This is a genomic window from Labilithrix sp. (assembly GCA_019637155.1).
Classification (GTDB): Bacteria; Myxococcota_A; Polyangia; order Polyangiales; family Polyangiaceae; genus Labilithrix.
In genome coordinates this window covers 1-115343 of the sequence record JAHBWE010000020.1, presented here as the reverse complement: position 1 = coordinate 115343, position 115343 = coordinate 1, and the positions used below count along the sequence as shown (strand labels likewise).

Sequence of the window (115343 nt, the reverse complement as noted above, 5' to 3'; positions counted from 1 at the left end):
ACGTCCGCCTCCCCGCCCGAGGGCGGGTCGTCGCTCTTTTCGACGTCGTGCTGATCGGCTTCGGTGGGGCGTGTGGAGACGTCCTCGCCCCCGACGTGCTTCACGACCGGCTCACCGCGCGCGGGCGTCTCCTCTTCTCCTTCTCCGGCTTTCGCCTTCTTTTCTTTCTTGGAGGGCTTCGACGCCATGGGCTGGAACTCATACCAACCATCGTGTCGGATAGGGAGACCTACCGAGTGACAGCCGCGACTTCCGTGCGCCTCTCTTCCACGTCTCGATTGCGGCGATTGGGTGAAATTTTGCGCATAGGACTGGCGGGTAAACCCCCAGGGGCTAATGTAGGTGACACTTTTCAGAAACGAGAGCTCATGCCCATGCTCCGCAAGAACACGTTTCTCCTCGGAATCTCCCTCGCCGGCGCCCTCGCGGTGGCGGTCGGCTGCAGCGGAGAAGAAGAGGATACGGAGAGCGCGACGAGCGACATCGTTCAGTCGCAAGACCTGGTGATCAGCCAGGTTTATGGCGGTGGCGGCAACGCGGGCGCGGTCTACACGCACGACTTCGTCGAGCTGTTCAACCGGGGCAAGGCCGACGTCGAGCTCGGCGGCAAGGTCCTCCAGTACGCGGCGGCCGCCTCGAGCTTCTCGGCGACGAAGGACATCGTGAAGCTCCCCGCCTTCACGCTGAAGCCCGGCAAGTACTACGTCGTGCAGCTCGCGCCCGGGAGCGCGACGCCGGTCGGCGATCCGCTGCCGAAGGCCGACTACGTCGCGTCGCAGCCCGGCGAGGTCATCGCGATGGGCAAGGACAAGGGCAAGGTCGCGTTGACGACCGAGGCCGACGCGCTCGTCTGCGGCAAGGCCGACGCGCCCTGCGAGCAGGAGAAGCTCGACGCGCTCATCGACTTCGTCGGCTACGGCGCGGCGAACCAGTACGAAGGCAACCCGACCGGCGCGCTCGGCTCGGACAAGGCGGCGATCCGTCGCGGCGGCGGCTGCGCCGAGACCGGCGACAACAGCAGCGACTTCGACACGAGCGGCCCGCCCGCGCCGCACCTCACCGACTCGCCCGATTGCGACTCCGTCGACGCGAGCGTCCCTCCGCCGGTCTCGGCCGACGCCGCCGCGCCGCGCCCCGATGCGGGCTCGCGCCCCGACGCCTCGACGCCGAAGCCCCGCGACGCGGGCAAGGCCGACGCGAGCAAGCCCAGCGACGCGGGCTCGGCTCCCGACGACACGGACGACGACCGGAGCGAAGAGGAAGACGACGATGACGACTCCGCGACGTCGTCCGGCAGCGTCACGCGGAAGCCGAGCAAGAAGGCGGCGTCGACGACCAGCACCGGCGCCCCGCCTCCGCAGTTCGTCGCCACCGCCCCCGACGCCTGCGCGATGACCTCGGGCCCGACCGGCTCCAGCACCGGCTTCACCGCCCTCTTCGGCCTCGCCCTCGCGCTCGTCACCCTCCGCCGGTCTTCACCGCAGGGGGCTGCTCTTCAACGCAGGGGGGCTGCGCCCCCTGCACCCCGCTCGCAGCCGTAGGACGCGCGCGAAGACGCGCGCATCCTCCGCTGCTCGCCGATGCAGGCCCGACGGGGTCGCGAGCTCTTCGGTGCAGGGGGCTGCGCCCCCTGCACCCCGCTCGCAGCCGTAGGACGCGCGCGAAGACGCGCGCATCCTCCGCTGCTCGCCGATGCAGGCCCGACGGGGTCGCGAGCTTGCCACGCTCTTCAACGCAGCCCGCGGGCCGGGGTCGCTGACGCAATGGCGCCGGCGACGAAGGCTCGCCCTCTCTCTCGGGGGGTCCGGGGGCGTCGACGCGCGCGCCCCGCGCGCGCGGAGAAACCCCCGGCGGGAGAGCTCGAGAGGGCAGAGCCCTCTCGAACAAGAGAGAGAAACCCCCGGCGGGAGAGCTCGAGAGGGCAGAGCCCTCTCGAACAAGAAAACTAGCCTGAGGTTCCGCTCGAGGTTCCGCTCGAGGTGCCGAGGCCGCCGGTTGATGTCGTGCCGAGGCCGCCGGTTGATGTCGTCGCGCCGGTGCCTGCGCCTGGTTGTGTGGGCGTCGTGCCGGCGGGAGGGATCGCGCCGTTCGGGTTGCTGTCGGCGGCGCCGCCGCCGGCGCCGCCGGTGTCGTCGCCTCCGCCGGGCGCGCCCTCGCCACCGGCGACGGTGCCTTGCCCCGCGTTGCCGCCAGGGTTCGGCTCGTTGCCGAGCTGATCGGTCACCGGCGGTCGGTCCGTCTCGTTGCTACACGCCTCCGCGGCGAACAGCGCCGCGCCCGTCGTCAACGTCAGTACGATGCAGAGTCCTTTGTCCACAGTACCGGGCGGCATTGCATCGAGCATGCCTCGCGATCCACGCGGAGCGCACGCAAAATCTCGAGCGTCGCGCGCCGGGGCGGGCACACGCGCGTGTGGCGTTCCTACGCTCGTGCTTCGGCGGACGCGGCGGATGAGGCGGACGAAGCGGAGAGCGCCTTTCCGGTCGCGGTCTTCTTCTTGAGGAGCGCCTTCGGCTCGCCTTCGAAGACGATCTGACCGCCGGCGTCGCCCGCCTCCGGCCCGAGCTCCACCACCCAGTCCGCGTTCGCGATCACGTCGGGGTGATGCTCGACGATGACGAGCGTGTCGCCGCGCTCGACGAGGCGATCGAGCACCTTCACGAGGCGCGCGACGTCGGACAGGTGAAGCCCCGTCGTCGGCTCGTCGAGGACGTAGACCGTCGGCTCGTGCGCGGACCCGGCGGTGAGCTCGCCCGCGAGCTTGAGGCGCTGCGCCTCGCCGCCGGAGAGCGTGTTCGAGCCCTGACCGAGCGACACGTAGCCGACGCCGAGCTCGGTGAGAGTCCGGAGCGGGCGCGCGATCTTCGGATGCGCGGCGAACAGCTCCGCCGCGTCCTCCGCCGAGAGCTTCAGCACCTCGCCGATCGAGAGGCCCATCCACGTCACGTCGAGCGTCGACGGCTCGAAGCGCATGCCCTGGCACGTCTCGCACGGCGTGACGACCTCGGGGAGGAAGCTCATCTCCGCGACGATCGCGCCTTGCCCGTCGCACGCGGTGCAGCGGCCGCCGTTCGGCGTGTTGAAGGAGAAGCGCGCCGGCGAGAAGCCGCGGACCTTCGACTCCGGCAGCGACGCGAAGAGCTTCCGGATCTCGTCCCAGATCCCGAGGAAGGTCGCCGGCACCGAGCGCGGCGTGCGCCCGATCGGCGACTGATCGACCGCGAGCGCGCGGCGGACCGTCTTCGGGACCTTGATCGATCGATGAGGGCCCGGATGCGGCGCGACGAGGCCGAGCTGCCTCCGGAGCGCGGGGAAGAAGACCTTCTGCACGAGCGTGCTCTTGCCCGAGCCGCTCACGCCCGCGACGACGCACATGCGCCCCGCCGGCACGCGGAACGTCACGTCCTTCAAGTTGTTCGCGCGCGCGCCCTCGAGCTCGATCCACACGTCGCTCATCGGGCGGCGAGGGCGCACCACGCCGAGCGGCGCGCGCAGCACCTGACCGGTCGGCGACGCGGGCGACGCGAGCACCGCGGCGGGCGAGCCCTCCGCGACGATGTGCCCGCCGTTGCGGCCGCCGGAGGGACCGAGGTCGGTCAGGTGATCGGCGGCGAGGATGATCGACGCGTCGTGCTCCACGACGAGGACGGTGGAGCCGGTGTCGACGAGCGCGCGGAGGTTCCCGATGAGGCGCGTCGTGTCACGAGGGTGGAGCCCGATCGTGGGCTCGTCGAGGACGTAGAGCGCGCCGGTGAGGCCGCTCCCGAGCTGGGCGGAGAGACGGAGCCGCTGCATCTCTCCGCCGGACAGCGTGCTCGCGGCGCGGCCGAGGCCGAGATAACCGAGGCCGACGAGGGCGACGAAGCGGAGCCGGCGCGTGAGCTCCGCGAGCGGCGCCTTCGCGATCGTGGCGGCGTCGCCTTCGAGCGTGACCGCTTCGATGCGCGCGAGCGCGGCGGCGACGGAGTGCTCCATCAAGCGCGGGTACGTCTCGCCGCCGAAGCGCACCGCGCGCGGGATCGGCGCGAGGCGATCGCCGTCGCACGCGCGGCACTTCTCGCGCGGGCGCCCGTTGTCCTCGTGCTCTTCGTCCTCCGCGAGCCCGCCGCGGACGCCGGTGCCTTCGCACGCGCCGCACTGACCCTGCTTCGTGTTGAACGAGAACCAGCGCGGATCGAGCTCGGGGATGCCGGTGCCGCACGCGCCGCACGCGCGCGCGGTGGAGTGGAGCGTCTCCGTCGCGGACGGCCGCGCGGTCGGCGGCCCCTCCGCGACGCGCACCGCGCCCGCCGCCCACGCGAGCGCACGATCGAAGACCGCGCGATCGAGCGTGTCGAAGGAGCCGTAGTGGAGGATGAGATCGATCGAGTGCTCCTTCGTCTTCACGAGGCGCGGCGGCGGATCGACAAGCGCGATCGCGCCGTCGACGCGCGCGGTCTGCACCCCCGCGCGCGCGGCGGCGGTGAACACGTCGAGGTACGTCCCTTTGCGTTCGCGGACGACGGGCGCGTAGAGCGTGCGCTTGCCCTTGAGGCGGCGGAGCCGGGCGAACAGCGCGTCCGGGGCCGCGGGCGCGACGTGTCCTCCGCAGTCGGGACAGAAGAGGTCCCCGACCTTCGCGTAGAGGAGGCGGAGGTAGTGCGCGATCTCGGTCACGGTCGCGACAGTGGAGCTCGCGCCCGCGCGCGACGTGCGCTGCTCGAGCGCGATCGACGGCGGGACGCCGGTGACGAGGTCGACGTCGGGGCGCGGCAGGGTGGGGAGGAACTGGCGCGCGTACGGCGTCAGCGTCTCCATGAAGCGGCGCTGCCCCTCCGCGAACACGACGTCGAACGCGAGCGAGCTCTTGCCGGAGCCGGAGGGGCCGGTGACGACGCAGAGCTTCCCGTGCGGGACCTTGCACGAGACGTCCTTCAAGTTGTGCTCGCGCGCGTGCACGACCGTCACCGCGTCCGCGGCCGTGCCCTTCGGGACGCGCGACTCGGCGCGTGGCCGCCGCGTGGCGCGCATCGCCTCGCCCGTCTTGGTCTTCGCGCGCGCGATCTGCCGCGGCGTTCCTTCCGCGCAGACACGGCCGCCGCGCGGGCCGCCGCCGGGGCCGAGGTCGATGACCCAGTCCGCCTCTGCGATGACCGAGAGATCGTGCTCGACCATCACGACCGACGCGCCTCCCTCGACGAGCGAGCGCAGCGCGGCGACGACGTGCTCGGCGTCCTCCGCGTGGAGCCCCGCGCTCGGCTCGTCGACGACGAAGAGCGTGCCGAGGGTGTCGCTCGAGAGCGCGCGCGCGAGCTTGATGCGCTGCGCCTCGCCGCCGGAGAGGGTGGAGAGCGGCTGACCGAGCGGCAGGTACCCGAGCCCGACCTGCACGAGCGGCTCGAGCATCCGCTCGAGCGCGTAGTCGCGATCGCGCCCCGGCGGCGACAGGAACGCGAGCGCCTCCTCGATCGTCATCGCGAGCACGTCGGCGACCGTCTTCCCTCGGTGCGTCACCGCGAGGACCTCGCCGTCGAAGCGCTTCCCGTGGCAGACCGGGCAGAGCAGCATCACGTCGGCGAGGAACTGCATCTCGACCGTCTCGTAGCCCTCGCCCGCGCAGGTCTCGCAGCGGCCCTTGCCCGGCACGTTGAACGAGAACGACGCGGCGGCGAGGCCACGGCGCGCGGCCTCCGGCTCCGCCGCGAAGCGCGCGCGGACGCGGTCCCACGCCTTCGTGTACGTCGCGGCGTTGCCGCGCGCGGTGCGCCCGAGCGGCGACTGATCGACGAGCACCGCGCGGACGAGGAGCTCGCCGCCGTCGACGCCGTCGCACGCGCCGGCCTTCGGGACGCTCTCGCCGGTCCGCTTCGCGATCGTGCGGTAGAGCACGTCCTCCGCGAGCGTGCTCTTGCCCGAGCCGGACGGCCCCGTGATCGCGCAGAGGACGCCGAGCGGGACCTTCAGGCGATCGATCGCGAGGTTGTTCTCGCGCGCGCCGCGGACCTCGAGCCAATCGAGGGGCTTCCGGCGCTTCGTCGTCCCGCCGTCGTCCTTGCGCCACGCGCGTCCGGTCGCGGTGTCGCTCTTCGCGAGGGCGGCGGGCGTGCCGTCGAAGAGCACGGCGCCGCCGCGCGGTCCGGCGCCCGGCCCGAGCTCGACGACGCGGTCGCAGCGCTCCACCACCGTGCGGTCGTGCTCGATGACGAGGACGGTGTTGCCCGCGCGCGCGAGGTCATCCATCGCGCGCGCGAGGCGCGGCACGTCGGTCGCGTGGAGGCCGACGGTGGGCTCGTCGAGGACGAAGAGCGTGCCGGTGAGGGAGGCGCCGAGCGCGGTCGTGAGCGACGCGCGCTGCGCCTCGCCGCCGGAGAGCGTGCGCGCCTGGCGATCGAGCGTGAGGTACGCGAGGCCGACCGCGTCGAGGTAGCCGAGCCGCGAGGCGAGCTCCGTCTTCACGCGCTTGCCCTGCGGGCTCGCGGGCTCGAGCGCACGGACGCGCTCGAGCGCGTCGCCGACCGTGAGCGCGTGCCACGCGCCGAGGTCCTTGCCATCGACGCGGTACGTGCGCGCGGCCCTGTTGAGGCGCGCGCCGGCGCACGTGCCGCACGGGACGTAGTCGCGATAGCGCGAGAGGAAGACGCGGACGTGCATCTTGTACGTGCGCGTCTCGAGCCACTTGAACCACGCCGCGACGCCGGGGTACTTCCCGCCGTCCCAGGTGCCTTCGCCTTCGATGACGAGGCGGCGCTGCTCGTCGGTGAGCTTCGACCACGCGACGTCGAGCGGGATCTTCCGCTTCTTCGCGAACCGCTCCAGGACGCCGCGCTCCCACGTGCTCGTCTTGCCCGACCACGCCTTGATCGCGCCCTTCGCGATCGTCTTTTCCTTGTCGGGGATGACCTTGTCCCAGTCGACCGCGATGATGCGGCCGAAGCCGCGGCAGTCGGCGCACGCGCCGAGCGGCGAGTTGTACGAGAAGAGGCCGGGCCGCGGCGGATCGAAGGAGCGCGCGCAGCCGGTGCACACGAGCCCGCGCCCGATCGCGACGTGCGCGGCCGCGCCGTCGAGGGCGCGCAGCTCGGCGCGCCCGCCGCCTCGCTCCCAGGCTTGCTCGATCGCGTGCTGCAGCCGCCGCCGCTCGCCCGCGCCGACCTTCAGTCGATCGACGACGACCTCGACGGCGACGTCGGGGCGTCCTGCCTCGCTCGGCTTCACGTCGTCGATCTCGCGGACCGCGCCGCCGACGACGAGCCGGCGGTACCCGTCCTTCACGAGCGACTCGCGGAGCTCGAGGTACGCCTCCGCCGTCTCGACGCGGACGGGGTAGCTGATCGCGGCGCGGCGATCCGCCATCGCCGTCACCGCGCGCGCCGCGGCGTCCACCGCCGAGGTGGGGACCGCCTCCGTCCCGCAGTCGGGGCACGACGGCACCGCCTCGCACGCGAAGAGCGCCGCGAGGTACGGCTCGAGGTCGGTGAGCGTCGCGACGGTGGAGCGGCTCGACTTCACCGGCGCGCGGCGATCGACCGCGACCGTGGCGGCGACGGGCTCGAGCGCGCGCACGGGCGGACGCTCGAGCCGCTCGAGGAACTGGCGCGCGTAGGGGCTGAAGCTCTCGACGAAGCGGCGCTGTCCCTCCGCGTAGAGGGTGTCGAGCGCGAGCGACGACTTGCCGGAGCCGCTCGGCCCGGTGAGCGCGACGAGCTCGCCGGGCGCGAGCTCGAGGTCGACGGCGCGAAGGTTGTGGGTCGAAGCTCCGCGGAGGCGGATGGGAAGCATGCGGAACACGCCTCCTTAGATCGCGCGCGCGATCGGGGCAACGCGCCCCGGCGCACGGTCCCGCCGGAGCGCGGCCTTGGCGATCCCGCAGAGATCCGCGCACGTGCGGGTGGCGCGCGCCTTGCTCTTCCGATCACCATGTCGATCCTCATGTTTCTCCTGTTCGGTCTCATCGTCGGCTTCCTCGCGCGCGCGATCATGCCGGGCCGCCAATCGATGGGCTTCCTCTCCACCGCGCTCGTCGGGATCGCCGGTTCCTTCGTCGGCGGCGTCATCGGCAACGTCTTCTCGGGCACGCCGATCCTCGACCTTCACGCCTCCGGCTTCATCGGCAGCATCGTCGGCGCGCTGATCGTCCTCGCGATCATGGGTTGGGCCGGCCGCCGCCACGCGTTCGGCTGACGGTCAGTCCGCGCTGACCGGCGCGACGTCGATCGAGTCGATCTTCCAGCCGCCGTCTTTGCGGAGGAGGAAGTGGACCTCGCGCTTGTCGACCTTGCGCTCGCCGCCGCGGTTGGCGGTGACGAGCGCGGTCGCGTCGACCTTCGCGAACGTCGCGGCGGGGTCGATCTCGATCTTCTTCGTGACGAACGTGCAGTCTGCGCTCGCGTAGACGAGGCCGACCTTGATCGCGTCCTCCTCGAGCTTCTCGCGGCCGCGGACGTCGACGTTCAGCTCCGCGACGTGGGCGGAGACGCCGTCGGTCACGACGTCCTGCATCTTGCTCCGCATCCGCGCGGTCCGCGAGATGATCGTGTCGCCGTCCTTCACCGAGACGATGGTCGCGAACTGCGCGAGCACGCGCTTGATCGCGTTCTCGTCGCTCTCGCGGAAGAACGTGAAGTAGAGCGCCACCGCCGCGACGACGAGGCACCCGAGCGCGATCGGCCAGCGCTTCGTCATGACGGCAGCTCGATCGCGAAGGTCGACGCGCCGCGGAGGGCGATGGAGCCGCCGTGCGCGTCCACGATCCGGCGCGCGAGCGCGAGGCCGAGGCCGGTGCCGCCGGGGCGCTCCGTGACGAGCGGCTCGAAGAGCGTGCCGCGGATCTTCTCCGGGACGCCCGGCCCGTCGTCGGAGACCTCGATCCTCACGCGGTCCCCGGCCCTCCGCGCGCGCGTCGTGATCCCGACCCGCCGCGGACGGCTCGCCTGGATCGCGTTCTCGTAGAGGACGTGGAGGAGCCGCGCGGCGAGGCCCTGATGGGCGCGGACCTCGAGGTCGGGTGGGTCGACGTCGTCGATGTGATCCGCCTCACCGAGGAGCAGCTCTCTCCCGAGAGGTAGGAGATCGGCCACCGGGTAAGGCTCCGCGTGGATCGCCTCACCTCGCGCGAGGGCCATGAGGTCGTCGACGATTCCTTGGGCAATCCGCGTGCTTCGCTCGACCTTCGCGAGGAACGGCTCGCTCGCGCCCGGCGCGCCGGCGCTCTGGCGCGCGAGATACACGTTCGCGGAGACGATCTGCAAGGCATTGCGGAGCTCGTGCGCGATCTCGGCCGCAATTTCGCCGATCGCCTCGAATCGCTTCCGGCGCGCGTCGTCGTCCACCGCCTCACGGTAAGCCTTTTCGTTTGCCTGCGAAACAGCGTAGCCTTTCGACGAGTTTCCCAGGTGTCTGGCAACGATTCGAAGATTCCGGTCGGGACCATCCTGGTCGGCAAGTACCGCGTCGTCCGGGAGATCGGACGCGGCGGCATGGCCGCGGTGTACGAGGCGATGCAGCTGTCGCTCGACAAGAAAGTCGCGGTGAAGGTGCTCGCGGCGGAGCTGGCCGCGTCCACCATCGTCATCGAGCGCTTCTTCCGCGAGGCCCGCGCCGCCGCGAGCGTTCGCAGCCCGTACATCGTCGACGTCTACGACTCCGGCCGCCTCGACGACGGCCGCCCCTTCATCGCGATGGAGCTCCTCGAAGGCGAGTCGCTCTACGACCGCATGGCGCGGGTGCGCATCATCGACCTCGAGACGACGATCCGCGTCATCGTCCACACCTCGCGCGGTCTCGTGAAGGCGCACTCGTCCGGCATCGTCCACCGCGACCTGAAGCCGGAGAACATCTTCCTCACGAAGGGCGAGGACCAGCACGACATCGTCAAGATCCTCGACTTCGGCCTCGCCAAGTTCTACGCGCCGGTGAACCCGGAGGAGAAGGCGGCCAAGCGCCTCACGCGCGAAGGCGCCGTCTTCGGAACGCCGGCGTACATGTCCCCCGAGCAGGTGAAGGGGCAGGGCAACGTCGATCACCGCGCCGACCTCTGGGCGCTCGGCTGCATGGCCTACGAGTGCCTCATCGGGCGCCCGGTCTGGAACATGGACCAGGGCGTAGCGATGACCTTCGCGTCGATCGCGACCGGCCCGATCCCGGTGCCGTCGCAGCAGCGCGCGGACCTCCCGCCCTCGTTCGACGCGTGGTTCAAGAAGTGCCTCGAGCGCGATCCCGCGAACCGGTACCAGAGCGCGAAGGAGCTCGCCGACGCGTTCGTCGAGGCGTGGGGTCAGCGCCCCGTCTCGAGCGCGAGCTTCCCCGGCTTGCCGCTCGGGACCGGCCCGCATCCACGCATCTCTCCGCAGGGCGCGGCCGACGTGCTCGCGCTCCAGCCCTCCGCCGCCTCCGCGCGCGGCATGAACATGCCGGCGGTGCCTTCGAGCCGGCGCGCGGTGGACGGGCCGCTCAACGGCGGGCGCGCGAGCACGGCGAGCGAGCCGCTCCCGCTCGTCAACGGCCGCGCGTCGACCGACATCCCCACCACCACGTCGCAGCCCGACGAGCCCCCGCCGCGGAAGCTGTCGCCGGTCCGGCTCGCGCTCGCGAGCGGCTTCCTCGTCCTCGGCGTGTCGATGGCGATCTTCGTGTGGGTCAGCGCGCTGAGCCCGCAGATCTTCGCGCCCATCGTCGCGTCGACGACGTCGGGCACGCCGATCGGCGTCAACACCACCGCGAACGACCTGCCGCCGCCGGACGAGCCGAAGTGGGTCCCGATCCTCGCGGAGGGGCAGCGCCTCTTCAGCGTCGGGGACTACGCCGCCGCGCAGAAGAAGTTCAAGGAGGCCGCCGAGCAGGGGCCCGCGGCGGCGAAGGTCGCGGCGGTGTTCACGGAGCAGGTCAAGGTCGCCGAGAAGTCGAACACCGCGAACGGCCCGTGCAAGGCGGTCGCCTTCGCGCATCCGCGCCTCGAGACGAACCGCCGCGCCGGCGTGCCCGCGATCGCCCCGATCTCGAAGGGCGCGCTCGTCACTTGGATCGACGACCACGAGCGGCAGGGCTCCGACCACGCCTACGGCGTCGCGATCGATCCGACCGGCAAGTCGCTCAACTCCGTGCGCGACCTCACCCCGGACGCGACCAGCGCCGACACGCCGAAGCTCGCCGTCATCGGCTCCGATCGCCTCGTGCTCGTCTATCAGGACGAGAAGGGGAAGGAGGCCGGCGTCCACGCGCGCCTCCTCGACGGCAACGGCAACATCGATCAGTACAAGGGCCAGGTCGTCCGCATCGGCGGCAACCCGCGTCCGGGGCAGTTCTTCCCCGCGGTCGACAAGGGGCCGGAGGGCTTCTGGGTCGTGTGGCAGGACGATCGAGACAAGGAGAACGATCACGATCTCTACGCGCGGCACATCTCGAACGAGCTCGGCACGGTGACGCCGGACCGCCGCCTCACCGACTACTACGCGCCGCCGCGCTCGAAGAACCCGCCCCCGCGCGTGAAGCACCCGAGCGTCGCGGTCGCGGCGAACACGCTCCTCGTCGCGTACAAGCTCGAGAGCGAGAGCGGCAAGGACAAGACCCACGCGATCATGCGCATGCGCGTCTCGCTCGAGCAGGCGGAGAAGGGCCTCGACGAGAACACGACGCAGAACCGCGGCGATCGCACGATGGGCGACGTCTCGATGGTCTCGGAGGAGAAGACGCCCGCGGACGCGCCCGCGATCGCGTGCGGCAACGACGGCTGCTTCATCGTGTGGCACGTCGAGGCCGGCGGCGCGTCGATCGCGAAGATCGATCCGGTCCAGAACAAGGTGCTCTGGCGCAAGGTGCTCTCGAGCAAGGGCGGTCACCCGTCGCTCGGCGTGAACAACGGGCAGGTCGCGGTCGCCTGGTACGAGAAGCCGTACATCAAGTTCACGACCTTGAACGACGGCGGCCCGGTGCTCCCGCCCTCCTCCGCGTTCCGCATCTTCGATCCGTCCGTGCCGCCGCCGTCGATCAGCGCGGGCGCGGAGAAGAACGAGTGGTACCTCGCGTGGCAGGACTCCGACACCGCGAAGGGCACGCCCGAGATCTACGCCGCTCGTCTGACGTGTCGCTGACGCCCATCCGCCGCCGCGCGCTCGTCGAAGCCCTCCTCGTCGCCGCGATCGTGACCGCGGTCGTGACCGTGGCCTCCGCCTTCGTGCCGGACAAGTACGTCGCGACGGTGGTGGGCTTCGTGTTCCTCGGCGCGACGTGGGCGCTCGTCTGGCGCGGCGAAGACTCCCGCGTCGAGGCGTTCGGCCTCGCGCTCGGCGGTCTCGTGCTCCCGGGCAAGGTGGACGTCCCGCGTCTCTTGCGCGCCCTCCGCCAGGCGCTGGGGTGGTCGCTCGCGTGCGCGCTGATCTTCTACGTCCCGTTCTTCGTCGGCTGGCGTTACTTCTGGCACCCGCGCGGGACCTTCCATTTCCCGTTCGGCGCGAACGACGGGATCAACGAGGCGTTCGGTCAGCTCGTGATCATCGCGCTCCCGGAGGAGGCGTTCTATCGCGGCTACCTCCAGTCGCGGCTCGACGAGGCGCTGCCGTTCCGCGTCCGCATCTTCGGCGCCGACGTCGGCGTCGCCGTCCTCGTCACGAGCGTCATCTTCGCGCTCGGCCACTTCGCGACGATCCGCGAGCCCGCGCGCCTCGCCGTCTTCTTCCCCTCGCTCCTCTTCGGCTGGCTCCGCCTCCGCACGAAGGGCGTCGGCGCCGGAATCGCATTCCATGCAATGTGCAACCTATTCAGCGAGACGCTGGGGAAGGGCTTCCGGGTCTATTGATTCGAGAGGGCGCTGCCCTCTCGAGCTCTCCCGCTGGGGGCCTTTACGCGCGCGGGGCGCGCTCCGCCGCCCCCAGACCCCCGCAGAGGGGTTCACGTCGTCACGGAGGGGCGGGAGCGGCGGGGGAGCTCGAGCTCGAACGAGGCGCCGCGGGGGCGGTTGGGGTGGAGGGAGACCTTGCCGCCGTGGGCCTCGGCGCAGCGGCGGACGACGGCGAGGCCGAGGCCGGTGCCCTTCGGTCGCGTCGAGAAGAACGGGGTGAAGACGCGCTCGCGGAGGTCGTCCGGGACGCCGTCGCCGTCGTCGGCGACGCGGACCGTGATCGCGGGATCGTCGGCGGCGCCGCGGATCGTGACGCGCACCGGCCCCGCGCGGCCGCTCGCCTGGAGCGCGTTCGTGACGAGGTTGAGGACGGCCTGGCGCACGAGCCGCTCGTCGCACTCGAGCTCGGTGCTCGGGCCGACCTCGACGACGACGTCGCTCTCCGCCGAGCCGACGACGTTGCGCGCGGCGAGGGCGGCGCCGCGGACGATCTCGTCGAGCGAGGCCGGCGCGAGCACCGGCGGGCGGGGGCTCGCGAACTCGAGGAGGTCGCTCACGATGTCGCGCAGCCGCTCCGCCTCCTCCTGGAGGATCCGCAAGAGCGCGGCGTGCTCCTCGTCCGTGGTCTGCACGCGGCGCAGCCTCGCGAGCGCGTTGAACACCACCGCGAGCGGGTTCCGGACCTCGTGCGCGACGACGGCGGAGAGCTCGCCGAGCGCGGCGAGCCGCTCCTTCGCGACGAGCTGGGCCTGCGCGACCTCGAGCTTCCGCTTCGATCGCTCGAGCGCCCGCGCGCTCGCGACGAAGCGCGACGTGATCGACGCTCCGACGACGAGGACGAAGGCGACGAGCGAGAAGTCGAGGATGTAGGGGCTGCGGATGATGTTGCCGGTCGCGAGCCCGTCGTGCACCGCGCCGACGAGGACGAAGCTGAGCGCGAGCGCGTGCGTGCCGCCGTCGCTGTCGCCGCGCCGCCAGTCGCGGAGCGCGCGGCCGAGGAGGAACATCACGCTCGCGACGTAGTCGACGATCGCGATCTCGCCGAGGAGCGTCGGCGTCGCGTCGCGGTAGGTCGCCGCGACGAGCGGGACGTGGCGCGCGTTGAGGTCCTCCTCGAGGATCACGCCCGGCACGAGGGTGAGGACGGAGAACGTGATGCCGACGCCGATCGCGGCGCGCTCGAGGCGGGAGAGGGCTCTCCGCTCGCGCGCGGCGATGAAGACGAACCACGTCACGGTGTGGAGGCCGCCGAAGAAGAGGCTGAGCCGCGCGGTGAAGAGGAGCGTCGGCTCGGCGACCCACGGCAGCGTGGTCGGGATGTTCGCGAGGTTGAAGAACGCCGCGAAGGTCGCGCAGAGCGCGAACCACCGGAGCTCGCGCCAGCCCGGCGCGGAGGACATCCCGAGCGCGAGGAGCGCGGCGAGGAGGCCGACCGAAGCCGACGTCAGTGAGAACGCGGCGGGGAGGGTCACGCGCGAATGCCTCCCGTCTTAGCACCTTTGCTCGAGCGTCATGGCATACTCGCGCGCGATGAGCGCCACCGAGCTACCGCTTTCGTTGATCGATGCCATCGTCGTGCGCGCGCTGGAGGAGGACCTCGGCGCCGGCGACGTCACGACGGAGGCGTGCGTCCCCGAAGGCGCGCAGGCGACCGGTCACGGCGTCGCGCGCAAGGTGATGGTCGTCGCCGGCTTGCCCGTCGCCGAGCGCGTGTTCCTCACCGTCGACCCGACCCTGAAGTTCACGGCGAAGGTCGCGGAGGGCGCGAAGGTCGAGGGGGGCGCCGTCCTCTACTCCGTCGTCGGGCGCGCGCGCTCGCTCCTCACCGCCGAGCGCGTCTCGCTCAACCTGATCCAGCGGATGTGCGGGATCGCGACCGCGACGCGGCGCTACGTCGACGCGCTCCCGGCCGGGAGCAAGACGCGCATCACCGACACGCGCAAGACGACGCCGGGCCTCCGCCTCCTCGAGCGGTACGCGGTGCGCCGCGGCGGCGGGCACAACCATCGCAACGACCTCGGCTCCGCCGTCCTCATCAAGGACAACCACATCGTCGCGGCGGGCGGCGTGCGCCAGGCGATCGAGGCCGCCCGCGCGCGCGCGCCGCACACGAGCAAGATCGAGTGCGAGGTCGACTCGCTCGAGCAGCTCGAGGAGGCGCTCTCCGCCGGCGCGGACATCGTGCTCCTCGACAACATGGACACCGAGACGACGGAGGAAGCGGTGCGCCGCACGCGCGGCCGCGCGCTGCTCGAGGCCTCCGGCGGCATCACGGAGGGGCGGATCGCCGAGCTCGCGCGCGCCGGGGTCGACGCGATCAGCGTCGGCGCGCTGACGCACTCCACCCCCGCCGCCGACATCGGCTTCGACTTCGTGAGCGCGAAGTGAGCGCGAAGTGAGCGCGAGGTAGTGGACGATCTCGCGGAGCTCCCGCTCCTGCTCGCCGCGCGCGGCGTCACGCTCGGGGCGCCGCTGCACCACGTCGCGGAGACCGGCTCGACGAACGACGACGCGAAGGCGGCGGCGAAGGAGGGCGCGGCGCACGGCGCGCTCTGGATCGCGGAGGCGCAGACGCACGGCCGCGGGCGGCAGGGCCGCACCTGGAGCGCCGCGCCCGGCTCGTCGCTCCTCTTCTCCGTCCTGCTCCGCGTCCCCTGCGCGCCGGCGCGGGTGCCGCTCGTCTCGCTCGTCGCCGGCCTGGCGGTGCGGGACGCGATCGCGCACGCGCTCGGCGACGACGCCGCGGCGATGGTGAAGTGGCCGAACGACGTGCTCGTGCGCGACAAGAAGATCGCGGGCGTGCTCGTGGAGTCGTCGCTCGCCGGCGCGAAGGTCGAGAGCATCGTCGCCGGCGTCGGGATCAACGTGCACACGCGCGATTTTCCGCCGGAGCTCGCCGCGATCGCGACGTCGCTCGCGCTCGAAGGCGGGCGCACCGATCGCGCCGCGCTCCTCGCCGCCGTGCTCGCGGGGCTCGAGCGTGACGCCCCGCGCGTCCTCCAGCGCGGGCTCGGCGTGCTCCAGGCGCGGCTCTCCCAGCACGACGCGCTCGCGGGCAAGCGCGTGATCGGCGAAGGCGTCGACGGCGTCGCGCGCGGGATCGACGCGGACGGCCGACTCCTCGTCGAGGCGGGCGGCATCACAACGAGGGTCGCGTCGGGCGAGGTGCGGCTCATGGTGGGCGAGGGATGAAGGTCATCATCACGGGCGCGACGGGCTACGTCGGGAGCGGCGTCTTGGCGGAGTGCCTCCGTCATCCGGACGTCACGAGCGTCCTCTGCGTCGACCGCCGCCCCAACGAGCGGCACGAGGCGAAGCTGAAGCAGCTCGTCGTCCGCGACTTCATGGACCTCGCCGCGGTGAAGGGGGAGCTCGTCGGCTACGACGCGTGCTTCTACTGCGCCGGCGTCAGCTCGGTCGGCATGAGCGAGGAGGCGTACACGAAGATCACCCACGACATGGCGCTCCACTTCGCGGAGACGGTCCTCGCGTTGAACCCGCAGATGGTGCTCTGCCACGTCTCCGGCATGAGCACCGACGGGAGCGAGGAGGGGCGCGTGATGTGGGCGCGCGTGAAGGGGAGGGCGGAGAACGCGCTCGCGCGCCTCCCGTTCGAGGCGGTCTACAACTTCCGCCCCGGCATCATGAAGCCCGATCCCGATCAGGGGAAGGTGAAGGCGCTCTACCGCGTGCTCGGCGCGCTCTACCCTGTGCTCGACGTCGTCGCGCCGCGCAGCGTGAGCACGGTCGCCGACGTCGGCCGCGCGATGATCCACTGCGTGCAGCGCGGCTACCCGAAGACCGTCCTCGAGGTCCCCGACATCCGGGAAGCGGCGAGGGCGTAGCTACTGGATCTTCCACTCGCACATCGCGTTCGCCTCGGTCGTGGCGGCGGCGCGATCGTCGGCGACGTCCTTGTCGCGGCGCGCCTCGACCTTGTCCTGGCCGTCGACGTTGCAGAGGCACTTCCACGCGCTGAGGTGGCCCGGCGTGCAGGTGACCTTCCGCACCTTGCCGTCGGAGCACTGCGACCAGACCTTTCCGTTCACGGGCTTGGCGAAGGTCGTGACGCTCGCGCGACCGCGCGACTCCGTGTCGAACTCCTTGCACGTGACGGGCTTCTCGCCGCACCCGGCGAGCGCGAGCGAGATCGCGAGGATCGACGCGATGCGGAGCATGAATGAAGGCTACTATCGCGCGGTCCCCCGTGCTCTCGCTTTCACGGATCTCCTTGGTCGCGGCGCTCGCCGTGCTCGTGTGCTGCAAGCGCACGGAGGGCGGAAAGGCCACGCCCGCCGTGTCTGCTTCTGCTTCTGCCTCGGCCGCGCCGGCCACGACGCCGCCGACGACCGAGCTCGAGACGGTGAAGGATCCGGTCGAGGACGCGTTCACCCTCGGCATGCCGAAGGGCTGGCAGAACCGCGCCTACTCCGCGCGCGTGTTCGACGTCCACTCGATGGTCGCGACCGCGATCAGCCCCGACGGGAGCGTCCTCCTCTACTTCGGCGACCCCGGCCTCCCGCAGTACTGGAGCCCGGCCCACGCGACGCCGGTCCACCGCGAGATGCAGCGGTTCAACCCGCGCATGAAGATCGAGCCGTTCGTGCGGGCGACCACGTATTTCCCGGATTACGTGAAGAAGAAGTTCGGCGCGCTCCCGGGCTTCGCGCTCGAAGAGACGGCGCCCGACGCCGAGGCGGAGGCGAGGTCGGCGCAGCAATTCGTCGAGGCGGGGGTGAAGATGGTCCCGACCGCGGCGCGGGTCGCGTTCCGGTACACCGATCAAGGCAAGCCGATGCGCGGCCTCGTCCTCGGGAGCACGGTCGACAGCGGTCCGTTCTGGATCGCGACCGTGTCGGGCATCGCGGCGGCGGGGGACCCGAAGCCGTACCTCCCGATGCTCGACGCGATGAGCCGCACGCATCGCATGAACCCGGCGTGGCAGGCGGAGCAGGCGCGCAAGCATCAGGCGCAGATGGCGCAGATCGACGCGTTCGGGCGCCAGCTCCAGGCGCAGCATCAGCAGAACATGGCCGCGCTCCAGGCGAGCGCGCAGCGGCATCAGGCGCGGATGTCGGCGATCCACGCGCAGGCCGACGCGAACATGGCGGCGTACAACGCGCGGATGGCGTCGAGCGACGCGCAGCACCGCGCGTTCCTGAACTACATCAACGAGGAGCGCACCGTCGTCGACGCGAGCGGCAAGACCTACCAGGTCGACGGGAGCTACGACCGCTACTTCTTCAACAAGAACAACCACACCTACGTCGGCGGCGACACGACGACGGACCTCGAGAAGCTCCGCGCGCTCGGCCTCAATCCGAACGACTACGAAGAAGTGAAGATAGAGCGGTAGTGCTACGGTGACGGCGTGACGCCGCTCGAGGAGCTCGCGCTGCTGCTTCGGCCCGCCGGGGGTGGGCTCTACCTCGTCTCCACCGGGCGCGCAGAGCAGGAGGCGATGCAGAGGCGCCTCTACCGCGCCGGGTCCGCGGCCGAGGTCGACGCGCGCTTCCGCGACAACCTCGCGCGGATCGCCACCGCGCGCGCGATCGTGCTCGGCATCCCCTCCGACGTGGGCGCCGGCTTCCGCCGCGGCGCGAACCTCGGGCCGCAGGCGATGCGGAGCGCGCTCCTCGACGCGCTGCCAGAGCTCCCCGATCGCGCCGACGAGCTCGGCGTCGTCGACGTCGGCGACGTGTTCGTCGTCCCGCAGCTCCTCCACGACGAGATGCTCTCGGAGGGACAGAAGGCCGCCACGCGCGCCGCGCTCTACCCGAACGTGAGCGAAGCGCTCCCGGTCTCGCCGCTCTCGATCGCCGAGCGCGCGCTCGACCTCGTATTTTCGCTGAACCCGAACGTCGCGCCGGTGATCCTCGGCGGCGATCACTCCACCGCCTGGCCCGCCGTGTCCGCCCTCTCTCGCGCGCGCAAGGACCGCTGGGGCGTCGTGCAGCCCGACGCGCACACCGATCTCCTCGAGCATCGGCTCGGGATCAAGATCTGCTTCGCGACGTGGTCGTGGCACATCAACGAGATCTTCGGGCGCGACGGCCGCCTCGTGCAGGTCGGCACCCGCGCGTCGCGGCACGACCGCGGCCACTGGGAGTCCGGCCTCGGCGTGCGGCAGTTCTGGGCGGAGGAATGTTTGCGCGACCCGGCGGGTTCTCTCGATCGCCTCGTCGCCCACCTGAAAGAGAAGAAGGTCTCCGGCGTGTACTTCTCGAACGACATCGACGGCACCGACGCGAAGTGGGCCGACGCCACCGGCACGCCGGAGCCGGGCGGGCTCGAGCCCGACTTCGTCGTCGAGCTGATCCGCCGCCTCGGCAGCGAGGTCGGCCTCATCGGCGGCGACGTGATGGAGGTCGCGCCCCCGCTCAAGGAAGACGACAAGACCGTGCAGCTCGCGGTGCGCTACCTCCGCGAGACGCTCGGAGCCATCTGCCACGCCTCGCTCTAGGAGCTATAAAGATGAACGCCATGCGCACCGCCGCCGTTCTCGCCCTCGCCCTCGTCGCCTGCAGCAAGGAGACCAAGCCCGCGTCCGACACGAAGAGCCCCGCGCCCACGCCGGTGACGGCGCCGGCGGTGAACGCGCTCAAGGTCGAGCCGCAGGTCGACACGCCCGACGGCGCGACGAAGCGCGTCGCCGGCGATCACTTCGCGCTCGACCTCGCCTCCTCCGGCTGCAAGGCGGGGGCGGAGTGCACGCTCACGATCAAGCTCGCGGTCGAGGGCGACTTCCACGTGAACAAGGACTACCCATACCGCTTCCTCGCGGCGGAGGCGCCGGGCGTGGAGTTCCTCGGCAAGCCGGACAAGACGAAGTTCACGAAGGACGCGGGCGACTTCGTCGCGGACGGCGAGAAGACCGCGACGATGACGGTGCGCTTCAAGCCCGCGGCGGCGGGCAAGACCAAGGTCGCGGGGACCTACAAGATGAGCGTGTGCTCGGCCGATCAGTGCCAGATCGAAGAGCCGAGCCTCGAGCTCGTCATTCCCGCGTCGTGAGCTTCGCGGGCTCGGGCTCCGCGGTGGAGCCCTCCTCGACCGCGACCGCCACCGCCGCGTCGAGCCCGATGTCGTCCTCGCGCGGGATCGCGCCCGTGACCGCGGTGATCGTCCGCTCGAGCGTCTCGAAGAAGCGGATCGCGCGGAGCGGCCCGTTGAGCCAGCCGACCGTGATGCAGTAGTTGCGGTTGTACGGCGCCGAGTGGTGCACCGAGTGGTGCTCCGGCGCGAGGATCAGCCGCGCGCGCTGGAGGAGCGCGACGACCTTCGCCGGCTTGTCCTCGTGCGCCCACTTGTGGATCTGGCTCGTGAACCCGGTGAAGAACGTCGCGCAGACGAGGAACTGGCCGATGAACACGTCGACGAGCGTGATCTCCTTGCCGCTGCGGAAGACGTAGAGGCCGACGACGCTGTAGATGACGGTGAGCGAGATGTTGTGCCCGTTCGTCTCGATGAAGTCGTGGCGCGTGATCGCCTTCTGATCGACGTGGTGGTGACGGAACGTGCGGATCGCGAGCTTGCCGACGACCGGCGTGTCGACGCCGCCCCACGTGTCGAAGAGCCAGTGGACGAAGCCGGACGTGAAGTCGGCGAGGAGGATGCCGACGAGGCCCGCGAGCGGCATCCACCAGCCCGAGAGCGAGGGGCTCTGCGCGATCCGGACGCAGAGCCATCCCGTCAGCGTGCAGGCGAGCACGATCCCGCAGAGCTCGTACGTCCGATGCCCGGCGGTGTAGCCGGACTCGAGCGCCGAGGCGTCGTGCTGCTGCTGCGGATCACTCATCTCGTCGCGTCCTCCCAGAGCGCACGACCCCCGTACGCCGCCCGCGAGCATCGGGCACCGACAGCATCGAAGGCAAATCGGCGCAGATCAAGCAGAGAAACCGTCGCGCCACGGCATTTTTTCCCGGACCTCCACCCTACGCGCCGCCGCCGAGCGCGGATCGCGCTGTAGCATGTTGCAGCCGTGCGCAAAGTCGTTCGCATCGCGCTCGTCGCGCTGGCCGCGTGCGCGCCGGCGGCGCCTCTCTCTATTAACAAGTCGCTCCCGGCTCCGCCCACCTCGGTCCCGGACGCCGCCGCGCCGCCGCCGGCGCCGGATCCGTTCCCCGACGACGCCGAGATCGCGAAGGCGACGGAGGCGTACCTCGATCTCTTCGTCGACGTGCACCCCGAGGCGGCGACGGCGCTCGGCCTCCACCGGCGCGACGGCGAGCTCGACGATCGATCGATCGCGGGGCACGATCAGGCGACCGCGCGCGAGCAGGAGATGCTCGAGTCGCTCGAGCGGCGGTTCGCGTCGCCGCGCGCGTCGGTCGCGGCGAAGACCGATCTCGCGCTCCTCCTCGGCGCGCTGCGCGTCGACGTCCGCGTCCGCCGCGTCGACCGCCCGCTCCAGCGACGCCCGCAGGTCTACGTCGAGCCGCTCGACGCGGTGTTCCAGCTCGTCGCGCGCGATTTCGCGCCCGCGCCCGAGCGCGCGAAGGACGTCGTCGCGCGCCTCGAGAAGGTCCCGAAGACGATCGCGCTCGCGAAGGACAACCTCCTCAACCCGCCGAAGGTGTGGACCGAGATCGCGATCGAGAAGGCGAGCGGCGCGAAGGCCTTCCTCGAGCAGCAGCGGCCCTTCCTCTCCGCCGCGCTCCCCGGCGACGCGCGAGCCGACTCCGCGCTCAAGGCCGCGCTCGCGGCGTACGAGGACTACGCGCGCTACCTCCGGAGCGACGTGATGAAGTCGTCGAACGGCCGCTTCGCCGCGGGGCGGGAGCTCTACGAATACCTCCTCGCGAACGACGCGTTCCTCGAGGAGGACGCCGACGCCGTCCTCGCGATCGGCAAGCGCGTCTTCGCGGAGACGAACGACCGGATGACGGAGCTCGCGAAGAAGATCGATCCCGGCGCGCCCGGCTGGCCCGCCGTCACCGCGAAGATCAAGGGCAAGCACCCGACCGCGGACGACCTCGTCGCGACGTACCAGAAGGAGGTCAAGCGCGCGCGCGACTTCCTCGTCGCGAACGCGGCGGTGCCGTTCCCGCCCGACGACGATCTCTCCGTCATCGAGACGCCGGCCTTCATGCGCGCGACGCTGACCGCGGCCTACGACGCGCCGCCCGCGTTCGATGACCGGTCGAGCAAGGGCTTCTTCTTCGTCACGCCGATCGACAAGAACGACTCGCCGGCGCGGCAAGAGGCGATGCTGCGCGAGAACGACTACGCCGACATCGTCGACACGGTCGTGCACGAGGCCTATCCCGGCCACCACTTGCAGCTCTCGTTCGCGCGGAGGAGCCCGTCGCGCGCGCGGCGCGTCTTCGATCACGCGATCATGAGCGAGGGCTGGGCGCTCTACGCCGAGGAGCTGATGGCGGAGCTCGGCTACTACGACGACGAGCAGCGGCTCATCCAGCTCCAGTGGGCGCTCGTCCGCGCGGCGCGCGTGGTCATCGACGTCGGTCTCCACGTCGGCGGCATGACGTTCGAGCAGGCGGTGAAGGTGCTGACCGACGAGGTCCACCTCGAGCGCCCGCTCGCGATCTCGGAGGCGCGGCGCTACACCGAGGACCCCACCCAGCCGAGCGCGTACATCGTCGGCCGCGAGAAGATCCTCGAGCTGCGGCGGCGCGCGCGCGAGCAGGGCGGCGCGAGCTTCTCGCTCGAACGGTTCCACGGCGACCTCCTCGCGCGCGGCACGATCCCGCCGAGCCTCGCCGCGCGCGAGATGTTCCCCGCGCCCTGACCGGTCACGACCGTGACCCGCGGCCCACGAATCGCCGTAAATTGCGGTGATTTGCGCTGGTCTCGGTCGTGCAGTGGCTCGGACCATGCTCCGCCGCGCCCTCGTCGCCGCCGTCGCGTCCCTCGTCGCCGCCTGCAGCGGGTCGTCGTCGGACACCCTCCTCGCGCCCGACGCGCCGACGGTGGACACTCCGGCCGCCGCGACGCCGCCCTCCGAGCCCGGCGCTCCGTCCGACTCGCCGGCGCCTCCGGGCGAGGCTCCGCCGGACGTCGGCGCGGGCGCGCCCCCGCTCGGCGGCGAGGTCGGCAAGTGGACGTGGCTCGAGGTCCCCGAGTCGAAGTGCGGCAACGGCGAGGCGACCGGCATCGGCGTGAACCTCGGCGCGGGAGGCGCGGGAGGCGCGGGCGGCGATCTCGTCATCTTCCTGATGGGCGGCGGCGGTTGCTGGGACGAGCTCACGTGCAACGCCGGCGCGGCGAAGAACGTGAAGGACGGCTACCAGCGCGACGACTTCGAGGCGGACGTGAAGGAGAAGCTCGCGCGCGGCATCTTCGATCGCGCCGCGGCGAACAACCCGTTCAAGGACTCGAGCTTCGTCGCGGTCCCGTACTGCACCGGCGACGTGCACGCCGGCGACGCGACGAAGGAGTTCTTCCTCCCTCGCCGCACGATGCACTTCTCCGGGCGCAAGAACGTCGAGGCGATGCTGGGCAAGGTCGTGCCCGCGTTCGCGGGCGCGAGCCGCGTCACGCTCGCGGGCGTGAGCGCGGGCGGCTTCGGCGCGGCGATCAACTACTGGCGCGTGCAGGACGCGTTCGGCGCGACGCGCGTCGACCTCGTCGACGACTCGGGGCCGCCGTTCGAGAGCGGCCACATCCCGCTCCTCGGCGCGTGGCGGAGCGCGTGGAACCTCGACGCCGCGCTCCCGCCCGACTGCGCGGGCTGCAAGGAGAACCTCGCCGCGATCCCGGCGCACTACGCGAAGAAGTACCCGTCGTCGCGGATGGCGTTCACGTCGTTCGATCAGGACAAGACGATCAGCCTCTTCTTCGTCACGCCGCAGCCGCTCTTCGCGTCGCGCCTCCGCGGCATGGCGGAGACGCGCCTCGCGCCGCTCGTCAACTTCCGCTTCTTCATCGTCCCCGGCACCGAGCACACGATGCTCGACGAGCCGCTCGACCTCGAGAGCGGCACGACCGCGCTCGGCGACTGGCTCACGACGATGAAGGCCGACGCGCCGGCGTGGACGAACGTCGCCGCCAAGTGAGGCGGCGTGCTAGATCTGCGCGCGGAATGCTCTATTCACGCGCTCTCATCCGCACCACCAAGGAGGCGCCGTCCGACGCCGCCAACGTGAGCCACACCATGCTCATGCGCGGTGGGTACATCCGCAAGGTCGGGGCCGGGCTCTACGACTACCTCCCGCTCGGCCTCCGCGTGCTCAAGAAGATCGAGAACATCGTCCGCGAGGAGATGAACCGCTCCGGCGCGCAGGAGATCCTGATGCCGGCGGTGCTCCCGGCGGAGCTCTTCAAGGAGACCGGCCGCTACGAGCTCTACGGCCCGACGCTCTTCCGCCTCAAGGACCGCAAGGGCGCCGAGCTCCACCTCGGCCCCACCCACGAGGAGATCGTCACCGACATCGCGCGCCGCGAGATCAAGAGCTTCCGCGACATGCCGCTGAACCTCTACCAGATCCAGTCGAAGTACCGCGACGAGCCGCGCCCGCGCGGCGGGCTCCTCCGCTGCCGCGAGTTCCTCATGAAGGACGCGTACTCCTTCGACGTGAGCGAGGACGCGGCGAAGGCGAGCTACGACGTCATGGAGGCGACCTACCGGCGCATCTTCGATCGCCTCGGCCTCGTCTACCGCCTCGTCGCGGCGGACCCCGGCGCGATCGGCGGCATCAAGAGCGCCGAGTTCCAGGTCCTCGCCGACTCGGGCGAGGACGCGATCGTCGCGTGCTCGAGCTGCGACTACGCCGCGAACGTCGAGATCGCGACGGTGAAGGCGCCGGCGGAGGCGGCCGCGGACGAGGCGCCCGAGGAGCGCGCGAAGGTGCACACGCCGAAGGTCGGCACGATCGAGGACGTCTCGAAGTTCCTGAAGAAGGACAAGACCAAGTTCCTCAAGTCGCTCGTGTACACCGCGGGCAAGGAGGTCGTCCTCGCGATCGTCCGCGGCGATCACGACGTGAACGAGATCCGCCTCGCGCGCGCGCTCGGCGTCACCGAGGTCCACATGGCGACCGACGCCGACGTGCAGAAGGCGACCGGCGCGGCGGTGGGCTTCGCCGGTCCCGTCGGCTTCAAGGGCAAGATCGTCGTCGATCGCGCGGCGGCGGCGGTGAAGAACGCCGCGACCGGCGCGAACGAGACCGACCAGCACTTCACCGGCGTGAACCGCGGCCGCGACTGGGACGGCGACGTGCACGACATCCGCCTCGCGACCGACGGCGACGGCTGCCCCGCGTGCGAGGGCGGCACGCTCAAGACGTACAAGGGGATCGAGGGCGGCCACATCTTCGTCCTCGGGACGAAGTACTCCCAGGAGATGGGCGCGCAGTTCTCCGACGACAAGCAGGAGAAGCAGACGATCGTGATGGGCTGCTACGGCATCGGCGTCTCGCGCCTCGTCGCGACCTCGATCGAGCAGAACAACGACGAGAACGGGATCAAGTGGCCGCTCAGCATCGCGCCGTACCACGTGCACCTCGTCACGATCGGGCAGGACGAGCCGGTCCTCACCGAGGCGAAGAAGCTCTACGACGCGCTGCGCGCCGACGGCGTCGACGTGCTGTGGGACGACCGTGACGAGCGGCCGGGCGTGAAGTTCAAGGACGCCGACCTCCTCGGGATGCCGTTCCGCGTCACGATCGGCGCGAAGGCGCTCGCGAACGGCAACGTCGAGATGAAGCCGCGGAGCGAGCCCGACCCGAAGAAAGCCGAGCTGATCCCGGTCGCCGACGTCGCGCGCGTGCTCACGGATCGCATCCGCGCCGCGCTCGCCTAGCCACCCTAGCGGCTCGCGGTGAGCAGCGTGCCTTCGCAGCGCAGCTCGGCGGACTGCGGCCGGTCCTTGCGGTCCCACGTGAGGGTCGCCCGCCCGACGGGCTCCTCCTCGTGCACCACGAGCTGCACGTAGCCGCTGTAGTCCTGCTTGTTGTCGAGGGAGAACCTCGCCTGGCTCGTGCGGAGCTTGCCGTCCGCCAACCCCGAGGACAGCACGCTGTCTCCGCGCACGTGACGGAAGGAGAACGCGTCGGTTCCGCTGGCGTCGCTCGCCGCGCGCAAGCTGGCGTTCACGCTCACCGCGTGCTCTCCGTTCTTGCACGAGAGAGAGTACGTGCTGTGCCCGGGCCGCGTGGGCAGCGGGGGAGCCGCGGTGATGGGCGCCTGCGCGGATACGCTGGCCTGGCAGCCGAGGGACATCAGAACGGGGAGCAGCAGCAAGGAAGATCGCATGCGGCCCATGGTGCCAGCGAGGCGCCACGAAGAACAGCTCGTTCACGAGTCCGACGTCGGCGTGTCCTCGGTGACGGGGACGGCGGCGGCGACGCGCGCGGGCTCGGCGGCGAGCTCGACGCCGCTCGCGGCGAAGGCGCGCTTCGTCGGCGGCGAGAAGCTCGGATCGTCGGTGTGATCGATCGGCGACTCGGCCGCGCCGGTGTCCTCCTCCAGGAAGTCCGTCTTGATCCGCCCCGCGACGAAGAGGATCGGGAAGGAGAGGAAGAGCCCCTTGAAGCCGAAGAGGTGCTCGCACGCGATGAGGCTCACGATCAGCAGGAAGCCCGGCATCTTGACGTGGCGCGCCGTGAGCCGCGGGCTCAGGTAGTACGACTCGATCTTGTGGAGGATGAACGTCAGCGTGACGAAGATGCCGACGCCGATCCAGCCCTTCTGCTGGTACGCGAGGAGCGACAGCGTCACGCCCGACACGATGTTGCCGATGACGGGCACGAGCGCGGTGACGAAGATGAGCAGCATGAGCGCCCCGACGTTCGGGACGCCGATGATGAGCAGCACCGGCAGCGTCATCAGCGTGTTGCACGCGGCGACGATGATCTGGAGCTGCACCGTCACGATCGTCGCGTCGGCGACGTGCCCGAACCAGCGCCCGAGCGTACCGGCGATCGACCGCGGCTCGACCTTCCGCCAGAACGCCGCGATCTCGTCCTCCTCGAGGACGTAGACGATCGCGAGGATGAACCCCATCGCGAAGTGGAGCACGAAGTGTCCGACCGCGGTCGCGGCGGCGAGGGCGTTGCCGGCGTAGTGCTTCGCGTTCTCGATCAGCGCGTCCATGCCGCCGAACTGGTCCTCGATCTTGTCGACGATCGGGTTCTCGCGCAGCGCCTGGAGCTTCTCGGGGAACGACTGCTGCATCGCCGCGAAGGTGCGCACGGTCTTGCCGACCCCGAACCACGCGACGCCGGCGACGAGGAGCAGGATCGCGCCGAGGGTGATGAAGAGCCCCTGCTTCCGCGAGACCCCCGTGCGCGCCGCGATCGTGCGCGCGCACCACCCCAGCGCCCGCTCGAAGGTGACGAAGAAGAGCAGCAGGATCGCGAGGTGGCGAAAGAGGTAGAGCAGCCCCCCGAACGCCGCGAGCGCCACGACACGCCGCGCCGACCGCTGCGAGAAGAAGTCCGCGATGCGATCCATGCGCCCGCCAGCCTATACGCGCCGCGCGCCCACGGTCACGCGCAGCGGATACCCCGCGCGCTCGTCACCGCGGTCCGCAGGCGACGCACGCGGCGACGCACGCCGCGAAGACCCCGACGAAGAGGAGGAGGAAGAGGGCGATGAGGAGACCGCCGACGCGGCGAGAGCGCCGCTCGAAGCCCTGGAGGGCGACGACGTCGGGGTGCGTCGCCAGCGAGCCGGGCAGGTACGAGCCAAGGCCGGCGGCCTGGATCGCAGGCGGGAGCCGCGTGAGGAGCTCGATCGTCACGTCGAGGGCGGCGGCGATCCCGGCGGCGTCGGCCGGCCGGCGTACGGTCAGCTTCAGCTCCCCCTCCTCCGTCGACAGCCGGCGCACGCCGCTGTCGAGGATCCTCGACTGCACCTCCGGCGTGAGCCACGCGGAGAGGACCGCGCTCGGCGCGCCGCCGACGTCGAAGCGCTCCTGGAAGCGCGGCTCCCAGCTCAGCGCGAGCGCGCTCGGTCGCGGGCCAGGGGTCACGCCGAGCGAGACGCTGCGCGTTCGCTCGAAGACGCGCGCGATCACGCCGTGAACGGGCGCGGCCACCGAGACGTAGACGATCTCCGCCTCCTCCTCGCCCCGCGGGCTCTGGAACATCACCTGCGCGGCGTGGCCGCGATACGTGCCCTGGAGCACGGTGGTCTGGAGGCTGCTCGCGAGCTGACGGTGCGGCGGGGCGAGGACCTGCGCGGCGGCGGCGAGCGTCGTCTGCATCAGCGAGGTCGACATCGCCGCATGCTACGCCGTTCCGCCCCTTCCTCCTGGTGCATACTGGAGGCGATGAGCTTCCTCCGCGCCGTCGTCCTCCTGTTCGCCCTCGGTGGCTGGGTCGCGTGCGCGTCCAGCGAGAACACGACCGGGGACGCCGGCGGGTACGCGGCCGTCGCCGAAGGCACCGTCGCCGGGCTCTCCTTCGCCAACGCGATCCCCCGCTCGACCTACGCCGAGGACGACCTCGACGTGGGCCGGGGGCCGGAGCACGCCTTCACGCTCTCGCTCTCGCTCGCGCCGCGCCAGCCGATCTGCGCGGCCGAGCCCGCCGACGTCGACGAGGACGCGGGGGACGTCGATCGCCTTCAGCTCTCGATCAGTTACCTGGGCACGGAGCGGAGGTCGCTCGTCGCCGGCGACTACGCCGTGACGCCCCCAGGCCCCGGCGAAGCGGACGCGACCCTGCGCACGGTCATCACGGCGCTCCACATCCGGCCGGACTGCTCGGGCGATCCGGTGAAGCGCAAGCGCGCCACGTCCGGGAGCGTCCGCGTCGAGACGCTCACGCTCGACGCGATCGTCGGGACGTTCGACCTCGACTTCGAAGGAGAGAAGCTGCGAGGGTCCTTCAACGCCCCCCGCTGCGCCCTCGCGAAGGGCTCCGCTCTCACCGTGTGCAAGTGACGTTCGCGCTTACTGCCCGAGCGAGTCGAGCAGCGCGAGGAGGTTTTGGCCCTGCTCGGCCATCTCCGTCGTGCTCATGAGGCTCGAGTCCTTGACCTCGAACGGCTCGAACAGCTCCTCCGGGACGTCGGAGAGGAAGCGGCACGGCGTGCGCGGGAGGGGCTTGCCCGCCTTCACGCGGTGGGTGCAGCGCGTGATGGTGAGGCGCTGCTTCGCGCGCGTCACGCCGACGTAGAAGAGGCGGCGCTCCTCCTCGACGTCGGAGGCGTTCGCGCCGTCGTCGGTCACGCGGACGTCGAGCGTGCGCTGATGCGGGATGAGACCCTCCTCGCAGCCGATGAGGAAGACGACGTCGAACTCGAGGCCCTTGCTCCCGTGGAGGGTGGAGAGCGTGACCTGGTTGCCCGGCTCCTCGTCCTCCTCGTTCGTCTGGAGGGTGAGGGAGTGGAGGAACGCCATGAGGTCGCGCTCCGCGCTCGGGTCCGCGCCCTTGTCGGCCGTGCGCTGCTCGCGCCGGGCGAGGATGCCGAAGAGGCCCTCGACGTTGCCCCAGCGCCGCGCGCTCGCGTTCGCGGAGGGCGAGGTGCCGTCGATGTCCTTCTTGAGGCCGATCGTCGCGCACAGGTCGCGCGCGACCTCGCTCGCGGGGCGGCGCTCGACGAGGAGCTTCCGCCGCATGTCGCCGATCAGCTTCTCGAGCTCCTTGCAGCCGTCGCGCGCGGGGCTCGAGACGCCGTCGAGGCCGTCGACCCGCTCGACCGCCTGCCAGAGCGACCAGCCCTTCCCGGTCGCGTGCTGGGTGAGGCGCTCGAGGCTCGCGTCGCCGATCCCGCGCGGGGGATAATTGGCAATGCGGCGGAGGCTTATTTCGTCGGCCCGGTTCAATGCCAACTTCAGATAAGCAAGTACGTCTTTGACCTCTTTGCGCTCGAAGAACTGCTGCCCGCCGATCATCCGATAAGGCACGCCCTGCTCGCGCAGCTGCTCCTCGAGGACCTTCGCCTGACCGTTCGAGCGGTAGAGGATCGCGCAGTCCTTCGGCTTCCGCTGCTCCTCGCGGATCACGCGCCGGAGCTCCTTCGCGACGTAGACCGCCTCCGCCTCGGGAGAGGGGGCCACGCCGAGCTTCACCTTCTCCCCGCCGAGCTGCTCGGTGAAGAGGCGCTTTCGGTATTTCCCGTCGACGCGCTTCTCGATGACCGCGTTCGCGACCGCGAGGATGGGGGCCTTCGAGCGGTAGTTCTGCTCGAGCATGACGACCTTCGCGCCGGCGAAGTGATGCTCGAAGTCGAGGATGTTCTGGATGTCGGCGCCGCGCCACGCGTAAATCGATTGATCGTCGTCGCCGACGACGCAGATGTTCTTGTGCCGGTCGCAGAGGAGGCGCAAGACTTCGAGCTGGGCGCGGTTCGTGTCCTGGTACTCGTCGACGAGGACGTAGAGGTACTCCTTCTGCCAGCGATCGAGGATGTCGGGGCGCTCCTTCCAGAGGCGCGCCACCTCGCAGACGAGGTCGTCGAAGTCGAACGCGCGGAAGTTGCGGAGCGCGGCCTGGTAGCGCGGGTAGACGAGCTTCGTGATCTCGTCGTACTCGTCGCACTCCCGCTCTTGGAGCTCCTCCGGGGAGATGAACGCGTTCTTCGCGTTCGAGATGCGCGTCATCACCGCGGCCGCGTCGAAGGAGGCCTTCCCGGAGTTGACGCGCGAGAGGATGTCCTTGATCGCGCCGAGGCAGTCGCCCTGATCGAAGATCGTGAACGTGCCGCCGAGCGACTTGCGCTCGCGCCCCAGCACCATGAGGCCGAAGGAGTGGAAGGTCGAGATGACCATCCCCTTGCCGGAGCCCTTCGCGGCGAAGATCTTCCCGAGCCCCTGCGTCTTCGCGATGTGCTCGACGCGCTCGGCCATCTCGCCGGCGGCTTTGTTCGTGAAGGTGAGGGCGCAGATCATGTGCGCGGGCACGCCGCGCTCGAGCAGGCGCGCGATGCGGTGGGTGATGACGCGCGTCTTGCCGGAGCCCGCGCCGGCGAGGACGAGCATGGGCCCGGTCTGGTGCTCCACCGCCTCCGCCTGGGCGGGATTCATCTTGGGTACTGCCACGACGCCGACAGCAAGCCACGGCCGCCGCGCGGATGGAAGATTGACAGAAGCGTTCCACGCATCACGCGTATTCTCCACAGCCCATGGCAACCGCCGGCCGGCTCCTCCCGCTGCTCCCGCTCGTGCTCCTCGCCTGCGGTTCGCCGCCGCCCGGGCCCGTCGCGCCGCCGGCCCCGGCCGTCCCGCCGGCGCCGAAGGAGCCGCCGATCGACGTGTCGTCGGTGCCCGAGCCGCCGAACCTCGTCGTCGTCGGACGCGTGAGTCGGCCGGAGAACATCGTCCACACGGTCGGCTCCTGGACGAAGCTGCCGCTCCCGGGCGCGCGCGAGCTCCTCCGCTCCGTCCAGCCGAACGTGGCCGACGTCATCGACGTGAACCAGCCCGTCGACGCGGCCGGCACCGTCACGCTCGGACGTCACGGCGTCGAGCTCCTCTATGCGTTCTCGGTCGGCGTGAAGTCCTTCGAGGACGCGAAGACGCGGCTCGCGCTGCACTACCGGATGGACCCCGTCGCGAACGGCGGCTTCAAGGTGCACGGCATCATGGACCGCGGGCGCGGCCGTCATCGCGCCGAGGTCGAGGACGACGACGACGGCGACGACGAGGAGCGCGACGTCTGCGTCCTCGCGCACTCCTCCGCCGGCGCGAAGCTGGTCTGCGGTCCGGGCAACGCGGTCGACGCGCTCACGCCCTACCTCTCCCGCACGATGCCGCGCGAGCGCTGGCCCGCCGACGTGCACCTCGAGCTCCGGCCCGAGCCGGTGCGCGCCCCGCTCCAGGAGATGCGGCGGATGCTGCCGGAGATGGCGAAGGGCTTCGTCGGCTCGCAGAGCACGGCGGTGCGCGCGCTCATCGACGCGTCGGTGGGCGAGGCGCTCGACATCGTGGACGACGCGCAGAAGCTCTCGCTCGACGGCACGATCGACGACAGCGGCATCCTCGCGACGTCGCGCTTCGAGCTCCAGGGGCAGAAGAGCCTCTTCGCCCGCGCGCTCACCGACGCGAGCCGCGCCGACGACGCGCCGGCGGCCTTCTGGCACTTGCCCGGCGACACGGACACCGCGCTCTTCATGCGCGGCTCCGACCCGAAGCTCTACGAGCACCCGCGCGAGATCCTCACCGCGCTCCTGGTCGAGGGCCTCGACGCGGTCGGCCTCCCGGCGGCGGAGAAGAAGACGGTCCACGACCTCGTCGCCGATCGCATGCTGAAGCTGTTCACGAACGGCGGCACCGGCATCTACGCGAAGGGCTTCGATCAGGCCGCGCTCGAGAAGGCGATCAAGGCGCGGGGGGCGGTGAAGGAGGACGACTGGACCGGCGAGCAGGAGGCGAAGCGCGTCGTCGGCGAGCAGGTCGTCGGCTGGCACATGTACCAGGTGAGCGAGCCGGTCGCGAAGGTGGGCCCGATCTTGAAGGACTGGTCCGGCCTCTGGAACCGCCCCGCGTTCTCGAAGTGGTTCACCGAGAAGACGGGGACGAGCCAGAAGACGCTCCCGAAGATGCGCGTCACGCCGTTCGCGGGCGTGAGCCTGCCGAAGGAGACGGTGCACCTCGAGGTCTCGATCCCCAACGACCACGAGCCGCCGCCGGTCTCGATGCCGGCCGCGCGGCCGGGGCAGCCGCAGCCGAAGGCGCCGCCTGCGCCGAAGCGTGGACCGCTCAAGCCGATCGTCCTTCATCTCTTCGCGGTGCCGGACGGCGCGAGCACGTGGCTCGCGTTCGGCCTCGACGGCAAGCTGGTCGCGACGAAGGCCGCCGCCGCGCTCGCGAGCGCGACGGACGCGGGCACGTTGGGGAAGACGGCGCAGGGCGTCGAGCCGCTCAAGGAGGGGAAGATCAACGGCGGCGCGCTCTTCACGATGCGAGGTCTCCTCGTCCTCACCGCCTTCGACGACGACGGCACGCCCGGGGGCTCTTCGGTCTTCTCGCAGCTCGGGGCGCTCCCCGCGAAGGGCGGCGCGCCGATCGTCCTGACGAGCAAAGCCGAGGCCCCGACCCCGCAGGCGCGCGCGGGCGCGTCGACGGGTCAGCTCCGCGTCACGCGCGCCGTCATCGAAGACGTCGTGAAGCTGCTGCTCTCCTCTCGCAATTGAGGGTCAGTAGAGGCTGCGCTCTTCGACGATCTTCCAACCTTCGGGGCGCTGCTCGAAGACGAGGGTGACGCCGCGGGCGCTCGCGGAGACGGCCACGTGGCCCTCCGCGCGGAGCGGGCTCGAGCCGTCGACCGCGACCGGCGACGGTGCGTGCTCGACGACGTCGTGGGACAAGCCCAGCTCGGCGGCGGTGCGCTTCTTCTCCATCACCTCGGCGCGCGTCAGCCGGACGCCGTCGAAGAGGACGCGGTCGGCGTAGTCGTTCGCGAGCGACTCCACGTCGCGCGCGCGATGCGCCGCGATCCAGCGCCGGAAGACCTTCTGATCCCCTGCCGGCGCCATCTCCACCTTGTCGATCTCGGACTGCGAGATGACGCCTTCGATCGCCGAGTTGCGGATGTACTCCCACTGGCGGATCGCGTCCGACCGCTCGACGTCGCCGAGCACGGCCTCGAGCTGGGGCTCTGCCCGCTCGAGGTCCGCGCGCGCCTTCCGCGTCGCGAGGTCCGTGTCGCGGAGGCCAGCGTGCTGCTCGCGCCGGCGCAGCGTGTCGAGCTCGTTCAGGAGCAGCGCGGCGACGCCGCGGCGGATGCGCTCGTCGTCGTGCTCGACGAGCGGCAGGAGCGCGGCGGTGCTCTCGACCTCGGCGGCCTCTTCGGTCACGTTCACGAGCGGCTGGTAGCGATGCATCAGGATGCGCGAGACGTTCACGCGCGCGGAGACGAGGTGCGTCGGCAGGATGCTGAACGCGAGCAGACCGACGACGAGCGCGTCGAGCTGGCGGCGGAGGAGCCAGGCGAAGGTGAAGCGGCGGTGGAGCTTCGTGCCGATGAGGACGAGGCCGAACGCCACGAGCGCGGTGCCGGCGATGCCGAGGATGCGGACGTTCGACAGGCCCGAGGTGGAGACGTGGATCGCGATGCGGCGGAACGTGCCGAGCGCGAGCACGGCGCCCTGCCCGAGCCACGCGTAGGCGAGGATGCGCGCGAGGCGGGCGCGCGGATCGTGCGCGAGCGCGCCGTGGAAGAGCACGCCGACGACGGCCGTGAGGACGAGGAGCGCGACCGTGAGCCAGGCCGCGCCCTGGTGCGCGTAGGCTTGTTCGGTCACGCCCGGCGGCGGCGCTCCGGCCCAGAGGTACGTCGCGTCGAGCGCGTTGTAGAGGAGGAAGAGCACGTTCAGCGCGACGAGCGCGTTGCGCCCGATCGCGAGCGACGCTTCGGTGGCGTCGTCGCTGTCCGCGTGCTCGACCGCGAAGGACCGGTGGATCGCGGGACGCAGCAGGAGCACGGCGCCGAACGCGAGGGAGCCCCAGAGCGCCAAGCGCATGGGGTCGGGGAGGACGACGGCGCTGCCGACGAAGCCGACCCATCGCGCGACGAGCGGGTTCGCGAACGCGAAGATCGTGACGAACACGCCGACGAGCGCGATCGGGATGAGGATCGCGCCCGTGAAGCGGCGGCGGGAGCGGCCCGCCGCGATCCGATGTGCACCGCGGAACGCCGCCGCGATGCGAAACGGGAAGGTCACCGCCGTCGCTCCGAAGGAGGCGGCCACGTTCGTGAGGAAGCTCGACCGCTGGCGCATCGCGACGGCGAGCGCGAAGACGCCGAGGAGGCCGAGCAGCGTCGTGCCCACCGTCGGCGCGTACGCGGATCGCGCGGTGACGGCGCCGAGCATCACGCCGATGGCGGCGAGGCGCAGCGTCAGTCGCCGGCCGCGGGCGGCGGCGAGGACGAGGAGAGGGACGAGGACGAAGAACGTCGCGAGGCCGACGCCGCCGACGCTGAGCCCGTCCTGCCGCCAGAGCGCGAAGTCCGCGACGGCGACGAGGCCCACGACGGCCGCGAGCTCGCGCGCGCGCGCAGGCATGACGCGCCCCCGCGCTCGTCGCTCCGCGTGCCCGCCGTAGAGCGGCGCCGGTCGGTACGGGTGCGGCCCCACCCCTCGCGGAGGCCCGTTTTCCGGCGACACGGCCGGCTCGACAGCACCGAACGGAACGTTCTGCATCCACGAGTCTACGCGGCACCAGCTTCGTTGCCACCCACGCGCAGAGATTTGAATATCCCCGCACCGAGCGGTCGAGCCGCCGGAAGTTTGACCGCGTGGGTGGTGTGGGTAGATGTGGGGGACATGCTTCGGAAGGCGGCTCTCCTTATTGCTCTTGCTGCGGTCGCGGGGTCTGGGACAGCGCATGCTGGCGGGTGGCAGGAGGTTCACGAGACCTCGGACGACGTGCGGATCGAGATCGGGCCGGACGGGATCGCGAACGTGCAGCACCACCTTCGCTATCGGGTCGTCGCCGGACGCTTCAAGACGCTCGACCTCGTCGGGATCGACCCCCGCGCCGAGCTCGCGCCCGACACCGTGCTCACCCCCGAAAAAGGTGGCAACGAGGTCGCCGCGCACGTCGAGACGACCAAGACGCCCGGCACCGTGCGCATCGTCATCGACGATCCGAAGCACCGCGGGCTCACGCGCGGCGCCTACGTCGCCGACGTGAAGTACCGGCTCGACCTCGTCTCGACCAAGATGCTCACGCGCGACGGCGCGATGTGGAAGCTCGCCTGGACCGCGCCGCCCGCGCCGGAGGGACACGACGGCGCGCGCGTCGTCATCGACGTCCCCGCCGCGCCGACCGAGCCGCGCCTCGCGTCGTCGAACGAGGCGACGACCACCCTCGTCACGCTGCGGCGCGGGACCGAGCGCGACGAGCTCGAGCTCGTCCGCCCCCACGTCGCGCGCGGCGACGCCGTCGTCTGGGCCGCGCGCCTCGACCCGAAGGCGTTCCCCCGCGTCACGACGCCGGAGCTGCGTCCGCCGCCGCCGGTGGAGACCACGCCGCCCTCGCTCCTCGCCTCGAACCTCGCGCGCGTCCTCGTCGCGGTCGGCTTCGCCGCGATCGCCGGCGTCCTCTCGATGCTCCTCCGCTCGAAGCGCGCGACCGTGCGCGACGAAGCGGCGGCGCGCGGGCTCGTCGCGCGTCCCGTCGTCGCGTTGCCGTGGGGGCTCGGGCCCTTCGTCTACGGCGTCGTCACCACCGGCGCGCTCGCGGCGCTCTTGTGGTGGAGCCCGATCGGCGGCGCCGCGCTCGTCATGATCGCGATGGCGCTCGCCGCCCACCGCGCGCCGGGCGCGATCGTGAAGCCGCGGAGCCCCGGCGCGTGGCAGTCGGTCTCCGATCCCGCCGTGCTCGTGCCGAAGAAGGCCGCGCCGACGAGCGCGCTCGACCTCGGCGCGACGAAGGGCAAGATCGTCTTCGCGCTGTTCCTCGTCGCGGTCGGCGTGGCGGCGTTCTTCCTCCGCGTGAAGGTCCCCCAGATCGCGATCGCGCTGCCGCTCGTCGCCTGCGCGGTCGTGCCGGTGTGGCTCACCGGTACGCGCGCGCAGATGCCGCCCGCGCCGGTCGACCTCGCCGCCCGGATGCTGCGCCCCGCGCGCGACATGATCGCGTCGAGCCTCGACCTCGCGCACGTCGAGCTCGGCACGATCGGGCGCGTCACCACCGGCGCCGGCGCGGCGATCGACGAGGTGCGCCTCGCCGGAGCGCCGAAGGACAAGACGCCCGGCCTCCGCGCGATCGAGCTCGCGCTCGCGACCGCGCCGGGGAGCTGGGGCGCGAGCCCCGAGGTGCTCGTCCGCTTCGACGCGCGGTCGCCCGCGGCGAAGCGCATCGACGCGCTCGCGGCCGGATCCAAGGTCCTCCGCGGCCGCGCCGACGGCGAGAACGTCGTCCGCCTCGTGCCGGAAGAGCCCACCGCCGGCGCCGCGGCCGCGCTCGTCGCGCGGCTCCTCGTCTCGCTCGAAGGCCGGCGGGCGACCGATCGCAACGCCCCGGCTCCGCCGTTCCGCGGCCGCGATCGCCGCGCGCTACAGACCCCCGCCATGTGCTAGAAACGGCCTGCCATGACGGCCGAGAACGGTGAAGAGCAAGGAGAGGACACGTCGATCGTCGACGCGCTCCTCGTCTACGCCGAGCCGCTCGCCGCCGGCGCGTACGCGGTCGTCGTCGGCGACGCCGCCTCGTCGGTCGCGGATCGTCTGCTCGATCTCGGGGCGCGCAACGTCACGGTCTTCGATCCCGATCCCGTGCGCGCGTCGCGCGCGGCGCGCAACGCTCCGCGCGGCGTGTCGGTGCGGTCGCTCGTCGACGACCTCGACGTGCGTGACGGATCGTTCGACCTCGCCGTCATCCCCGATCTCTCCGAGCTCAACGATCCGCGCGGCGCGGTGAACCGCCTCCGCCGCGCCGTCGCAGCGGACGGCGCGCTCGTCGCGATGGCGCGCGCGGCGTCGGACGACGCCGACCCGCCGTTCCCCGGCGCGCTCGGTCCCGCCGCGCTCGCGTACGGCGACCTCTACGACCTGTTCGCCTCGCAGTTCGAGGACGTCACGATCGCGGGCGTCGTCCCGTTCACCGGCGTCGTCTTCGCCGAGCTCGGCAACGAAGACGATCCCGCGGTGAGCGTCGACACGCGCCTCGTCGATCCCGCCGCGCCCTCGGTCTTCGTCATCGTCGCGAAGCAGCGCGCCGCCCGCGGCGCCGACCTCGATCCTTACGCGATCGTGCAGATCGACGAGCGGCCGGTCGAGGTCGATCGCGAGAGCCGCCTCGCGCTCGAGGCCGTCGTCGCCGCGTCGCAGCTGAAGATCGAGCTCCTCGGCACGCAGCTCGAGGAGCTGCGCGATCGCCTCGTCGTCGCCGACGTGCGCGTGGTCGAGGTCGCCGCGCGGCTCGATCGCGCGAACCAGGAGCGCGACGGCGCGCTCACGCGGGCGATGGAGCTGGAGGCGGTCCTCGCCGCTTCGCAGCAGTCGCTCGCGGTCCTCGAGCGCCGCCTCCTCGAGGCCGAGCGCGGGATGCTCGATCGCGACGACCGCATCGCGCAGCTCTCCGCCGAGCTCGACGCGCGCGCCTCCGCGCGGCCCGACATGAACGAGCTGCTCGTCCGCGCCGAGCGCGCGGAGGCGGCCCTCGCGATCGCGCAGGACGAGCTCTCGCAGCGGCTCTCGTTCGGCGCCGGCGAGAGCCCCGCCGACGTCGCGGCCTTCGCCGCGCGGGCGGAGCAGGTCGAGAGCGAGCTCGCGAGCATGATGGAAGCCCACGCCGCCGAGACCGCGGGCTACGAGAGCCAGCTCCGCGATCGCGCGCGCCACATCGCGGCCCTCGAGAAGGAGCTCGTTCGCCGCGAGCACATCGTGAAGGAGCTCGTCGCCTCGGTGGAGGAGCAGGAGTCGGCGGCGCGCGTCTACGAGGCGTCCGCGCCGATCGCCCCGCCCGCGCCGGGGCCCGATCCGCGCGTCCCCGCGCTCGAGCGGAAGCTCGACGAGCTCGCGGGCGAGATCGCGCGGCGCGAAGGTGAGCTCACCGCGCGCGGCTGGCGGATCCAGGAGCTCGAGAGCCAGCTGAAGGCGGCGGGAGAGAAGCCGGCGAAGGACACGTCCCACGACGCCGCCAAGCGCGAGGACGAGCTCGACGCCCTTCGCCAAGCGCTCGCGCAGGAGCACGCCGCGCGCGTCGCGGCCGAGTCGGGCGAGGAGCTACTGCGGGCACGCGCGGAGCTCGCCCAGAAGGCGGCGCTCCTCGAACAGGTCCGGGCGCAGCGCGGGACCTCCTGATGCGTGCTATGACGAAGTGACAGTCACGGTCTTCCGATGTCCGAGAAGCGCGATTACTACGAAGTCCTTGGCGTCGAACGAGCGGCGAGCGCGGAGGAGCTCCGCAAGGCGTACAAGCGCGAGGCCCTGAAGCATCACCCCGATCGCAACCCGGGTGACGCCGCGGCGGAGTCGAAGTTCAAGGAGTGCAACGAGGCGTATCAGGTGCTCTCGAACGCGGAGAAGCGCCAGATCTACGATCAGTTCGGGCACGCCGGCCTCGAAGGCGGGATGGGCGGCGGCGACGCGTCCGACGTCTTCGCGCACATGCAGGACCTCTTCGCGGAGATGTTCTCCGGCGGCTTCGGGTTCGGCGGCGGCGGCCGGCGCCAGCAGCGGCGCGGCGGCGATCTCCGCGTCCAGGCGCGCCTCACGTTGCGCGAGGCCGCGTTCGGCCTCAAGCGCGAGATCACCGTCAACGCGCCGACGCGCTGCGAAGACTGCCAGGGCTCGGGCGCGAAGGCGGGGACCAAGCCCGAGACCTGCGCGCACTGCCGCGGCAGCGGGCACGTCTCGAACGCGCGCGGCTTCGTCATGTTCACGACGCCGTGCCCGCGCTGTCAGGGACAGGGCGTGACGATCAAGGACCACTGCAAGACGTGCAAGGGACACGGCGCGGTCGAGAAGGCGCGCACGGTGGTCGTCGGCTTCCCGCCCGGCATCGACAGCGGGCAGAAGCTCCGCGTCCCGGGGCAGGGCATGCCGGGACCGAACGGCGCGCCGGCGGGCGATCTCTACGTCGAGATCGACGTCGAGGAGGACGCGCGCTTCGAGCGCGACGGCGCCGACCTCGTGACGCGCGTGCACGTGTCGTTCGCGGACGCCGCGCTCGGCGCCGAGGTGAAGGTCCCGTCCCTCGGCGAGAAGATCGACGATCCGGCCGACACGACGATCACGCACAAGATCCCCGCCGGCACGCAGTCGGGCGCCGTGTTCCAGATCCGAGGACAAGGCATGCCGCGCCTCGACGGCCGCGGCCGCGGCACGCTCGTCGGCGTGGTGCAGGTCGACGTGCCGACGAAGCTCTCCGATCGCGCGAAGGCGCTCCTCGTCGAGCTCGAGGCCGAGCTCCAGGCCGGCAAGGCCGACACCTCCGCGAAGGCCCGCGCCGCCGGCGCGAAGTGAGCTCGCTCGACGCGCTCAAGGCGAAGCTCTCCGCGGCGAACGCGCTCCGTCCCGCCGGCCGCGTCCTCGGCGTGACCGGCCTCTCGCTCCGCTGCAGCCTGCCCGGCGTGCGCGTCGGCGACGTCGTGCACGTCAAACGACGCGGCGAGCCGCTCGCGTGCGAGGTCGTCGGCTTCGATCGCGGCGAGGCGATCGCGATGCCGCTCGGCGCGCTCACCGGCGTCGGCGCGGACGACGAGGTGGAGTCGACCGGCGCCGGGTTCCAGGTCCTCGCGTCGTCGTCGCTCCTCGGTCGCGTCGTCGACGGCCTCGGCCGCCCGATCGACGGCAAGGGCCCCATCACCGAAGGAGTGCTCGTCCCCGTCGACGCCGATCCTCCGCCCGCGCTCGAGCGCCGCCCCGTCGTGAAGCCGCTCCCGACCGGCGTGCGCGTCCTCGACGGCTTGCTCACGATGGGGGAGGGACAGCGCGTCGGCTTGTTCGCCGGATCCGGCGTCGGCAAGAGCACGCTCCTCGGCGCGATCGCGCGCGGGACCGCGGCGGACGTCGTCGTCGTCGCGCTCGTCGGCGAGCGCGGCCGCGAGGTCGGCGAGTTCCTCGAGCACGCGCTCGGCCCCGAGGGCCGCCGCCGCAGCGTGGTCGTCGTCGCGACGAGCGACGTCGCGGCGCTCGAGCGCCTCCGCGCGGCGCAGGTCGCGACCGCGTACGCGGAGCACTTCCGCGACGAGGGCAAGAGCGTGATGCTCCTCGTCGACTCCGTCACCCGCTTCGCGCGCGCGCAACGCGAGGTCGGCCTCGCCGCCGGCGAGCCCCCCGCGCGCCGCGGTTATCCGCCGAGCGTGTTCGCGATGATGCCGCGCCTCCTCGAGCGATCGGGCCAAGGACCGCGCGGCGCGATCACGGCGCTCTACACCGTCCTCGTCGAGGGCGGCGACATGGACGAGCCGATCGCGGACGAGGTGCGCGGCATCCTCGACGGGCACGTCGTGATGGACCGCGCCATCGCCGCGCGCGGTCGTTACCCCGCGGTCGACCCCACGGTGTCGCTCTCGCGCGTGATGGACGCGATCGTGACGCCCGAGCACCGCGAGGCGGCGCGGAAGCTCCGCTCGCTCGTCGCGCACTACGAGGCGAAGCGCGATCTCGTCATGCTCGGCGCGTACGCGAAGGGGAGCGACAAGGAGCTCGACGACGCGATCGCGCGCATGCCGAAGATCGAGCAGCTCCTCCGCCAGGCGCCGTCGGACCGCGTCGCCTTCGAGGACACCGTCGCGCTCCTCGCCAAAGCCTTGAGCTAAAGTGCCGTCGCTCTCATGACGGTGCTTCAAGTCTCGGACCTTCGCTTCGGCTACGCGGACGACACGCTCTTCGAGGGCGTCACGTTCAGCCTCGCGCTCGGGGAGCGCGCCGCGCTCGTGGCGCCGAACGGGGCGGGGAAGTCGACGCTCCTCCGCCTCATCGGCAAGGAGCTCGAGCCCGACGCCGGCAACGTCGTGATCAAGAAGGAGGCCTCCTTCGGGTACTACCGCCAGTCGCACGAGCTCGCCGCGACGGGCGACGTGCTCTCCGCGTTCATGTCCGCGTTCGGCGACATCGTCGAGGCGCGCCGCGCGCTCGTCGCCGCGCAGGAGGCGGCCGGCGCCGGCGACGCGGCCGCGCTCGACCGGCTCGCGCAGGCGACGGAGCGATACCACGTCGCGGGCGGCGACGCGCTCGAGCACAAGGTCGCCGCGATCGCCGCGAAGCTCGGGTTCTCGGACGCCGACCTCGCGCGCCCCGTCGCGTCGCTGTCGGGCGGCGAGCGCGGTCGCCTCCACCTCGGCGTCGTCCTCGCGCAGCAGCCCGATCTGCTCCTCCTCGACGAGCCGACGAACCACCTCGACCTCGACACGATCGCGTGGCTCGAGAGCTGGCTGAAGAGCTACCGCGGCGCGGTGCTCGTCGTCTCGCACGACCGCGCGTTCCTCGACGCGACGTGCCCCACCACGCTCGAGGTCGGGACGAGGGGCCTCCGCGTCTACCCGCTCCGCTACAGCGACTACGCGGTGCAGCGCGAGGCCGACCTCGCCCGCGAGCGCGCGCTCGTAGAGAAGCAGCAGGCGTACATCGAGAAGACGAAGGAGTTCATCCGCAAGAACACGGCGGGGCAGAAGGCGAACCAGGCGCAGAGCCGGAAGAAGACGCTCGCGCGGCTCGAGGAGCTCGAGCAGCCCGAGGACGTGTGGGCGGTCGCGGAGAAGATCGCGTTCCGGTTCGCGCCGGCCGCGCGCTCGGGCGACATCGTGCTCGACGCGAAGGACATGTCCGCGGAGCGCGGCGGGCGGAAGCTGTTCGAGGGCGTCGACCTCCTCGTGCGCCGCGGCGAGCGCATCGGCATCGTCGGCCCGAACGGCGCGGGCAAGACGACGCTCCTCAAGGTGCTCGCCGACCGCGGCGATCGCGCGCTCGATCGCGCGAGCATCCGGCGCGGGACGAACCTCCAGATCGGCTACTACGATCAGCACCTCGGCGAGGTCGACCCGAAGCGCACCGCGGTCGAGGAGATCCGGAGCGTGCGCGGCGACCTCAACGCCGAGGGCGCGCGCACGTACCTCGCGCGCTTCCGCTTCTACGGGGACGACGCCCTCCGCGTCGTCGCCGGCTTCTCCGGCGGCGAGCGCGCCCGCCTCGCGCTCGCGAAGCTCCTGCTCGAGCCGAAGAACCTGCTCTTCCTCGACGAGCCGACGAACCACCTCGACATCCCCGCGGCGGAGATCCTCGAGGAGGCGCTCGCCGGCTTCGAGGGCACCGTCATCCTCGTCTCGCACGATCGCCGCTTCCTCGACAACGTGACGACGCGCGTCGTCAGCGTCCGCGACGGCAAGGTCGACGTCTTCAACGGCGGCTTCCGCGACTTCGCCGCCGCGACGACGACGAAGCCGAAGCCGACCGCGCCGCCGCCCCCGAAGAAGGAGGCGCCGAAGAAGGAGCCGCCGAAGAAGGTCGACCACGACGCGCACCGGCAGGCGAGCCGCGATCGCGAGAAGAGCAAGCGGCGCGTGAAGGAGCTCGAGGACCTCATCGCGGCGGGCGAGAAGCAGCTCGCGACGATGCGCGCGGAGCTGAAGGAAGACCCGGGCGGCGACTGGGCGAAGATCGCGAAGCTCGCGACGGAGGAGCAGGCGATGGCGAAGAAGGTCGAGACGATGTTGGCGGAGTGGGAGCGCCTCTCGGCGCAGCTCTGATCGCCGCTTCTTCACTCCGTCGCGACCGCGCCGCCGGTCGTCGCGGCGATCCAGTCGAGGTATCGCCCGACGCGCGTGTACACGCCGGGCCGTCGCGCGCGCCCGCAGCCGTAGGCCGACCAGCTCACGACGCCGATCTGCACGTCCTCGCTCCCGATCCGAAGGAAGAGCGGCCCGCCGGAGTCGCCGCCGCAGGCGTCGCGGCCGACGGCGCCGGCGCAGAGCATGTTGGCGGTGAGGTGCCCGTAGCCCGAGAAGCTCCGGCACTCCGCGTCGTCGAGGAGCGGCACCGGCACCTCCCGCAGCGGATCGCTCACCGCGCCCGCCTCGCCGGTGAGCCCCCAGCCGACGACGGTGCCCTCCGCGCCGGGCGCGACCTGCGCGAGCTCGGAGGCGCGCACGAGCTTCACCGGCCGCGCGCGCGCCGGCGCCGACAGGTGGATGAGCGCGACGTCGCCGTCCTGCGTGATCGGCGAGTAGCTCGGATGACGGTACGCGCGGTCGGAGCTCATCACCTCGCCGCTGCGATCCGACAACCGGCTCTGCCCGACGACGATCGCGGTGAAGTCCCCCGTCACCGACGACGGCGCCACGCAGTGCGCCGCGGTGAGGACCCATCGCGGATGGATGAGCGTTCCGCCGCAGAAGCGCCCAGAGTCGCGATAGATCGCGGTGGTCCCCGGCCACGCGTCCTCGGCCGCGACCGCCCCGCCCACGATCGGATCGGCGCGCTCCGCCTCCGCGTCGTCGGCCTCGGCAGCGCAGGCGACCGGCGCCGCAACGAACAAGAAGAGCGAGGCTACAGCGAAGCGCATGCGCCCCCATGCGCAGCAACCGTGCCCCGCGCATGTCCCCCGCGCATCCGCGCGAATCGCGCACCTCTCCTCGCCATTCGCGCGCCTTCGCGGGTCTTTCGCGGTGCCTTCGCGCGAGCGTGGATCGCCCCCGCCCGCCCGGTTGCTGCCATCACCCCGCGACGCGGCGACGGGGCGTGTCTCGCCGGCCACCGGCCTGGGGTGGGCGATGAGTGCTCTGTTGCGAGTGGGAGGGCGTTTATGATGGTCCCGTCATGCGTCGGGTCGTTCTCCTCACGCCCGTCTTCTTCGTGTCCGGCTGCGCGTCGGCGAGCTCGACGCCTGCGGTGGCGCCGGCGAGCCGCGTGTGTCCGCCGGCGGCGGCCGACGCCGCGTCGAGCGACGACGGCGCGCAGGCGAGCGCCGCGAAGCCGCTGAGCTCGCACGAGATCCTGTGGTCGAAGTCGGGCGCGCTCGTCGCGGCGAACGAGGAGACGTCGTGCGGACCGCCGGGCGAGGAGAACGAGTGTCAGACGCAGGCCTGGCTTCGCGTCGTCGACGTGGCGGTGCCCGACAAGGAGATGAAGCGCGCGGACAGCTACATCTTCGGCTTTCGCGCCGACGGCGACTGGCTCGTCTTCCGTCCCAAAGGCAGCCAGTCGCTGGAGGAGTGGGCACCGCGCACGAACAAGACGCGTCCCTCCGAGTTCGCCGCGCGCGCGAAGGACGCGAACCAGGTCTGCCTCTCGCCGGACGACGACCACCTCGTCGTGACGGTGAGCGAGCGCACGCGCACCGTGGTCCGCTCGCGCGCGGGCGCCGACGAGGTCGCGCTCGAGTCGCTCGCGTACGCGCCGCTCCCTCCGCGCGACTGCGCCTTCACGCCCGCCGGCGATGCGTTCGCGCTCGCGGGTGAGCGCCACGTCGCGGTCTATCGGCGCGGCCAGGCGGTCCCCGAGGCATGGCTGCCGATGACGAACGCCGGCCGCCTCTCGTGGTCGGCCGACGGCGCGCAGCTCACGTTCGACGTCCGCGACGCCGAGGCCAACGCGACGGTGTCGTTCCAGTGGAACCCGAAGCAGAACCGGCTCTCCGCGCATCCCACGACCGGCCCCGCCGCGTTCGTCGCCGCGAAGCACCCGGAGCTGATCGTCCGCAGCGAGTGCGAGTGGCAGCGCCGCGCCGCCGCCGACAACAAGCTCCTCGGCCGCCTCGGCGTCGCCCCCGAGTCATGCGAGAACATCCACCAACACGACGTCCTCCTCGCCCCGAACGGCAAGGTCATCGCCGCCCTCGAAGGCGAATGGAACGCTCGGAAGCTCGTCCTGCAGCCCGTCCCCTAAACGCCCCAACCCACTCGCCCTCCAAGTTCAGCACAAAAGCGCGAGCGTTCGAGCCAGCCGCAACGTCGAGCAGGGGCCCCAGAAGCGGCCGCGCGAGCAGGCGCGAAGCGCGAGCGCTGCAGCAGGGCGTGACGTCGAGAGGGACCCCAGAAGCGACCGCGCAAGCGGGAGCGCAAGGCCGCAACGTCGAGCAGGGGCCCCAGAAGCGGCCGCGAAAGCGGGCGCGAAGCGCCCCGAGCGCGCAGCGCGAGGGCCGTGTCTGGGGTGGGGGTGTCGGGGGCGAAGCCCCCGACGTTGAGAGCCGTGTCGGGGGCGAAGCCCCCGACGTTGAGAGAAGCTTGTCGCGCGGCCGTTGCGGGGTCATCCTCGGGGCAGCGTGGTCTCGCTTCGATCGTTTCTCCTCGTCCTTCTCTTCGTGCTCGCGCTCGCGGCTTGCAAGCGGAAGGGGCCGCCGGCGGGCGAGCCGTCGCCGCTTCCGGTCATCACCGAGGAGAGCAGCGACCTCCTCTTCACGTGGATCGACGACAAAGGCGAGTTCCACGTCGAGCCCAAGGTCGCCGCCGTGCCCGAGCCCGCGCGCGAGGTCGTGCGCGTCGCCGATCCGGTGAAAGACCCGCCGAAGCTCGACGACGTGTTCGTCGCCGACCTCCGCGCCGCGGGCGCGGACGGCAGGTACCCCGTCAAGACGATGAGCCGCACCGAGTTCGAGAAGATCGCGATCGAGCGCCGGCAGTCCGCGGGGAAGAAGGTGCTCGAGGCGCGCGGAGCCGCGAGCGTGCTCCCCGGCGCCGAGCGGCCGACCGTCATCATCTACGGCGCTTCGTGGTGCGGCCCCTGCCATCAGGCGGCGGCGTACCTGAAGGCGCATCACGTGCAGTTCGTGGAGAAGGACATCGAGGCCGACAGCGCCGCCGCGCGCGAGATGCAGTCGAAGCTCGAAGCCGCGGGCATGCGTGGGGGCTCGATCCCGATCATCGACGTGCGCGGCAAGATCCTCGTCGGCTTCGACGAACGCGCGATGGAACGCGCTCTCCAGGCGAAGATGTGATGCACGGCCCGCCGCCGTGCCCGCCCCTCGTCCACGAGGTCGGGTGAAGCTCGACTTCCTCGTCCATCAGCGTCGCCGCGGCACGCTCTTCTTCGCGCTCGCCGCCGTCGCCGTCATCGCCGGCGGCGTCCTCGGCGCGATCGCCTCCGCGCCGATCACCGTCTGCGCGCTCGCCGCGATCGTCTTCGCGACGTTCGGCGCGCGCGTCTTCGTCGACCCGACGCGCGGCATGATGAACCTCGGCCTCGGCCCGGAGGAGCGGCGCCGGCACATCGCGCACGCGGAGCAGGAGCTCGCGCGGCCCGAGACGCACGCGGTCCGGGTCGGGCGCGGCCGCCTCCTCGTCGGCCCGACGTGGCTCGCGTACTACGGACCCGACGCCGCCCTCCTCACCGCCCGCTCCGACGTCATGCAGGTCCTGCCCGTGCAGCGCAACGAGAAGCGCGTCGTCGCGGTCGTCACGCGCTCCGGCCGCGTCCTCGACGTCCCGGTCCAGGGCGCCGAGCAACAGCTCCTCGACACGATCTCGTCGGCCACCGGCCTCCCGATCGGCCAGCTCCGCGCATGACGAAGCGCATGACGAAGCGCGGGCGCGTGAGGCCCCGCCGGGCCGTCACTCCTCGTCGCGGCGGAGGTTCTTGCGCGCGATGACGCGCTCGTAGATCTCCCGCTTCGGGCGGCCGCTCCAGGCCGCGATCCGCTCCGCGATCGTCTTCGAGTGGAGGCCGTTCGCGAGCTCCTTGTCGATCCGCGCGTCGATCGCGGCCTCGGTGACCTCGTCCTCGCGCGCCTCCGGCTGCCACGCGCCGAGGACGATCGCGATCTCGCCGCGCCACTCGCGCGGGGCGGCGAGCTCCGTCAGCGCGCCGCGCACGATCTCCTCGTGCATCTTCGTCAGCTCCCGCGCCACCGCGCACGGCCGCCCCGGCATCGCGGTCGCGAGCTCCGCCAGCGTCTCCGCCGTGCGCTCGGGCGACTCGAAGAGGATCACCGGCTCCGCCGTCGCGCACACCTTCGCGATCGCGGCGTGCCGGTTCGCGCCGTCGCGCGGGAGGAAGCCGACGAAGCGGAAGCCGCCGTTGCCGGCGAGGCCGCTCGCGACGAGCGCGGCGAGGACCGCGCTCGCGCCCGGGATCGGCACGATCGTGACGCCGCACGCGATCGCCTTCGCGACGAGCGACTCTCCGGGATCGGAGACGCTCGGCGTGCCGGCGTCGGTGACGAGCGCCATCGTCGCGCCCTTCTCGAGCGCCTCCGCCGCGCGGTAGACGTCGCGATCGGGCGAGTGCGCGTGGAGCGCGTCGAGCGGCTTGCCGCCGATGCCGAAGTGCGAGAGCAGCTTCAGCGTCTGCCGCGTGTCCTCGGCGAGGATGCGATCGACGCTCTTCAGCGTCTCGATCGCGCGCTGCGACATGTCCCCGAGGTTGCCGATCGGCGTCGCGACGACGTAGAGCGTCCCCGGCTTCTTCTCGACGCTCACGCTTCGAGACTACAGGGCCTGCGCGACTTCACCATCACAACGCGTCGGTCGCGTCGCCCATCTCGCGCTTCAGGTAGTCGCGGAGTCGGCCGAGGAGGCGCTGTTCGAGCTGCCGCACGCGCTCGCGCGAGATGCCGAACTTGTCGCCGAGGTCCTGGAGCGTGAGCGGATCGTCCGCGACGAGGCGCTGATCGAAGATCGCGAGGTCCTTGTCCTTGCCCTCGAGCGTCTTGCGGAAGTCGGCGAGCTTGTCCTTGAGGAGCGCCTGGAGCTCCTCGTCCGCCATCTGCGTCTCGGGGCCCGCGCCCGCGGCGGGCATCATGTCGACCTTCGCGATCGCGCGGCCGTCCGCGTCGCCGACCGGCGCGTCGAGCGACTTTTCGTTCTGCGCGAGCCGCACGTCCATCTCGGCGACGTCGGCCTCGGGCACGTTGAGCTGCTTCGCGATCTCGGCGTTCGTGGGATCGATCCCCATCGCCTGGAGCTCGGCGCGCTTCTTCCGCAGGTTGAAGAACAGCTTCCGCTGCGCCTGCGTCGTCCCGAGCTTCACGAGACGCCAGTTGTTGAGGATGAACCGCAGGATGTACGCCCGGATCCACCACGCCGCGTAGCTCGAGAGCTTCACGCCGCGGTACGGGTCGTAGCGCTTGACCGCCTGCATGAGGCCGATGTTGCCCTCCTGCACGAGGTCCATGATGTTCTTGTACGCGCGGCGGTACTCGTACGCGATCTTCACCACGAGGCGGAGGTTCGCGGTCACGAGCTGCGCGGCGATGCGCGGGTCTTGCGTCTCGACGAACTTCGCGGCCAGCTCGTGGGTCTGCTCCGGCGTGAGGAGCGGATGACGCTGCACCTCGCGGAGGTACGCCGCCATCGGGTCGAGCCGCTCCATCCCGGAGCTGGTCGCCTTCGAGAGCGGCGCGGACCTCGCCACCGAGTCGTCGGCGTCGCCGCCGGCCTCCTCTTCGTCGCGCTCGGCCTCGACGAATGCGTCGTCGCCGCCCCCGCCCGCCATCTCGTCGTCGACGCCGGCCGGCTCGGCGTCGCCGCCGTCCTCGTCTTCGTCCGACGCTACGTTCGGCTTCGACTCGTCGTCCGGCGGCGGCGCCTCCGAAGCAGATCCGGAGCCGCGCTTGGCGCCAGCCTTCTTTGCTGCTGTGGTCTTCGCGCGCGGCACGACGGCGGGTCTACCATGGGTCAGCGCGTGGTGCATGTATAGAGGAGCGTGGTCGCGAGGAGGGCGACCGCGATCGTCATGGCAGACAGCACGTCGTGGGCACCATGCATTCCTGGGGAGCGGGCTTGATACGGCATGCCCCATCGGTAGGGCTTATGACGCAGTGTGTCAAGAGAGGCGTAAGAGCAGGAAATGCGGTAGGCTGGCCGGGTCGTGCAGGGGTCAGCCACGGGCGCGCTGAAGCTCACGAGCGCGGATTTCGACGCCTTTCTGGAGCCGCGCGGGACACCTGCGCGGCATCCGCAGCCGAGCGCCGCGGCGCAGCGGCGCGTGCTCCGGGAGCGCATCGAGTCGTGGGCGCGCCTGCTCGCGTCGCGCCTCGCGGACATGGCGCTCCCGGTCGAGGTCGTCGTCCCCGACGAGGTCGAGCAGCACCTCTCCTCCGGCGCGCCGCGGACGATCGCGCAGCGGGTGATGTTCGTGCGCGACGCGTTCGCGCGGAGCTCGGTGCCGCGGACGGAGCCGGAGCTCGATCCGCTCCGCTCGCACGCCTACCTCGCGCTCACGATCGACAGCGTGCACGTCGCGGTCAGCCTCGAGCTGAACCCGGAGGCGGAGGCCGACGTGAAGAACCTCCGCGCCCGCATCGCCGATCCGACCGCGCTCCTCGAGCTCACGACCTTGCTCGAGATGATGCCCGACGAGTTCGCGATCGGCGTCCTCGGCGTCCCGCACTTCCCGCGCGCGCAGAACGCGACCGCGGAGGACATCCGCGCGCTCCTCGACGACAGTCAGCGCTCGCGCCGTCCGCTCTGGATGGGTTGGTCGGTCAAGCGCGAGATGGCGCTCGCGCACGCGAACGAGATCGACGAGCTCCTCGCCGACGCGCTCGTCGCGATCGCGCTCGCGTACAAGCTGATCGCGTGGGCGCCCGACAACGACCTCATCGACGCGACCCGCCGCGGCGCCTGGCGCGCGCGCCGCGCCCGCGCAGAAGAGCGGCGCGAGCGCGGTCGCGAGGAGCGCCGGCAGCGGCGCCAGAGCGTGCGGAAGGGACCGGTGCGGAAGGAAGGCACCCGGCGCGAGCGCGAGGACGCGCGGCGCCGCATCGAGCCGGAGGCGATCCCGTCGAAGCGCAGCGACGAGGTGCGTGAGGAGGCGGCGAAGACGAAGCAGGCCGCGCCCGCGCCGCCGCGCCGCCCGATCCTCCCCACCTCGCTCCGCGCCCGCGGCGCCCGCGCCGCCGCGACCGAGGTCGCCGCGCCTTCGCACGCGATCGAGAAGGGAACGAAGGTCCGCGTCCTCGCGGGCCCGTTCTCGAACCGCCTCGGCGTGGTGGAGGAGCTCGCGCCGAAGGAACGCGCGCGCGTGCGCCTCGGCCTCCTCGTCACCACCCTCGACCTGAAGGACCTCGCCCCCGCCGCGGACGGCTCGCGCCCGATGCTCGCCTCCTCCCACCGCCGCCCGCGCAATGCCCGCGGTCGCTGACCGGATCCGCAAGGTCCGCTGGGAGCGGACCGCGTTCGACGCGCGCTTCTACACGCGGCACGAGGACTTCTGGCCGATCGCGCGCGCGGCCTCGCTCTTCTCCGCGCACGACGACTGGCCCGCCGTCGCCGAGTACAACCAGCTCTTCGCCGGTGAAGCGCCGGTCCGCTTCGAAGAGGCGCCCCTCAAGCGAAGACGCCCGCGCGGAGAGATCGATCGCCGTGAGCTCTACGACGCGCGCATCACCCACGACCGCGTGGTCCCGACCCGCCCGCGGATGTGGCACGACTTCCTGAACGCGCTCGTGTGGGCGACGTTCCCGCGCGCGAAGACGGCGCTCCACCGCCGGCAGCACGCCGCGATCGAGCGCTGGATCCCGCCCCGCGCGACGCAGCTCCCCAACGCGCGCACGCGGGAGCAAGACGCGCTCGCGCTCGTGGACGAGGGCGGCGTGCTCCTCGTCGAGGGACGCACGATGCTCTTCGGCCACGCGCTCTACGAAGGCCACGTGTTCGGCCAGCCCGCGATGGTCTCCCGCGCGGTCGAGCTCGCGGGCGCCGTCGACACCGCCGACGAGGAGCTCGCTTCGATGCTCGACGACCCGACGAGGTTTCGTTCTCCCGACACGCTCTGAGATCCGTTCGGGCATCCAACCGAGCCGCCCGTTCTGCTATGGAACCGGCGCCGCCCGATGCCCGCGAACCGCCTCGATCCGAGCACGCTGCCGACGACGCTCGGCGGGCAGTTCCGGCGGCACGTGCCGGCGTACGTCGTCGGCACCGTGCTCCTCGCCGGCTTCCAGATCGGCCTGAACCGCATCGACTGGCTCTCGCAGCAGGCGATCGACGGCGTGTTCGGCGGCCACCCGGAGACGGTGACGCGCCCGGCGGTCATCATCTTCGTCCTCGCGTTCGTGTCGTTCTTCGCCCGCGTCGGCAGCCGGTGGTTCATCTTCAATGCCGGCCGCGACGCCGAATACGAGCTCCGCGCGCTGCTCCTCCATCGCCTCCACCGCCTCGGGACCGCGTTCTACCGGACGATGTCGGCGGGCGAGATCATGAGCCGCTCGACCGGCGACCTCCAGCAGGTGCGTCTCCTCCTCGGGTTCGGCGTCCTCAACATCGTCAACGTCGCCTTCGCGTTCGCGAGCGCGCTCCAGATCATGGTGAACGTGAGCTGGCGCCTCACGCTCGCGTCGTTCGTGATGCTCCCGTTCATGTTCTTCGCGACGCGGAACTTCTCGCGCCAGATGTTCTCGCGCATGCGCACGAACCAGGAGGCGCTCGGCAAGCTCTCGGACGTGCTGCAGACGAACCTCGCCGGCGTCCGCGTCGTGCGGAGCTTCGCGCTCGAGAAGCGGGAGCGCGCGCGCTTCGACGCGGCGAACGAGGACTACCTCGCGGCCTCGCTCTCGCTCGCGCGCCTCCGCGGGATCATGATGCCGATGGTCGGCGCGGCCGCGTCGATCGGCTCGCTCGCGTTCATCTGGTACGGCGCGACGCTCATGGGGCGCGCGGCGGAGGACGGCGGCATCACGCGCGGCGGCTTCTTCGCGTTCTGGATGGCCTATGCGCGCATGACGTGGCCGATGATCGCGATCGGCTTCGCGCTCGGCATCATCCAGCGCGGACGCGCGGGCTGGGTGCGGCTCAAGCAGGTCTTCGACGCGCTGCCCGAGATCGTCGACGGCCCGCTCCCGCAGCCGGCTCACGTCGACGGCGCGATCGAGGTCGAGCACCTCACCTTCGCGTACGGCGAGCGCAAGGTCGTCGACGACGTCTCGTTCACCGTGCCGGCCGGCAAGTCGATCGCGATCGTCGGCAAGACCGGCGCGGGCAAGAGCACGATCGCGATGCTCCTCGCGCGCCTCCTCCCGACCCCGAAGGGGGCGGTCTTCGTCGACGGCCAGGACGTCTACGAGCTCCCGCTCTCTGCCGTGCGCGCGAACGTCGGCTACGCGCAGCAGGACGCGTTCCTCTTCTCCACCACCGTGTCGCGCAACGTCGGCTTCTCGCTCGACGATCCCGACTCCGAGCCCTCGACGATCCGCATCCGCGACGCCGCGCGCGAGGCGCAGGTGCTGGAGGAGGCGCTCGGCCTGCCGGAGCAGTTCGACACCGTCGTCGGCGAAAGAGGCGTGCAGCTCTCCGGCGGGCAGAAGCAGCGCATCGCGCTCGCGCGTGCGCTCGTGCGCGAGCCGAAGGTGCTCGTCCTCGACGATCCGCTCTCCGCGGTCGACGCGAAGACGGAGGCGGCGATCCTCGAGGCGATCGAGCGGCAGGCCGCGCAGCGCACGGTCATCCTCGTCACGCACCGCGTCGCGGCCGCCTCGCGCTGCGACGACATCCTCGTGCTCGACGAAGGCAAGGTCATCGAGCACGGCACCCACGACGAGCTCGTCCAGAACGGCAAGCTCTACGCCGCGTTCGCGAAGGAGCAATCGGCGAAGAGCGAGCTCGACGACCTCGCGAAGCTCGAAGCCGAGGCGGTGCCGGCATGACCGCACAGGCCCAGAAGGCGCCCGCGCAGAAGAAGACGGTCCGCGACTTCCACGAGGAGGTGCAGCTCGGGAGCGCCTACGACGCGAAGCTCCTCCGCCGCCTCTGGCCGTTCATGCGGCCGCACGCGCTTTACCTCTTCGTCTCGGTCGGCCTCGTCGTCGTGACGGCGGGCCTCGGCCTCGTCCGCCCGCTCATGCTCGGCAAGATCATGGCCGGCGCGCAGGCCTCCGCGTCGGACGAGATCCTGAAGTACGGCGTCATCCTCTCCGTGCTCGTCATCGGCACGCAGCTCGTCTCGTTCGTGCAGATGTACACGATGCAGATCGCGGGGGCGCGCTCGATGGCGGGCCTCCGCGTCCGCATCTTCGAGCATTTCCAGCGCCTCGAGCTCCGCTACTACGACAAAACGCCGGTCGGCCGCCTCGTCACGCGCGCGACGAACGACGTCGACGCGGTGGGCGAGCTCTTCGCGTCGGGCGCGCTGAACGCGCTCGGTGACCTCGTCGCGCTCGCCGGCATCGTCGTGATGATGCTGATCCTCGACGTGCGGATGTCGCTCATCGCGTTCGCGGCGCTGCCCGTCGTCGGCGTCATCGTCGTCTACGTGCGCAAGCGCGCGCGGCAGGCCTTCCGCGACATCCGCGTGAAGACGGCGCGCCTCAACGCGTTCCTGAACGAGCAGGTCTCCGGGATGCCGGTCGTCCAGGCCTACGCGCGCGAGGCGACGATGGCGGCGGAGTTCGACGACATCAACGTCGAGTACCGCGACGCGAACAAGCAGAGCATCTTCTACGAGGCGGTGATGGACGCCGCGATCGAGATGGTCGGCACGGTCTGCATCGCGAGCGTGCTCTGGTGGGCGGGCCTCGAGCGGGTCGAGGACGCGACGATCACCTTCCCGCTCGTCGTCACGTTCACGCAGTACATCAAGCAGTTCTTCGAGCCGGTGAGCATGCTCGCGCAGCGCTACACGCTGCTCCAGTCGGCGATGAGCGGCGCGGAGCGCATCTTCAAGCTCCTCGACGAGGACGCGCTCGAGGCGCCGCCGGACCCCACGTCGTCCGACGTCGCGAAGCACGGCGCCCCCGACGAGGCGATCGCGATCGAGGGCGTGACGTTCGCGTACAAGCCCGGCGTCCCGGTCCTCAAGGACATCGACCTCCACGTGAAGCGCGGCGAGAAGATCGCGCTCGTCGGCGCGACGGGGGCAGGGAAGACGACGGTCACGAGCCTGCTCCTCCGCCTCTACGATCACGAGTCCGGCACGGTGCGCGTCCTCGGCAAGGACGTCCACGCCTACGACCGCCGCGACCTCCGCGAGCAGTTCTCCGTCGTCCCGCAGGACGTGTTCCTCTTCTCCGGCACGGTCGCCTCCAACGTCGCGATGAGCGACGCGACGCCGGACCTCGCGAAGGTGGAGGCCGCGCTCTCGCGCATCGGCGCCTACGACCTCTTCGCGAAGCGCCCCGGCGGCCTCGAGGCGAAGGTCGACGAGCGCGGCGCGAACTTCAGCGCGGGCGAGCGCCAGCTCCTCGCGTTCGCGCGCGCGCTCTACCGCGACGCCCCGCTCCTCATCCTCGACGAGGCGACGGCGAGCATCGACTCCGAGACCGAGCACCGCCTCCAGGCCGCGCTCGAGGCGGTCGTCGAGGGCCGGACGTCGCTCGTCATCGCGCATCGCCTCTCCACCATCCGCGCCGTCGACCGCATCGTCGTCTTCCACAAAGGCCGCATCGTCGAGTCAGGCTCCCACGACGAGCTCCTCACGAAGGACGGCATCTACGCGAAGCTCTACCGCTTCCAGTTCGCGGTCGAGGAGGCGGAGACGGCGGAGCGGAAGAGCACCTCGCTCGCCGCCGCGGCGCCGTAGCGTAGGCCCGTCCGAATGGGGGCCGTCGAGGAGTGAAAGATGCCGAAATCTTTGTCTCTTGACGCCGGCCGTGACATTCGTGATGACGTTGGACGCTTTCCGTCGCGAAGACGCGGCGGCCCCCGAGCGTTCGCTTCGAGAACATGGACGCAAGCGCGAAGAACATCGAGGATCGCGAATCGAGCCCGGCCCTGCCGAGCCGCCGCCGCACGGACGCGCCCGACAGCGTGCGGGTCCTCAAGCCGCGCCGCGCCGCCCCCGCCGACGCGGTGCGCCCGACCCGCGCGGAGGTGAACCTCGCCGCGCTCCGCCACAACCTCCGCGTGGTGTCGCGGCACGCCGGCCGCGCGAAGGTGTGGCCCGTCCTCAAGGCCGACGGCTACGGCCACGGCGCGCCCGCGGTCGCGCGCACCCTCGAGCGCGCCGGCGCGGAGGGCTTCTGCGTCGCGCTCCTGGAGGAGGCGGTCGAGCTCCGCGACGCGGGCGTCCGCGCGCCCATCCTCGTGATGGGCGGCTACTACGGCGGCGCGTACGACGAGCTCCTCGCGCGCGACGTCGTGCCGGTCGTCTACGATCGCTCCCACCTCGAGGGCCTCGCCCGCGCGGCGCGCCAGACCGGCCGCCCCGTCGACGCGCACCTCAAGATCGACACCGGCATGGCGCGCCTCGGCGTCCGCATGCCCGAGCTCGAGGCGTTCGCGGCCACCGCCGCCAATTTCCCAGAAATTCGCATTTCCGCGCTAATGACGCATCTCGCGTGCGCCGACGAGCCCGCCGCGACCGCGGCGCAGGTCGCGCTCTTCGAGGAGGCGACGCGCCGCCTCGCCCGCGCCGGCATCGCGCCGAGCATCCGCCACGCCGCGAACAGCGCCGCGATCCTCGGCGGCCCGGCGCTCGGAGCTCCGAGCGCGTCTTGCACGGAGCACGGTGCTCCGAGCGCGTCTTGCACGGCGCTCTTCGACGCGGTCCGCCCCGGCGTCGCGGTGTTCGGCGTCTCCCCGCTCGCGCGGGACCTCCCCGATCTCCGCGCCGCGATGCGCGTTCGCTCCGAGGTCGTCGACCTCCGCGCGGTCGCGGTCGGCGAGCCGGTCGGCTACGGCGCGCTCTTCCGCGCGAAGCGCCCGACCCGCATCGCGACGCTCCCGATGGGCTACGCCGACGGCCTCTCGCGCCAGCTCTCGAACCGCGGCGACGTGCTCGTCCGCGGCAAGCGCGCCCCCATCGTCGGCGCGGTCTCGATGGACATGTCGATGATCGACGTCACCGACATCCCGGACGTCTCCCTCCGCGACGAGGTCGTCGTCCTCGGCGCGCAAGAGGGCCCCCACGGCAAAGACGCGATCACGGCAGAGGAGCTCGCCACCCACGCCGGCACGATCGCCTGGGAGGTCCTGACCTCCATCTCCCGCCGCGTCCCCCGCTTCTACCGCGAGCCCTAATCTTCTTTATTCAGGACGTTGCACCGGCGCCTTCTGACCGGAAAGGTCGTTCCGTGCGGCGCTGCCACCGTCCTCTCGTGGGCGAGGTCCCGCCGCAACCCCGTGCCCCGCCCGCCCCTCACCGCGTGGCCCCCACCCCCCGCCGCCTCGATGTCAGGTCCGCCACTCTCTCGATTGGATCTACGGAAGTGGCGGCCCGCTCCCTCGCGTGCCGTGCCATAGCGCGGTGACGACCTTGCGCACAGGCTTGCCCTCGACCTCGTCCCAAACTTGGGTCTTCGTCGGCGAGCTCCTCCTCGGTGAGCTCGATCCGAAAGCTCAATGCCTCGCTCGAATCCTCGCGAGGACCTCGTCCGCCGGAACGCCTGTGCCGGGCACGTGCTTTCGGATCGACTCGGCGAGAGAGCCATGGAGGCGAGCGCGCTCGGCGGGATCGAGATCGTCGAAGTCGTCTGCAGGGATGAGCTCGACCTCGGTGCCCTCTGGGAGCGAGCTCGGCTCATCGAGCACGAGCCGGCCTCCCCTCACTCGGGCGCGCAGCGTGTTCGACATTCTCGAGAGATAGCACGGGGCGAGCCGAGCGAGTGCTTCGCACGCTTTCATGCGCGTGCGTGAGGCGGCGAGGGGTATAGTCCCGCCGCCGTGGCCGAGACCGAGTCGATCGATGCTCCGAAGCCGAATCGCTTCATCGCGTTCATCGATCTGATCTTCGACCCCGCGCTCGATCTGCTCGACGACTTCGGCGCGACGATCCTCCTCTTCGCGAAGTCGGTCGGGTGGCTCCTGCGGCCGCCGCTCCGCGTCGCGCAGCTCCTCAACGCGATCGAGTTCATCGGCGCCGGATCGCTCTTCATCGCCGGCCTCGTCGGCATGTTCACCGGCATGGCCTTCACGCTCAGCTCCATCATCGGGTTCCGCCAGTTCTCCGCCGAGGGCATGGTCGGCGGCGTCGTCGCGCTCGCCCTCGCGCGCGAGCTCGCGCCCGTCCTCGCCGCCGTCGTCGTCACCGCGCGCGCGGGGAGCACGATGGCGAGCGAGCTCGGCAACATGCGCGTCACCGAGCAGATCGACGCGATCACCACGATGGGCGTCAGCCCGATCCAGTACCTCGTCGTCCCCCGCATCCTCGCCACCTTCATCACGCTGCCGCTCCTCGCGCTCGGCTTCGGCATCGCCGGCATGTTCGGCGCGTACCTCGTCGGCGTCGTGTGGCAGGGCATCGACCCCGGCACCTTCTTCGCGCGCATCGAGCAGTTCATCAAATGGGAGGACATCCGGATGCTGCTCGTGAAGAGCGCCCTCTTCGGCCTCATCGTCAGCACGATCTGCTGCAAGAAGGGCTTCTTCGCCTCCGGCGGCGCGCGCGGCGTCGGCGAGGCGACCGCGAAGGCCGTCGTCGCGAGCATCGTCGCCATCTTCGCCGCGGACTACGTCACGACGTCGGTCATGACGGACGTGTGACTCGTCCGATCTCGCTCGACGCGAGGCGCGCCGCGAGTAGAGGTGTTGCTTCGTGGCGCTCCCTCGCTTCCCGCCTTCGCTGCGCGACCCCGCGCTCCGAAGCGGGCTCGCGTGCGGCGGCGCGACGCTCCTGTACCTCACGCTCGCGCTCGCGCCCGCGCGCGCGGCCGGCGCGTATCGCATCGCCGACGGCCTCGGCGCGCAGATCGCGTGGCTGCTCGGCGGCATCCTCCGCGACCTCGCCGCGGTCGCGCTCGTCGTCGCGCCGTTCGTGTTCGTCGTCGCCGCCGCCGCGCCGTCCCTCGTCGCGCGCGTCCGCGGGCGGCGCTGGCAACGAGCGGGCGGCATGCTCGCCGCGGTCCCGCTCGGCGTCGCGCTCTGGGTCCTCGGGATCGCGGCGCAGGAGTTCAAGCACGAGCGCGGCGCGTACCCCACCGTGTTCGACCTCTCGGCGCAGGGGACGAGCGTGGTGTTCCTCCGCTCCACGCTCGGCTACCTCCGCTACGACGTCTACTGGATCCCCGCGCTCTTCTTCGGCGCGCTCGGGCTCGCGCTCCTCGCGCGCCACCTCCGCCGCCGCAGCGCGGGCGACGCCCTCGCCTGGCGCGAGTGGCGGACCGGGCTCCTGCTCTCGCTCTTCGCCGCCGCGCTCGTGCTCCGCCTCTTCGCCGCCGTCACCGCGAAGGGGACCACGGTAGGCGATCCGTTCCGCGCGATGACCGACAGCGTCGCCGACCTCTTCCTCTACGGAAAGCGCGCGACGCCGCGCGACCTCGTGCGCGACGCGAGGCTCGCGCCGAAGCTCGAGCCGATCGGCGCCGCGCTCCTCGGCTGGCCTCCCGCGACCGCGACCTCGAAGCACGACACCTGCCGGCACCATCCCCACGAGCGCCCGCTCGATCGCGCGCGCGAGCGGCCGATCGCGGACGCGCGCGGCGAGGAGCTCGTCCGCGCGTTCGAGGAGGTCTCCGCCCGGCTCTTCGCGCGCGAGAGCGAGAGAGAAGGAGAGAGCGAAAGCTCCGCGCCGATCGTCTGGCAGCTCACGCTCGAGAGCTTCCGCGGCGACGATCTCCGCGCGCTCAACCCGCACGCCGCGCACGACGTCGCGCCGTTCGTCGACGACCTCTACGCGAAGCGCGGCGCCGAGGGCGTCCTCGCGAGCCGCGCGACGTACCAGGCCGGCGTCCGCACCGCGCAGGGCCTCGGCGCGCTCGCGTGCGGCCTCGGCACGCTCCCGTACAACCTGAGCCTCATCCGCGATCTGCCGCCGATCCGCGTGCGCTGCCTCGCCGACGTCCTCGCCGACGCCGGCTTCGCGGGGAGCTTCTACTACGGCTCCGATCCGACCTTCGACGGGATGAGCGCCTTCTTCGCGGAGCACGGCGTCCGCGAGCAGATCACGCAGGCCGACCTCCCCGCCGACGCGCCGAAGGGCGCCTGGGACGCGGTGACCGATCACGCGCTCGTCGACGAGACGACCGCGCGCGTCGCGAAGCGCGTGAAGGAGAGCGGCGAGGCTCCGCGCTACGTGATGCTCACCACGCTCTCGAACCACTCGCCGTTCGCGGCGCCGGAGGACCTCCCTGCCGACGTCGCCCTTCGCGTCGATCGCGCGCTCGCGAGCACGCCCAACCGCGCCGGCCGCGACGATCGCCCCCGCCTCTTGACGTATTCGTACACCGACGCCGCCGTCGAACGCTTCTTCGCGAAGCTCGACGCGCTGGAGCTCACCGCGCGATCGATCGTCGTCCTCGCCGCCGATCACTCCACCGGCGAGGGGTACGTGTGGGGACCGGCGGAGGGCTCCGAGTCGGACGACGCGAAGGCGCGCATCCCCTTCGCCATCGTCCTCCCCGCCGCGCTGCGCGAGCGTGTCCGCGATCGCGCCGCGCTCGAGGCCGCGCTCACGAGGGCGCAGCGCGCGCTCGACGCGGGGCCGCTCTCCCAGAACGACATCCCCTCGCTCGTCCTCGCGCTCCTCGCCTCCGAGCCGCACGTGAAGAGCCTCCCTGCCGCAGCGCGCTGGCACACGCTCGGCGGGCAGGTGACGAGCCCGTGGTTCCGCGAGGCCAAAGACGCGTACATCGCCGGAATCAACGGCGTGAGCCAGCTCGTCGCATTCGATCGCAGCGGCGCACGTGCGCGGCCCTACGAGGACTCGGTGTTCCTCAACACGCGCGGCGATCGCGAGACCGTGACCCCGAGCCTCGTGCCCGTCACGGCGTGCCTCTCGGCGCTGCTGCACGCCGAAGGAGATCCATGCGCGAACTAGGTTATGCTCCGACGGGCGTGGGCCGGATGGTGCGAAAGACACTGGTGGCCTCGCTGGGCCTCCTCCCGCTCGTCGGCGCGCTCGTGAGCATCGGCTGGATGCTCTTCGTCCCGCGCCACGCCACGCACGCGCACGAGATCCGCGACGCGCTCCTCGGCGTGCTCTCGCATCCGGTCGGCGTCGTCGTCGTGGTGCAGTCGCTCTACACCGCGCTCCTCAGCGTGCTGTGGCTCCGGTACCGGCCGTTCACCGCGCCCGAAGGCAAGCCGCGTCCGCGCGTCAGCGTCGTCATCCCCGCGTTCAACGAGGGGCCGATGGTCGAGCGCAGCATCCGCTCCGTCGCGACGTGCGCGTACCCGAAGGACCTGCTCGAGATCATCGTCGTCGACGACGGCTCGCGCGACGACACGTTCTTCCACATGCAGCGGCTCCGGCGTGAGCACGCCGGCATCATCAAGCTCGTTCGCTTCACCGGCAACCGCGGCAAGCGCGAGGCGCTCGTCGCGGGTTTTCGCGCGGCGACGGGGCAGATCCTCGTCACGATCGACTCCGACAGCGAGATCGACCCGAGCACGATCGACGAGATGGTCGCGCCGTTCCTCGCCGACCCCGACGTCGGCGCGGTCGCGGGGCGCGTGTCGGTCTTGAACCGCGACACCACCATCAGCCGCATGCTCGAGGTGCAGTACGCGCTCGCGTTCGACTTCGGTCGCGCGGCGCAGTCCACCTACCGCTGCGTCGCGTGCTGCCCTGGCGCGCTCTCCGCCTTCCGCCGCGAGGTCGTGCTCCCGTTCCTCGACGAGTGGGCGGACCAGAAGTTCCTCGGCCGACCGGTCAACCACGGCGAGGACCAGGCGCTCACGAACATCGTCCTCCGCCAGGGTTACGACACCGTCTACCAGCGCACCGCCGTCGTGCACACGCTCGCGCCGGTCACGTACGGGCAGATGTCGCGCATGTTCGTGCGCTGGGACCGGAGCTACCTCGTCGAGGGGTTCAGCTTCGCGAAGTTCATGCTGACGAGGTACCGCGCCAAGAACCGCGTGCTCCCCGTCGTCACGTTCCTCGTCAGCAACTTGCGCCTCTTCCTCTTCTTCTATGCCCTCGTCAGCCTCCCGACCGTCTTCGACGCGCAGCTGAACGTGCTCGTGCACTCCACGATCGCGCTCCTCGTCGGCGCGACGTTCACCGCGCTCTACTACCTCCGCATCGAGCGGAGCGCGCGCTTCCTCTACGGCGTGCTCTACGCGATCTACAGCGTCCTCTTGCTGCAGTGGATCCTGCCGTGGGCGCTCCTCACGGTGCGGGACGAGCGCTGGGGGACTCGCTGACCGCGTCTTGCTGGCGGAGCACGCGGCGGATCGCGCCCTCCGGCAGCGAGTAGCCGTCCGGCGCGGTGAGGTCGCCGTGCGGGACGAGGAGCCCGCTCTCGTGGAGCAGCTGCACGATGACGTGCGCCGCTTCTTCCGCGCGCCGCGCGAGCTCGTACGGCGCGAGCGTCTTGTCGATGCCGGTCTGCACGAAGTCGTCGGCGACCATCTTCGTCGCGAGCGTAGAGAGGCGGTCGACGGACACCGACTCGGACTGCGCGAGGTGATGGAGCAACGCGCCCGGCACCGCGTTGCGCGGCGCGATCTCGCTCTCGACCCACACCCGGAGCGGCGAGCCCTCGCGCTCTTCACGAAGGACGGCCTCGGTCGTGCCTTCGACGCCGACCTCGACCGCGCCGAGGCTCCCTTGCCGCGCGCGCTCCGCGTCGTACAGCTCGAGCACCGACGAGCCGAGGCGGCGCAGGAGCAGCGGGACGCCTTGCGACTCTTCGACCATCCGCGCGAGGGCGGCGTCGGTGAAGCGGATCCCCTGCCGCGCGCCGAGGCTGCGCATCATCGTCGTCGCGGCGTCGCTCCCGAGGCACGGCACGCACACGCGCTGGAAGCTGCCCATGATCGACTGATGCGCGAGGGTGCGGAGCGGCGCCCAGAGGAGCGGGTGGAGCGCGCTCGAGAGGAAGACGCCGATCGGCGCGCCGCCGTCGAGCGCCGCGGAGTCGCCGACCGCGCTCTTGAGGCGGCCGAGCACGATCGCGAGGACGTCGAGCGCGTGCGCGAGCTTCTCGGGTCCCACCGCGAGGGCTTGCTCGATCTCGTCGAGGATGACGAGGATCGGCGGCGTGCGACCGGCCGCCTTCTGGCACGCGCGCGCGAGCTCGCGGAACCACTTCGTGAGCGCGGCCGCGTCGAGCGACGCGCCTTCGCCGGGAGGCTCCGGCATCACCGCCGCGGTCCAGCGCGCGCGCGCGGACTCGACGAGGCGCATGCACACGAAGCGCAGGATCGCGTCGACGGCCGCGCCGGGATCCGTTCGATGCCCGATCTCGTGGTCGAACCCCGCGACGTCGACGTACGCGGAAGGTCCGGTGAGGCGGCGCGCGACCTCGAGCGTGAGCGACGATTTCCCGAAGCGGCGGAGGCCGGTGACGACGACCCAGTGCCCCGCCTGCGCCGCGGCGAGGAGGCCGGAGACGAGGCGCTCGCGGTTGAAGAAGTGCGTCGACGTCGCGATGCGGCCGCGCAGGTCGAACGGGTTCCCGCGGAGGGAGGACTCCTCGACGAGATCGAGGACGTCGTGCGCGCTCTTCGACCAGCGCACGCGCGCGCCGCCGATGGGGAGGATCTGCACGGCGCGGCTCCCGCCCTTCGCCGCCCACTCCAGCATCGCGCGGATCGCGGAGAGGTCGGACGACGCCTCGTCGTCGTGCTCGAGGAGGACGACCGACGCGCCGAAGCGACGCGCGACGAAGGCGCCGTGGTTCACGTCGCGCTCGAGGACGCGCCGGCCGGGCGGCACGCGGACGAGCGCGGCGGCGGTGCCCCAGCGCTCCCACGCCGGATCGGAGGGGAGCGTGACGTGGAGCGTGTCGTAGCGCGAGGGCAGGAGCACGCGCCACGGATCGGGCCGGCAGCGAAGGCCGATCCCCTCGAAGAACGTCGTCGTGTCGCGCGCCCACGCGCCGTAGGTCGCGCGCGCGCGGCGGATGCGGCGGAGCCACGTCGCCGAGGCGAACGCGAGGAGGAGGACGCCCGCCGCTCCGAGGGCACGCGACGAGCGCTCGGCCCACGACTCCTCGAGCCGCGCGACGAGCGCGCAGTCGTAGGTCGAGCCGGGGCCGGCCGACGCGCAGACGTTGCAGCGATCCTTCTCGAGCCCGACGAGCGTGCACGCCGTCACGCCGCGCGCGACGTGCTGGAGCCACTTGCCGGTGCCCTGCGCCGCTTCGAAGCGCACGAGCTCGACCGGCTTCCCGCTCGCCGCGTCGACGCGGAACGGCGGACGATCGGGGCCTTCGCCGAAGCCGCGCGCGAGCGTGGCGAGGACGCCGAGGTCGTTCGCGAACGTCGCCGGCGCGCCGCGGCGCTCCTCGCAGTGCGTGCGGAGGCGCGCCATCGCGGTCGGCGGGACGTCGGGATCGGTCGCGACCATCTCGCCGATCGAGGGCGGGTGAGTGAACGAGCCGTCGATCGACGCGGCCTTCCCCTCCCAGAGGAGGCGCGCGAACTGCGCGCAGACGACGAGCGAAGCGCTGGAGTCGTCCTGCTTCGCGCCGCTCGCGACCCAGGCTTCGACCGCGCTCTTGAAGTTGGCGCTCGGCAGCTCGCAGCGCGACGGCATGTCCATCGTCTGCATCACGCGCACCGCGCGCGCGCACGACGACGCGCGCGAGGCGTCGTCCCACTGCTTCACGATCGCGTCGACGCGCTGGAGCTTCGCCGCGGTGAGCTGCGTCGCGATGGGGAGCTTGGCGGAGAGCCATCCGTCGTACGGCGCCTCTGCGGTGGCGTCGTCGAGGTAGCAGGCGAACAGCTTCGCGTGCGCGTCCTCCGCGATCTCGGTCCACGGGTTCGAGCCCGCGCTGACGTGGGCGGTCGGGAAGTCCTCGATCCACGCGCCGACCGTGTCGGCGGAGATCGAGCCGCACTCGGTCGCCCAGATCTCCTGCACGCGCCGGCGAACGACGAGCGGACCGGTCGACTCGAGGAGCTGCTGGAGCTGCCGCGCGCGGCGGCACTCGCCCTCGAGCGGCACGAGGTTGCACTCGGCCGCGACCTGGAACGCGCCGACGAGGTGGAGCGCGGCGGTCAGCGGCGGACCGGCGAGCCCGGACGGCGCGGCCGGCGGCTGCTGCGCCTCCGCGACGATCGTCGCGTCGAGCGGCTCGGCCGCGGCGAACCACGCGTCGATCGCGGTCGCCCCGCCTCCGCGGATGCGCCGCCACTCGATCGGCGCGATGAGCTCCAGCGCGTGGACGAGGAGACGGCGCTGGAACGTGCGCTGCCCGTTGGCGGCGAGGCGGAGGAGCGAGCGCTCGCCGCCGGGCCGAGGACGCGGGAACGTGTCGCTCTCGCCGCTCTGGTACGCGGCGAGCTGGCCGATCCAGGTCGTGGTCCCGGTCCATCCCGCGACGACGCCGTCGAGGCGCGTCTGCAGCTCCGAGGGGATGCAGCCGGTCTCGACCCCGCCGCGCGACTTCCCGCGCGTGAGCTCGTCGACGAAGGCGGACGTCGCGGAGCAGGTGTGGGCGCGCTCTTTCGCGCAGACCTTCGTCGCGTCGACGCTCTGCTGCAGCCGCGCCGACGTGCTCTCGAGCTCCTCCTTGCACTCCGCCGCCTCGTGCTCCGCGCTCTCCTTCTCGGATCGCGCGTCCGTCGCCGCGCGCCGCGCCGCCTCGAGCTGCCGCTCGATCGGCTTGCAGACGTTGGTCTCCGCCCCTGCGTCCTGCGCACGGACGGGGAAGGCGAGGAGCGAGGCCGCTGCGACCCACGTCAGCAGCGTGACACGACGAACCATTCGGGATCCGAACGTCTGCACCCCGCCGCAGAATCGGTCAAATCAGTTGTCACGAACCGTCCAGCACCGTTCTCCGCGCCGCCATCTCCGCAGACGAGTCGTTCATCGTCAGGGGCTTCGCCCCCGACACCCCCACCCCGGGACACGGCCCTCGCGCTGCGCGCTCGGGGCGCTTCGCGCCCGCTGTGGCGGCCGCGTCCCGGGGCCCCAGTCGCGCGTCGTGACGGGGCCAACGAACCGGGATGAAGACTGGCTATAACGGGATGGGTGAAGACCGTTTGCGCGTTGGGGCCTGTTGCCGTGATCGTGCTCGTCGGATGTGGCTCGGCGCCGTCGCGGTGTCCGACTGCGCCGGCGGTCGCGGAGCGTACGGCCGCGCCGCCGAACGTGGCGCTGCACCTCGACGGCAACGAGGCGCAGAAGGGGCGCGGCGAGCGGATCCGCGCGCAGGTCGCCGACGTCGTGAGGTCGGCGGAGTTCGAGTGCCTCGTGACGCACTTCGATCAGGACCACGCGATCGGTCAGATCGGGAGCGAGCGCACGATCGACGAGTGCTCGCGCCCGGATCCGTTCCCCGCGCGGAGCGGGCTCATCGGCTACCGCGAGTCGCGTTGCGACAACGCGGCGATGACGAACGAGGAGGTCTACCGCCTCTTCCGCGCGTCCCCGACCGACTGCGCCGGCAACGGGACCGGGACGATGACGCTCAACGTGAAGCTCGGCTCGACGACGACGCCGGGCTTCACCGATCCGTCGCCGACCGGCATCACGAAGACGAGCGAGTTCTGGTTCGACCAGGCGAAGAACTACGAGGTCGCCGCGCACTGGATCCACGAGCACACCCATCGCCTCGGCTTCTGCGACCGCGGCGACGAGCAGTACTCGCCCATCCTCGTCCCCTACGTCTACGGCTTCGCCGGCTGCCTCGTCGCCGCGCGCCTCGAAGCGCCCGATCCGAAGCCGCCGCTCAGCGCCTTCCGCGCCGCGTGCCAGTCCCAGCTCGGCCCCGCGTTCAAGAATTAGGGAGGGCGCCGCTCAAGCGCTCAGCTCGAGCATGCGGTTCAGCGGCACGAGCGCGGCCTTCATCAGCGCGGGGTCCATCTCGAGGCGGGGCTCGAGGTCGCGCAGCGCGAGGTAGACCTTCTCGAGCGTGTTCTTCTTCATGTGCGGGCACTCGTTGCACGCGCAGCTCGCCTCGGGCGGGGCGGGGATGAACTCCTTGTCCGGCGCCGCCTTCTGCATCTGGTGGAGGATGCCCGGCTCGGTCGCGACGATGAACGACTTCGCGTCGCTCTTCGTCGCGTAGTTGAGGATGCCCGTCGTCGAGCCGATGTAGTCGGCCATCTTGAGGATCACGTCGTCGCACTCGGGGTGGGCGAGGAGGAGCGCGTTCGGGTGGCGCGCCTCGAGCGCGATGATCTTCCGCTCGCTGAACGTGTCGTGGACGATGCAGGTGCCCGGCCACAGCTCCATCCGCTTGCCGAGCTTCTTGTTGATCCAGCCGCCGAGGTTCTTGTCCGGCGCGAAGAGGATCGGCTTGCCCTCCGGGATCTTCGAGACGATCTTCTCGGCGTTCGACGACGTCACGATGTAGTCGGAGAGCGCCTTCACCTCGGCGGAGCAGTTGATGTAGCTCGCGAGCACGGCGCCGGGGAACCGCGCCTTCCACGCCGCCACCTTCGCCGCCGGCGCGCCCGACGCGAGCGAGCAGCCCGCTTCCATGTCGGGGACGACGACGATCTTGTCGGGGTTCAGGATCTTCGCCGTCTCCGCCATGAAGTGGACCCCGGCGAAGCAGATGACGTCGGCCTGCGTCTTCGCCGCGGCCTGCGCGAGCTGGAGCGAGTCGCCGATGAAGTCGGCGACGTCCTGGATGTCGCTGTCCTGGTAGTAGTGCGCGAGGATGACCGCGTTCTTCTCCTTCTTGAGCTTCGCGATCTCGTCCTCGAGGTCGAGCGAAGGATCGATCGGTCGCGGCGCGGCGCGGCCGGCGATCGGGAGCGAGCGCATCGTCATGAGCCCAACGTAGGGCAGATCAGGCGCCGTTCAAGAGCTTCCTCGCGAGGTGCTCGCCGAGGGACGCCTTCATGAGGTCGGTCACGATCGTCTGGACCTTCTCGCGCTCGGCCGCGTCCGCGAAGACGAACTGGATCCCCATCCCCGCGGGCTTCGTCACCGTCGCCTCCGCCTCGGAGACGATCCACTTCACGACGCCCGTGAGCTGGAGGCGGATCTCGCCGCTCGGCGCGCCGTCTTCGGTCGTGTCGGCGGACGGCACCGTGAGCTCGAAGCGGAACTCGGTGCCGAGCTCGAGCGGCTGCGCCGTCCGGATGAACGTCCCGCCCTTCGAGATGTTCTTCGTGTAGTCGGCGAAGAACGTGTTCAGCCGTTTGTAGTCGACCTTCAGCGTGACCGCGGCGCGGTCGTCTTCGCGCGCCTCCGGCTGCTCGCTCGTGTCCGTCATCCGATCGGAGAATAGCTGATAGGTTCGTGGGGATGTGGAACGAGTTGTCCGCTCGCGCTCGCGGCGTCGTCGACCAGCTCCGGGACGTGCCCACCCGCCTCCGCGTCGCGGCCGAGTTCTCGCGCTCGACGGGGATGCTCTGGTCGATGACGCAGCCCGGGCTCGCCGAGCTCGTGAAGGTGATGGCGAGCGGCTCGCAGAACCCGTCGAAGATCTACCGCGTCCACGCCGCGAACTCGCCGAACAAACCCGCGCTGATCTGGCGCGGCCGCACCTCCACCTTCGCGGAGCTCGATCGGCGGATCGATCGCTTCGCGGCGGGCCTCGCCCAGCGCGGGTTCGGTCGCAACCAGAGCGTCATCCTGATGATGAAAAACCGCCCCGAGCACCTCGAGCTCGGCGCGGCGGCGACGCGGCTCGGCGCGGCGTCGGTCGCGATCTCGTGGCGCTCGACCGCGTCGGAGCTCGTGTACCTCGCGAACCACTCCGGCGCGCGCGGCATCGCGCTCGACGAGGAGCTCCTCCCGGTCCTCGAGGAGGCGCGGCCGCACCTCTCGTCCGACTTCCTCGCGAACGTGTTCGTCGCGGGCGACACGCTCGACGCGCTGCTCGAGAGCGACCCGCGCGCGGCGAAGGAGGAGGCGGCGGGGGAGGACGCCGCGATCGTGATCTACACGTCGGGCACGACCGGCAAGCCGAAGGGCGCGGTGCGCAAGTTCCCGAAGGACACGATGCCGGCCGCGATGCGGTTCATCAACGAGACGCCGATGCGCATCGACGACGTGCACCTCGTGACGTGCCCGCTCTATCACTCGACCGCGTTCGGCTTCATGACGTTCGCGCACGTGCTCGGGAACACGGTCGTGCTGATGGACGAGTTCAAGCCGGAGGCGTTCCTCTCGCTCGTCGAGCAGCACGAGGTGACGTCGACGGCGATGGTCCCGACGATGCTCCATCGCATCCTCGAGCTCCCGGCCGAGACGCGGGCGCGCTACGACGCGCGCTCCCTCCGCGCCGTGTTCACCACCGGCGCGGCGCTGCCGGGCCCGCTCGCGAACGACTTCATGGACGCGTACGGCGACGTGGTCTTCAACCTCTACGGCTCGACCGAGACGGGGATGGTGACGCTCGCGAAGCCGGAGGACCTCCGCGCGGCGCCGGGCACGATCGGCAAGGCGGTGCCGGGCAACGACATCCGTCTCCTCGACGACGACAAGCGCGACGTCGCGCCGGGAGAGGTGGGGGAGCTCTACGTGAAGAACCAGGTCCTCGTCGCCGGCTATCACAAGGACGCGAAGGCCACGAGCGACAGCATGGTCGACGGCTACTTCAGCGTCGGCGACCTCGCGCGCCGCGATCGCGACGGCCGCTTCTTCATCGAAGGCCGCAAGCGCGACATGGTCATCTCCGGCGGCGTGAACGTGTACCCCGCCGAGGTGGAGGGCGTGCTCGAGCAGCACCCGGCGGTGGGGGAGGTCGCGGTCGTCGGGGTCCCCGATCGCGAGTGGGGCGAGCGAGTCCGCGCCTTCGTCGTCCCCAAGCTCGGAATGACGCTCGACGAGCCCACCCTCAAGACCTTCGCGCGCGAGCGCCTCTCCGGCCCGAAGGTCCCCCGCGACTTCGTCTTCCTCGACGCCCTCCCCCGCAACCCTACGGGGAAGGTCCTGAAACGCGAGCTCCGCGACCACGCGGTCGGCTGAGCGTGGAGCTCGGTTTCACTCCAGCCCCCAGTCGCGCTGGAAGGAGCTGAGCTGCCGGACATCGGCTCCGGATCTTCGAAGCTCCTCGAAGAGGGTCGCCACGGACCATGGCACGCGGTCGACGTGCATGCGACGGATCACGTCATCGAGACGCTGCTGCCCCACCCGTTCGGCGAGCGCCCGCACACCGAGGGTGCCCGCCGAGTAGACCCGTTCGTCCTCCCAGCCGAGCGCAAGGATGCTCGTCGGAACCTCGCCTGCTTGCTTCGTGGTCTCTTCGACGATTTTCTGGAGCTGCTCGTCGCCGAGCTGCTCGCGAACCACGACCCACGCGTAGTGCTCCGCGAAGCTCTCCACGAGCCACCGGGTGCCCGGTCCTACAGGCCGGAGGTCTCCGCCGAACCATCGGTGCGCCATCTCGTGTGCGACGACCCGGAGCGCGCGGGGAGTCCTCTCGACGACGTAGTTGCACGTCGCGGAGCTCAAGACGACGAGGTTCGAAGAGAGGAAGGCGAGACCGTTCGTCGTGCCGGTCGCCGGAAACTCGACGATGCTGATCAGGGAGGTGCGCGCTGGGCCGAGATGGCCGGCGAGCGCATCCCACGTCGATCGTGCGGGCACGGCCAACGCCTCGTGGCGGGGCGAGGCGATGCGGAGCTCTGGACGGCCGGCATACGTCGCCGACGCGAACGGCACACCCACGACGACGAGATCGCTCGGCTCCCGAAACTCGAACCGGTTGGCTCCGATCGGGATCCCGGACGTGAACCAGCTCAGGTTCTCGGTCGACGAGACGGACAGGATCCCGGTGCCGGGCTCTGGGGGCCAAGGCACGTCGCTCGCCCCTTCATAGAAGACCGGGTACCAGATCGTGATCTCGGTGAGCCGCACTTCGCCCGGCTGAACCCAAGCGCGGCTCTTGAAGTCCCGGTTCCCCTCGCGCCCGAGCTGGCCGTGGTACCGAAAGCGAGCGGCGCTTACCGGTCGTTCGAGCTCGATGCGAGAGCCGTTGCGCCGGTAGCGGACCGGGCCGTTGGCGTCCTCGAGCTCGTCGATGGCGAGCGACTCGTTCAGGAAGAATCCCGTCCGCGGTTTCGGACCACGAAACGATCCGACGGTCCGGAGCTCGTGCGACTGCGGCGCGATTTCCACGTCGAGCTCGTATCGAAGCTGCTCCTCGTGCTCGTGGGAAACGGCCGTGCGAGCGTCGCCCGTCGCCGGCGAGCGAGTTCCTGCCGACCTGCAGGCGGAGACCAAGACGAACGACGTCAACATGCATCGCGCGAGGACGGATCGAGGGCGCGAACGCATCATTCGTTTCGAGCCAGTCGTACGAGGCGGTTCCTTACATTTCAATACAGAACCTTGCCTGCGCAGGGAGTTGCGCTAATCGAGCGACATGACGCACCGCGCTGCACTGGGTCTCCTTCTTCTGACGCTTGCATCGGGGTGTGCGGCCACGACGGAAGAAGAGGAGGGGGTCGAGGCGGCGGAGGCGGCGCTCGTCGGGGTGCCGGCGGGGACGTTCGCGATCGAGCGGAAGCCGCTCTCGGGGTCGTACGTCGCGCGGCTCAATCTCGAAGCCGGGAACGCGTTCGAGATTGAGTACGTGTCGCGGCGCACCGTCTACGAGACGACGATCTGGTCGCCGTGGATCCCCGTGCCGACGACGAAAGAAGAGGCCGTCGTTTATCGCGGAAAGTGGCGCACGTTCGCGGGCGATCCGGGCGAGACGCTGATCACGTTCGACGTCACCGACGGGTTCTCGGAGCGCTTCATCTTCTCGATCGAGGCCTCCTCCGAGAGCGCGATCACGCTGAAGGCGATCGGACGCGACGCGATCACGCTCAAGAAGACGAGCGCCGCGCCGGCGGCGACCGACGCGCGCATCCTCACCTGCGAGGCGCGCATGTTCCACGCCACGATCGCGCTCGACCAGGCGCAGCGTCGCCGCGGGACCCTCTCCGTCTCCCCGAAGCCGGGGGCCGGCCGCGGCGATCCCCCGAAGGGCGACACCACCGTCGTCTACACCGGAAATACCGGCGTCGAGGACTACATGCGCTACGAGGGCCGTGATTCCGCCGGCAACACGTACAGCTTCGCGCTGAAGAAGAGCGACCTCGAGCGCACGTCGGGGCCGATTTCCCGCGTCGGGCTCGGGTTCGGGCCCAACGACTTCCTGGCTGGTGGAGCCGAGATCCACAACACGCTCACGTGCACGATCGCTCGGCCGTGAGTGCCCGGCCCTGATACGCTCCTACCGGTAGCGTGCCGGTCAAACCTGGCGACATCCTTCAGGACAGGCTCCGCGTCGACGCGTTGATCGGTCGAGGCGGCATGGGGCAGGTGTTTGCCGCGACCGACCTCGACGCGCGCACGCACGTCGCGCTCAAGGTCGTCAGCCGCCTCTTCGTCGACGAGACGTTGATGCTCCGCCTCCATCGCGAGGCCGTCGCCGCGCAGCGCATCCGCAGCGACTACGTCCCCCAGGTCTACGAGGTCGGCGACACCGGTGACGGCGAGACCTTCCTCGTCATGGAGCGGCTCATGGGCGAGCCGCTCTCCGCCCGCATCCGCGCGGTCGGCGCGCTGCAATGGAACGAGGTCGCGCGCATCGGGGAGGAGATCCTGCGCGGGCTCATCGACGCGCACGCGGCGGGGATCATCCATCGCGACCTCAAGCCCTCGAACGTCTTCCTCGCGCTGAAGACCGGCCGCGTCCGCGCGATGGTCCTCGACTTCGGCGTCTGCAAGATGGACGGGCTCGACACCGAGCGCCTCACCGGGACCGGCGAGTCGATCGGCACCGTCGCGTACATGGCGCCGGAGCAGATCCGCGGCGCGGCGAAGGTCGACGAGCGCGCCGACGTCTACGCGTTCGGCGTCCTCGTCTACGAGATGCTGAGCGGACGGCTCCCGCACGAAGGTCCGAGCCAGATGGCGATCCTCGCGAGCAAGCTCGAAAAGGAGCCCGCGCCGCTCCGCTCGTATTGCCGCTTCCCCGTCCCCGAGGCGCTCGACGCGCTCCTCCAGCGCTGCCTCGCGCGCGGCCCGCACGAGCGCCCGAGCAGCGCGACCGAGCTCCTCCGCGAGTGGCGCGCGATCGCGCGCTCGGAAGGTTTCCTGACGGGACCCTCGATCCCGCCGCCGCCGCGGATGCCCTCCGGTCCGCCGCCGCCGCCCTCCGCGCGCGACGACGAAGACCCGCCGACCGAGATCTCGAAGCCCGACGCGCTCCCCGGCGGCCTCGCGATGCGGCTCGGATCGTCGAGCGACGACGAGCTGCTCCCCGCGACGCGGACGCCGGTCGACTTCGCGGAGATCCTCCCGCCCGAGAAGTACCCGACCGAGGTCCCGCTCATCAAAGGACCGGAGTCGCAGCCGTCGGTCCCTTCGTCCGCGCACGCTCCGGGACAGGGCGCGAAGCTCGCCGGCATGGTCGCCATCGCGGCGGTGCTCGTCGGCGTCTGCGTCTTGGCGTTCGCGTTCTCGCGCCCCGATCCGCCGACGCGCGCGCGCTCGGTGGCGACGGCCCCGCCGCCGGTCGTCGACACGAGCGAGCCCGAGCCCGTCCCGCCGGCGCCGACCGAGGAGGTCATCTCCGCCGACGACTCCCTCGAGCTCCCGGCCGATCCGGCGCCCGTGTCCGGCGCCGGCGCGTCGCGACCGCGCCCTCCGATGTCGTCGCCGCGCCCGCGCCCGGCCGCCTCTCCCGCGCCCAAGCCGAAGGGCAACCAGGGAATCACGTCCCAGCCGCGGTACTGAGTGAGGTAACATCCCTTCGCGGATGAGACTGCGCGCGACCTGCCTAGCGATCGCCCTCGCGCTCGGATGCGTGCAGAATGCACATGCTCAGGGCAAGACGACGGAGGCGTCCGCGGTCGACCCCGCGACGCGCGATCGGTCACGCGCCGCGTTCCGCAAGGGCGTCTCGCAGCTCCGCGCGCAGGACTACTCCGGCGCGCGCGCGTCGTTCGAAGAGGCGTACGAGCTCGTGCCGCACACGAGCATCCTCCTCAACCTCGGCATCTCGCGCCTCAAGACCGGCGACCCCGTGCTCGCGGAGGGCGACCTCTCGCGTTTCCTCCAGGAGGACACCGGCGCTCCGCCCGAGGAGCTCGCGAGCGCCCGCGACGCGCTCGCCGAGGCGAAGAAGCAGATCGGGACGCTGAAGGTGACGGTGACGCCGCCCACCGCGCAGGTGACGGTGGACGGCAGCCCGCTCACGCTCCGCGACGGCGCGGGCGAGGTGCGGCTGAAGGCGGGCTCGCACGCGATCTCCGCCGAGGCCGACGGCTTCACGCCCGTCGAAAAGACGGCCGACGTCGCGGGGAAGGGCGAGGCGAAGCTCGAGATCGCGCTCGAGGCGAAGACGCCCGCCGGACCGGCGCCGCCGCCGGAGGGCGAGACGCCGCCGGACAAGGACGGCGGCTCGATGCGGCCGATCGCGGGCTACGCGCTCGCGGGCGTCTCCGGCGTCGCGCTGATCGTCACCACGGTCCTCGGGGTGAGGACGCTCGGGCTCGCGAGCGACTACGAGGCGGAGAAGGATCCGACCGCGAGGGCGCGGCTCAAGGACGAAGGCGAGTCGGCGCGCACGGGCACCGACGTCGCGCTCGTCGTCGCGCTCCTCGCGGGCGCGGGCGCGGTCATCCTCCTCTTCACGGACATCGGCGCGTCGCACGAGCCGGCCGCGCCTTCGTCTCCGAGCACGTCGTCGCGCTGGCCGGCGAGGTGGCTCGGCGGCGGTGCGGCGGGCGGTCCGCCGGCAATCCTTCGTTGGTGAAGGATGCGCCGTGCTAACTCTGCACGGATATGCGTCGTCACCGAGCTTCGTTCCTCTTCTTTACGGCCGCGCTCGTCCTCGTTCCGGCGATGGCGGTCACCGCGTGCAGCGACGACGACGTGACCGTCGGACCGTCGACGTTGCTCGACGGGAGCACCGACGGCCGCACCAACGCCGAGGGCTCCGTCATCACGCCGCCGCCGACGAACGACGCGAACGTGGTCGAGACGAGCACGGGCGATTCGGGCGGAGACGACGCCGGCGCGGACGCCGACGCGGCCACGGAAGCCGACGCGGACGCGGATACGAACGAGCCCGACGCCTCCGACGACGCTTCGGCGAACGCGGACGCGGACGCGGACGCGGATACGAACGAGCCCGACGCCGACGCGGCCACGACGCAGACGACCCTCGACGACGCGACCTACCGGATCACCGTGTGGACGTGCACGCCCGCCGGCGGCGGCGCGGCGACGGACATCAAGGCGGCGATCGCGGGAGATCCGTACGACATCGCCGAGGTGGAGCTGGAGGTCGCCGGCACGGCCGGCCGCACCGACGTCCTCTACTCCGACGTCCCGGGGTGCACGCGTTCGACGACGAGCGTGGTGAGCTACCCGACCGCGACCGCGGTCCGGTTCGTCGGCGCGACCTCGTTCACGTGCAGCGCGACCTGCGAAGCGGCCCGCTGCACCGCGGGAAATCAGGCGTCGCTGACGGACACGTTCTCCTTCACGAAGACGGAGACCTCGTTCTCCGGCACGCGCACCCTCGATGCGGCAGCCGTCACCGGGACCCTCCAGGGAGCGGTCGGTTGCCAGGCCGGGGACGTGGAGGACGTGACCTACGTCAAGAATTGACCACAAGGTAGTCAAATGGGGGTGCCGCCCCCCATTTGGAGCGTCAGCAGCGTTGCAGACCTAACAGTAGGGGTGGTGAAAGAAAGCTAACACGCAGGAGATCGCGGCGATCTTGAAGGCCCAGCTCTTGCTAAAGGCCCGGCCCATGGAATCGAAGTGGCTCGGACGTGGTGCACTTGCCGCCCTTGTCGTTAGTGTCGTTGGCTCCTCCGGGTTGACGGGTTGCGCTGAAGAGCGGGACCCGATCAGCCGCGTTCAGGCGAACGCGGTCGCCAAGTCGTTCTTCCTCGGTCCGAACCTCGAGGACTACAAGGACGACCCCGAGTTCCGCACGAAGAGCTTCAACATCGACAGCGGCGCGAACACCGACAGCCACGTCGGCGCGATCGGCGGCGCGTCCGCGGTCGAGCGCGTTCGCTGGGAGGTCACCGAGAACTTCCTCTTCGCGCGCCGCGCCTACCAGGAGTCGCCGGGCGCCGACAACCGCGGCCTCCCGCGCAAGGAGGTCTCCCCCGGCAAGTGGGAGTTCCCCGGCCCCGCGACCGGCACGATCGTCGCTGCGTACCGCATCCAGAGCCACTTCGACATCCGCCGCTCGTACAACCCGGCCACGGGCGAAGAGCAGAACGTCATCGAAGAGAACGTCAGCGATCGGCCCTGGTTCAAGCGCCAGTACATGCGCGTCGACTGGGGTACGAACGTCGCGCAGTCGACGAGCGGCGACACGAGCTGGGTCTTCGGCGGCAACAGCGACGTGACCCCGATCGAGTACGCCCCGACGAACGACAACGACGAGGACCGTCCCCACTTCGAGATCCAGAACGGCTACTTCGACGTCACGAACAAGTACCAGCTGAAGTCGTCGCCGGTCGGCGCGTACGGCATCCCCGAGTGCGTGCTCGTCGGCTTCTTCAACGGCACGACGACGTTCGACTGCTCGCCGGTCGAGGTCAAGATGAGGAGCTCCTTCATCCGCCTCACCGGCGACGAGGACTTCGAGCCGTTCGAGGAGAACAAGACCTTCCGCGACGTCGTCGGCAACTGGGGCAACGCGGGCAACAACTTCAACCGCGAGTACGGCGGCGCGCCGATCACGGCATGGGACCCGCAGTACGGCTATACCGACGCCAACACGCACACGTTCTACTCGTTCCACAACATCTGGGAGAAGAGCCACCTCGCGACCCAGTGCGGCAGCAACGCGGACGAGGACGGCGACGGCACCGCGGACGAGTGCCAGCCCGAGGTGGCGGGCTACTCCGGCTCGCTCGGCTCGCAGTGCGACGTGTACATCGGCCGCTGCACGATCCCGGTCCGCGACCGCAAGATCAAGCCGATCGGCTACTGGCTCAACGCCGACGCGCCGGAGGACCTCCAGGACGAGGTCTCCCCCGACGGCAAGACCATCACCTCGCCGGGCGCGCTCGAGGAGATGACGATCACCTGGAGCCAGCTCGTCAAGGTCGCGGTCGCGTACCGCCGCGAGGTCGAGTGCCGCCGCACGCACGACTTCGGCGACGGCGATCACCGCGACGACTGCCACGACCTCTACTTCGAGGGCACCGGCCCCGAGTCGAAGGAGATGGTCCGCTTCGGCGGCTGGGGCATCGACACCCCGAAGCCGCAAGAGGTCGACAAGGGCGCGGACGGCAAGGACCTGCCCGCCGTCACGACCTGCCACAACCCGGTCCGCGCGTACGACCTCCCGATGTGCGGGAAGCCCGGCGAGCTCATCCGCCTCGGCGACCTCCGCAAGAACTACGCGATCTACTGGCCGCACGCGTCGCGCGCTCCGTACGGCGGCGTCGCTTCCATCGGCGGCGACCCGCTCACGGGCGAGATGATCGGCGTCACGGCCACGACGATGATGCGCTCCGCCTACGCCGCCGCCGCGCAGCAGCGCGACATCATCTCGCTCGCGATGGGCGACGTGAAGATCGAGGACCTCATCCAGGGCGTCCAGGCCTCGACCTACGTGCAGCGCGTGAAGGACGGCAAGATCGTCGGCGGCCTCGCGCAGGCGAAGTCGGCGGCGGAGATCTCCGCGGTGACGAAGAACATCGACCTGAAGACGATCCAGGCGACGGTGAGGAAGAGCATCCCGGCGGTGACCACGCCCGGCACGGTCGAGCACCTGAAGGCTCAGATCGAGACGGCCCTGCTCCGCTCGCAGGACTCGCTCGCCGGCACGAACCTCGCGAAGGCGAACCTCGAGCTCGAGGCGCTCATGAAGCGGCTCGACGCGACGCCGTACAAGACGGAGCTCGGGAACAGGAACCTCTACCGCCTCGTCGCGGAGTCGCAGGACAAGAGCTCGCACGTCTACAACTCGATCAAGACGATCGCGGACCAGGACTCGACCCGGGCGCAGGACATCTTCGACGCGTACCAGGCGTTCCTCGGCGCGCGCGGCGTCTGCTTCGCCGACGGCCCGACCAACGCCGGCGCCGGCTCGCTCTACCAGCCCGCCCTCGCGCCGTACTTCAAGGCGAAGTACAGCGGCCTCGACCCGGTCGAGCGCGGCAAGGCGGTCTACAAGGAGCTCCTCCGCGAGTCGGTGAAGGGCATCGCCTTCCACGAGATCGGTCACTCGATCGGCCTCCGCCACAACTTCGCGAGCTCCTGGGACTCGCTCAACTACGCCCCGCAGTACTGGCAGCTCCGCACGAAGGAGGGCACCTCCACGACCCCGTGCACCGAGCCGCGCAACGGCGGCGACGACACCTGCTTGGGCCCGCGCTACCTCGATCCGCTCTCGGACGACGAGCAGGGCATCGCGGGCGAGTCGCGCCCCGGCATCGAGTACTTCGCGAACACCTCGACGATGGAGTACCAGATCGAGCGCTTCGGCGAGACGGTGGGCGCCGGCACGTACGACCTCCACGCGATGAAGACGCTCTACGGCCGCGTGCTCGAGACGTTCGACTCGCGCGTCACGAAGTACGACGAGCAGCAGCTCTTCGCCGTCAAGATGCTCTCGCAGGGCATCGCGAAGGACCTCATCCTCGACCCGACGAAGGGCTACGGCCTGCACTACACGCGCGCGGCGATGAAGGCGAAGGTCTTCGACCCGGCCCGCGACTGCCGCCCCGCGACGGAGGAGGAGAAGGAAGGCGCGAAGTGGCGCATCGTCCACGGCAAGGTCTGCTCGCAGGGCCCGCGCAACCACCTCGCGTACGAGGACATGAAGTCCGACCCGATCGCGTTCAAGCTCCAGGGTCAGGTCATCCCGATCGGCGCGAACGGCGTTCACTGGAAGGGCCTCGACTACAACAAGCAGCCGGTCGTTCGCTGGCAGTACCGCTACGGTGAGGACTACTCGCGCGGCGGCTACATCCACGCGAAGCTCTTCGACTCGGGCGCGGACATCTACGAGATCACGATGAACGTGATCCGCCGCTTCGACGAGACGTACCCCTGGGGCTACTTCCGCCGCCAGAACCGCGAGTGGGCGTGGTGGGGCCTCTCCTCCGGCGTCGCCAACAACACGTACGCTCGTCTGCGCGCGTACCACTGGAGCACGACGACGGAGCTCGGCCGCGTCACGAACCCGGCCGACCTCGAGGACGACGACGGTGAGCGCCCCGCCCTCATCGCGTCGCAGGAGATGTTCAACTTCCTCCAGCGCGCGCTGCTGATGCCGGAGCCCGGCTCCTACGGCGGCGGCGCGACCACGAACCAGCGCACGAAGCCGGGTGGCACCCCGATCTTCGACGTCCAGACGGAGACGGAGTCGAAGGAGGTCACGAGCGTGATCGGCAACCTCGGTCTCGTCGACGGCCGCTACGTCCAGGTCGACTTCGACAACAGCCTCGGCGGCTCCTGGGACTACCAGCGTTACCCCGCGCACGCCGGCTTCGACGACGAGAAGGCCCTCGCCATCCGCGAGCTCGTCGACTCGCGCCCGACCCTGTCGACCATCTCGCGTGAGAACGCGCTCGACGGCCGCGACCCGTACATCAGCTTCCGCACCGACACGCCGCAGGCGATCGACCGCCTCCTCGGCGGCATCCTCTCCGAGGACTGGGAGACCGTCGCGCCGTCGATGTCGGCGAACGGCACCGGCATCGTGACGCTCAACCTCCAGCCGCGTGAGCCCGGCAGCGTCGGTCGCCCGGCCGGCAACAAGGGCATCGTGTTCCCGAACCTCGGGTACTCGAACCAGCTCGCGGCCGGCATCTACGCGATGCTCTTCTCGCGCTTCTCCACCGACCTCGTGCTGATGAACAAGATGCGCATCCAGTTCGAGGGCGACCTCAACCAGAACATCCCGGTCGACCGCCGCGTCTCCTTCGTCGACCCGGTGTCGGGCTACCGCTACCTCGCGGCGCGGTTCGGCAACGAGACGATCAACGGCAAGTCGGTCGACTCCGGCATCGCCTCGCGCATGCTGCTCCGCGCGAACGAGCTCGCGTCCCGCGCGTACGACGGCACCACCGGCGCCAACGGCGAGTTCACCGCGGCGCTCTCGGGCGGCCAGCCCACGATCGCCGACGAGGCGGCGGAGAAGGAGCTCCGTCGTTACGTCGGCCTCCTCGACGCGATGCGCCAGATCGCGAACATCTTCGGCAACGGCCCGCTCGGCGGTGGCGGCGGCGGCGAGTGATCGCCTGACCTCGCGCTGAAGAGACCCCTCGGGCCGGCGAGCACTTGCTCCCGGCCCGAGTCGTTTTCAGCGCCGCGCGACGAGCTCGTCGACGGAGCTCGCGCGCCCAGCTCACGCTCAACCGATGACGTGCACGCGGATCGAGTTGGTCGAGCCGCTCACGCCGAGGGGAGCGCCGAACACGATGACGACGCGCTCGCCGGGGGAGGCGAGGCCGTTCGCCATGAGGTCGCCCGTGACCCAGTCGACGAGCGCGTCGGTGTCGGTGAGCTGGGGCAGCTCGCGCGGGATGACGCCCCAGAGCAGCGCCATGCGACGGCGGGTGGAGGGGTTCGGCGAGAACGCGATGATCGGCACCGGCGGGCGCGCGAGGCTCACGTTCATCGCGGACGAGCCGCTCTCGGTGAAGGCGACGAGGAAGCGCGCGCCGATCTCGCGCGCGGTGTTCACCGCGCCGCGCGCGATCGCCTCCGCCACGCTCGTCGCGCGCGTCGCGTACGGCGCGGCCTCGAAGAACGGGCTCTTCTCCGCCTCCATCGCGATCGCGCTCATCATGCCGGCGGCGATGTTGGGGTGGTCGCCGGTCGCGGTCTCGCCCGAGAGCATGAGCGCGTCGGCGCCGGAGAACACCGCGTTCGCGACGTCGCTCGCCTCCGCGCGCGTGGGCCGCGTGCTCGTCTTCATCGACTCGAGCATCTCCGTCGCGACGATGACGGGGCGGCGGACGCGGCGCGCGACGAGCAGGATCTGGCGCTGGATGACGGGCACGCGCTCGGGCGGGAACTCCACCCCGAGGTCGCCGCGCGCGACCATCACGCCGTCGGACGCGGCGATGATGCTCTCGAGGTTCTCGATCGCGTCCGGGGTCTCGATCTTCGCGATGACGGGCGTGGGCTTGCCCCACTCCTCGCAGATCTCGCGGACGAGGCGGATGTCGTCGGCGCGGCGGACGAACGAGAGCGCGACGTAGTCGACGCCGAGCGAGAGCCCGAAGCCGAGGTCCGTCTTGTCCTTCTCCGTGAGCGGGCTGATGCGCATCGTGCGCGTCGGGAGGTGCACGCCGACGCGGTTGCGCATCCCGCCGCCCTGGGTGACCTTCACCCGGATGCGGTCCTTCTGCGTCGCGAGCGTGTGCATCACGATGCGGCCGTCGTCGAACATGACGCGGTCGCCGACGTGCACGTCCTCGCCGAGGCCCTCGTACTGGATGTAGATGTTGTTCTCGTCGCCGACGCCGTTGCCCTCGATGAGGTCGACCTCGGCGCCGGTCTTGAGATCGAACGGGGCGGGGAAGGTGCCGGTGCGGATCTTCGGGCCGCACAGGTCCTGGAGCGCCGCGACGGGCTTGTTCTTCGCCGCGCTCGCCTCGCGGAGGCGCTGGAACTGGCCGGCGTGGTCCTCGTGGCTGCCGTGCGAGAAGTTGAGGCGCGCGACGTCCATCCCCGCGTCGATGAGACCCTTGAGGCCCTCGACCGAGTTGCACGCGGGGCCGAGCGTGCACACGAGCTTGGCGCGTCGGATGGCCATGAGGATTGAAGCGGAGCATCCTCCGGCGCGCCGAGCTTGGCAAGCCTTCTCGCCCGTGCGACAAGCACGGCACTCGCAAATGACCGCTACGCGCCGCGACGCCCAGGGCGTCCTCACGCTCGGGGGCGTCTCGCTCGCCGGCCTCGGCCGGTACGAGGGCATCGGCACCCCCACGTACGTCTACGACCTCGACGGCATCGCCGCGAACGCGAAGGCGCTCGAGGCGGCGTTCGAGGGGGAGAGCCACCTCGTCGCGTACGCGGTCAAGGCCAACAGCGCGGGCCCGATCGTGCGTACGCTCGCGGCGGAGGGCTGCGGCGCGGACGTGGTGAGCGGCCCCGAGCTCGTCCTCGCTCAGCGCTGCGGGATCGCGGCGGAGAAGATCATCTACAGCGGCGTCGCGAAGGCGGACGACGAGCTCGACCTCGCGATCGGCATGGGCGAGCGCGGCATCCGCGCGATCAACGTCGAGAGCGTCGAGGAGATCGTCCGCGTCGCCGCGCGCGCGAAGGCGCTCGGCCGCGTCGCGCGCGTCACGATGCGCATCAACCCCGGCGTCGAAGAGGACGTCATCGACACGCACCGGCACATCACGACCGGGCACGACGACGCGAAGTTCGGGATCCCGCTCTCGACCCTGAACGACGCCGTCGGCGCGGCGCTCGCGGCCCCCGCGCAGGTGCGCGTCGTCGGCATCGCGGCGCACGCCGGCTCGCAGCTCACCGCGATGGAGTCGTACCTCGCGTCGGCGCGGAAGGTCTTCGAGACGGCGAAGGAGCTCCGCGGCCGCTTCGCGCTCGAGCTCGTCGACACCGGCGGCGGCTTCGGCATCGACTACGGCGAGGGCTGCCCCGTCACGCCGGCGGACTTCATCCGCGCGGTGCGCGCCGCGAAGCGCGAGGCGGGGCTCGACGACCTCGCGTTCTTCTGCGAGCCGGGCCGCTCGCTCGTGGGCGCGCAAGGGATCCTCCTCGCGCGCGTCATCCAGGTGAAGGTCGCGCCCGAGCGGCGCTGGCTCATGATCGACGCGGGCATGAACGACCTCATGCGTCCTGCCCTCTACCAGGCCTTTCACCGCATCGTGCCCGTCACGATGCCCGCCGGCGCGACGCCGGTCCCGATGCGCGTCGTCGGCCCCGTGTGCGAGAGCTCCGACGATTTCGGCGTGCACGAGCTTCCGTCGCAGCCGTTCGAGGACGTCGCGATCCTCGACGCCGGCGCGTACGGCTTCTCGATGGCGAGCCGTTACAACGGCCGCGCCGTTCCGGCGGAGATGTTCCTCGCCGGCGGCAAGGTGCGCGAGGTCCGCGCGCGGAAGCCGGCGACGGACTGGGTCGACGACCGGATGTAACGAGCCGCGCGTCCCTGTTACAATCGGGCCGTGCGCTGCGTCCTTCCCTCCGTTCTCTTTGCATCTTTCGCGTTCGTCGGCGCGTGCTCCGACGATCCCGCGCCCCCTCCCGATCCGCCGCCGAAGTTCGAAGAGGACGTGATGCCGATCCTCGTGAAGAACTGCGCGCTCGCGTCGTGCCACGCGGCGAAGGAGTCGCCGCTCGGCGTGAACATCACCGCGGACCCGGCGGTCACCTACGCGTCGCTCATGAAGGAGAGCACGTTCTTCAAGGGCACGAGGCTCGTCGTGCCCGGCAAGCCGGAAGAGAGCCTCGTCATGCGGAAGATGGACAACACACACGCCGAGCTCGAGAGCTGCCCCGGCGACTGCGGCAAGGCGATGCCGCCGCCGGAGGACGACAACGCGACCGGCGACGAGGCGCTCCTCTCGAAGTCGAAGCGAGACGTGATCCGCGCGTGGATCGCCGCCGGCGCCAAAGACGACTGAGTTTCTCTTGTTCGAGAGGGGCCCCCGCCGGGGCCTCTCCGCGCGCGGCCCCGAGAGGGCAAACCGCGGCGCTCTGAGGTTAGCCGCCGACCTTGATCTTCGGCATGCGGGTCGAGGACGAGCGGCGGCGCTCGCCGGACACGGCGGGCGGGGCGCCCTGGCGGGCGCGGACGATCTGGCCGTCGACGACGAGCTCGACGCCGACGGAGCGGCAGCGGCGCGCGAGGCGATCCATGTCGACCTGCGCGCCGACGAGGAGGCCGCCCGGGGGCGACGGATCGACGAAGAGGTCGGCCGTCGCGCGGCGCGTGCGGAGGAGCTCGCGCACGTTCGCGTCTTCGACCCAGAGGAAGCCCGCCGCGGCCGCGAACGTGCCGCGACCGACGACGACGCTCGCTTGCTGGAGCGTGCGCGAGAGCGTCTCCGGGAGCGGCGCGATCGTCTCGATGCGGACGCGCAGCGAGTCCGCCTCGTAGCCGGCGGAGAGCGCGCGCGCGAGCGTCTGCGGCGCGACGATGAGGTCGAGCGCCTCCGCGACGCGGCCGAGGTCGACGAAGCCGTAGAGCGCGAGGACGGCGCCGGTCTTCGCGCTCGAGCCGAGGCGGAGGACGTGCGTGTCGAGGAACTTCGACGGCTCCGCGTTCGGCGCGGCCGGCTTGTCGGCGAGGAACATGCGGCCGCGCGGCGTGAGGCGGAGCGCGACGCGCGGCGAGGGGTCCTCGCTCGCGTCCTCGGGATCGTCCTCGCCGAGATCGATGACCCCGAGCGCAGGGAGGCTCTCGAGCACGATGCGGCGCGCGACGATCATCGGATCGGGATCGGGCGCGCTCACGCGCTCCGCCCAGCGCCGGAGGAGGCGCGCGATCCCTTCGATGCGGTGATCCGACGCGAGGTAGCCCTCGAGGGAAGGCCACGGGATCCAGCGCGAGTCTCCGAGCTCGCGCAGCGCGGAGAGGACGAGCTCGCGCACGACGCTGCTCGCGCTCGAGTCGCGCTGCTCCGGCGGGAGGCGCAGGATCTCGGAGTCGGGGCGCGCCTCGTCCCACGCGCCGCCGCGGCGCCAGGCGGTGAAGAGGTGGCTCGAGAGCTCGTGGAGCGAGAACGATCCTGGCGGCGAGCTCACGTTCGTCGCCGACGCGTCCCAGAGGCCGATCGCGCGCGAGAGGGCGGAGACGAGCGCGACGTGATGGGCGTCGCGGCCGAAGCGCGTCGCGAGCTTCGACACGAGCGACTTCGGCGTGCCGATGCCGGCGCGCACCTCGTTGCCCGGCTCGCGCGCGGCGAGGGCGAGCGCCATCGCGAGCACGGCCGGGTCTTGCGAGAAGCGCGCGCGGCGCGGGGCGTGATCGCCCTCCGTCACGAACGTCCGCACCTGCTCGCGCCGCGCCTCGCGCTCGGCGGTGCGGGCCGCGCCGATGATGCGGCCGACCTCGGTCGGGACGATGTGGCGGTTCGGGTGGACGGGGATGAGGAGGCCGCGGCGCTCGAGCGAGAAGCCGACCCCGCGGCGCGAGGGCGTCGCGCCGGAGGCGGTGCGGAGGCGAAGCGGCTCGCGTTCGAGCTCGAGCAACTCCTCGGTGTCGACCTCGCCGCCGAGCTCCTCCGCGCCTTCGAGCACGCGCCGCTCGGTGGCGGAGAGCTTCTCGATCTCCTGCGCGAGCTTCGTCGGATCGCCGAGGACCTCCCACGCTTGCTCGAGCGAGAGCGCGATCGGAGGCGTGGCGGGGCGGCCGAGGTAGTGACCGGCGATCGCGCTCACCGTCTCGAACGGCGCCTGCGCGAGGAGCGCGCGCACGCCGCGTGGGTCTTCGCCCTCCCACGTGCGGAGCTGCACGAGGTACGCGGCGGGGAGGATGAGCTCGAACTCGTTCTTGCCGATCGCGCGCGCGAAGAGGATGCCACGCTCGGCGAGGGGCTGGAGCGCCGGCGGCACGGACGCGACGACGAGGAGACCGCGTGCCTCAGCGACACGGTGGAGCAGCTCGACGCTCGCCTGCGGGAGGCGGCCCGGCTCGCGCAGCTCCGGCAACGCGACGAGCGCGCGCGCGACCTGCGCGGGCGGATCGAGCCGCTTCGCGGGATCGATCCGCACGCCGAGGCGCGAGACGAGCGACTCGAGCTCCGTCGGCGGAAGGGCCTTCAGGATCTCGACGAGGCGCAGCGGCGTCGGCGTCTTGCTAGCCACGATGCCTTAAACGCTATCGCAACTTTCCACCGCCCCCTTCATTCAAATTGGCTCTTTCGGCGTCGTGATGACGCCGGTCATGACACAATGAGCGCCGCCGTGGCAGAACGCAGGAGCCGAGAGCGCGACGTGCCGCAGCTGACCTGGCCAGGTCGCCAATGGCGCGTAACCATGCCGCAAATACCGCCGGTCGGGGGCGCGGGCGTCGCGTCGCGTGTCGTCGAGGAGACGGGCTCCGGTTTGTCGAACCGTATCGTTCACGGCGACGTCGTCGACGTCGCGCCGACGATCGCGGCCGGCAGCGCCGACCTCGTCTATGTCGATCCGCCCTATTCGTCCGATCGCGACTACGTCGCGGAGGCGCGGCTCGACGGCCCCGCCGACGGTCGCGCGCGGAGGACGCTCGCGTACGAGGACAAGTGGTCGATCGGCAGCTACCTCGAGATGCTCGCCCCGCGGATCGATGCACTCTGCAATCTCCTCTCGCCCCGCGGGACGATCTGGGTGCACCTCGACTGGCGCGCGGCGTACCTCGTGCGGTGCATCCTCGACGAGATCATGGGACGCGACGCGTTCGTGAACGAGATCGTCTGGCGGCGCGCGCCGAACCTCGGCCGCCAGGCGACGAGCGGGCAGTTCGGGCGCACGCTCGACACGATCGTCGTCTACGGGCGCGAGGAGGCGGTGCTCCGTCCACCGACGCGCCTCGAGCCGATCGAAGAGCGCGCGATCCGCTGGGGCGACGACGGCCGTCCGTTCACGAGCGCGCCGCGCGGCGACTACACCGACGCGTCGATCGCGAAGCTCGAGAAGGAGGGGCGCATCCATCGCACCGCCTCCGGTCGCGTGTACATCAAGTACTTCCTCGTGAAGAACGAGGAGGGCGTGCTCTGCCGCGAGCGGCGCATCGACGCCCTCTGGACCGACGTCGCGCCGCTCCGTCACGCCGCGCCGTCGGAGCGGACGGGGTACCCGACCCAGAAGCCGCGCGCGCTCCTCGAGCGCATCGTCGCGTGCGCGACCGAGCCGGGGAGCCTCGTCGTCGACGGCTTCTGCGGCAGCGGCACGACCGCGGTCGCGGCGAACGCGCTCGGCCGGCGCGCGATCGTCTGCGACAAGAGCCCGGTCGCGATCGCGACGACGCGCGCGCGCCTCCTCCGCGACGACGCGTCGATCCGCGTCGAGCGCGTGGAGGGCATGATGACGCCGGCCGCGCCGCCGCCGGTCGTGGAGGTCGAGCGCTCGGCGGTGCGGCTCGTCTCGCCGAGCGAGCCGCTCGCGTGGGCGATCGGGAGCGAGGAGCAGGGCGTGTTCCGCGCGCTCTGGCACGCCGAGCGCGTGCCGGGCTCGAAGCCGGTCCACGCCGCGCGGGAGGCGCACGTCGCGGAGCGAGGACGTCTCGACGTGCGCGTCTTCGGCGACGACGGTTCGATCGGCGAATGGAGCTCGGCGCGAGTATGAGGCTCGAATGATCCTGCGTGATGCGGTGCATGGGCTCGTGTCGTTCGAGACGGAGGAGGAGCGCCTCATCCCGCGCTTGATGGACTCCCCCGAGGTGCAACGCCTCCGGCGCATCCGCCAGCTCGGCGTCGCGTCGTACGCGTTCCCCGGCGCGGAGCACACCCGCTTCTCCCACGCGATCGGCGCGGCGCACGTGATGAAGCTCTTCCTCGCGCGCCTCCGCCAGATCCACGGCGACCTCCCGTTCTGGCAGCAAGTGACGAGCGAGCGCGCGCAGGAGGCGCTCGCGGCCGCGTTCCTCCACGACGTCGGGCACGGGCCGCTCTCGCACCTCTTCGAGGAGGCGATCCCGGGATCGGCGCATCACGAGGAGTGGACCGAGCGCATCGTCCTCGATCCCTCCACCGGCGTGAACGCGGTCCTCGTCTCGGTCGATCCGTCGCTCCCGGAGCGCGTCGCGGCGCTCGTGCGCGGCGAGAACCCGCTCCCGTACCTCGCGCGCGCGGTGAGCGGCACGCTCGACGTCGATCGCTGCGACTACCTCCTCCGCGACGCGCACTCGACCGGCGTCCGCTACGGCGTCTTCGACCTCGACTGGCTCTTCCGCTCGCTCCGCTTCGCCCCCGCCGAGGCGGGCAAGGCGCCGGGCCTCGCGATCGACGGCGCGAAGGGACTCCCCGCGATCGAGGCGTTCCTCCTCGCGCGCCTCTTCATGTTCCAGCAGGTGTATCTCCACAAGGCGACGCGCTCGGCGGAGTGGATGATCCGCACCGTCCTCGCGCGCGCGACCGCGCTCGTCGCCGACGGGATGCGCCTCGAGGGGACCCCGCGCGCGATCGAGCTCGCCGCGCACGGCCAACCGGTGACGCTCGACGACTACCTCGAGCTCGACGACTCGCTCCTCTTCGTCGCGATGCGCGCGTGGGAGCGGGCGAAGGATCCCGCGCTCTCCGACATCGCGCGGCGCGCGCGCCTCCGTGCGCTCTTCAAGACGTACGAGCTGTTCGGCGAGCAGGCCTTGCCCGACGGGCGCGCGCATTGCCTGAACGTCGCGGAGGACATCGCGAAGAAGCACGGGCTCGATCCGAAGCTCTACGTCGGCCTCGACGTCGCCGCCGACACGCCGTTCGGCGCGGAGTCCGAGCCGCTCACCGTCGTCTTCGCGAAGGGACCCGCGCGCCCGCTCAGCGACGTCTCCTTCCTCCTCGCGCGCCTCGCCGGCCAGGTGATGTCGCGGGTCCGCCTCATCGTCGCGCCCGAGCTGCGCGACGAGATCGCGAGCGCGCTCGCGACATGACGGGCGCGCTTGCGCTCCTCTTCGCGTTCGCGGAGGTCGACTCCGCGCACGGGAGGATCGAGGGCGACCTCGGGGTGGCGGTGGCGGCCGGGATCACGGCCGGCCCCCGCGCGCCGCGCGCGACCGGCGATCTCCGCCTCCGCTACCTCTCGACCGCGGGCGTCTTCGGCACCTACGAGGAGGGCTTCGCGTCGTCGGAGCCGCGCCGCGCGATCGCGACCGGCGTCGAGCTGCGGCCGCTCTTCCTCGCGCGGTGGGTGACGGGGCACGAGCTCGGCTCGCCGCGCGCCGACCTCTTCATCGACTCCCTCGCGCTCGAGCTCGGCGCCGCGTTCGTGCAGCCCGACGGCGCGCGGTTCCGCCCCGCGCTCCAGGCCGGCCTCGGCCTCGAGCTCCCGTTCTTCGATCGCGCCGAGGGCCTCTTCGCCGGCCTCCACGTCGGGGCGCGCTGGAGCGACGCCGCGCTCGCGGGCAACGCGGGCGGCGGCCCGTCCGATCGTGCGCTCTTCGCCTCCCTCACGCTGGGATGGCAGGAGCTCTTCGCCGGTCCGATCGCCCGATGAGCCTCGACGCGACGAAGCTCGAGTCGCTCCTCCAGGCCGCGCTCGCGGAGCTGCATCCGACCGCGCGCGTCGCGGGGGCGCTCGCGGGGCTCGAGCCGCTCGAGGAGGTCCGCCTCGTCGCGATCGGCAAGGCCGCGCCGGCGATGGCGCGCGGCGCGCTCATGGCGTGGAGCCAGAGCATCGTCGAGACGCTCGTGGTGACGACGGACGACACGAACGCGGCGGGGCTCCAGGTCTTCCGCGCGGGGCATCCGCTCCCCGACGCGCGCAGCGTCACCGCGGCGGACCTCTGCTTCGGCGTCGCGGCGCGCGCGGCCTCGCTCCTCGTCCTCGTCTCCGGCGGCGCGTCGGCGCTCGTCTGCGCGCCGGCGCCGGGCGTGACGTTGAAGGACAAGCGCGCGGTGACGCAGGCGCTGCTCGAGAGCGGCGCCCCGATCGCGGACATCAACGTCGTGCGGAAGCACCTCTCGCGGATCAAGGGCGGCGGCCTCGCGCGCGCGGCGGGCGGCGTGCCGGTGTACACGCTCGCGATGAGCGACGTCGTGAAGGGAGGCCTCCACGACGTCGGCTCCGGCCCGAGCGTGGGCGATCCGTCGACCGTCGCGCAGGCCCGTCGCGTCGTCGCGCGCTGGGCGCCGAAGTACGCGGACCTCCCGTTCGTGAAGACGGGGCGGACGGGCGCGAACGTGGGCGGCGACGTCGTCATCGCGCCGGCCGATCTCGCGCGCGCGATGAGCTCGCGCCTCCGCCAGCGCGACATCACCGTGCGCGTGCTCCGCCCGAGCGACGCGCCGCTCGAGCGCCTCGCGAAGGAGTACCTGCGCGCGGCGAAGACGCTCGCGCCGGGGCACGCGCTCGTGCGCGTGGCGGAGCCGTCGCTCACGGTGACGGGCGAGGGGAGGGGAGGCCGCTCGACGCACCTCGCGACGCTGGTGGGTCGTCAGCTCCCGTCCGGCTGCATCTTCGCCGCGTTCGCGACCGACGGCGTCGACGGCACGAGCGACACGGCGGGCGCGGTCGTCGACGACACGTTCGTCGCGCGCGCCGGCGAGGACGCGATCGTGCGCGCCCTCGCTGCGTTCGACACGGGCCCGCTCCACCTCGGCCTCGGCACCGCGGTCCCGACGGAGCCCACGGGCCACAACCTCGCCGACCTTCACGTCCTCGTACGAACGCACGACGGCACGTAGCGGCACGGCACATGTCGCACATGGCACATTGAATTGGCACATATGGCCTTGATCATCGGCATTTCATGGCGGCACATCGGTTGCTCAAGTCATGACACATGCGCACCCTCGCTCTCCTGGTCGTCCTCGGCTCTTCCCTCCTTGCGTGCGCGGGCGAGATCGCGCCCGAGGCGTCCGGGCAGACGGCCTCGCAGCAGCGCGCGGACGACGCGGAGCAGGAGCAGGAGCAGGAGCCTGCGAAGAGCATCGACGAGGGCGCCGCGAAGGCGGACGACTTCCCGGCGCCGACGTGGGGGCTCTCGCGGGGCGGTTGCCTCCTCAACGAGGGCCCCGACGCGCCGGGCGAGTGCACCGTCGGGACGGAGCGCGACTGCCCCGAGGGCTTCGAGCGCGGCTTCGGGTCGTCCGGCGGCCCCGGCTTCTGCAAGCAGAAGTGCGTCAACGTCAGCGGCGAGGCGCGCTGGAGCGAGCCGACCCGCGACGGGTTGTACTGCCCGTACTTCGACACGAACCTCAACGCCGGCAAGTGCGCGTGCAACACGCCGCTCGTCCTCTCGTTCGACGGCGCGGCGGTCGACTTCGCGACCAACGCGACCGGCAGCTTCGACCTCTCGCGCGACGGCGTGTGCCACGGCGGCGACTGGCCGACGGCGGTGACGCCTTGGCTCGCGCTCGATCGCGACGGCAACGGCTCGATCGACAGCGGCGCGGAGCTCTTCGGCTCCGCCACGAAGCTCGGGAACGGGAGCTTCGCGCGGAACGGCTTCGACGCGCTCCGCGATCTCGACGACAACGAGGACGGCGTGCTCGACGCGAAGGACGCGGCGTTCGCGAAGATCGTCGTGTGGAGCGATCGCAACATGGACCGCCTCAGCACGCCGAACGAGCTCACGTCCCTCGCCGAGGCGGGCGTGAAGGCGATCGACCTCCACGACCGCCGCGAGATGCGCTGCGACGCGCGCGGCAACTGCGAGGGCGAGCGCAGCCGCTTCACGATGACCGACGGCCGCCGCGGCACCGTGATCGACGTCTACCTCGTGCAGCGCTGAGCGTTCACGTCTTCGCGCTCGTGCCGTACCATTCGTCGCGCTCGCCTGTACGCTCGCCGGGCGCTCCGAACGCATGCCGCCGCTTCGCATCACCATCTTCACCGCCGCGCCGATCCCGATCGGCAACGAGGTCCTCGTCGAGGTGTTCTCCTTGCCCGACGGCAGCAGCGTCCCGCGCGTGCGAGACGTCGTGACGTCGATCCTCTACGCGGGGACGCGCGGGGGCACGGACTGGACGCGCGCGGAGCCGCCGCCCGACGCGAAGCCGAAGTACACGCTCCGCGGGCGCGTCGTGGAGTGCGTGGTCGCGAACGTCAGGGTCTACGACTTCGAGTCACCCGGGTACGCGCCGCAGACTTCGCTCTCGATCGAGGTGCTCTCCGATCCCGGTCCTTACCGCTGAGCGCGCCTCAGCGTGATGCGCCGAAGAGCTGGGCGCGCGCTTCGGTCAGGGCGAAGCCGAGGAGGTTCTGGCCGCGCCAGCGCGCCGGGTTCGTCGCGTCGGGGTTCGACGCGCCCATGCCGATGCCCCAGATCCGATCGCGCGGGGACGCCTCGACGAGGATCGCCGCGCCCGTGCTGCGGAGGAGCTCGCGCAGGGCCGTGTCCTGATCGAACTTCGCGACGTTGCCCTTCACGACCGCGTGCGTGCGCGCGCGGCCCCACGCCTGGTCGTCGTAGTTGCGCACGGAGCGGCCGATGCGCTTCGCCTCCGACGGCGTCGCCGCCTCGAGGATGCGGCCGAGCGCTTCGTCGTCGCGGAAGAGCCGCGCCTTCTCCGCCATCATGAAGTGCTCCGCCGTCGCGTAGCGGACGCCGTCCACCTCGAAGGCGGCCGGGTACCACTGGCTCAGGCACGAGCGATCGATCGCGCCCTCCACCTTCGGGGTGTGCCCGTAGAAGAGGAAGAAGTCGACGGCGTGTCCGTCCGCGAGGTGCCGGGTGAGCGAGGCTCGGGTCCACATAGTAAGAGTCAATATGACTCTTTTGCTCCGAGGCCGCCACCGCTCGGCGATCGAAACGATCGCGTGGTGTAGGGAATCCCCTGATCGATGTCCCGAGACATCTCCACCAAATTCTGAAAACCATTGAAGAATACCGAAAAGCGTCGATGTGAGCTGATGTAGGTACAGGGCATGGCGATTGCTGGATCGCCGGCACCACCATGCTCCTTCGCCGCGCGGTCCTGCTCGCTCCCCTCCTCGTCGCCGCTTGCAGCGCGTCTCCCGACTCCGATCCCGAGACGGCGGAGGGCGAAGCGGTCGGCGCGTACGGCGATCGGGTCGGGCAGGACATGCTGACGACGACCGAGCCCGGCATCACGCTCTTCGACGGATACAACGCGCTCTTCGACCTGCGTCGGACCGGCTGCGTGAGCGCGGCCGCGAACGGACCGCCGCCGAGCGTGGGCCAGCCGTCGCAAGCGACGACGATCAAGCTCGTGAAGACGGACACGGAGCTCGCGAAGGAGCTCGGCGTCGACGTGAGCCTCTCGGTGAAGGCGCCGCTCGTCAGCGCGAACGCGTCGGGCTCGCTCCTCCGCAGCTTCCGCAGCACGACGACGAGCGTGAACTACCTGATCCAGGCGGTGCAGTCGTATGTCGTCGTCTCGAACGCGCCGGTCAACCTCACCGACGACGCGCTCAGTATGCTCACGAGCAGGCCGCAGGACTTCCTCGTCCGTTGCGGCGATCGCTTCGTGAACGCCGTCACCTACCAGGCGAAGATCGAGGCGCTCATCACCTTCGAGACGTCGAGCGAAGAGCAAGCGCTCCGGCTCCAGGGCCAGATCTCGGCCGGCGGCACGGTAGCCGCGGTCGTCGGCCTCGACGGCTCGATCAAGTCGCGCCTCACCGACGCCTCGAAGCGGGAGGACGTGCGCTCCTCCGTCACCGTCACGGCGCAGGGCTTCGACCTCACCGGCAACGAGACGCTCGTTGGCATCGAGGGCACGCTCGAAGAGAAGCTCACGAAGATCGACGGCGCGAGCGTCGCGCTCCGCCGGTCGCTGCAGGGCGATCGCGACAAGGACGCGGCCGGCTTCTTCCAGCACTTCACGCGCCGCGCGATCCCGGCCGCGCTCCACGTCACGCGCTACGGCATGGCCGCGAACGCGCCGGTCGGCGTCGACGCGAGCGCGCCGTTCAAGCAGAACCAGAAGATGATGCGCGACACGGAGAGCTACCTCCGCGCGTTCGGCCAGCAGAAGCTCAAGATGGAGCGCGCGTGGCGCTACGAGATCAGCGACTTTCAGCAGGCCGCCGGCGAGAACCAGGCCTACTACAACGTCGCGCCGCCGGGCGAGCCGAAGCGCCGCGTCGAGGACGTGGCCGCCGTCGCGTCGAAGTGGGCCGCGCGCTTCCGCAGCGACGACGGCATCATGCTCGGCACCGATCTCGCTGCGGTCGAAGACATGATCTCGACCTGCGCCGAGAACGCGAAGAGCGGCGACTTCACCGACTGCAAGCCCGGCACGAACCCGGCGACGCTCCCCGAGTACCTCGCCGCCCAGGCCGCGATCGACGAGTACCTCCACACCGGCCGCGTCCTCCGCATGCGCGCCTTCGTCATCGACAACGGGGCAGGGAAGACCTACGCGCGGGCGCAGGCGGCGTGCGCGAACAACGGCGGCTTCGTGAACCGCCTCGCGACGCTGGAGGAGGCGCGCCTCCTCGGCCCGCTCGTCGCCGGCCTCGGCGGCGGCACGCAGAAGAGCACGTGGGTCGCGGACACGAGCTCCTGCCGCTACGCCAACAGCGGCCTCTCGTACTACGAGAACGCGCCCGGCCGCGCCGACGGCGCCGGCTGCGACGCGTGGGACTGGTTCGGCGGCGGCCCCTCCCGCGCCGTCATCTGCGTCCAGCAGTCCGGCCCCGTCGGCCGCCGCGACGACCTCTAGCCCGCTCGGGTCCAGCCGCCTCTAGGTCGCTCGCGTCCAGCCGTCGAATCGCCGCGCGCCGTTCGGCTATTTCGCGTCGGGAGCCGCGCCGGCGTCGAGCGCCGCGTCGGCGGTCTTTGTCGGGTTCAGCGCGGTCTTCACCTGCTCGGCGAGGTTGCAGTTCATGACCTGACGCTTCAGCGCGGAGAGGGTGTACGCGTTGTTGGGCATCGCGCCGGAGACGAAGTGGAAGTCGGCGTCGGCGGAGCGGCGCACGCGGAGGAGGGTAGGGTCGCCGTCCTTCGTGCGGAGGTCGATGAGGTGCACGCGCGACGGATGCACCACCTGCTGCAGCCCCTCCTCCGAGATCTGGCCCGCCCTGTAGCCGGAGTCGGGCGCGAACTGCATGGCCTCGTCCACGTCCTCGTCGAGGACGAGGAGGAAGAACTGCGCGCGCTTCACGATGTCGATCGCGTGCGGGATCTCCTCCGCGATCGCCTTTTCGTACTGCTGCATGAAGACGCGGAAGTGGATCTCGTCCTCCGCGTTCTTCGCCTCCGTCGTCCACTCCTCGGAGAGGATGCGCGTCGTCTGGTACGCGAGGCGGAGGTTCCACGGCTGGTCGTTCCACCCCGTGCCCGCGTCCTCGCCCTTCGCCGCCGCCGCCATCGACGGGTTGTTCTCGCGGAGGAAACACCCCACGAAGGAGTCGCGCGCGGAGTCCTTCGCCTTCTTGCGGAGCGACTCGGCGTCCTTCGCGTCGGCGGTGCGCATGCGGAGGTAGAGACCGGGCACGTCCGTCAGGTTCCACTTCGCGGCCGCGGGATCGACGTGGTCGCCCTTGTACTCCGGGGCCGCCGCTTCGATCGTGAGCTTCTCGAGCCGCTCCCGCAGCGGGTACCACTCCGCGCCCACGGTCGTCGTCGCGGCGCGCTGCTTCGAGAAGAGCTCCTCCTTCATCGCGTCGAGCGAGCGGTCGCGATAGATCCACGCGCCGATCACGACGACGAGCACCGTGCCGATACCGAAGAGCCACGTCATGCCCGACACGCGCCCAGCCTTCGACGCGCCGCGCTCGATGCGCGCGTCGTGGATCGCCTTCAGGCCAATGTCCCGCGGCTTGTCGCCAGGCCCTCCGCTCGTATTCACCGACCAGTCTCCTTTTTCAACGTCGGGGGCTTTGCCCCCGACACCCCCACCCCAGACACGGCCCTCGCGCGGAGCGCGAGGGTCGCTTCGCGACCGCTGGGGCGGCCGCTTCTGGGGCCCCTTGCTCGGCCCTCGCGTCGAGGGTGAGGGGCGCTTGCGTGGCTGCTTCTGGGGCCGTTGCGCGGCCCCCTTGCTCGGCCCAAGTGCCGAGGTTGGAGGCGCTTTGCGCGGCTGCTTCTGGTGCCCCTTGCTCGGCCCAAGTGCCGAGGCTGGGCCCTTGCTCGGCTCTAGTGCCGAGGCCGAAGGGGGCCGTGGGCCCCGCTCGCGTGGCCCGCATTCGCAGGCTCCGTGGGTCCCTTGCTCGTCCCAAGCGCCGAGGCCGAGGCAGGTCTGGGCGCCGACCGGTATGCGTTATTCGGTCTTTGTCTTGGGGAGGGAGCCGACCATGAAGCTGACGTTCGGGAAGCCTGCGAACGCTGCGGTCTGGAAGATGCTCTTCACGACGATGGCCTGCACGTCCTGATCGATCTGGAGGACGACGACGCCGGGGAACTCCTTGCCCGGGTGGAGCTGCTTCCAGACCTCGCGCTTCTGCTTGAGGATGTTGAAGAGCTCGTCGATGCGCTGGAGGCGCTTCGAGTCCTCGATCGCGCGCGTGTTGCCGGCGGGGTTGCCGTCGACGAGGATCAGGCTGCCCGTCACGCCGACCATCGGCGCGTCGATCATGTCGAGGGTGTTCTCGGCGTCGGGGAGCCGCACGCCCTTCGTCGTCGGCGTCTCGCCGGAGGCGCTGAAGGTGAGGAGGAGGAAGACGACGGTGACGACGAGGAAGTCGATCATGCTCGTCAGCGAGAGCGACGCGTTCGTGTCGCGATGGCCGCCGCCGGTGACCTTCTTCTGCACGAACTTGAGCGGGACCGCATGCATCAACCGCTTGCCGGGCTGCTGGATCGTCATGGTGTCCTCAGTTGACCGCGAAGGTGAGGTTGAACGCCGGGACTTGCTCTTCCTTGCCGGCGACGGTGACGGGGCGCTTCGGCTGGTAGATCGCGTCGATCACGCCGATGAGGTAGACGTAGGGAGTCTCGTTGTCGGTGTGCAGGATCGCCGTGTCGAACTTCTTGTCGGTCGCGGTGCGGTGCTGGCCGACCGACTTCCACTCGGCGTCGATCTTCGCGGCGAGGTCCGGGTAGCGGACCAGCTTCTTGCCATCGTCCTTGGTGACGACGTTGTCCTTCCGCGGCACGTCGACCGTGCTGATGACCGTGCCCGCCTGCTTCCAGATGAGGACGAACTTGTCGGGCGAGCGCATCTCGACGTGGAGCTGCTTCTCGGGTTCCTGTTTTTCGACTTCTTGATCCGGCCGGGGAGGGCCCGGCACCTGCGCATCCGCGTTGATGCGCGCCATGTGCGTCCACACGGCCGTGATCAGGAGGAACGAGATCGTGACCATCAGGAGGTCGATCATCGGGATCATGTTGATCTCCGAGTCGAGCTTCCGCTTTCCGCCTCCACCGCCGCCGACGTCTACGCCACCCATGGCTTCACTCCATCCGAGCAATTGCTGGGGCTCGGTCCTGCGAGCCCCAGCGTTCATGGCTGTCGCGTGAGATCACGCGAGTAATGAGAGAGAAAGGAAACGAGGCCGAGAGTTCCCGTTCGCGCGAAGTTCGCGTGAGAAGGCTCACGCGAGCGACGAGCGCGAACGAGCGCTCGATCAGGCCGCAACCGCGGAGAGGTTGACCTTCTGGCGGTTGGTCACGACGAGGTTGAGCACCTGGACGCTCGCCTCGTTGATGTCGTCCTCGAGGCCCTGCGTCTTGCCGTTGAGCACGGCGAAGCCGATGAGGCCGATGATGGCGACGAGGAGGCCGAACCAGGTGCAGTGCATCGCCTCGGAGATACCCTCCGCGAGGATGCGCGCCTTCTGGGCGGGGTCGACGGACTCGCCGGAGACGGCGCCGAAGCTCGTGATGAGCCCGGTCACCGTGCCGAGGAGGCCTGTGAGCATCGCGAGGTTCGCGAGGAGCGCGAGGAAGCCTGTGCGCTTCGCGATCTTCGGGATTTCGCGGAGGGCGGCTTCATCCATCGCCGCTTGCACCTCCTCGTCGGGGCGGTTGACCTTGACCAGGCCGGCCTGGACGATGCGTGCGAGCGGCGCGTTCGCAGCCGAGCACATCTTCACGGCCTTCGCGACGTCTCCCGCGAGGATGCACTTCTGCATCGTGGCGAGGAATACGTCCTTGTTGATCGACGAGCCGTACAGATACAGCGCGCGCTCGATGATGATGCCGATCGTGAAGATCGACCAGAGCAGGATGATGCTCATCATCACCACGCCGCCTTCTTTGTATGCCTTCCACAGACCAGCCATGTTGCTCCGTCCTTCCAGGGCCCCGTTTTCGGGGGAAAAGGTCAGGCCTCGAAGGCCCGCCGCAATCGTCTTTCGAAGTGTCTCGCCTCGTTGGGGGCGAGGTGAAGTTTTGAGAGAAACCGATGCGGCGCCCGTACTCTCTTCGAGCCGCGCGCGGACGATATCGTCAGCTACGCGAAATGCGCAAGACTCCTTCGTGCCAAGTCGGCCAACCGGAAGTCTGACGGTACAGACCTTCGGGCGTCAACAGAGATTGGCTCCCCCGGACGATTTTCTTTGACCACATTCCTGCATATTGTCATGGTCTTACATAATATTGCACCCCGACTGAAACGCCCACATTCCATAATTCTCCCAAAACAAGGAAGCCCCCGGATGCGGCCGCGCCGCACAAGCGCCGCGTCTGGAGCGAAGCCCCCAGATGCGACCACGAAGCGCCCAGCACCGGGCCCCCAGAAGCGGCCGCGAAAGCGGGCGCGGAGCGCCCCGAGCGCGCAGCGCGAGGGCCGTGTCTGGGGTGGGGGTGTCGGGGGCGAAGCCCCCGACCCTGAGAGACCCCCGACCTTCGTTGACTTCGTTCGATGGCTGCCGGTATCGTGGCGCAAAACGCGTCGGGTGAGGTTCATGTTGTCCCGTAGCGCGCAGATTCTTGGCGGTTTTCCGCACGAAGGAAGGGAGCATCGAGGATGTTCGTGGCTTTTCTGAGCAGCGTTGCCGAAGCCCCGGCATCGGGCGGCGGAGGTGGCAGCGGAGGCTTCATGGAGGCCTTCAAGGAAAACCCCATCTTCCTCTCCATGAACCTCTTCGTCAGCGCGGTCGTCATCGCGCTGATCGTGGAGCGCACGGCCTTTCAGCTCGGCAAGTACCGCGTCAACTCCAAGGAGTTCTTCGCGCAGATCAAGAAGCTCGTGACGGCGGGCAACATCGACCGCGCGATCAAGCTCTGCGACGCCGGTGACTACCCGACGCTGCAGCTCGTGAAGGCGGGCCTCACGCACGCGAACAAGGGGCCGGACGAGATCGACGCGGCGATGAGCGAGAAGATCGGCGAGCTGAAGCCGGCGGTCGAGAAGCGGATCGGCTCGCTCTGGTCGCTCGCGAACATCGCGACGCTGATCGGCCTCCTCGGCACGGTCCTCGGCCTCATCCACACGTTCGGCGCCGTCTCCGCGCCGGGCCTCTCCGCCGCCGATCGCCAGCGCATCCTCGCGAACGGTATCGCGGAGGCCATGTACAACACCGCGATGGGCCTCGGCATCGCAGTCATCTGCATGATCGCGCACCTCCTTCTCCACCAGCGCGCGAAGAACATCCAGCATGACCTCGACGCGACGCAGGAGCGGGTGTTCAATCTGCTGACGATCCAGACGCGCCCCGGCGGCTACTGAGATCGTAGGGAACGATGGCTACCGAGAGGCTCAGCGCAGCGCAGCGGAGCAAGATCCGACGGCTGTCCCAGCCGAGGGAGCACGCGCCCGACGAAGCGGGCGGCGAGCTCAACATCGTTCCATTCCTCGACATCATCATGAACGTCCTGATGTTCGTCCTCGCGACGATCAGCGTGACGTTCACCGCGACGATCGACACGAACCCGCCGCGCGCGGGCAGCGGCGCGCGCGCGCCGACGACGCCGACGCTCGGCCTCACCGTGCTCGTCGTCCCGGACGGCTTTAGCCTCAAGGCGCGCGGCGGCAACGTCGCGCCCGGTTGCGGCGACGTCGGCGCGGGCATCGCGATCCCGAAGAAGGAGAACGACTTCGACTACACGGCGCTGAAGGCCTGCGCGCAGAAGCTCAAGGCGTCGTCCGCGGACTTCAAGGACGAGATGGGCGTCACCATCCTCGCGAACCCGCCGATCCCGTACCAGGTCGTGATCTCCACGATGGACGCGGTCCGCAACAACGAGGCCGGCGAGCCGATGTTCCCCGAGGTCACCTTCGGAGTCGCGAGGTAGCCGCATGATGCCGCCGAATCAGCCGCCGCCGGGAGGAATGCCACCGGGAGGGATGCCACCGGGAGGAATGCCTCCGGGAGGGATGCCTCCTGGAGGAATGCCACCCGGAGGGATGCCGCCGGGAGGGATGCCGCCGGGAGGGATGGCTCCGCCGCAGGGGGCGCCGCCGGGAGGTGGGGCGCCGGGCGCGCCGCGTGCGCCGCAGAAGCCGGCGGGGATGGCGACGTACAAGCGTGCACTCCGCAAGGAAATACGGCGCCGTCACAAGGATCCGGAGATCGACTTCCTGAACATCACGGCGATGCTCGACATGATGACGATCATCCTCGTCTTCTTGCTCAAGAGCATGAGCCAGTCGTCGGCGTCGCTCCCCCAGTCGGGCGACCTCACGATGCCGAAGAGCGTGCTGACGACGGAGGCCTCGCAGGAGGGCGTCGCGGTGCTCATCTCGAAGAGCTCGATCGTCGTCGACGACAACGTCGTCGCCACGGTGCCCGCCGACGCGACGCACGGCCTCGAGGGCAAGTTCAAGCGCTCGGGCCCGAACGACTTCTACATCGTCCCGCTCGCGAACGCGCTCCAGAGCTGGCGCGAGCGCGATCGTCAGGTCCGCATCGCGACGGGCAAGGACCCGAGCTCGAGCGAAGCGATCATCATCGCGGACGCGAACACGCCGTACCGCCTCCTGAGCGAGGTGCTCTACACGCTCGGCCAGAGCGAGTTCGCGAAGTTCCACCTGATGGTCCTCCAAAGCGGCGGCGGCCCGTAGCGACAGACGCTCGCGCGAGCGTGTGCTCCAGAACGCGAAACGCCGGCCTCCACGTGGAGCGCCGGCGTTTTTGCCCACGTCGCGGGAGCGAGGCGGGCCGTCACTCGGGGACGCACATGCTGGCGGCGGGGCTGAACATGTTCACGAAGCAGCACTCGCCTTGCGAGCAGTCCGAGCCGCCGTTCGGGCAGGACGTGCCGCCCATCAACGAGGCGAGGAGCGCGGCCATCGAGTACGACTCGGTCTGCGGGCAGTCCTCCGGCTCCGGCTCCTCCTCTTCCTCCGGCTCCGGCTCGGGCGGCGTGGTGGGCGCGCCGGCGTCGACGACGGGGAGCATCACCGGGGGCGACTCCTTCTGCGTCTTCGGCGGGAGCTTCTTCGTCCCCGCGTCCGCTTCGGGCTCCGTCCCGTCCTTGTCCGTCATTGCGCCGAGGAGATCAGGCTCCTCCGACTGTGCGCAGGCGACGGCGAGCGCGCTGAGGCCGACGAACGACACGACCGCGAAACGTGCGAGAAAGGGGCGACCCATGGGGCGGCACCCTACCATGGACATCCGTTTGCGCAGCCGAATCGACGGCCGAGACTCGGTCGTGACGTCCTACGCCAGAGTGGGGGAAATCTCCCCAGTATTCTGAAATCTCACGTGAATGTGCGCTCACGTCCGCCCACACCACGCCCACACCACGTTCGCGAGCGCGGCCGCGCGCGAGTCGGCGGGCGGGAGGCGGGGCTCCACACTCGCCAAGCGCGCGGCGGTTAGCCGCGGGTGAGGAGGCCCGTCGTGCGGGGACTGGAGAGCCAGAAGCGGCGCATGGAGACGTTCATCAGGAGGCCGATGCCCATCATGATCGTCAGGACGCTCGAGCCGCCGGCGGAGAAGAGGGGGAGGGTCACGCCGACGACCGGGAGGACGCCCATGACCATGCCGAGGTTGAAGACGGCGTGCCAGAAGATGAGCGCGCCGACGCCGATCGCGAGGACGGCGCCGAAGCGGTCCTTCGCGGTGGAGGCGATGCGGATCGCCCAGAGCACGAGGAAACCGTAGAGGCACACGAGGAAGAAACACCCGAGGAAGCCCCAGTCCTCCGCCCAGACCGCGAACGGGAAGTCCGAGTGCTGCTCCGGCAGGAAGAGGAACTGGTTCTGCGTCCCCTTCATGAAACCCTGGCCCGTCCAGCCGCCGGCGCCGATCGCGACGCGCGCGTGGTGCGCGTGCCAGCCCGAGCCGAGGAGGTTCGCCTCCGGGTTCAAGAACACCGTGACGCGCTGCTTCTGGTAGTCCTTCAGCACGAACGACCAGACGAGCGGCGTCGCGATGCCGATCATCACCGCGATCGACGCGATCGTCTGCCAGCGGATGCGCGTGAGCAGGCAGATCGTCACGAAGATCAGCGCGTGGATGAGCGCGGTGCCGAGGTCGGGCTGCTTCAGGACGAGCAGCGTCGGGATGCCGGCGATGACGGACGGGATGATGAGGTCCTTCATCCGCCGCTCCTCCGTCCGCGGATCGTCGTGGAGGTACTTCGCGAGCGCGATGATGAGAAAGAGCTTCATGAACTCGCTCGGCTGGAAGCCGAACGAGCCGATGTTGATCCAGCGCGAGCTCCCGCGGATGTCCTTGCCGAGGATGAAGACGAGGACGAGGAGCAGGACGCCGACGCCGTAGAGCAGATAACCAAGGCGCTCGTAGTGGCGGTAGTCGATGACGGCGACGACCGCGGCGAGGATGCCGCCGAGGACGAGCCAGTACACCTGCTGGATGTAGATGTCCGAGAGCGCCGCGCGCGCGACGCTCGTCGCGGAGTAGAGGTTGATGACGCCGAGCACGGCGAGCACGCTCGCGGTGAGGAACAGCGTCCAGTCGAAGCTGTCGCGCGGCATTCCGAAGAAGTGCGCGTCGTGATGCCGGCTCCTCATTTCTCACTCGCCTTGTCGTCCGGCTCGGGCTCTGCGATGGGATCGGTCGGGAGGTCGGGCGGCGGCGGGTTCGGATCCGGCGGCGGGGGCTCGCGCGGGAGCGGCGGCGCCGCGGGGGCGGGCGCGTTCGCGGCCTTGCCGGGCGCGGGCTCCTTCTTCGCGCTCGTCAGACGCGCGGCGCGGCCCGCCTGGAGCCGATGGTACTCCTTGATCACCTGCATCGCGACGGGCGCCGCGACGGTGGGGCCCGAGCCGCCGTGCTCGACGAGCACCACGACGCTGATCTCCGGCGCCTTCGCCGGCGAGTAGGCCGCGAACCAGGCGTGGTCGCGCGAGAGGTACCAGGCCTTCTTCGGATCGTCGTTGCCCGTGTTCACGTAGCCGGTCTGCGCGGTGCCGGTCTTGCCCGCGACCTCCAGCGTGCGGTCGCGGACCGGGTAGGCGGTGCCCTTCTCCTCGTTCACCACCGCGTAGAGCGCCTCGCTCACGCGGGAGAGGTTCTCGGGCTTGATGTTGGCCTTCTGGCGGACGCGCGGAGGGAAATCCTGGACGATCGCGCCGTCGCTCGTCTCGACCGCGCGCACGAGCTGCGGCGAGTACACCGTGCCGCCGTTCGCGATCGCGGCGTACGCGAGCGCGAGCTGGAGCGGCGTCACCGTCGTCGCGCCCTGGCCGATCGACGTGTTGAGCGTGAAGCCGATGCGGAACTGCCCCTTGTACTTGAGCGCGTACCAGGACTTCGACGGGATGCGCCCCGCCGCCTCCGGGTTCACGCCGATGCCCGTCTTCTGCCCGAGCCCGAACTCCGTCGCGACGTGCGCGATGCGATCCATACCGACCGACTCGGCGAGCTTGAAGAAGTAGATGTTGCACGACTCCGCGATCGCCTCGTGCATGTCGACCTTCCCGTGCACGTGGGTGCAGTGGAAGACGCGGCGCCCGAAGGAGAGGAAGCCGTCGCAGCGCTCCTTGCTCTCGGGGCTGAACGTGAGCTGCTCCCTGTCCTCGAGCGCGGCGAGCGCGGAGAACGGCTTGAAGGTCGAGCCCGGGTGGAAGACGCCCGACATCGTCTTGTCGAGCATCGGGCGCAGCGGATCGGTGTAGAGCTTGTTGAACGCCTCGCGGATGCGATCGCGCCCCGACCCGCCCGCGAGCTCGTTCGGATCGAAGTCGGGCTTCGAGTAGAGCGCGAGGAGGCGGCCGGTCCGCACGTCCGAGACGACGACGGCGCCGGCCGTGTGCGGCCGCATCGCGCGCTCGACCGACTGCATGAGGTCCATGTCGATCGTGAGCCGGAGGTCGCGGCCCGAGAGCGGCTCCTGGCGCGACGGCGCGTCGAGGAGGCGCGCCGCGTCGGGCCCGGTGCGGTAGCGGCCGCGCGCGTCGACGACCCGCTTCTCCCAGCCGCGCTGGCCGCGGAGGTAGCTCTCCCACGAGCGCTCGACGCCGGTCGCGCCGACGATGTCGCCCGCCTCGTAGGCGAGCGGGTTCACCTTCGCCTTCTCCTCGGGGGAGAGCTGGTCGTAGCCGGCGGGGCGGTACTTCTCGAGCGTCTCGCCGTCGATCTCGCTCGTGTACCCGAGCATGTGCGCGCCGGTCGCCTTGAACGGGTAGTAGCGGACGGGGAGGCTCACGACCTGCGCGCCGATCATCTCGTACGCGTGCTGCTTCACCTCCGCGACGATGTCGCGCGAGAGGTCCTCCCGCACGAGGATCGGGTGCCAGCACGGGGAGCGATCGTCGTCGGTGATGCACGCGTCGCGGATGCGCGCGGCGAGGCGCACGCGCTCGTCGGGGTTCAGGCGCAGCGTGTCGGCGATGCGGGTGAAGCTGTCTTGCTCGTCGCGCGTCTTGCGGTGCGGCGGCCGCGCGCTCGGCATCACACGGCCCGGGACGAGGAGCACGTTGAAGGAGGAGCGGTTCGACGCGAGCACGCGGCCGTAGGCGTCGCGCACGACGCCGCGCGCGGTCGGCAGCGTGACGCGCCGGATCACGTTCTCGTGCGCCGTCTGCGCGTACTCGGAGCCGCGGATGATCTGGAGCTGGAAGAGGCGCCCGATCAGGATGAGGAAGAAGAGGAGCGCCGCGAGCGCGATCCAGCGATACCGCTTCCGGAACTCGCTGACGTCGGACCGGGCGCCGAGGAGGTTGCTCACGCGTCACCTCGCATCACCGCGCGAGCTCCTTCGACGTGCCGGAGCTCGTCGCGGCGTCGATGCGACCGGCGAGGCGGAAGACGAGCGGCGCGATGAGGCCGGTCGCGATGACGTGCGGGATCGCCATCGGGTAGAGCGTGCGCGGCACCCAGGTGTCGCGCCCGAAGATGGCGAGGAGGACGAGGATGAGGATCGAGTGGACGAGCGTGAAGGCGACCGCGAGGCCGACCTGCATGAGCATCGTCTGGGCCGCGAGGCGGATGCCGACCGCGCGCGCGAGGACGAAGATCGCGACGTAGGTCGACGTGTAGAGCCCGATCGGGGTGATGCCGAGGAGGTCGGTGAGGTAGCCGAGCGCGAAGGCGACCGCGGCGCCGCGCGCGAGCGAGTACTCGTGGACGCCCATGAAGAGGATGAGCGGCAGGACGAGCGACGGCACGAGGCCGGGGACCTCGATGTCGTGCTTCATGCGGAAGACCCACGCGATCAGCCGGAACGCCCCGCCGATCAGGCGGAACATGTTCGACTGGACGATGAGGAGGACGACGCCCGCCACGAAGAACGCGGTGTTGCGCATGCCTCATTTCCCCTGCTTCGAGGCGGCGGTGGGCTTCTTGTCCTTGCCGTCCTCGTCGTCGTCGGGCACGCCCACGATGATCAGCACCGCGTCGAGGCGCGAGAAGTTCACCGTCGGCCGGGCCTCGATCTCCTGCTCGCGGCCCGGCTCGCGCTTTACGACCTTGGTCACTTGGGCGACGGGGATCCCCTTCGGGAACTTCTTGCCCTTGCCGCTCGTGACGAGGAGGTCGCCGATCTCGACCTCGTCGCGCGAGTCGACGTTCTCGACCTTGCACGCGTAGCGGAACGACTCGCCGGTGCCGCGGATCCATCCGCGCGCGTGGGTGCGCTCGTCCTCGATGTCGACGCCGAAGTCGGCCGCGACCGCGAGCTTCACGTCGACGGCGTCGCCGTTGACGCGCTCGACCGAGCCGACGACGCCGTCCGGCGAGATGACGGGCAGGTGCGGGCGGATGTTGCGCGAGCCGCGATCGAGCACGACGCGCGTGACGCGGAAGAACTCGGTGAAGTCCTTGCCGACGACCTGCGCGCTGACGAGGTCGCCCGGCGTCGCTTCGCGGAGCTGGAGGAGGCGCCGGAGCTCGCGGTTCTCGACGTCCTTCTGCTCGAGGTGGTGCACCTGCTCCTTGAGGCGCGCGTTGTCGTAGTTGAGGCGGTCGTTGTCGGCCTTCACGTCCACGAGGTAGACGTACGACTCCCAGATGTTCGAGATTCCGCGCGCGAGCCTCGCGGCGGCGAACTCCACCGGCGCGCTGATGCGGAGGAGCGTGCGGTCGAGCGCGTTGAGGCTCGACGGCGCCTTCATGTTGGCCCGCAGGAAGAAGAACGGGACCGCGAGGAGGACGATGACGATTCCGACGTCGCGGTATCGCTTGAAGGCCGACATAGCGCTCTATCTCCGAAGTACGACCGGAGCGGCGAGGCCTATCCGATCGTCACTTCCTTCAAGAGCTCCATGTGATCGAGCGTCTTGCCGCTGCCGAGGACGACGGCGCTGATGGGGTCATCACAGACCATGACGGGGAGACCGGTCTCCTCGCGGAGGAGCACGTCGAGGTTGGCGAGGAGCGCGCCGCCGCCGGTGAGGACGATGCCCTTGTCGACGATGTCGGCCGCGAGCTCGGGCGGCGTCTTCTCGAGCGCGATGAGCACGGCCTCGACGATCGCGTTGAAGGGCTCGCTGAGCGCCTCGCGGATCTCGTCCGAGTTGACGACGACGGTCTTCGGGATGCCGGCGACGAGGTCGCGGCCCTTCACCTCGGTCGTCCGCTGCGTCTCGAGGGGGTACGCGTTGCCGACCTCCATCTTGATGCGCTCGGCGGTCTGCTCGCCGATGGCGAGGTTGTACTTCCGCTTGAGGTAGGCCTGGATCGCCTCGTCCATGCGGTCGCCGCCGACGCGCACGGACTGCGAGTAGACGATGCCGGCGAGCGAGATGACGGCGACCTCGGTCGTGCCGCCGCCGATGTCGACGACCATGTTGCCCGAGGGCTCGGTGATCGGGAGGCCGGCGCCGATGGCCGCGGCCATGGGCTCTTCGATGAGGTAGACCTCGCGCGCGCCGGCGCTCTCGGCCGACTCCTTCACCGCGCGCTTCTCGACCTCGGTGATGCCGAAGGGCACGCAGATGATGATGCGCGGCTTCACGAGCGTGCGACGGTTGTGCGCGCGCGCGATGAAGTACCGCAGCATCGCCTCGGTGATCTCGAAGTCGGCGATGACGCCATCGCGCAGGGGGCGGACGGCTTTGATGTTGCCGGGCGTGCGCCCGAGCATCTCTTTCGCCTCGCGCCCGACGGCGAGGACCTTGTTTCCACCCCGCACGTCCCGCTGGACGGCGACGACCGAGGGCTCGCATGAGACGATCCCTTTGCCCTTCACGTAGATGAGGGTGTTCGCGGTTCCGAGATCGATCGCGAGATCGTTCGAGAAGAGGCCGTGAACCCAGTCGAAAATCATAGGGGTAGATCCCGGCCTCCGACTGCTAGGCCGCGCCCTCAATAGCACAGGGGCGAGGTGTGTCTATCGTGTTCGAGAGGGCTCTGCCCTCTCGAGCTCTCCCGCCGGGGGGTTCTCCGCGCGCGGGGCGCGCGTCGACGCCCCCGGACCCCCCGAGAGTAGGCTGGCTCGGCGCCCCCGAGGGCGGGCTGGCCCGGCGCCCGGCGGCCCCGAGGGCAGGCTGGCCCGGCGCTCGTCGTTTCCCGGGTTGCGAGAGTGGCCTGCGCTCGGCTGGGATCAGCCCTTGGAGATTTTGCCTTCCTTGTGCGGGAAGTGCTTCCGGCACGAGGAGCAGAACTTCTTGATGTTGAACTTCTCCGCCATCGTGCGCTTGTTCTTCGTCGTCACGTAGTTGGCGCGGTTACAGTTCTCGCAGCTCATCTTGATGATGTCACGCATGGTCGGATCCTTCGGGGGAGCGGCACCTTAGTCGCGCACCACCCCCACCGTCAAGCCAAGCCGCCCGCCGACAAAGCCGACAAAGCCGCGAGGCTCTCTCTCTTCTCGGGGGGGGTCCGGGGGCGTCGAAGCGCGCGCCCCGCGCGCGCGAAGAAACCCCCGGCGGGAGAGCTCGAGAGGGCAGAGCCCTCTCGAACAAGAAACCCTACTCGTCGTCGCGGTCGTTGGCTTTGCGCCAGTCGAAGTCGCCGCCGTCGTCGCCGCCGCGGCCGCCGCGACCGCCGCCGCCGCGGCCCTTCTTGCCGCCGTCACCGCCGCCGCCGTCCTTGCGGCGGCGATCGCTGTCGAACGTGCGGCGCGAGGCCGGGAGCGCGTTCGGGCCGAAGTTCGGGTTGCTCGGTCCGCCGCCGCCACCACCGCCGCCGCCGCCGAAGCCGCCGCCGCCGAAGCCGCCACCACCGCCGCCGAAGCCACCGCCGCCGCCGAAGTTCTCGGAGCGCGGGGGGCGATCGCCCTTCGGGTGCGCGATGTTCACGATGAGGCGGCGACCGCGGAGGTCCGCCTGCTTCAGCTGCTCGGCCGCGTTCTTCGCCGCGTCGGAGCTCGCCATCGTCACGAAGCCGAAGCCGCGCTTGCGGCCGTCGGCGTCCATCGGGAGGTGCACGCGCACGACCTGGCCCTCGCCGACCACGCCGTTGATGAGCGCCTCGACCTCGGGCTGCGAGCAGTCGTACGGGAGGTTGCCGACGTAGAGGGTGCGATCGGGGGCCTGCTGGCTTCCGCCGCTCTGCGAGCGCGGGCCCTGCGAGCGCGGGCCGCTCGACATCGGACCGTTGTCGCCCTTGCGCGGCGGCTCGGCCTGGAACGGACGCACGGAGATGGAGCGGCCGCTCTGCAGCGAGCCGTCGAGCGCGGTGCGCGCCGACTCGGCCTCTTCGGGCGAAGACATCGTCACGAACCCGAACCCGCGCGGACGACCGGTCATCCGGTCCTTCGGCAGGCTGACGCTTACGACCTTCCCCCCGGTCCCCTCGAAAATTTCCTTGAGGACGTCTTCGGACACGCTGTCCGGGAGCCCTGCGACGAATAGCTTTGCTTCCTCGTTACCGATCGGCATGCGAAAACCTTGAATGATCTCTCCGAAGACGTACTTCTTGCGCGATGGGCGCGCGCGCACCATAGGCCCGAATCGGGCCAAGATCACGATATCTTCTCGCCGAACCCCGTCAACCCGTGAGCTCGGGCGTTTTCGCGTCGGGACGGGCTCATCGGAATGGAGAAGCTGAAGACCGAGCCGCGCTCTCCGCCGCTCTCGACCCACGCGCGTCCGCCGTGGCTCTCCGCGATGTGCTTCACCAGCGCGAGCCCGATGCCGCTGCCGCGGACCGGCGCCTCGCCCGCCTTCTGCGCGCGCTGTCCGAGGCGCACGAAGCGATCGAAGATCCGCTGGCGGTCTTCGGCCGGGACGCCGGGCCCGCGATCGATCACGTCGACCCGGACCGCGTCGTCCTCGGTGCGGACGCGCACCTTGATCTCCTCGCCGCCGGGCGCGTACTTGAGCGCGTTGTCGACGAGGTTCGTGACCGCGAGCTGGATCGCGCGCTCGTCGATCTCCGCGCGCGGGAGGCCGGGCTCGACGTCGACGACGAGGTTCACTCCGCCCTGCTCGGCGCGGTAGCGGTAGACGTTCGCGGCGCGCATCACCGCGTCGCCGACGTCGCCCTCCGCGAGCTCGTAGCTCCCGCGCCCGCGCTCGAGCTTCGCGAAGTCGAGGACGTTCTCGATGAGGGCGGTGAGGCGCTCGCTCTCGCGCACGATGATGTCGAGGTACTCCTGTCGCTTGGCGTCGCTCGCGACGCGGCCCGACTGGAGCATCTCCGCGAACATGCGGACGAGGGCGAGCGGCGTCTTGAGCTCGTGGCTGACGTTCGCGACGAACTCGCTCTTCAGCGCCGAGATGCGGCGCTCCTTCTCCGACACGAGCACGATCGCGATCGCGCCGACGACGATGACGATCGCGGAGAGCGAGACCATCGTGATCTCGAGGAGGCGCCGGTTCTCGACGCGCGACGCGATCTCCTCGCTCGCTTGCGGCGAGACCTGCACGCGCCAGTTGTAGAGCGTGGTCGGGAAGCGCACGCCGACGGTGAACTCGCTCGTGCGGAGGGGCGGGCCGAAGATGATGCGGCCCTCCTCGTCGACCACGTTGACGCGGCTCGCGGCCGACGTGTGCGCGACCGGCACCGGCTCGTGGGCCGCGCTCGGAGGATCGCTCGCGAGGGTCGGCATCGTCTCGCGGACGATACGCCCGATGTCGTGCCACGCGACGACGAGGTAGCGCCGGCCCGCGTGCACGCGCTGCCAGTAGGAGAGGAGCCAGCTCTGTCCGATGTAGGTCGCGTGACGGTGCCGCAGCTGATCGAGCGGCGGCGTCGCGAGGTCCATGTCGCCGACGATGCGCTCGGTGAGGAGGCGGCGGAACGCTTCTTCGTCCGCGAAGGCGCTCGTCGCGCGCGAAGCGAACGCGAGCACGGTGCGGCTCTCGTCGAGGACGATGATGGCGCGGACGCTCGGCGTCTCGCGCCGCGCGGTCGGCAGCCAGCGCTCCGCGAGCTCCTCGAGCCGGGCCGGATCGGCGATCGCGACGACGACGTTGTCCTGATCGACGATCTGGCGGTCGAGGCGGTTCGCCTTCTCCGTCGCGAGGCCGAGCGTGGCCTCGAGGACCGACTGCTGGCGGAGGGTGTCGACCTGGAGCGTGGTGCGGAACGTGAAGTACGCGAGCACCCCGACCGCCGCGACGACCGCGGGCAGGAGGATGAACACCTTGAGCCGTTCGCGCCAGCGCGACACGCCGCGAGCTTAGCAGGGTGTGGGGTCAGCCGCGGAACGCGGCCTGGATGCGGTCGGGCTGGACGATGATGCCGCGGGAGCCGAGGTACTCGGCGTATTGCTCCGCGATGTACGTGATCGCGTTGCCCTCGTCCTCGTTGAACGGCATGCCGTCGGCGGGGTTGACGACCTCGAGCGCGCCGAGCGCGCGGCCGGCCTGCATGATCGGCGCGATGATCATGCTCTTCGCGCCGCCGATCGCCTGGTAGCGCGCGCCCGCGGCGTGCTGGCCGTTCGCGGTGACGATCGCGCGGCGGTGGCGGATCGACGCGAGGAGGAGGTCGTCGTTCTCCGGCGTCCGGAGCGTGAGGAGCTTGTTCGCGTCCTTGCCGCGCGCGCACGCGACGATCCACTCGCGCTTCTCGATGTCGAAGAAGTGGATGAGCGCGAGCTTCGCCGGGAGCATCTCCGTCGCGAGCGCGAGGCAGAACTGACCGCCGTCGAGCGCGTCGCGCAGGAAGTGGAGATCATGCATCGACTCGAAGAGCTGCGTGATGAGCTCGTCGCCGGTGATGCGACCGCGGACGAAGCGGCCCGACGGCGTGCGGACGACGCCGTCCGGCGGATGCGACGAGCGCCGCGGCGGCGGATGGCTCTGGTTCATCACGACGGGCGGCGCGCCGGCGTAGGCGGGCGGCGGCACCGAGCCGGCGGGCGGCGGGAACGACGCCGGGTTCGCGGGAGGCGGGAAGGACTGCGCGGCCGCGGGCGGTGGGACCGACGGATGCGCCGCGGGCGGCGGCACCGAGGCCGGCTGAAACGGCGCCTGCATCGGCGGCATCAGCGGCGCCGTCTGTGAGAACGGCTGGTTCGGCGGCGGCGCGCTCGGCGTCGTCGCGAACGGATTCGCCGGAGCCGCGAACGGGTTCGCGGCTCCGGGAGTCGCGCCGCCCGCCGCTGCGAACGGGTTCGCGGGGGGCGGCGCGCTCGGCGACGCGGCGAATGGGTTCGCGGCTCCGGGAGGCGCGGCGCTCGGCGATGCGGCGAATGGGTTCGCGGCTCCGGGGGGCGCTGCGCTCGGCGCGGCGGCGAATGGGTTCGCGGCTCCGGGGGGCGCTGCGCTGGGCGATGCCGCGAACGGGTTCGCCGGAGGTGGCGCGCTCGGCGTCGCCGCGTACGGGGTCGCTGCTGCGGGGGTCGGCGGAGGCGCGTTCGCGATCGTCGCGGGCTCGGGCGCGGCGGACTGCGCCGGGGGCGCGCTCGCGAGCGTCGAGGGCTCCGAGGGCGCGGCGACGGGAATGCGTCGCTCCGTGCCGCCCTTCGCGGCGCCGATCATCGCCGCGATCGCGCCCGGCTGACGCGGCATCGAGCGCTCGCTCGGCGGCGGCGCCGGCACGGCTGGCGGCGGCTGCGAGTACCCGGGCGGCATCTGAACCGGCGGCTGCATCTGCACCGTGCCCGCGGGCGGCGGCGGCTGCGAGTACCCCGGAGGCATCTGCACCGTGCCCGCCGGCGGCTGCACCGTGCCCGCGGGCGGCGGCTGCGAGTAGCTCGGCGGCATCTGCACGGCGGGAGCAGCGGGGGCAGGCGCCGGTTGCGCGGGCGGCATCGACGGCGGCGGCTGAACGATCGAGACCGCGCCGCTCGGGCTCGCGGTCGGCGGCTTCACCGCCTTCGGCGCCTGACCGGTCTTGCGCGGGAACGCGACGACGGGGTCGCCCTTCCAGTCCTTCCACGCGAGCGTCGCGATCGGCGGTCCGGGCGGCTTGCCCGTGAACTCGACGTCGAAGACCGCGAGGTTCACGAGCTTGCCCTGCTTCAGCTTCTCGAGGTGGGCCTGGACGATCTTGAGCTGCCCGCGGAGGATCTTCTCGCCGACTTCCTCGGACGTCCCCTCTTTCACGAAAAACGAATATTCGCGGTACGTGAGTGGCGACGCGTCGCTCGGGTCCTGCTCGCGCGACGAGATCAGCTTCACCGACGGCAGGCCCGGGATGAAGGCGCCGATCGGGAGGAGCGGCGCCGGCGGGATCGAGTCGAGCGGCGGCCGCGGCGCGGGCTCGGCCTCGGTCTTCGGAGCCTCCTCCTCGACCTCGTCCGGCTCGATCGGCTCGGGCTCGATGACCGGCGCGGGCGGCGCCGCCGACGGCTTCGCGGTCGCGACCGCGGGCGGGGCGACCGACGGCTTCGCGGCCGCGCCCGCGGCGACCGACGGCTTCGCGACCGCGGGCGGTGCCGCCGACGGCGTCGCGGCCGCGGCGGGTGGCGGGGCCGACGGCGTCGCGGCCGCGTCCGGCTTCGCCTCTGCTTTCGGATCCGGCTTGGGCGGTTTGACCGAAGGCTTGGCGTCCTTCTTCGCGGCCGGGGCCGCCTTCATCTTCTCGGACTTGCGCTTCTTCTTCTCTTCTTTCTTCTCTTCCTTCTTCGCGGCGGCGCTCGGGAGGCCGGGACGCGGCGGGATCGACTTCGTCGTGCTGGGCGCCTTCGGCGGGATGCTCTTCGCCGACGCGGCGGGGGCCGCCTTCGCGTCGACCGTGACCGGCATGTCGTCGGGCGCGCGCTTCACCGTGAAGCGGTTCCGCGCGACCGGATCGACCGCGCGGTAGCCCTCGTCGAGGAGCTCGATCGAGAAGCCGCTCATCGGTCCCTGCTCGCCGCGCTGAGCACGCGCGGCCTGGAGGGCGCGTTGCCACGACTCCGCTTCGACGACGTATTTCTGAAGGTCCGTCTTTTCGTTCGACGAGACTTCCACGACCCAGCGCATGTGCCGGGCGAACGTATCACAGAGCTACTCGGAGCGTAGCCCGTCCGATGGTCGCAACCGCGCCGCGTAGAACGCGGGGAAGATGGTCGCGACGAGGCAGATCAGGATCGCGACGATGCCCGTGATGATGAACTCGGTCGGGCGCACGTTCACGGGCAGCTTCGAGATGAAGTAGACCTTCGGATCGAGCGGGAACCCGTACGCGTTGAGGAGCTTGCAGGACACGTAGCCGAGGACGAGCCCGATGCCGGTCCCGACGAGCCCGATGATGCCGCCCTGGTAGACGAAGACGCGGAGGATCGCGTCGTCGCTCGCCCCGATCGCCTTCAGCAGCGCGATCTCCTTCTTCTTGTCGAGCACGACCATGATGAGCGTCGCGATGACGGTGAACGCGGCGACGACGATGATGAGCGTGAGCACGACGCTCATCGCGATCTGCTGGATGAGCAGCGCGGTGAAGAGGCCGTGGTTCAGCTCGCGCCAGTCCATCGTGTGGTAGACGCTGTTCGACAGGATCTTGTCGACCTGCTTCGCGATGTCGGCGGCCTTCTCGATGTCGTCGACCCGCGCCTCGACGCCGGTGACGCTGTCGCCCTGCTCGTAGAAGGTCTGCGCCTCGTAGAGGTCGGTGTACACGAGCTTCGAGTCGTACTGATCGAAGCCCGCCTCGAAGATCGCGATGACGCGGAACTGCTTCGCGATCGGCGGCCGCGAGCCGCTCGCGCCGTAGGTCATGCCGATCTGCGGCGACGTGATCTGGAGGCAGTCCTCGAGGCCGACGCCGAGCCGGCGCGCGAGCGAGCTGCCGATGACGACGCCCGGCAGCGCCTTCACCTGCTCGGGGCTCCGGCAGGGATCGGGATCGACCGACTCGGGGAGGAAGTCCTCGTCCGGGAGCTGGCTCGTGTAGCCGCCGGAGGGGACGACGTCGCCGGCGGGGTGGAGATCGGGCGCCGGTGCATCAGCAGCAGCAGCAGCGGCGGGCGGATGACCGCCGAGGATCACGTCGAGCGGGTCGGCCGGCGCCGGCTCGCGCGCGGTCTTCGGCGCGTTCGCGATCTCGTTCGACGCGCCGGTCGCGATGAGCGTGCCGATGTCGGCCGCGCCCGCGTCGGCCGCCATCTCGTTCGCGTTGTCCGCCAGGATCTGCTTCTCGATCACGTCGAGGAACGACTCCCTGCTCGCGCCGGCGTCCGCGTCGTCGTACGACATCCCGGTCTTCGGCGTGAACGCGTCGTGCGGCGCGGCCGGCGGCTTCGCGCCCGGCTTGCGCATCCCCGCGAGCGAGCCCTTCGAGATGTGACGCGGGAGGTCGAGGACCTTCGGCATCAGCTCCGGGTCGACGCCCTTCAGGAGGACGCCGGTGGCGGTGCGCTCGCCGTGCGTCACCATCATCGGGTTGATCACGAACGGCGCGACGGCGACCACGCCCGGGACCGCCTCGACCTTCTTCATCACGTCGCGGTAGTCGCGGAAGTGGACCGCGTACTTGAGGACGATGACGTGGGCGTTGACCCCGAGCACCTTCTCCCGGAACTGCTCCTGGAAGCCGCCGGTGACGCTCATGACGATCGCCAGCGCGGCGACGCCGAGCGCGACGCCGAGCATCGCGAAGAGCGTCCCGACCGAGACGAAGGCCCGCTTCTTCGAGCCGAGGTAGCGAAGCGCGATTTGGATGGGGTAGCCCATGGTCCGACGACGTGCGATGGAGGCCGACGCCCCGCACCTCTAGCACGTTGCCCAAACACATGGGGCACAAGCCCATTCCCTTCCCAACGTCAGGGGCTTCGCCCCCGACACCCCCACCCCGGGGACACGGCCCTCGCGCTGCGCGCTCGGGGCGCTTCGCGCCCGCTGTCGCGGCCGCTTCCCCGGGGCCCCGACGGCTACGTTGAGAAACGGGGCGGGAGCACGTAGTTTGTTGGGGCGACGTGTCCGAATCCCGGGACCGATACTCGAGCAGTCATCAACAGACGATCCCGGACACCAGGGACGTCTTGTCGTCGCCGGCTGTCTCGCAGCCGCACGCGCAGCTCACGATCGATCCGGTCACGATGCGCTCCGGCAGCCCGGTCAGCGTCCCGTCCTCGCAGCCGCGCGTCGACGCGTACCTCGGCAAGACGCTCGAAGGCCGCTACGCGATCGAGGCGCTCCTCGGCGAAGGCGGCATGGGCTTCGTCTATCTCGGGCGGCACAAGCTGATCGACAAACGAGTCGCGATCAAGATCCTGCGCAGCGACCTCGCCGCCGACGTCGAGATGACGGAGCGCTTCCTCAACGAGGCACGCGCTGCGTCATCCATCGGCAGCCCCCACATCGTCGACATCTCCGACTTCGGCCGCCTCCCCGACGGCGCCGCGTACTTCGCGATGGAGTTCCTCGACGGCGTCTCGCTGTCGAAGATCTCGGGCGACGGCAAGGTCGTCCCCGCCGCCCGCCTCGTCCACGTCGCGAAGCAGATCGCGCGCGGCCTCGGCGTCGCCCACTCGCGCGGCGTCGTCCACCGCGACCTCAAGCCCGACAACGTCATGCTCATCCAGCGCGGCGAGGACCGGGACTTCGTGAAGGTCCTCGATTTCGGCATCGCGAAGCTCCAGGGCGAGCAGGCGAAGCTGACGCGCGCGGGGAGCGTGTTCGGAACGCCTCACTACATGTCTCCGGAGCAGGCCGCCGGCGTCCCGGTCGATCACCGCACCGACATCTATTCGCTCGGCGTCATGCTCTACGAGATGGCGGTCGGGCGGGTCCCCTTCGACGCCGACAACTTCATGGGGATCCTGACGCAGCACATGTACAAGGCGCCGGCGCCGATGCGCGCGGTCGCGTTGCCCGGGTACGACGTGCCGCCGAGCCTCGAGGCGATCATCGTCAAGGCGCTCTCGAAGAAGCCGGAGCTCCGCTACGCGACGATGGAGGAGATGATCGTCGACCTCGAGAAGGTCGAGCGCGGCATCGTCCCCGACGCGTTCAGCGAGGTCACGTCGCGCTCCGACCTCTACGCCGTCCCCGCCGACTACTTCCAGAACCCCACCAGCGTCGGTTCGACCGGCCGCTCGTCGAAGAGGTCGCTCCTCATGGTCGGCCTCGCGGGCGGCGCGATCGGCCTCGCCGTCGTCGGCGTCATCCTCGGCGTGACGACGATGAAGCGAGAGACGCAGCCGATCGCGGCGACGACCGCGACCGAGCTCACCGACCCCACGCCGAGCGCGCCCGCGGTGGAGCTCCCCGCCAACCCGCCGAGCAACAAGATCGCCGTCGTCGTCACCGGCGAGCCCGCCGACGCGCTCATCACGCTCGAGGACGATCCCGCGGACAAGGGCGAGCAGCAGCCGCGCACGCTCCTCGTCGGCCCCGACGAGAAGGTGAAGATCCGCGTCGAGTCGAAGGACCACCTCCCGAAGCGCATCGCCGTCGACTCCAAGAAGACGCGCGTCGTGTTCCACCTCGAGTCACGGGCCGCGCCGGCG

General features: G+C 70.8%; 89 protein-coding genes (1 of these 89 running past the window's edge). 51 read left to right on the top strand and 38 right to left on the bottom strand.

Features of this window, described 5'->3' with window-relative positions; all coding sequences use genetic code 11:
* A protein-coding gene (locus KF837_35855; protein MBX3232756.1) for a hypothetical protein crosses the window boundary here: on the bottom strand, window positions 1–188 show its start. The gene continues 1159 nt to the left of window position 1, outside the view; the window shows 188 of its 1347 coding nt (coding positions 1–188); it begins with the start codon at window positions 186–188; its stop codon lies off the left edge, out of view.
* A gap of 186 nt (window positions 189–374) precedes the next feature.
* On the opposite strand from KF837_35855, the gene KF837_35850 reads away from it, so the two are divergent.
* Window positions 375–1541 (top strand): lamin tail domain-containing protein, encoded by a 1167-nt coding sequence (locus tag KF837_35850; protein ID MBX3232755.1) that lies wholly within the window; start codon window positions 375–377, stop codon window positions 1539–1541.
* Window positions 1542–1945: 404 nt separating this feature from the next.
* Here the strand turns inward: KF837_35850 and KF837_35845 are convergent, their stop codons facing one another.
* Together KF837_35845 and uvrA are read right to left on the bottom strand one after the other, a co-directional pair.
* On the bottom strand, window positions 1946–2287 hold the full coding sequence (locus KF837_35845; GenBank protein ID MBX3232754.1) for a hypothetical protein: 342 nt from the start codon (window positions 2285–2287) through the stop codon (window positions 1946–1948).
* A gap of 134 nt (window positions 2288–2421) precedes the next feature.
* Window positions 2422–7758: an excinuclease ABC subunit UvrA gene (uvrA, locus tag KF837_35840; GenBank protein ID MBX3232753.1), complete on the bottom strand. Its 5337-nt coding sequence runs from the start codon at window positions 7756–7758 to the stop codon at window positions 2422–2424.
* A gap of 138 nt (window positions 7759–7896) precedes the next feature.
* On the opposite strand from uvrA, the gene KF837_35835 reads away from it, so the two are divergent.
* The gene (locus KF837_35835) at window positions 7897–8160 is read left to right on the top strand and encodes a GlsB/YeaQ/YmgE family stress response membrane protein (protein MBX3232752.1); all 264 of its coding nucleotides are present in this window, start codon (window positions 7897–7899) and stop codon (window positions 8158–8160) included.
* 3 nt (window positions 8161–8163) lie between these two features.
* Here KF837_35835 and KF837_35830 read toward each other — a convergent pair whose 3' ends face one another.
* Complete coding sequence (locus KF837_35830) at window positions 8164–8661, bottom strand: hypothetical protein (protein MBX3232751.1); 498 nt, start codon at window positions 8659–8661, stop codon at window positions 8164–8166.
* Window positions 8658–9308, bottom strand: a complete 651-nt coding sequence (locus KF837_35825) for a HAMP domain-containing histidine kinase (protein ID MBX3232750.1) — start codon at window positions 9306–9308, stop codon at window positions 8658–8660. The genes KF837_35830 and KF837_35825 overlap by 4 nt, the downstream gene beginning before the upstream one ends.
* Window positions 9309–9371: 63 nt before the next feature.
* Between KF837_35825 and KF837_35820 the strand changes: the two genes are divergently transcribed.
* Window positions 9372–12065, top strand: a complete 2694-nt coding sequence (locus tag KF837_35820; GenBank protein ID MBX3232749.1) for a serine/threonine protein kinase — start codon at window positions 9372–9374, stop codon at window positions 12063–12065.
* Window positions 12056–12769, top strand: coding sequence for a CPBP family intramembrane metalloprotease (locus KF837_35815; protein ID MBX3232748.1), 714 nt, complete (start codon window positions 12056–12058; stop codon window positions 12767–12769). The genes KF837_35820 and KF837_35815 overlap by 10 nt, the downstream gene beginning before the upstream one ends.
* Window positions 12770–12861: 92 nt before the next feature.
* On the opposite strand, the gene KF837_35810 is transcribed toward KF837_35815, so the two are convergent.
* Window positions 12862–14283, bottom strand: a complete 1422-nt coding sequence (locus tag KF837_35810; protein MBX3232747.1) for a hypothetical protein — start codon at window positions 14281–14283, stop codon at window positions 12862–12864.
* Between the two features lie 58 nt (window positions 14284–14341).
* On the opposite strand from KF837_35810, the gene nadC reads away from it, so the two are divergent.
* From nadC to KF837_35795, 3 genes are read left to right on the top strand one after another with little or no spacing between them, the layout of a single operon-like run.
* Window positions 14342–15199: a carboxylating nicotinate-nucleotide diphosphorylase gene (gene nadC / locus KF837_35805; GenBank protein ID MBX3232746.1), complete on the top strand. Its 858-nt coding sequence runs from the start codon at window positions 14342–14344 to the stop codon at window positions 15197–15199.
* Window positions 15200–15220: 21 nt separating this feature from the next.
* Window positions 15221–16003, top strand: coding sequence for a biotin--[acetyl-CoA-carboxylase] ligase (locus KF837_35800; GenBank protein ID MBX3232745.1), 783 nt, complete (start codon window positions 15221–15223; stop codon window positions 16001–16003).
* Window positions 16000–16656, top strand: a complete 657-nt coding sequence (locus KF837_35795) for an NAD-dependent epimerase/dehydratase family protein (protein MBX3232744.1) — start codon at window positions 16000–16002, stop codon at window positions 16654–16656. The genes KF837_35800 and KF837_35795 overlap by 4 nt, the downstream gene beginning before the upstream one ends.
* Here the strand turns inward: KF837_35795 and KF837_35790 are convergent, their stop codons facing one another.
* On the bottom strand, window positions 16657–16989 hold the full coding sequence (locus KF837_35790; GenBank protein ID MBX3232743.1) for a hypothetical protein: 333 nt from the start codon (window positions 16987–16989) through the stop codon (window positions 16657–16659). It abuts the gene before it with no gap.
* 29 nt (window positions 16990–17018) lie between these two features.
* Here KF837_35790 and KF837_35785 point away from each other — a divergent pair, with 29 nt between their 5' ends.
* Genes KF837_35785 through KF837_35775 form a run of 3 tightly spaced genes read left to right on the top strand, consistent with a single transcriptional unit; the run spans window position 17019 to window position 19825 of the window.
* Window positions 17019–18167: a hypothetical protein gene (locus tag KF837_35785; protein ID MBX3232742.1), complete on the top strand. Its 1149-nt coding sequence runs from the start codon at window positions 17019–17021 to the stop codon at window positions 18165–18167.
* A 15-nt stretch (window positions 18168–18182) separates the two neighbouring features.
* Window positions 18183–19274 (top strand): arginase family protein, encoded by a 1092-nt coding sequence (locus tag KF837_35780; GenBank protein ID MBX3232741.1) that lies wholly within the window; start codon window positions 18183–18185, stop codon window positions 19272–19274.
* Between the two features lie 11 nt (window positions 19275–19285).
* Window positions 19286–19825, top strand: a complete 540-nt coding sequence (locus tag KF837_35775) for a hypothetical protein (protein ID MBX3232740.1) — start codon at window positions 19286–19288, stop codon at window positions 19823–19825.
* Here the strand turns inward: KF837_35775 and KF837_35770 are convergent.
* Window positions 19809–20609 carry a fatty acid desaturase family protein gene (locus tag KF837_35770; GenBank protein ID MBX3232739.1) on the bottom strand — a complete coding sequence of 267 codons (801 nt, stop codon included), beginning with the start codon at window positions 20607–20609 and terminating at the stop codon, window positions 19809–19811. The genes KF837_35775 and KF837_35770 overlap by 17 nt on opposite strands.
* A gap of 183 nt (window positions 20610–20792) precedes the next feature.
* Here KF837_35770 and KF837_35765 point away from each other — a divergent pair, with 183 nt between their 5' ends.
* The 3 genes from KF837_35765 to KF837_35755 all read left to right on the top strand — a co-directional run bounded on the left by KF837_35765 (window position 20793) and on the right by KF837_35755 (window position 25574).
* A complete protein-coding gene (locus tag KF837_35765; GenBank protein ID MBX3232738.1) occupies window positions 20793–22562 on the top strand; it encodes a DUF885 domain-containing protein in 1770 nt (589 codons plus the stop codon).
* An 85-nt stretch (window positions 22563–22647) separates the two neighbouring features.
* Window positions 22648–23829, top strand: a complete 1182-nt coding sequence (locus KF837_35760; protein MBX3232737.1) for a hypothetical protein — start codon at window positions 22648–22650, stop codon at window positions 23827–23829.
* Between the two features lie 26 nt (window positions 23830–23855).
* A complete protein-coding gene (locus KF837_35755) occupies window positions 23856–25574 on the top strand; it encodes a proline--tRNA ligase (GenBank protein MBX3232736.1) in 1719 nt (572 codons plus the stop codon).
* A gap of 5 nt (window positions 25575–25579) precedes the next feature.
* Here KF837_35755 and KF837_35750 read toward each other — a convergent pair whose 3' ends face one another.
* The 3 genes from KF837_35750 to KF837_35740 form a co-directional block, all read right to left on the bottom strand.
* Complete coding sequence (locus tag KF837_35750; GenBank protein MBX3232735.1) at window positions 25580–25867, bottom strand: hypothetical protein; 288 nt, start codon at window positions 25865–25867, stop codon at window positions 25580–25582.
* A gap of 201 nt (window positions 25868–26068) precedes the next feature.
* Entirely contained in the window at window positions 26069–27226 is a 1158-nt protein-coding gene (locus KF837_35745; GenBank protein MBX3232734.1) for an AI-2E family transporter, read from the bottom strand.
* A gap of 64 nt (window positions 27227–27290) precedes the next feature.
* Window positions 27291–27995 (bottom strand): hypothetical protein, encoded by a 705-nt coding sequence (locus KF837_35740; protein MBX3232733.1) that lies wholly within the window; start codon window positions 27993–27995, stop codon window positions 27291–27293.
* Between the two features lie 51 nt (window positions 27996–28046).
* On the opposite strand from KF837_35740, the gene KF837_35735 reads away from it, so the two are divergent.
* The gene (locus KF837_35735; GenBank protein MBX3232732.1) at window positions 28047–28661 is read left to right on the top strand and encodes a hypothetical protein; all 615 of its coding nucleotides are present in this window, start codon (window positions 28047–28049) and stop codon (window positions 28659–28661) included.
* Between the two features lie 9 nt (window positions 28662–28670).
* On the opposite strand, the gene KF837_35730 is transcribed toward KF837_35735, so the two are convergent.
* Window positions 28671–30761 (bottom strand): UvrD-helicase domain-containing protein, encoded by a 2091-nt coding sequence (locus tag KF837_35730; GenBank protein MBX3232731.1) that lies wholly within the window; start codon window positions 30759–30761, stop codon window positions 28671–28673.
* Window positions 30762–30844: 83 nt separating this feature from the next.
* Here KF837_35730 and KF837_35725 point away from each other — a divergent pair, with 83 nt between their 5' ends.
* Window positions 30845–32854 carry a hypothetical protein gene (locus tag KF837_35725; protein MBX3232730.1) on the top strand — a complete coding sequence of 670 codons (2010 nt, stop codon included), beginning with the start codon at window positions 30845–30847 and terminating at the stop codon, window positions 32852–32854.
* Window positions 32855–32857: 3 nt separating this feature from the next.
* Here the strand turns inward: KF837_35725 and KF837_35720 are convergent, their stop codons facing one another.
* The gene (locus tag KF837_35720; GenBank protein MBX3232729.1) at window positions 32858–34726 is read right to left on the bottom strand and encodes a DUF4173 domain-containing protein; all 1869 of its coding nucleotides are present in this window, start codon (window positions 34724–34726) and stop codon (window positions 32858–32860) included.
* A 363-nt stretch (window positions 34727–35089) separates the two neighbouring features.
* Between KF837_35720 and KF837_35715 the strand changes: the two genes are divergently transcribed.
* From KF837_35715 to KF837_35695, 5 genes are read left to right on the top strand one after another with little or no spacing between them, the layout of a single operon-like run.
* Window positions 35090–36748, top strand: coding sequence for a hypothetical protein (locus KF837_35715; GenBank protein ID MBX3232728.1), 1659 nt, complete (start codon window positions 35090–35092; stop codon window positions 36746–36748).
* Between the two features lie 12 nt (window positions 36749–36760).
* Window positions 36761–38473: a hypothetical protein gene (locus KF837_35710; GenBank protein MBX3232727.1), complete on the top strand. Its 1713-nt coding sequence runs from the start codon at window positions 36761–36763 to the stop codon at window positions 38471–38473.
* A gap of 36 nt (window positions 38474–38509) precedes the next feature.
* Complete coding sequence (dnaJ, locus tag KF837_35705) at window positions 38510–39637, top strand: molecular chaperone DnaJ (GenBank protein MBX3232726.1); 1128 nt, start codon at window positions 38510–38512, stop codon at window positions 39635–39637.
* Window positions 39634–40935 carry a FliI/YscN family ATPase gene (locus KF837_35700; protein MBX3232725.1) on the top strand — a complete coding sequence of 434 codons (1302 nt, stop codon included), beginning with the start codon at window positions 39634–39636 and terminating at the stop codon, window positions 40933–40935. The genes dnaJ and KF837_35700 overlap by 4 nt, the downstream gene beginning before the upstream one ends.
* A gap of 15 nt (window positions 40936–40950) precedes the next feature.
* The gene (locus tag KF837_35695; protein ID MBX3232724.1) at window positions 40951–42861 is read left to right on the top strand and encodes an ABC-F family ATP-binding cassette domain-containing protein; all 1911 of its coding nucleotides are present in this window, start codon (window positions 40951–40953) and stop codon (window positions 42859–42861) included.
* A gap of 11 nt (window positions 42862–42872) precedes the next feature.
* Here KF837_35695 and KF837_35690 read toward each other — a convergent pair whose 3' ends face one another.
* Window positions 42873–43676 carry a serine protease gene (locus tag KF837_35690; protein ID MBX3232723.1) on the bottom strand — a complete coding sequence of 268 codons (804 nt, stop codon included), beginning with the start codon at window positions 43674–43676 and terminating at the stop codon, window positions 42873–42875.
* A 254-nt stretch (window positions 43677–43930) separates the two neighbouring features.
* Here KF837_35690 and KF837_35685 point away from each other — a divergent pair, with 254 nt between their 5' ends.
* The 3 genes from KF837_35685 (at window position 43931) to KF837_35675 (ending at window position 46614) form a co-directional block, all read left to right on the top strand.
* Complete coding sequence (locus KF837_35685) at window positions 43931–44998, top strand: hypothetical protein (GenBank protein MBX3232722.1); 1068 nt, start codon at window positions 43931–43933, stop codon at window positions 44996–44998.
* Between the two features lie 481 nt (window positions 44999–45479).
* The gene (locus KF837_35680) at window positions 45480–46046 is read left to right on the top strand and encodes an NrdH-redoxin (GenBank protein MBX3232721.1); all 567 of its coding nucleotides are present in this window, start codon (window positions 45480–45482) and stop codon (window positions 46044–46046) included.
* Between the two features lie 43 nt (window positions 46047–46089).
* On the top strand, window positions 46090–46614 hold the full coding sequence (locus tag KF837_35675) for a hypothetical protein (GenBank protein ID MBX3232720.1): 525 nt from the start codon (window positions 46090–46092) through the stop codon (window positions 46612–46614).
* A 45-nt stretch (window positions 46615–46659) separates the two neighbouring features.
* On the opposite strand, the gene rsmI is transcribed toward KF837_35675, so the two are convergent.
* Together rsmI and KF837_35665 are read right to left on the bottom strand one after the other, a co-directional pair.
* Window positions 46660–47460, bottom strand: a complete 801-nt coding sequence (gene rsmI / locus KF837_35670; GenBank protein ID MBX3232719.1) for a 16S rRNA (cytidine(1402)-2'-O)-methyltransferase — start codon at window positions 47458–47460, stop codon at window positions 46660–46662.
* Between the two features lie 100 nt (window positions 47461–47560).
* Window positions 47561–48847, bottom strand: coding sequence for an RNA polymerase factor sigma-32 (locus tag KF837_35665; GenBank protein MBX3232718.1), 1287 nt, complete (start codon window positions 48845–48847; stop codon window positions 47561–47563).
* Window positions 48848–48916: 69 nt separating this feature from the next.
* Here KF837_35665 and KF837_35660 point away from each other — a divergent pair, with 69 nt between their 5' ends.
* The 8 genes from KF837_35660 (at window position 48917) to KF837_35625 (ending at window position 61065) form a co-directional block, all read left to right on the top strand.
* Window positions 48917–50191: a hypothetical protein gene (locus KF837_35660; protein ID MBX3232717.1), complete on the top strand. Its 1275-nt coding sequence runs from the start codon at window positions 48917–48919 to the stop codon at window positions 50189–50191.
* Window positions 50175–50825: a DUF3025 domain-containing protein gene (locus tag KF837_35655; GenBank protein ID MBX3232716.1), complete on the top strand. Its 651-nt coding sequence runs from the start codon at window positions 50175–50177 to the stop codon at window positions 50823–50825. Before KF837_35660 ends, KF837_35655 begins: the two co-directional genes overlap by 17 nt.
* A 57-nt stretch (window positions 50826–50882) precedes the next feature.
* Window positions 50883–52691, top strand: coding sequence for an ABC transporter ATP-binding protein (locus KF837_35650; GenBank protein MBX3232715.1), 1809 nt, complete (start codon window positions 50883–50885; stop codon window positions 52689–52691).
* On the top strand, window positions 52688–54562 hold the full coding sequence (locus tag KF837_35645) for an ABC transporter ATP-binding protein (GenBank protein ID MBX3232714.1): 1875 nt from the start codon (window positions 52688–52690) through the stop codon (window positions 54560–54562). The genes KF837_35650 and KF837_35645 overlap by 4 nt, the downstream gene beginning before the upstream one ends.
* A 269-nt stretch (window positions 54563–54831) precedes the next feature.
* On the top strand, window positions 54832–56001 hold the full coding sequence (gene alr, locus KF837_35640; GenBank protein MBX3232713.1) for an alanine racemase: 1170 nt from the start codon (window positions 54832–54834) through the stop codon (window positions 55999–56001).
* Between the two features lie 705 nt (window positions 56002–56706).
* Entirely contained in the window at window positions 56707–57462 is a 756-nt protein-coding gene (locus tag KF837_35635; protein ID MBX3232712.1) for an ABC transporter permease, read from the top strand.
* Window positions 57463–57514: 52 nt separating this feature from the next.
* Window positions 57515–59734: a sulfatase-like hydrolase/transferase gene (locus KF837_35630; protein ID MBX3232711.1), complete on the top strand. Its 2220-nt coding sequence runs from the start codon at window positions 57515–57517 to the stop codon at window positions 59732–59734.
* A 44-nt stretch (window positions 59735–59778) separates the two neighbouring features.
* Window positions 59779–61065 (top strand): glycosyltransferase, encoded by a 1287-nt coding sequence (locus tag KF837_35625; protein MBX3232710.1) that lies wholly within the window; start codon window positions 59779–59781, stop codon window positions 61063–61065.
* Here the strand turns inward: KF837_35625 and KF837_35620 are convergent.
* Window positions 61031–64579 (bottom strand): ATP-binding protein, encoded by a 3549-nt coding sequence (locus tag KF837_35620; protein MBX3232709.1) that lies wholly within the window; start codon window positions 64577–64579, stop codon window positions 61031–61033. The genes KF837_35625 and KF837_35620 overlap by 35 nt on opposite strands.
* Window positions 64580–64846: 267 nt before the next feature.
* Here KF837_35620 and KF837_35615 point away from each other — a divergent pair, with 267 nt between their 5' ends.
* Window positions 64847–65602, top strand: coding sequence for a hypothetical protein (locus KF837_35615; GenBank protein ID MBX3232708.1), 756 nt, complete (start codon window positions 64847–64849; stop codon window positions 65600–65602).
* A gap of 12 nt (window positions 65603–65614) precedes the next feature.
* On the opposite strand, the gene nadA is transcribed toward KF837_35615, so the two are convergent.
* A complete protein-coding gene (nadA, locus tag KF837_35610) occupies window positions 65615–66589 on the bottom strand; it encodes a quinolinate synthase NadA (protein ID MBX3232707.1) in 975 nt (324 codons plus the stop codon).
* Between the two features lie 25 nt (window positions 66590–66614).
* Window positions 66615–67043, bottom strand: a complete 429-nt coding sequence (locus tag KF837_35605) for a TIGR02266 family protein (protein MBX3232706.1) — start codon at window positions 67041–67043, stop codon at window positions 66615–66617.
* Between the two features lie 32 nt (window positions 67044–67075).
* Between KF837_35605 and KF837_35600 the strand changes: the two genes are divergently transcribed.
* Entirely contained in the window at window positions 67076–68743 is a 1668-nt protein-coding gene (locus KF837_35600) for an AMP-binding protein (GenBank protein MBX3232705.1), read from the top strand.
* 15 nt (window positions 68744–68758) lie between these two features.
* Here the strand turns inward: KF837_35600 and KF837_35595 are convergent, their stop codons facing one another.
* Window positions 68759–70018, bottom strand: coding sequence for a hypothetical protein (locus tag KF837_35595; protein ID MBX3232704.1), 1260 nt, complete (start codon window positions 70016–70018; stop codon window positions 68759–68761).
* Between the two features lie 124 nt (window positions 70019–70142).
* On the opposite strand from KF837_35595, the gene KF837_35590 reads away from it, so the two are divergent.
* From KF837_35590 to KF837_35570, 5 genes are all read left to right on the top strand, one after another.
* The gene (locus tag KF837_35590) at window positions 70143–70979 is read left to right on the top strand and encodes a hypothetical protein (protein ID MBX3232703.1); all 837 of its coding nucleotides are present in this window, start codon (window positions 70143–70145) and stop codon (window positions 70977–70979) included.
* A gap of 101 nt (window positions 70980–71080) precedes the next feature.
* Entirely contained in the window at window positions 71081–72508 is a 1428-nt protein-coding gene (locus KF837_35585) for a protein kinase (GenBank protein ID MBX3232702.1), read from the top strand.
* Between the two features lie 22 nt (window positions 72509–72530).
* Window positions 72531–73529, top strand: coding sequence for a PEGA domain-containing protein (locus tag KF837_35580; GenBank protein ID MBX3232701.1), 999 nt, complete (start codon window positions 72531–72533; stop codon window positions 73527–73529).
* Between the two features lie 29 nt (window positions 73530–73558).
* A complete protein-coding gene (locus tag KF837_35575) occupies window positions 73559–74389 on the top strand; it encodes a hypothetical protein (GenBank protein ID MBX3232700.1) in 831 nt (276 codons plus the stop codon).
* Window positions 74390–74603: 214 nt separating this feature from the next.
* A complete protein-coding gene (locus tag KF837_35570; protein ID MBX3232699.1) occupies window positions 74604–78995 on the top strand; it encodes a zinc-dependent metalloprotease in 4392 nt (1463 codons plus the stop codon).
* Between the two features lie 117 nt (window positions 78996–79112).
* Here KF837_35570 and pyk read toward each other — a convergent pair whose 3' ends face one another.
* Complete coding sequence (pyk, locus tag KF837_35565; GenBank protein MBX3232698.1) at window positions 79113–80522, bottom strand: pyruvate kinase; 1410 nt, start codon at window positions 80520–80522, stop codon at window positions 79113–79115.
* A gap of 79 nt (window positions 80523–80601) precedes the next feature.
* Between pyk and lysA the strand changes: the two genes are divergently transcribed.
* Together lysA and KF837_35555 are read left to right on the top strand one after the other, a co-directional pair.
* Complete coding sequence (gene lysA, locus KF837_35560; protein ID MBX3232697.1) at window positions 80602–81873, top strand: diaminopimelate decarboxylase; 1272 nt, start codon at window positions 80602–80604, stop codon at window positions 81871–81873.
* 30 nt (window positions 81874–81903) lie between these two features.
* Window positions 81904–82362 (top strand): hypothetical protein, encoded by a 459-nt coding sequence (locus tag KF837_35555; GenBank protein MBX3232696.1) that lies wholly within the window; start codon window positions 81904–81906, stop codon window positions 82360–82362.
* Between the two features lie 79 nt (window positions 82363–82441).
* On the opposite strand, the gene KF837_35550 is transcribed toward KF837_35555, so the two are convergent.
* Window positions 82442–84547: a hypothetical protein gene (locus KF837_35550; GenBank protein ID MBX3232695.1), complete on the bottom strand. Its 2106-nt coding sequence runs from the start codon at window positions 84545–84547 to the stop codon at window positions 82442–82444.
* 240 nt (window positions 84548–84787) lie between these two features.
* Between KF837_35550 and KF837_35545 the strand changes: the two genes are divergently transcribed.
* The 6 genes from KF837_35545 (at window position 84788) to KF837_35520 (ending at window position 90510) form a co-directional block, all read left to right on the top strand.
* Complete coding sequence (locus tag KF837_35545) at window positions 84788–86008, top strand: site-specific DNA-methyltransferase (GenBank protein MBX3232694.1); 1221 nt, start codon at window positions 84788–84790, stop codon at window positions 86006–86008.
* A 7-nt stretch (window positions 86009–86015) separates the two neighbouring features.
* On the top strand, window positions 86016–87305 hold the full coding sequence (locus KF837_35540; protein MBX3232693.1) for an HD domain-containing protein: 1290 nt from the start codon (window positions 86016–86018) through the stop codon (window positions 87303–87305).
* On the top strand, window positions 87302–87868 hold the full coding sequence (locus tag KF837_35535) for a hypothetical protein (GenBank protein ID MBX3232692.1): 567 nt from the start codon (window positions 87302–87304) through the stop codon (window positions 87866–87868). Before KF837_35540 ends, KF837_35535 begins: the two co-directional genes overlap by 4 nt.
* A complete protein-coding gene (locus KF837_35530; protein MBX3232691.1) occupies window positions 87865–89058 on the top strand; it encodes a DUF4147 domain-containing protein in 1194 nt (397 codons plus the stop codon). The genes KF837_35535 and KF837_35530 overlap by 4 nt, the downstream gene beginning before the upstream one ends.
* Before the next feature lie 98 nt (window positions 89059–89156).
* On the top strand, window positions 89157–90107 hold the full coding sequence (locus KF837_35525; GenBank protein ID MBX3232690.1) for a calcium-binding protein: 951 nt from the start codon (window positions 89157–89159) through the stop codon (window positions 90105–90107).
* Between the two features lie 73 nt (window positions 90108–90180).
* A complete protein-coding gene (locus KF837_35520; GenBank protein ID MBX3232689.1) occupies window positions 90181–90510 on the top strand; it encodes a hypothetical protein in 330 nt (109 codons plus the stop codon).
* A gap of 7 nt (window positions 90511–90517) precedes the next feature.
* On the opposite strand, the gene KF837_35515 is transcribed toward KF837_35520, so the two are convergent.
* On the bottom strand, window positions 90518–91072 hold the full coding sequence (locus KF837_35515) for an NADAR family protein (GenBank protein ID MBX3232688.1): 555 nt from the start codon (window positions 91070–91072) through the stop codon (window positions 90518–90520).
* Window positions 91073–91272: 200 nt separating this feature from the next.
* Here KF837_35515 and KF837_35510 point away from each other — a divergent pair, with 200 nt between their 5' ends.
* Entirely contained in the window at window positions 91273–93006 is a 1734-nt protein-coding gene (locus KF837_35510; GenBank protein ID MBX3232687.1) for a hypothetical protein, read from the top strand.
* 66 nt (window positions 93007–93072) lie between these two features.
* On the opposite strand, the gene KF837_35505 is transcribed toward KF837_35510, so the two are convergent.
* The 4 genes from KF837_35505 to KF837_35490 form a co-directional block, all read right to left on the bottom strand.
* Window positions 93073–94134 (bottom strand): hypothetical protein, encoded by a 1062-nt coding sequence (locus KF837_35505; protein MBX3232686.1) that lies wholly within the window; start codon window positions 94132–94134, stop codon window positions 93073–93075.
* 411 nt (window positions 94135–94545) lie between these two features.
* Window positions 94546–95061, bottom strand: coding sequence for a biopolymer transporter ExbD (locus tag KF837_35500; protein MBX3232685.1), 516 nt, complete (start codon window positions 95059–95061; stop codon window positions 94546–94548).
* A gap of 37 nt (window positions 95062–95098) precedes the next feature.
* Window positions 95099–95674 (bottom strand): biopolymer transporter ExbD, encoded by a 576-nt coding sequence (locus KF837_35495; protein ID MBX3232684.1) that lies wholly within the window; start codon window positions 95672–95674, stop codon window positions 95099–95101.
* A 177-nt stretch (window positions 95675–95851) separates the two neighbouring features.
* Window positions 95852–96508, bottom strand: a complete 657-nt coding sequence (locus KF837_35490) for a MotA/TolQ/ExbB proton channel family protein (protein MBX3232683.1) — start codon at window positions 96506–96508, stop codon at window positions 95852–95854.
* A gap of 686 nt (window positions 96509–97194) precedes the next feature.
* Here KF837_35490 and KF837_35485 point away from each other — a divergent pair.
* The 3 genes from KF837_35485 to KF837_35475 all read left to right on the top strand — a co-directional run bounded on the left by KF837_35485 (window position 97195) and on the right by KF837_35475 (window position 99231).
* On the top strand, window positions 97195–97896 hold the full coding sequence (locus tag KF837_35485) for a MotA/TolQ/ExbB proton channel family protein (GenBank protein MBX3232682.1): 702 nt from the start codon (window positions 97195–97197) through the stop codon (window positions 97894–97896).
* 14 nt (window positions 97897–97910) lie between these two features.
* Window positions 97911–98462, top strand: a complete 552-nt coding sequence (locus tag KF837_35480) for a biopolymer transporter ExbD (GenBank protein MBX3232681.1) — start codon at window positions 97911–97913, stop codon at window positions 98460–98462.
* Between the two features lie 142 nt (window positions 98463–98604).
* A complete protein-coding gene (locus tag KF837_35475; GenBank protein MBX3232680.1) occupies window positions 98605–99231 on the top strand; it encodes a biopolymer transporter ExbD in 627 nt (208 codons plus the stop codon).
* A gap of 100 nt (window positions 99232–99331) precedes the next feature.
* Here the strand turns inward: KF837_35475 and KF837_35470 are convergent, their stop codons facing one another.
* The 11 genes from KF837_35470 to KF837_35420 all read right to left on the bottom strand — a co-directional run bounded on the left by KF837_35470 (window position 99332) and on the right by KF837_35420 (window position 113565).
* Window positions 99332–99760 (bottom strand): hypothetical protein, encoded by a 429-nt coding sequence (locus KF837_35470; protein ID MBX3232679.1) that lies wholly within the window; start codon window positions 99758–99760, stop codon window positions 99332–99334.
* Between the two features lie 227 nt (window positions 99761–99987).
* Window positions 99988–101112, bottom strand: a complete 1125-nt coding sequence (rodA, locus tag KF837_35465; protein MBX3232678.1) for a rod shape-determining protein RodA — start codon at window positions 101110–101112, stop codon at window positions 99988–99990.
* Window positions 101113–101144: 32 nt separating this feature from the next.
* Window positions 101145–103304, bottom strand: a complete 2160-nt coding sequence (gene mrdA / locus KF837_35460) for a penicillin-binding protein 2 (protein ID MBX3232677.1) — start codon at window positions 103302–103304, stop codon at window positions 101145–101147.
* Between the two features lie 13 nt (window positions 103305–103317).
* Complete coding sequence (locus KF837_35455) at window positions 103318–103881, bottom strand: hypothetical protein (GenBank protein MBX3232676.1); 564 nt, start codon at window positions 103879–103881, stop codon at window positions 103318–103320.
* A 3-nt stretch (window positions 103882–103884) separates the two neighbouring features.
* Window positions 103885–104769 (bottom strand): rod shape-determining protein MreC, encoded by an 885-nt coding sequence (mreC, locus tag KF837_35450; GenBank protein ID MBX3232675.1) that lies wholly within the window; start codon window positions 104767–104769, stop codon window positions 103885–103887.
* Between the two features lie 38 nt (window positions 104770–104807).
* A complete protein-coding gene (locus KF837_35445; protein ID MBX3232674.1) occupies window positions 104808–105842 on the bottom strand; it encodes a rod shape-determining protein in 1035 nt (344 codons plus the stop codon).
* Between the two features lie 276 nt (window positions 105843–106118).
* The gene (gene rpmG, locus KF837_35440; GenBank protein ID MBX3232673.1) at window positions 106119–106280 is read right to left on the bottom strand and encodes a 50S ribosomal protein L33; all 162 of its coding nucleotides are present in this window, start codon (window positions 106278–106280) and stop codon (window positions 106119–106121) included.
* Between the two features lie 205 nt (window positions 106281–106485).
* Window positions 106486–107343: a hypothetical protein gene (locus KF837_35435; GenBank protein MBX3232672.1), complete on the bottom strand. Its 858-nt coding sequence runs from the start codon at window positions 107341–107343 to the stop codon at window positions 106486–106488.
* Window positions 107344–107480: 137 nt separating this feature from the next.
* Window positions 107481–109133 carry a HAMP domain-containing histidine kinase gene (locus tag KF837_35430; GenBank protein ID MBX3232671.1) on the bottom strand — a complete coding sequence of 551 codons (1653 nt, stop codon included), beginning with the start codon at window positions 109131–109133 and terminating at the stop codon, window positions 107481–107483.
* A 25-nt stretch (window positions 109134–109158) separates the two neighbouring features.
* Complete coding sequence (locus KF837_35425; GenBank protein MBX3232670.1) at window positions 109159–111876, bottom strand: hypothetical protein; 2718 nt, start codon at window positions 111874–111876, stop codon at window positions 109159–109161.
* A gap of 24 nt (window positions 111877–111900) precedes the next feature.
* Window positions 111901–113565 (bottom strand): ABC transporter permease, encoded by a 1665-nt coding sequence (locus KF837_35420; GenBank protein ID MBX3232669.1) that lies wholly within the window; start codon window positions 113563–113565, stop codon window positions 111901–111903.
* A 365-nt stretch (window positions 113566–113930) separates the two neighbouring features.
* On the opposite strand from KF837_35420, the gene KF837_35415 reads away from it, so the two are divergent.
* Window positions 113931–115343, top strand: a 1413-nt coding sequence (locus tag KF837_35415; GenBank protein MBX3232668.1) for a serine/threonine protein kinase, incomplete at its 3' end; no start/stop codon positions are given.

Excerpts from the sequence above, each read along its gene's own strand:
- KF837_35850 (MBX3232755.1), top strand. The coding sequence starts at position 375 with ATGCTCCGCAAGAACACGTTTCTCCTCGGAATCTCCCTCGCCGGCGCC.
- uvrA (MBX3232753.1), bottom strand. The coding sequence starts at position 7,758 with ATGCTTCCCATCCGCCTCCGCGGAGCTTCGACCCACAACCTTCGCGCC.
- KF837_35835 (MBX3232752.1), top strand. The coding sequence starts at position 7,897 with ATGTCGATCCTCATGTTTCTCCTGTTCGGTCTCATCGTCGGCTTCCTC.
- KF837_35830 (MBX3232751.1), bottom strand. The coding sequence starts at position 8,661 with ATGACGAAGCGCTGGCCGATCGCGCTCGGGTGCCTCGTCGTCGCGGCG.
- nadC (MBX3232746.1), top strand. The coding sequence starts at position 14,342 with ATGAGCGCCACCGAGCTACCGCTTTCGTTGATCGATGCCATCGTCGTG.
- KF837_35795 (MBX3232744.1), top strand. The coding sequence starts at position 16,000 with ATGAAGGTCATCATCACGGGCGCGACGGGCTACGTCGGGAGCGGCGTC.
- KF837_35790 (MBX3232743.1), bottom strand. The coding sequence starts at position 16,989 with ATGCTCCGCATCGCGTCGATCCTCGCGATCTCGCTCGCGCTCGCCGGG.
- KF837_35775 (MBX3232740.1), top strand. The coding sequence starts at position 19,286 with ATGAACGCCATGCGCACCGCCGCCGTTCTCGCCCTCGCCCTCGTCGCC.
- KF837_35770 (MBX3232739.1), bottom strand. The coding sequence starts at position 20,609 with ATGAGTGATCCGCAGCAGCAGCACGACGCCTCGGCGCTCGAGTCCGGC.
- KF837_35760 (MBX3232737.1), top strand. The coding sequence starts at position 22,648 with ATGCTCCGCCGCGCCCTCGTCGCCGCCGTCGCGTCCCTCGTCGCCGCC.
- KF837_35755 (MBX3232736.1), top strand. The coding sequence starts at position 23,856 with ATGCTCTATTCACGCGCTCTCATCCGCACCACCAAGGAGGCGCCGTCC.
- KF837_35745 (MBX3232734.1), bottom strand. The coding sequence starts at position 27,226 with ATGGATCGCATCGCGGACTTCTTCTCGCAGCGGTCGGCGCGGCGTGTC.
- KF837_35740 (MBX3232733.1), bottom strand. The coding sequence starts at position 27,995 with ATGTCGACCTCGCTGATGCAGACGACGCTCGCCGCCGCCGCGCAGGTC.
- KF837_35735 (MBX3232732.1), top strand. The coding sequence starts at position 28,047 with ATGAGCTTCCTCCGCGCCGTCGTCCTCCTGTTCGCCCTCGGTGGCTGG.
- KF837_35725 (MBX3232730.1), top strand. The coding sequence starts at position 30,845 with ATGGCAACCGCCGGCCGGCTCCTCCCGCTGCTCCCGCTCGTGCTCCTC.
- KF837_35720 (MBX3232729.1), bottom strand. The coding sequence starts at position 34,726 with ATGCCTGCGCGCGCGCGCGAGCTCGCGGCCGTCGTGGGCCTCGTCGCC.
- KF837_35710 (MBX3232727.1), top strand. The coding sequence starts at position 36,761 with ATGACGGCCGAGAACGGTGAAGAGCAAGGAGAGGACACGTCGATCGTC.
- dnaJ (MBX3232726.1), top strand. The coding sequence starts at position 38,510 with ATGTCCGAGAAGCGCGATTACTACGAAGTCCTTGGCGTCGAACGAGCG.
- KF837_35695 (MBX3232724.1), top strand. The coding sequence starts at position 40,951 with ATGACGGTGCTTCAAGTCTCGGACCTTCGCTTCGGCTACGCGGACGAC.
- KF837_35690 (MBX3232723.1), bottom strand. The coding sequence starts at position 43,676 with ATGCGCTTCGCTGTAGCCTCGCTCTTCTTGTTCGTTGCGGCGCCGGTC.
- KF837_35685 (MBX3232722.1), top strand. The coding sequence starts at position 43,931 with ATGCGTCGGGTCGTTCTCCTCACGCCCGTCTTCTTCGTGTCCGGCTGC.
- rsmI (MBX3232719.1), bottom strand. The coding sequence starts at position 47,460 with ATGTCGCAGCGCGCGATCGAGACGCTGAAGAGCGTCGATCGCATCCTC.
- KF837_35665 (MBX3232718.1), bottom strand. The coding sequence starts at position 48,847 with ATGGGGCATGCCGTATCAAGCCCGCTCCCCAGGAATGCATGGTGCCCA.
- KF837_35655 (MBX3232716.1), top strand. The coding sequence starts at position 50,175 with ATGCCCGCGGTCGCTGACCGGATCCGCAAGGTCCGCTGGGAGCGGACC.
- KF837_35650 (MBX3232715.1), top strand. The coding sequence starts at position 50,883 with ATGCCCGCGAACCGCCTCGATCCGAGCACGCTGCCGACGACGCTCGGC.
- KF837_35645 (MBX3232714.1), top strand. The coding sequence starts at position 52,688 with ATGACCGCACAGGCCCAGAAGGCGCCCGCGCAGAAGAAGACGGTCCGC.
- KF837_35620 (MBX3232709.1), bottom strand. The coding sequence starts at position 64,579 with ATGGTTCGTCGTGTCACGCTGCTGACGTGGGTCGCAGCGGCCTCGCTC.
- nadA (MBX3232707.1), bottom strand. The coding sequence starts at position 66,589 with ATGCGCTCGCTCCCGATCGCCGGCCGCGCCGCGCCGCGACCGATCGAT.
- KF837_35605 (MBX3232706.1), bottom strand. The coding sequence starts at position 67,043 with ATGACGGACACGAGCGAGCAGCCGGAGGCGCGCGAAGACGACCGCGCC.
- KF837_35600 (MBX3232705.1), top strand. The coding sequence starts at position 67,076 with ATGTGGAACGAGTTGTCCGCTCGCGCTCGCGGCGTCGTCGACCAGCTC.
- KF837_35595 (MBX3232704.1), bottom strand. The coding sequence starts at position 70,018 with ATGTTGACGTCGTTCGTCTTGGTCTCCGCCTGCAGGTCGGCAGGAACT.
- KF837_35590 (MBX3232703.1), top strand. The coding sequence starts at position 70,143 with ATGACGCACCGCGCTGCACTGGGTCTCCTTCTTCTGACGCTTGCATCG.
- KF837_35585 (MBX3232702.1), top strand. The coding sequence starts at position 71,081 with ATGGGGCAGGTGTTTGCCGCGACCGACCTCGACGCGCGCACGCACGTC.
- KF837_35580 (MBX3232701.1), top strand. The coding sequence starts at position 72,531 with ATGAGACTGCGCGCGACCTGCCTAGCGATCGCCCTCGCGCTCGGATGC.
- KF837_35575 (MBX3232700.1), top strand. The coding sequence starts at position 73,559 with ATGCGTCGTCACCGAGCTTCGTTCCTCTTCTTTACGGCCGCGCTCGTC.
- pyk (MBX3232698.1), bottom strand. The coding sequence starts at position 80,522 with ATGGCCATCCGACGCGCCAAGCTCGTGTGCACGCTCGGCCCCGCGTGC.
- lysA (MBX3232697.1), top strand. The coding sequence starts at position 80,602 with ATGACCGCTACGCGCCGCGACGCCCAGGGCGTCCTCACGCTCGGGGGC.
- KF837_35540 (MBX3232693.1), top strand. The coding sequence starts at position 86,016 with ATGATCCTGCGTGATGCGGTGCATGGGCTCGTGTCGTTCGAGACGGAG.
- KF837_35535 (MBX3232692.1), top strand. The coding sequence starts at position 87,302 with ATGACGGGCGCGCTTGCGCTCCTCTTCGCGTTCGCGGAGGTCGACTCC.
- KF837_35530 (MBX3232691.1), top strand. The coding sequence starts at position 87,865 with ATGAGCCTCGACGCGACGAAGCTCGAGTCGCTCCTCCAGGCCGCGCTC.
- KF837_35525 (MBX3232690.1), top strand. The coding sequence starts at position 89,157 with ATGCGCACCCTCGCTCTCCTGGTCGTCCTCGGCTCTTCCCTCCTTGCG.
- KF837_35520 (MBX3232689.1), top strand. The coding sequence starts at position 90,181 with ATGCCGCCGCTTCGCATCACCATCTTCACCGCCGCGCCGATCCCGATC.
- KF837_35515 (MBX3232688.1), bottom strand. The coding sequence starts at position 91,072 with ATGTGGACCCGAGCCTCGCTCACCCGGCACCTCGCGGACGGACACGCC.
- KF837_35510 (MBX3232687.1), top strand. The coding sequence starts at position 91,273 with ATGCTCCTTCGCCGCGCGGTCCTGCTCGCTCCCCTCCTCGTCGCCGCT.
- KF837_35500 (MBX3232685.1), bottom strand. The coding sequence starts at position 95,061 with ATGCATGCGGTCCCGCTCAAGTTCGTGCAGAAGAAGGTCACCGGCGGC.
- KF837_35495 (MBX3232684.1), bottom strand. The coding sequence starts at position 95,674 with ATGGGTGGCGTAGACGTCGGCGGCGGTGGAGGCGGAAAGCGGAAGCTC.
- KF837_35490 (MBX3232683.1), bottom strand. The coding sequence starts at position 96,508 with ATGGCTGGTCTGTGGAAGGCATACAAAGAAGGCGGCGTGGTGATGATG.
- KF837_35485 (MBX3232682.1), top strand. The coding sequence starts at position 97,195 with ATGTTCGTGGCTTTTCTGAGCAGCGTTGCCGAAGCCCCGGCATCGGGC.
- KF837_35480 (MBX3232681.1), top strand. The coding sequence starts at position 97,911 with ATGGCTACCGAGAGGCTCAGCGCAGCGCAGCGGAGCAAGATCCGACGG.
- KF837_35475 (MBX3232680.1), top strand. The coding sequence starts at position 98,605 with ATGGCTCCGCCGCAGGGGGCGCCGCCGGGAGGTGGGGCGCCGGGCGCG.
- KF837_35470 (MBX3232679.1), bottom strand. The coding sequence starts at position 99,760 with ATGGGTCGCCCCTTTCTCGCACGTTTCGCGGTCGTGTCGTTCGTCGGC.
- rodA (MBX3232678.1), bottom strand. The coding sequence starts at position 101,112 with ATGCCGCGCGACAGCTTCGACTGGACGCTGTTCCTCACCGCGAGCGTG.
- KF837_35455 (MBX3232676.1), bottom strand. The coding sequence starts at position 103,881 with ATGCGCAACACCGCGTTCTTCGTGGCGGGCGTCGTCCTCCTCATCGTC.
- mreC (MBX3232675.1), bottom strand. The coding sequence starts at position 104,769 with ATGTCGGCCTTCAAGCGATACCGCGACGTCGGAATCGTCATCGTCCTC.
- KF837_35445 (MBX3232674.1), bottom strand. The coding sequence starts at position 105,842 with ATGATTTTCGACTGGGTTCACGGCCTCTTCTCGAACGATCTCGCGATC.
- rpmG (MBX3232673.1), bottom strand. The coding sequence starts at position 106,280 with ATGCGTGACATCATCAAGATGAGCTGCGAGAACTGTAACCGCGCCAAC.
- KF837_35425 (MBX3232670.1), bottom strand. The coding sequence starts at position 111,876 with ATGCGCTGGGTCGTGGAAGTCTCGTCGAACGAAAAGACGGACCTTCAG.
- KF837_35420 (MBX3232669.1), bottom strand. The coding sequence starts at position 113,565 with ATGGGCTACCCCATCCAAATCGCGCTTCGCTACCTCGGCTCGAAGAAG.